Source organism: Vogesella perlucida (assembly GCF_979366545.1).
Genome location: NZ_CEETRO010000001.1, coordinates 397,592 through 511,666 on the forward strand (window position 1 = coordinate 397,592; position 114,075 = coordinate 511,666).

General features: G+C 60.9%; 104 protein-coding genes and 2 tRNA genes (1 of these 106 running past the window's edge). 53 read left to right on the plus strand and 53 right to left on the minus strand.

Going from position 1 to position 114,075, the window contains the following annotated elements:
- The 3 genes from ACZ9XP_RS01910 to ACZ9XP_RS01920 form a co-directional block, all read right to left on the minus strand.
- A protein-coding gene (locus ACZ9XP_RS01910; protein WP_147684279.1) for a methyl-accepting chemotaxis protein crosses the window boundary here: on the minus strand, positions 1-1,332 show its 5' portion. Its footprint begins 465 nt before the window's first position; 1,332 of the gene's 1,797 nt are visible here — the first part of the coding sequence; it begins with the start codon at positions 1,330-1,332; its stop codon lies beyond the left edge, outside the window.
- 118 nt (positions 1,333-1,450) lie between these two features.
- Positions 1,451-2,047, minus strand: coding sequence for a methyltransferase domain-containing protein (locus ACZ9XP_RS01915; RefSeq protein ID WP_170253604.1), 597 nt, complete (start codon positions 2,045-2,047; stop codon positions 1,451-1,453).
- An 80-nt stretch (positions 2,048-2,127) separates the two neighbouring features.
- Positions 2,128-2,529, minus strand: a complete 402-nt coding sequence (locus tag ACZ9XP_RS01920) for a DUF1289 domain-containing protein (RefSeq protein WP_147684283.1) — start codon at positions 2,527-2,529, stop codon at positions 2,128-2,130.
- An 81-nt stretch (positions 2,530-2,610) separates the two neighbouring features.
- On the opposite strand from ACZ9XP_RS01920, the gene ACZ9XP_RS01925 reads away from it, so the two are divergent.
- Entirely contained in the window at positions 2,611-2,856 is a 246-nt protein-coding gene (locus ACZ9XP_RS01925; RefSeq protein ID WP_170253606.1) for a hypothetical protein, read from the plus strand.
- Between the two features lie 313 nt (positions 2,857-3,169).
- Here ACZ9XP_RS01925 and yfcF read toward each other — a convergent pair whose 3' ends face one another.
- Positions 3,170-3,808 carry a glutathione transferase gene (gene yfcF, locus ACZ9XP_RS01930; RefSeq protein ID WP_147684287.1) on the minus strand — a complete coding sequence of 213 codons (639 nt, stop codon included), beginning with the start codon at positions 3,806-3,808 and terminating at the stop codon, positions 3,170-3,172.
- 120 nt (positions 3,809-3,928) lie between these two features.
- Here yfcF and ACZ9XP_RS01935 point away from each other — a divergent pair, with 120 nt between their 5' ends.
- Positions 3,929-4,822: a LysR substrate-binding domain-containing protein gene (locus tag ACZ9XP_RS01935; protein WP_147684289.1), complete on the plus strand. Its 894-nt coding sequence runs from the start codon at positions 3,929-3,931 to the stop codon at positions 4,820-4,822.
- 53 nt (positions 4,823-4,875) lie between these two features.
- Here ACZ9XP_RS01935 and ACZ9XP_RS01940 read toward each other — a convergent pair.
- The 10 genes from ACZ9XP_RS01940 to ACZ9XP_RS01985 form a co-directional block, all read right to left on the minus strand.
- A tRNA-Pro gene (locus tag ACZ9XP_RS01940) sits at positions 4,876-4,952 on the minus strand.
- A gap of 30 nt (positions 4,953-4,982) precedes the next feature.
- Positions 4,983-5,336, minus strand: a complete 354-nt coding sequence (locus ACZ9XP_RS01945; protein ID WP_147684291.1) for a MerR family transcriptional regulator — start codon at positions 5,334-5,336, stop codon at positions 4,983-4,985.
- Positions 5,317-5,619 (minus strand): integration host factor subunit alpha, encoded by a 303-nt coding sequence (locus ACZ9XP_RS01950; protein WP_017507008.1) that lies wholly within the window; start codon positions 5,617-5,619, stop codon positions 5,317-5,319. The genes ACZ9XP_RS01945 and ACZ9XP_RS01950 overlap by 20 nt, the downstream gene beginning before the upstream one ends.
- Positions 5,620-5,684: 65 nt before the next feature.
- On the minus strand, positions 5,685-8,045 hold the full coding sequence (gene pheT / locus ACZ9XP_RS01955; RefSeq protein ID WP_147684293.1) for a phenylalanine--tRNA ligase subunit beta: 2,361 nt from the start codon (positions 8,043-8,045) through the stop codon (positions 5,685-5,687).
- A gap of 18 nt (positions 8,046-8,063) precedes the next feature.
- Positions 8,064-9,050, minus strand: a complete 987-nt coding sequence (gene pheS / locus ACZ9XP_RS01960) for a phenylalanine--tRNA ligase subunit alpha (protein ID WP_147684295.1) — start codon at positions 9,048-9,050, stop codon at positions 8,064-8,066.
- 120 nt (positions 9,051-9,170) lie between these two features.
- Positions 9,171-9,527 (minus strand): 50S ribosomal protein L20, encoded by a 357-nt coding sequence (gene rplT / locus ACZ9XP_RS01965; RefSeq protein WP_017507005.1) that lies wholly within the window; start codon positions 9,525-9,527, stop codon positions 9,171-9,173.
- Between the two features lie 13 nt (positions 9,528-9,540).
- A complete protein-coding gene (gene rpmI / locus ACZ9XP_RS01970) occupies positions 9,541-9,738 on the minus strand; it encodes a 50S ribosomal protein L35 (RefSeq protein WP_017507004.1) in 198 nt (65 codons plus the stop codon).
- Between the two features lie 152 nt (positions 9,739-9,890).
- Complete coding sequence (infC, locus tag ACZ9XP_RS01975) at positions 9,891-10,430, minus strand: translation initiation factor IF-3 (protein ID WP_441374857.1); 540 nt, start codon at positions 10,428-10,430, stop codon at positions 9,891-9,893.
- Positions 10,431-10,446: 16 nt separating this feature from the next.
- Positions 10,447-12,348 (minus strand): threonine--tRNA ligase, encoded by a 1,902-nt coding sequence (gene thrS / locus ACZ9XP_RS01980; protein ID WP_465187894.1) that lies wholly within the window; start codon positions 12,346-12,348, stop codon positions 10,447-10,449.
- Positions 12,349-12,537: 189 nt separating this feature from the next.
- A tRNA-Val gene (locus tag ACZ9XP_RS01985) sits at positions 12,538-12,614 on the minus strand.
- A gap of 124 nt (positions 12,615-12,738) precedes the next feature.
- Between ACZ9XP_RS01985 and tgt the strand changes: the two genes are divergently transcribed.
- The 6 genes from tgt (at position 12,739) to mutL (ending at position 20,054) form a co-directional block, all read left to right on the plus strand.
- Complete coding sequence (gene tgt, locus ACZ9XP_RS01990; RefSeq protein ID WP_465187942.1) at positions 12,739-13,854, plus strand: tRNA guanosine(34) transglycosylase Tgt; 1,116 nt, start codon at positions 12,739-12,741, stop codon at positions 13,852-13,854.
- Between the two features lie 146 nt (positions 13,855-14,000).
- The gene (yajC, locus tag ACZ9XP_RS01995) at positions 14,001-14,318 is read left to right on the plus strand and encodes a preprotein translocase subunit YajC (protein ID WP_147684299.1); all 318 of its coding nucleotides are present in this window, start codon (positions 14,001-14,003) and stop codon (positions 14,316-14,318) included.
- Positions 14,319-14,361: 43 nt separating this feature from the next.
- Positions 14,362-16,209, plus strand: a complete 1,848-nt coding sequence (gene secD, locus ACZ9XP_RS02000) for a protein translocase subunit SecD (RefSeq protein WP_147684301.1) — start codon at positions 14,362-14,364, stop codon at positions 16,207-16,209.
- A gap of 11 nt (positions 16,210-16,220) precedes the next feature.
- Entirely contained in the window at positions 16,221-17,156 is a 936-nt protein-coding gene (gene secF, locus ACZ9XP_RS02005; RefSeq protein ID WP_147684304.1) for a protein translocase subunit SecF, read from the plus strand.
- Between the two features lie 137 nt (positions 17,157-17,293).
- On the plus strand, positions 17,294-17,932 hold the full coding sequence (locus ACZ9XP_RS02010) for a DedA family protein (RefSeq protein ID WP_206211227.1): 639 nt from the start codon (positions 17,294-17,296) through the stop codon (positions 17,930-17,932).
- Between the two features lie 220 nt (positions 17,933-18,152).
- A complete protein-coding gene (gene mutL, locus ACZ9XP_RS02015; RefSeq protein WP_465187895.1) occupies positions 18,153-20,054 on the plus strand; it encodes a DNA mismatch repair endonuclease MutL in 1,902 nt (633 codons plus the stop codon).
- Positions 20,055-20,107: 53 nt separating this feature from the next.
- On the opposite strand, the gene ACZ9XP_RS02020 is transcribed toward mutL, so the two are convergent.
- From ACZ9XP_RS02020 to rpmB, 3 genes are all read right to left on the minus strand, one after another.
- Positions 20,108-20,350, minus strand: a complete 243-nt coding sequence (locus ACZ9XP_RS02020; RefSeq protein ID WP_465187897.1) for a hypothetical protein — start codon at positions 20,348-20,350, stop codon at positions 20,108-20,110.
- Between the two features lie 214 nt (positions 20,351-20,564).
- Positions 20,565-20,720 (minus strand): 50S ribosomal protein L33, encoded by a 156-nt coding sequence (gene rpmG / locus ACZ9XP_RS02025; protein ID WP_017506994.1) that lies wholly within the window; start codon positions 20,718-20,720, stop codon positions 20,565-20,567.
- A 29-nt stretch (positions 20,721-20,749) separates the two neighbouring features.
- The gene (rpmB, locus tag ACZ9XP_RS02030; RefSeq protein WP_026107616.1) at positions 20,750-20,983 is read right to left on the minus strand and encodes a 50S ribosomal protein L28; all 234 of its coding nucleotides are present in this window, start codon (positions 20,981-20,983) and stop codon (positions 20,750-20,752) included.
- A gap of 476 nt (positions 20,984-21,459) precedes the next feature.
- Here rpmB and ACZ9XP_RS02035 point away from each other — a divergent pair, with 476 nt between their 5' ends.
- The 5 genes from ACZ9XP_RS02035 (at position 21,460) to ACZ9XP_RS02055 (ending at position 27,594) form a co-directional block, all read left to right on the plus strand.
- Entirely contained in the window at positions 21,460-23,100 is a 1,641-nt protein-coding gene (locus ACZ9XP_RS02035; protein ID WP_147684310.1) for a CTP synthase, read from the plus strand.
- A gap of 96 nt (positions 23,101-23,196) precedes the next feature.
- Complete coding sequence (gene kdsA, locus ACZ9XP_RS02040) at positions 23,197-24,048, plus strand: 3-deoxy-8-phosphooctulonate synthase (protein ID WP_017506991.1); 852 nt, start codon at positions 23,197-23,199, stop codon at positions 24,046-24,048.
- Between the two features lie 85 nt (positions 24,049-24,133).
- Positions 24,134-25,420, plus strand: coding sequence for a phosphopyruvate hydratase (gene eno / locus ACZ9XP_RS02045; protein WP_017506990.1), 1,287 nt, complete (start codon positions 24,134-24,136; stop codon positions 25,418-25,420).
- 2 nt (positions 25,421-25,422) lie between these two features.
- Positions 25,423-25,719 (plus strand): cell division protein FtsB, encoded by a 297-nt coding sequence (gene ftsB / locus ACZ9XP_RS02050; RefSeq protein WP_017506989.1) that lies wholly within the window; start codon positions 25,423-25,425, stop codon positions 25,717-25,719.
- 75 nt (positions 25,720-25,794) lie between these two features.
- A complete protein-coding gene (locus ACZ9XP_RS02055; RefSeq protein ID WP_465187898.1) occupies positions 25,795-27,594 on the plus strand; it encodes a GGDEF domain-containing protein in 1,800 nt (599 codons plus the stop codon).
- An 85-nt stretch (positions 27,595-27,679) separates the two neighbouring features.
- On the opposite strand, the gene ACZ9XP_RS02060 is transcribed toward ACZ9XP_RS02055, so the two are convergent.
- Together ACZ9XP_RS02060 and ACZ9XP_RS02065 are read right to left on the minus strand one after the other, a co-directional pair.
- Positions 27,680-27,985, minus strand: coding sequence for an RnfH family protein (locus ACZ9XP_RS02060; RefSeq protein ID WP_147684315.1), 306 nt, complete (start codon positions 27,983-27,985; stop codon positions 27,680-27,682).
- On the minus strand, positions 27,978-28,415 hold the full coding sequence (locus ACZ9XP_RS02065; protein ID WP_147684317.1) for a type II toxin-antitoxin system RatA family toxin: 438 nt from the start codon (positions 28,413-28,415) through the stop codon (positions 27,978-27,980). Before ACZ9XP_RS02065 ends, ACZ9XP_RS02060 begins: the two co-directional genes overlap by 8 nt.
- Before the next feature lie 152 nt (positions 28,416-28,567).
- On the opposite strand from ACZ9XP_RS02065, the gene smpB reads away from it, so the two are divergent.
- From smpB to ACZ9XP_RS02090, 5 genes are all read left to right on the plus strand, one after another.
- The gene (gene smpB / locus ACZ9XP_RS02070; protein WP_017506985.1) at positions 28,568-29,014 is read left to right on the plus strand and encodes an SsrA-binding protein SmpB; all 447 of its coding nucleotides are present in this window, start codon (positions 28,568-28,570) and stop codon (positions 29,012-29,014) included.
- Between the two features lie 2 nt (positions 29,015-29,016).
- Positions 29,017-29,358 carry a hypothetical protein gene (locus ACZ9XP_RS02075; protein WP_147684319.1) on the plus strand — a complete coding sequence of 114 codons (342 nt, stop codon included), beginning with the start codon at positions 29,017-29,019 and terminating at the stop codon, positions 29,356-29,358.
- Positions 29,359-29,417: 59 nt separating this feature from the next.
- Positions 29,418-30,995 carry a glutamine-hydrolyzing GMP synthase gene (gene guaA / locus ACZ9XP_RS02080; protein ID WP_147684321.1) on the plus strand — a complete coding sequence of 526 codons (1,578 nt, stop codon included), beginning with the start codon at positions 29,418-29,420 and terminating at the stop codon, positions 30,993-30,995.
- Positions 30,996-31,092: 97 nt separating this feature from the next.
- The gene (locus ACZ9XP_RS02085; RefSeq protein ID WP_147684354.1) at positions 31,093-32,442 is read left to right on the plus strand and encodes a leucine-rich repeat-containing protein kinase family protein; all 1,350 of its coding nucleotides are present in this window, start codon (positions 31,093-31,095) and stop codon (positions 32,440-32,442) included.
- Between the two features lie 93 nt (positions 32,443-32,535).
- The gene (locus ACZ9XP_RS02090) at positions 32,536-34,803 is read left to right on the plus strand and encodes an ATP-binding protein (protein WP_147684355.1); all 2,268 of its coding nucleotides are present in this window, start codon (positions 32,536-32,538) and stop codon (positions 34,801-34,803) included.
- Positions 34,804-34,881: 78 nt separating this feature from the next.
- Here ACZ9XP_RS02090 and phhA read toward each other — a convergent pair whose 3' ends face one another.
- Positions 34,882-35,769 carry a phenylalanine 4-monooxygenase gene (gene phhA, locus ACZ9XP_RS02095; protein ID WP_206211223.1) on the minus strand — a complete coding sequence of 296 codons (888 nt, stop codon included), beginning with the start codon at positions 35,767-35,769 and terminating at the stop codon, positions 34,882-34,884.
- A gap of 135 nt (positions 35,770-35,904) precedes the next feature.
- On the opposite strand from phhA, the gene ACZ9XP_RS02100 reads away from it, so the two are divergent.
- A complete protein-coding gene (locus ACZ9XP_RS02100; RefSeq protein WP_240803401.1) occupies positions 35,905-36,390 on the plus strand; it encodes an Lrp/AsnC family transcriptional regulator in 486 nt (161 codons plus the stop codon).
- A gap of 18 nt (positions 36,391-36,408) precedes the next feature.
- Here ACZ9XP_RS02100 and ACZ9XP_RS02105 read toward each other — a convergent pair whose 3' ends face one another.
- The 3 genes from ACZ9XP_RS02105 to ACZ9XP_RS02115 form a co-directional block, all read right to left on the minus strand.
- Positions 36,409-37,290 (minus strand): DMT family transporter, encoded by an 882-nt coding sequence (locus ACZ9XP_RS02105; protein WP_465187899.1) that lies wholly within the window; start codon positions 37,288-37,290, stop codon positions 36,409-36,411.
- Between the two features lie 228 nt (positions 37,291-37,518).
- Positions 37,519-40,152, minus strand: coding sequence for an aminopeptidase N (pepN, locus tag ACZ9XP_RS02110; RefSeq protein ID WP_465187900.1), 2,634 nt, complete (start codon positions 40,150-40,152; stop codon positions 37,519-37,521).
- 79 nt (positions 40,153-40,231) lie between these two features.
- Positions 40,232-42,022 (minus strand): M61 family metallopeptidase, encoded by a 1,791-nt coding sequence (locus ACZ9XP_RS02115; protein ID WP_465187902.1) that lies wholly within the window; start codon positions 42,020-42,022, stop codon positions 40,232-40,234.
- Positions 42,023-42,443: 421 nt separating this feature from the next.
- Between ACZ9XP_RS02115 and ccoN the strand changes: the two genes are divergently transcribed.
- The 7 genes from ccoN (at position 42,444) to ACZ9XP_RS02150 (ending at position 48,084) form a co-directional block, all read left to right on the plus strand.
- Complete coding sequence (gene ccoN / locus ACZ9XP_RS02120; RefSeq protein WP_147684363.1) at positions 42,444-43,868, plus strand: cytochrome-c oxidase, cbb3-type subunit I; 1,425 nt, start codon at positions 42,444-42,446, stop codon at positions 43,866-43,868.
- An 18-nt stretch (positions 43,869-43,886) separates the two neighbouring features.
- Positions 43,887-44,501, plus strand: coding sequence for a cytochrome-c oxidase, cbb3-type subunit II (ccoO, locus tag ACZ9XP_RS02125; RefSeq protein ID WP_147684366.1), 615 nt, complete (start codon positions 43,887-43,889; stop codon positions 44,499-44,501).
- A gap of 3 nt (positions 44,502-44,504) precedes the next feature.
- The gene (locus ACZ9XP_RS02130) at positions 44,505-44,687 is read left to right on the plus strand and encodes a cbb3-type cytochrome oxidase subunit 3 (protein WP_147684368.1); all 183 of its coding nucleotides are present in this window, start codon (positions 44,505-44,507) and stop codon (positions 44,685-44,687) included.
- Positions 44,684-45,598 (plus strand): cytochrome-c oxidase, cbb3-type subunit III, encoded by a 915-nt coding sequence (ccoP, locus tag ACZ9XP_RS02135; protein WP_147684370.1) that lies wholly within the window; start codon positions 44,684-44,686, stop codon positions 45,596-45,598. The genes ACZ9XP_RS02130 and ccoP overlap by 4 nt, the downstream gene beginning before the upstream one ends.
- A 150-nt stretch (positions 45,599-45,748) precedes the next feature.
- On the plus strand, positions 45,749-47,167 hold the full coding sequence (gene ccoG / locus ACZ9XP_RS02140) for a cytochrome c oxidase accessory protein CcoG (protein ID WP_147684516.1): 1,419 nt from the start codon (positions 45,749-45,751) through the stop codon (positions 47,165-47,167).
- A gap of 3 nt (positions 47,168-47,170) precedes the next feature.
- Positions 47,171-47,695 (plus strand): FixH family protein, encoded by a 525-nt coding sequence (locus ACZ9XP_RS02145; RefSeq protein ID WP_465187903.1) that lies wholly within the window; start codon positions 47,171-47,173, stop codon positions 47,693-47,695.
- Positions 47,695-48,084 carry a YbaY family lipoprotein gene (locus ACZ9XP_RS02150; RefSeq protein WP_465187904.1) on the plus strand — a complete coding sequence of 130 codons (390 nt, stop codon included), beginning with the start codon at positions 47,695-47,697 and terminating at the stop codon, positions 48,082-48,084. The genes ACZ9XP_RS02145 and ACZ9XP_RS02150 overlap by 1 nt, the downstream gene beginning before the upstream one ends.
- Positions 48,085-48,551: 467 nt before the next feature.
- Here the strand turns inward: ACZ9XP_RS02150 and ACZ9XP_RS02155 are convergent, their stop codons facing one another.
- Positions 48,552-49,760: an MFS transporter gene (locus tag ACZ9XP_RS02155; RefSeq protein WP_465187905.1), complete on the minus strand. Its 1,209-nt coding sequence runs from the start codon at positions 49,758-49,760 to the stop codon at positions 48,552-48,554.
- A gap of 93 nt (positions 49,761-49,853) precedes the next feature.
- Here ACZ9XP_RS02155 and ACZ9XP_RS02160 point away from each other — a divergent pair, with 93 nt between their 5' ends.
- Positions 49,854-51,536 carry an ABC transporter substrate-binding protein gene (locus tag ACZ9XP_RS02160; protein WP_465187906.1) on the plus strand — a complete coding sequence of 561 codons (1,683 nt, stop codon included), beginning with the start codon at positions 49,854-49,856 and terminating at the stop codon, positions 51,534-51,536.
- Positions 51,537-51,675: 139 nt separating this feature from the next.
- On the opposite strand, the gene ACZ9XP_RS02165 is transcribed toward ACZ9XP_RS02160, so the two are convergent.
- The 3 genes from ACZ9XP_RS02165 to ACZ9XP_RS02175 all read right to left on the minus strand — a co-directional run bounded on the left by ACZ9XP_RS02165 (position 51,676) and on the right by ACZ9XP_RS02175 (position 55,088).
- Positions 51,676-52,782 (minus strand): alpha-hydroxy acid oxidase, encoded by a 1,107-nt coding sequence (locus tag ACZ9XP_RS02165; RefSeq protein WP_465187907.1) that lies wholly within the window; start codon positions 52,780-52,782, stop codon positions 51,676-51,678.
- Between the two features lie 51 nt (positions 52,783-52,833).
- Entirely contained in the window at positions 52,834-53,613 is a 780-nt protein-coding gene (locus ACZ9XP_RS02170; RefSeq protein WP_147684378.1) for a hypothetical protein, read from the minus strand.
- A gap of 86 nt (positions 53,614-53,699) precedes the next feature.
- Positions 53,700-55,088: a tryptophanase gene (locus ACZ9XP_RS02175; protein WP_465187908.1), complete on the minus strand. Its 1,389-nt coding sequence runs from the start codon at positions 55,086-55,088 to the stop codon at positions 53,700-53,702.
- Positions 55,089-55,712: 624 nt separating this feature from the next.
- On the opposite strand from ACZ9XP_RS02175, the gene ACZ9XP_RS02180 reads away from it, so the two are divergent.
- Complete coding sequence (locus ACZ9XP_RS02180; RefSeq protein WP_465187909.1) at positions 55,713-57,083, plus strand: peptide MFS transporter; 1,371 nt, start codon at positions 55,713-55,715, stop codon at positions 57,081-57,083.
- 72 nt (positions 57,084-57,155) lie between these two features.
- Here ACZ9XP_RS02180 and ACZ9XP_RS02185 read toward each other — a convergent pair whose 3' ends face one another.
- From ACZ9XP_RS02185 to ACZ9XP_RS02195, 3 genes are all read right to left on the minus strand, one after another.
- Positions 57,156-57,833, minus strand: a complete 678-nt coding sequence (locus ACZ9XP_RS02185) for a TIGR01621 family pseudouridine synthase (RefSeq protein ID WP_465187910.1) — start codon at positions 57,831-57,833, stop codon at positions 57,156-57,158.
- Positions 57,834-57,905: 72 nt separating this feature from the next.
- On the minus strand, positions 57,906-58,352 hold the full coding sequence (locus ACZ9XP_RS02190; protein WP_438697274.1) for a GNAT family N-acetyltransferase: 447 nt from the start codon (positions 58,350-58,352) through the stop codon (positions 57,906-57,908).
- Positions 58,349-58,834 (minus strand): acyl-CoA thioesterase, encoded by a 486-nt coding sequence (locus ACZ9XP_RS02195; protein ID WP_147684389.1) that lies wholly within the window; start codon positions 58,832-58,834, stop codon positions 58,349-58,351. The genes ACZ9XP_RS02190 and ACZ9XP_RS02195 overlap by 4 nt, the downstream gene beginning before the upstream one ends.
- Before the next feature lie 76 nt (positions 58,835-58,910).
- Between ACZ9XP_RS02195 and ACZ9XP_RS02200 the strand changes: the two genes are divergently transcribed.
- From ACZ9XP_RS02200 to ACZ9XP_RS02210, 3 genes are all read left to right on the plus strand, one after another.
- Positions 58,911-60,671, plus strand: a complete 1,761-nt coding sequence (locus ACZ9XP_RS02200; RefSeq protein ID WP_465187911.1) for an ABC transporter ATP-binding protein — start codon at positions 58,911-58,913, stop codon at positions 60,669-60,671.
- Positions 60,672-60,761: 90 nt separating this feature from the next.
- The gene (locus ACZ9XP_RS02205; protein ID WP_147684394.1) at positions 60,762-61,292 is read left to right on the plus strand and encodes a putative metalloprotease CJM1_0395 family protein; all 531 of its coding nucleotides are present in this window, start codon (positions 60,762-60,764) and stop codon (positions 61,290-61,292) included.
- 4 nt (positions 61,293-61,296) lie between these two features.
- The gene (locus ACZ9XP_RS02210) at positions 61,297-61,608 is read left to right on the plus strand and encodes a hypothetical protein (RefSeq protein ID WP_147684396.1); all 312 of its coding nucleotides are present in this window, start codon (positions 61,297-61,299) and stop codon (positions 61,606-61,608) included.
- Between the two features lie 3 nt (positions 61,609-61,611).
- On the opposite strand, the gene ACZ9XP_RS02215 is transcribed toward ACZ9XP_RS02210, so the two are convergent.
- Together ACZ9XP_RS02215 and ACZ9XP_RS02220 are read right to left on the minus strand one after the other, a co-directional pair.
- Positions 61,612-62,082 (minus strand): methyltransferase family protein, encoded by a 471-nt coding sequence (locus tag ACZ9XP_RS02215; RefSeq protein WP_465187912.1) that lies wholly within the window; start codon positions 62,080-62,082, stop codon positions 61,612-61,614.
- Entirely contained in the window at positions 62,079-64,385 is a 2,307-nt protein-coding gene (locus ACZ9XP_RS02220; protein WP_465187913.1) for a heavy metal translocating P-type ATPase, read from the minus strand. The genes ACZ9XP_RS02215 and ACZ9XP_RS02220 overlap by 4 nt, the downstream gene beginning before the upstream one ends.
- A gap of 81 nt (positions 64,386-64,466) precedes the next feature.
- Here ACZ9XP_RS02220 and cadR point away from each other — a divergent pair, with 81 nt between their 5' ends.
- The 3 genes from cadR (at position 64,467) to ACZ9XP_RS02235 (ending at position 67,010) form a co-directional block, all read left to right on the plus strand.
- The gene (gene cadR, locus ACZ9XP_RS02225; protein ID WP_147684400.1) at positions 64,467-64,898 is read left to right on the plus strand and encodes a Cd(II)/Pb(II)-responsive transcriptional regulator; all 432 of its coding nucleotides are present in this window, start codon (positions 64,467-64,469) and stop codon (positions 64,896-64,898) included.
- A gap of 374 nt (positions 64,899-65,272) precedes the next feature.
- Positions 65,273-66,178: a LysR family transcriptional regulator gene (locus tag ACZ9XP_RS02230; protein ID WP_147684403.1), complete on the plus strand. Its 906-nt coding sequence runs from the start codon at positions 65,273-65,275 to the stop codon at positions 66,176-66,178.
- The gene (locus ACZ9XP_RS02235; RefSeq protein WP_438698733.1) at positions 66,162-67,010 is read left to right on the plus strand and encodes a hypothetical protein; all 849 of its coding nucleotides are present in this window, start codon (positions 66,162-66,164) and stop codon (positions 67,008-67,010) included. Before ACZ9XP_RS02230 ends, ACZ9XP_RS02235 begins: the two co-directional genes overlap by 17 nt.
- Before the next feature lie 71 nt (positions 67,011-67,081).
- On the opposite strand, the gene sucD is transcribed toward ACZ9XP_RS02235, so the two are convergent.
- The 12 genes from sucD to ACZ9XP_RS02295 all read right to left on the minus strand — a co-directional run bounded on the left by sucD (position 67,082) and on the right by ACZ9XP_RS02295 (position 80,905).
- Positions 67,082-67,966, minus strand: coding sequence for a succinate--CoA ligase subunit alpha (gene sucD / locus ACZ9XP_RS02240; protein ID WP_017506953.1), 885 nt, complete (start codon positions 67,964-67,966; stop codon positions 67,082-67,084).
- A gap of 27 nt (positions 67,967-67,993) precedes the next feature.
- On the minus strand, positions 67,994-69,163 hold the full coding sequence (gene sucC, locus ACZ9XP_RS02245; protein WP_017506952.1) for an ADP-forming succinate--CoA ligase subunit beta: 1,170 nt from the start codon (positions 69,161-69,163) through the stop codon (positions 67,994-67,996).
- Between the two features lie 178 nt (positions 69,164-69,341).
- Positions 69,342-70,775 carry a dihydrolipoyl dehydrogenase gene (lpdA, locus tag ACZ9XP_RS02250; protein ID WP_147684405.1) on the minus strand — a complete coding sequence of 478 codons (1,434 nt, stop codon included), beginning with the start codon at positions 70,773-70,775 and terminating at the stop codon, positions 69,342-69,344.
- Positions 70,776-70,874: 99 nt separating this feature from the next.
- Positions 70,875-72,125, minus strand: coding sequence for a 2-oxoglutarate dehydrogenase complex dihydrolipoyllysine-residue succinyltransferase (gene odhB, locus ACZ9XP_RS02255; protein WP_438697612.1), 1,251 nt, complete (start codon positions 72,123-72,125; stop codon positions 70,875-70,877).
- Between the two features lie 54 nt (positions 72,126-72,179).
- The gene (locus ACZ9XP_RS02260) at positions 72,180-75,008 is read right to left on the minus strand and encodes a 2-oxoglutarate dehydrogenase E1 component (RefSeq protein ID WP_147684409.1); all 2,829 of its coding nucleotides are present in this window, start codon (positions 75,006-75,008) and stop codon (positions 72,180-72,182) included.
- A gap of 150 nt (positions 75,009-75,158) precedes the next feature.
- Complete coding sequence (gene gltA / locus ACZ9XP_RS02265; RefSeq protein ID WP_147684412.1) at positions 75,159-76,448, minus strand: citrate synthase; 1,290 nt, start codon at positions 76,446-76,448, stop codon at positions 75,159-75,161.
- 57 nt (positions 76,449-76,505) lie between these two features.
- The gene (locus ACZ9XP_RS02270; RefSeq protein ID WP_147684414.1) at positions 76,506-76,754 is read right to left on the minus strand and encodes an FAD assembly factor SdhE; all 249 of its coding nucleotides are present in this window, start codon (positions 76,752-76,754) and stop codon (positions 76,506-76,508) included.
- Entirely contained in the window at positions 76,751-77,455 is a 705-nt protein-coding gene (locus tag ACZ9XP_RS02275) for a succinate dehydrogenase iron-sulfur subunit (RefSeq protein WP_017506946.1), read from the minus strand. Before ACZ9XP_RS02275 ends, ACZ9XP_RS02270 begins: the two co-directional genes overlap by 4 nt.
- Before the next feature lie 20 nt (positions 77,456-77,475).
- The gene (gene sdhA, locus ACZ9XP_RS02280) at positions 77,476-79,242 is read right to left on the minus strand and encodes a succinate dehydrogenase flavoprotein subunit (RefSeq protein ID WP_147684416.1); all 1,767 of its coding nucleotides are present in this window, start codon (positions 79,240-79,242) and stop codon (positions 77,476-77,478) included.
- Positions 79,242-79,586, minus strand: coding sequence for a succinate dehydrogenase, hydrophobic membrane anchor protein (gene sdhD / locus ACZ9XP_RS02285; protein WP_147684418.1), 345 nt, complete (start codon positions 79,584-79,586; stop codon positions 79,242-79,244). Before sdhD ends, sdhA begins: the two co-directional genes overlap by 1 nt.
- Positions 79,580-79,954, minus strand: coding sequence for a succinate dehydrogenase, cytochrome b556 subunit (sdhC, locus tag ACZ9XP_RS02290; protein WP_147684420.1), 375 nt, complete (start codon positions 79,952-79,954; stop codon positions 79,580-79,582). Before sdhC ends, sdhD begins: the two co-directional genes overlap by 7 nt.
- A 222-nt stretch (positions 79,955-80,176) precedes the next feature.
- Positions 80,177-80,905, minus strand: a complete 729-nt coding sequence (locus ACZ9XP_RS02295) for a GntR family transcriptional regulator (RefSeq protein ID WP_147684422.1) — start codon at positions 80,903-80,905, stop codon at positions 80,177-80,179.
- A gap of 211 nt (positions 80,906-81,116) precedes the next feature.
- On the opposite strand from ACZ9XP_RS02295, the gene ACZ9XP_RS02300 reads away from it, so the two are divergent.
- From ACZ9XP_RS02300 to lysS, 3 genes are all read left to right on the plus strand, one after another.
- Positions 81,117-82,097, plus strand: coding sequence for a malate dehydrogenase (locus ACZ9XP_RS02300; protein ID WP_147684424.1), 981 nt, complete (start codon positions 81,117-81,119; stop codon positions 82,095-82,097).
- Between the two features lie 108 nt (positions 82,098-82,205).
- Positions 82,206-83,310 (plus strand): peptide chain release factor 2 gene (prfB, locus tag ACZ9XP_RS02305; RefSeq protein WP_147684523.1). Its coding sequence is split into 2 segments (ribosomal slippage): positions 82,206-82,286 and positions 82,288-83,310, totalling 1,104 coding nucleotides; the frame shifts between segments, so codons are not numbered across the junction.
- 60 nt (positions 83,311-83,370) lie between these two features.
- Positions 83,371-84,879 carry a lysine--tRNA ligase gene (gene lysS / locus ACZ9XP_RS02310; protein WP_465187914.1) on the plus strand — a complete coding sequence of 503 codons (1,509 nt, stop codon included), beginning with the start codon at positions 83,371-83,373 and terminating at the stop codon, positions 84,877-84,879.
- A gap of 536 nt (positions 84,880-85,415) precedes the next feature.
- Here the strand turns inward: lysS and ACZ9XP_RS02315 are convergent.
- A complete protein-coding gene (locus ACZ9XP_RS02315) occupies positions 85,416-85,943 on the minus strand; it encodes a hypothetical protein (protein ID WP_465187915.1) in 528 nt (175 codons plus the stop codon).
- 78 nt (positions 85,944-86,021) lie between these two features.
- A complete protein-coding gene (locus ACZ9XP_RS02320; protein WP_465187916.1) occupies positions 86,022-86,819 on the minus strand; it encodes a hypothetical protein in 798 nt (265 codons plus the stop codon).
- 364 nt (positions 86,820-87,183) lie between these two features.
- On the opposite strand from ACZ9XP_RS02320, the gene ACZ9XP_RS02325 reads away from it, so the two are divergent.
- Both ACZ9XP_RS02325 and ACZ9XP_RS02330 read left to right on the plus strand, forming a co-directional pair.
- Positions 87,184-87,489, plus strand: coding sequence for a hypothetical protein (locus ACZ9XP_RS02325; protein WP_465187917.1), 306 nt, complete (start codon positions 87,184-87,186; stop codon positions 87,487-87,489).
- A 256-nt stretch (positions 87,490-87,745) separates the two neighbouring features.
- Positions 87,746-88,252 carry a hypothetical protein gene (locus ACZ9XP_RS02330; RefSeq protein WP_465187918.1) on the plus strand — a complete coding sequence of 169 codons (507 nt, stop codon included), beginning with the start codon at positions 87,746-87,748 and terminating at the stop codon, positions 88,250-88,252.
- A 243-nt stretch (positions 88,253-88,495) separates the two neighbouring features.
- On the opposite strand, the gene ACZ9XP_RS02335 is transcribed toward ACZ9XP_RS02330, so the two are convergent.
- Both ACZ9XP_RS02335 and ACZ9XP_RS02340 read right to left on the minus strand, forming a co-directional pair.
- Positions 88,496-89,812, minus strand: a complete 1,317-nt coding sequence (locus ACZ9XP_RS02335) for an enoyl ACP reductase FabMG family protein (RefSeq protein ID WP_465187919.1) — start codon at positions 89,810-89,812, stop codon at positions 88,496-88,498.
- Between the two features lie 158 nt (positions 89,813-89,970).
- Positions 89,971-92,787, minus strand: a complete 2,817-nt coding sequence (locus tag ACZ9XP_RS02340) for an EAL domain-containing protein (RefSeq protein WP_147684437.1) — start codon at positions 92,785-92,787, stop codon at positions 89,971-89,973.
- A 180-nt stretch (positions 92,788-92,967) separates the two neighbouring features.
- Between ACZ9XP_RS02340 and ACZ9XP_RS02345 the strand changes: the two genes are divergently transcribed.
- The 6 genes from ACZ9XP_RS02345 (at position 92,968) to ACZ9XP_RS02370 (ending at position 97,920) form a co-directional block, all read left to right on the plus strand.
- Positions 92,968-94,287 (plus strand): TRZ/ATZ family hydrolase, encoded by a 1,320-nt coding sequence (locus tag ACZ9XP_RS02345; protein WP_465187920.1) that lies wholly within the window; start codon positions 92,968-92,970, stop codon positions 94,285-94,287.
- 12 nt (positions 94,288-94,299) lie between these two features.
- The gene (gene ubiG, locus ACZ9XP_RS02350; RefSeq protein ID WP_147684441.1) at positions 94,300-94,998 is read left to right on the plus strand and encodes a bifunctional 2-polyprenyl-6-hydroxyphenol methylase/3-demethylubiquinol 3-O-methyltransferase UbiG; all 699 of its coding nucleotides are present in this window, start codon (positions 94,300-94,302) and stop codon (positions 94,996-94,998) included.
- A 72-nt stretch (positions 94,999-95,070) separates the two neighbouring features.
- Complete coding sequence (gene tadA / locus ACZ9XP_RS02355; RefSeq protein ID WP_147684443.1) at positions 95,071-95,799, plus strand: tRNA adenosine(34) deaminase TadA; 729 nt, start codon at positions 95,071-95,073, stop codon at positions 95,797-95,799.
- Entirely contained in the window at positions 95,796-96,419 is a 624-nt protein-coding gene (locus tag ACZ9XP_RS02360; protein ID WP_147684445.1) for a L,D-transpeptidase, read from the plus strand. Before tadA ends, ACZ9XP_RS02360 begins: the two co-directional genes overlap by 4 nt.
- Positions 96,420-96,421: 2 nt before the next feature.
- Positions 96,422-96,829 carry a DUF2721 domain-containing protein gene (locus tag ACZ9XP_RS02365; protein WP_147684447.1) on the plus strand — a complete coding sequence of 136 codons (408 nt, stop codon included), beginning with the start codon at positions 96,422-96,424 and terminating at the stop codon, positions 96,827-96,829.
- Positions 96,830-97,257: 428 nt separating this feature from the next.
- On the plus strand, positions 97,258-97,920 hold the full coding sequence (locus tag ACZ9XP_RS02370) for a GntR family transcriptional regulator (protein ID WP_438698217.1): 663 nt from the start codon (positions 97,258-97,260) through the stop codon (positions 97,918-97,920).
- A gap of 69 nt (positions 97,921-97,989) precedes the next feature.
- Here ACZ9XP_RS02370 and ACZ9XP_RS02375 read toward each other — a convergent pair whose 3' ends face one another.
- On the minus strand, positions 97,990-98,490 hold the full coding sequence (locus ACZ9XP_RS02375) for a dihydrofolate reductase (RefSeq protein WP_465187921.1): 501 nt from the start codon (positions 98,488-98,490) through the stop codon (positions 97,990-97,992).
- Positions 98,487-99,281, minus strand: a complete 795-nt coding sequence (locus tag ACZ9XP_RS02380) for a thymidylate synthase (RefSeq protein WP_465187922.1) — start codon at positions 99,279-99,281, stop codon at positions 98,487-98,489. Before ACZ9XP_RS02380 ends, ACZ9XP_RS02375 begins: the two co-directional genes overlap by 4 nt.
- A 142-nt stretch (positions 99,282-99,423) precedes the next feature.
- Here ACZ9XP_RS02380 and flhB point away from each other — a divergent pair, with 142 nt between their 5' ends.
- The 6 genes from flhB to ACZ9XP_RS02410 are packed head-to-tail and all read left to right on the plus strand — an operon-like array spanning position 99,424 to position 106,507.
- A complete protein-coding gene (gene flhB, locus ACZ9XP_RS02385) occupies positions 99,424-100,581 on the plus strand; it encodes a flagellar biosynthesis protein FlhB (RefSeq protein ID WP_147684455.1) in 1,158 nt (385 codons plus the stop codon).
- 15 nt (positions 100,582-100,596) lie between these two features.
- Positions 100,597-102,681 (plus strand): flagellar biosynthesis protein FlhA, encoded by a 2,085-nt coding sequence (gene flhA, locus ACZ9XP_RS02390; protein ID WP_147684457.1) that lies wholly within the window; start codon positions 100,597-100,599, stop codon positions 102,679-102,681.
- A 3-nt stretch (positions 102,682-102,684) separates the two neighbouring features.
- Positions 102,685-104,130, plus strand: coding sequence for a flagellar biosynthesis protein FlhF (gene flhF, locus ACZ9XP_RS02395; protein WP_147684459.1), 1,446 nt, complete (start codon positions 102,685-102,687; stop codon positions 104,128-104,130).
- 2 nt (positions 104,131-104,132) lie between these two features.
- Complete coding sequence (locus tag ACZ9XP_RS02400) at positions 104,133-104,993, plus strand: P-loop NTPase family protein (protein ID WP_147684461.1); 861 nt, start codon at positions 104,133-104,135, stop codon at positions 104,991-104,993.
- Between the two features lies 1 nt (position 104,994).
- The gene (locus ACZ9XP_RS02405) at positions 104,995-105,738 is read left to right on the plus strand and encodes an RNA polymerase sigma factor FliA (protein ID WP_465187923.1); all 744 of its coding nucleotides are present in this window, start codon (positions 104,995-104,997) and stop codon (positions 105,736-105,738) included.
- 19 nt (positions 105,739-105,757) lie between these two features.
- Complete coding sequence (locus tag ACZ9XP_RS02410) at positions 105,758-106,507, plus strand: flagellar motor protein (protein WP_147684463.1); 750 nt, start codon at positions 105,758-105,760, stop codon at positions 106,505-106,507.
- Between the two features lie 67 nt (positions 106,508-106,574).
- On the opposite strand, the gene ACZ9XP_RS02415 is transcribed toward ACZ9XP_RS02410, so the two are convergent.
- The 3 genes from ACZ9XP_RS02415 to htpG all read right to left on the minus strand — a co-directional run bounded on the left by ACZ9XP_RS02415 (position 106,575) and on the right by htpG (position 110,701).
- Positions 106,575-107,969, minus strand: a complete 1,395-nt coding sequence (locus ACZ9XP_RS02415; RefSeq protein ID WP_465187924.1) for an exonuclease domain-containing protein — start codon at positions 107,967-107,969, stop codon at positions 106,575-106,577.
- A gap of 76 nt (positions 107,970-108,045) precedes the next feature.
- Positions 108,046-108,639 carry a 3'-5' exonuclease gene (locus tag ACZ9XP_RS02420; protein ID WP_147684467.1) on the minus strand — a complete coding sequence of 198 codons (594 nt, stop codon included), beginning with the start codon at positions 108,637-108,639 and terminating at the stop codon, positions 108,046-108,048.
- A gap of 157 nt (positions 108,640-108,796) precedes the next feature.
- Complete coding sequence (htpG, locus tag ACZ9XP_RS02425; RefSeq protein WP_147684469.1) at positions 108,797-110,701, minus strand: molecular chaperone HtpG; 1,905 nt, start codon at positions 110,699-110,701, stop codon at positions 108,797-108,799.
- Positions 110,702-110,901: 200 nt separating this feature from the next.
- Between htpG and ACZ9XP_RS02430 the strand changes: the two genes are divergently transcribed.
- Both ACZ9XP_RS02430 and ACZ9XP_RS02435 read left to right on the plus strand, forming a co-directional pair.
- The gene (locus ACZ9XP_RS02430; RefSeq protein ID WP_147684472.1) at positions 110,902-112,431 is read left to right on the plus strand and encodes a sensor histidine kinase; all 1,530 of its coding nucleotides are present in this window, start codon (positions 110,902-110,904) and stop codon (positions 112,429-112,431) included.
- Positions 112,432-112,440: 9 nt separating this feature from the next.
- Positions 112,441-114,042 carry a DUF3369 domain-containing protein gene (locus ACZ9XP_RS02435; RefSeq protein WP_465187925.1) on the plus strand — a complete coding sequence of 534 codons (1,602 nt, stop codon included), beginning with the start codon at positions 112,441-112,443 and terminating at the stop codon, positions 114,040-114,042.
- Positions 114,043-114,075: the final 33 nt, after the last annotated feature.

The window sequence follows — 114,075 nt, forward strand, 5'->3', positions numbered from 1 at the left end:
CTCGCCACAGGCCTGGCGCGCCTGGCTAATGGTGTCATCCAGGATGCCTTCACCCAGCACAAAGCGTGCGACCAGCTCTTGTACTTCCTCCGCCGCACGCGACAAGGTGACCGAATCCTGCTCGGACTGCTTCAGGCTGCTGGAAACCGCGTCGCTCAAAGTGCTGATTTCGCCAACGTTGGCCGCGATCTGCTGGTTCGAGCTGGCAAACTCGCCCATGGTGGTGGCGATCTGCCCCATCCGGCTGGCGGTATTTTCGAAATCCCCCATCATGCGGCCAAAATGGTGCGAAGAGCGGTCTACCACCTCTCGTGCCTGCGCGGTATCACGCGTGATCACGGCGGTTTCGTCTTTGGTGTTTTGCACCAGGCTCAGCATGCCGTCGATATTGCCGCTGATTTCGTCCGTGGCTACCTTCACGCGCTCGGCCAGCTTGCGTACCTCATCGGCCACCACGGCAAAACCGCGGCCAGCCTCGCCAGCTCGTGCGGCCTCGATGGCGGCGTTCAATGCCAGCAGGTTGGTTTGTTCAGACACATCCTTGATCAAGTCGGCAATAGTCTTGATGCTCGCAGAACGGCTATTGAGCTCGTCCACCGTGCCGTTGAAGGTATTCACCCGCTGACTGACGCCACCGATCTTTTGCGCCGCATCCTGCAGCTCGGCATAAGACGCCCTGGCCACGTCCAGGTTATGCAGGGTGGTAGCGGAAATCTGCTGCGTATCCGCCGATACCTGGATAACTCCCTGGGTAGAGCGGTCGCTGGCATCGCTCACCTGCCCTGCCAGGGCAGCCTGCTGGCTGGCATGGGTCACCGATGCGCTGATGTGCTTGCGGGTGCGTGCCGAATCCATGGCAATGCGCATGGTCATGGTGCGGACATTGCTGATGATTTCGCGCATTTTCTGCAGAAAATCGTTGTAAGACAGCGACAAATCACGGATTTCATCGTAGGTGATGGTAGGAATCTCGCGCGACAAATCGCCCTCGCCAGCCCCGATCTCGCGGAAAATAGAAATGATCATCTTCAGCGGCCGCACGATCAGGTAACGCAGGTACCACACCATGAAAGCAATGAAAACCAGCGACACCGCCCAGATGGCCACCGACCAGTAAATGGTACGGTCCAGCAAGGCGTGTATCTGCTGCAAGCTATCCGCCCCCAGCTGCTGCGACGTTACCAGGCTACGGATTTCCTCAAGCGAATTATAGACATACGCAATAAGCACCAGCTGGAACAGGCTGATGAAGAAGAAGCTGCAAAGCTTTTTGGTAAGAGAATTCCAGAAGGTTTTCTCGATAAGGAAATAGGTCTTCCAGAACCACTCCATCACATGCTCTCCTCTTGCGTTTTTATTTCGGCTTTATCGCTTGCAACACCACTAATCTATACATGTTATCTATAAATTATTGCACTGACTATTCAAGAGCTGTTGAGAGTAGTCAAGCTTATGGCAGCCTTACCCACTCCAGCCAGTGCTCATCCGGATGAAATACCGGTAAGGATCCCGAAATCGGTGCCTGCTTTTGCAGCATAAAGTACGGGCTCAGAGACTGCTGCAAATTGAACAGCGAGGTACCAAACGGCGGGCCTTTGGCCTGATCGCGCAAAAAGAAGTAGCCCGCCAGCACACCGCCAGCGGGTATCAGCGCTGCCATGCGCTGCGCGTAACGGCCAGCTAGCGCCGGTGGCAAAGCGCAGAGGAATGCCCGTTCGTACACCCAGTCCCAGCTACCGGTAATGGCATCGCCAAAGAAGTCGGCTTCGATAATACGGGCGGTCAGTGTCGGGCACGCCGCACGAGCTCGTGCCACGGCAGCTGGACTAAAATCGAATGCCAGGGCATCACAGCCCTGCGCCACCAGCTGCTGCAACTCGTAGGCGCTGCCACAGCCAGGTATCAACACACGCTTTGCTGGCGTATTCGCCAGCAAAGCGCTGGCATGCTCGACAAAGCCTGCCGGCAGGCCCGCACTGTCCCACGGGGTGACTGCATTCTGATAGCGCGTTTCCCAGAAATCGGCCTTGCTGCTGTCTTGTGCCATGCTGTGCTCCATGATTAACCACCATGAACATAGCATTCGATAAACCCATGCCTCAATATAAATCTGTCACATAAGACTTGCTACCCCGCCAGCCAGGCAGATAACTGCTGCGGCCAACTGTCCAGCGACACCTCCAGCGCCAGCTCGCGCTCGCCATAGGTCAAAGGCAGCCAGCGCCGCCCCCCGTCCACATAAGGCTGCCCCAGCAACAGCACGCTGCCATCGCGCAGGGTAAACCTGGCGGACTCACTGCCAGCCTGTGACACCACTTCCAGATGGCCGCGTAGCGGGCGCACCACGGCCAACCAGACTTTGCGTACGGACAGGCAAGCCCAGCAGTGGTCTTTCTCTGCCTGGCTCAGCTCGCCCCAAAAACTGATCTCGCCAAAGGTACGCGCACAGCCGCGGCAGACATCGTCGCCGATGGCGGTAGAACAAATGCCAACGCAAGGCGTATCAGGCTGCGGGTTTAACGATGACATGTAATAATAAATTCATGTTTCTTGACGAATAACGCCATATGATTGATAAATAAATGTAACTAATAATACACACGCCCACACATGCAACGCGATGAATCTCTGATCTACAGCATCCTCAGAATGCTGCGCAGCCGCGCCCCCGGCAGCCTGGAAGAAAACCGTATCGTGAGTACGCTGGGGCAGTCCTCCCCCGGGCGAATCGCACACATCCGCGAGCAGCTGCAGTACCTGCACAGCACAGGCATGCTTAAACGCATCCTGGTCGCCAAGAACCGCACCGCCTACCAGCTGGACTGGCCAGGCTACGACTACCTGGACGGCGCCTGAGCGCGAATCCTGAACCTGAACGCCAAAAAGCTACCGTCGGCAACATAGCAGAAAGCAGCCAGCGCGCACCAGCCTGCCCACGTACGCCGTGCAGGCTGTCAACGCCAGCCACAGACCCATACCATCGTCAACGCAGCCAAGCGGTAGGCGATAGCCTGCTGTCGCAGCTACCTCTGTCGAACGCAGGCAGAAGAAAACACGCACGCGACCAAGGCATAACAGCGGGCCTCCACCAGCTACCCCGCCAGAACACCTAGCCACAGCGCTAACACACCTGCAGTACGAGCACTAGACGGCACCGCGACACCCGCCATCAGCCCGCAACCTGACGCTGCTGAGCCAGCCAGGCCTGCACCGACGGGCGTTGCCACTGCCGCCGCGCATAGTCGGCCAGTGCAGGCGGCACCGGGTCGCCATTATTAACCAGGCGCAGCAGCATCAGCGCCAGGTCGGTATCGGCAATGCACCAGTCGCCAAACAGGTTGGCCGCACCCGGTGCCAGGCTAGCCTCTGCGACACGAATCAGCTTGGCCGCGGCCTGTTGGCCGGCAGCATCCAGTGGCGCGGGGGACGGCTGCAGGAACACCACCTCGGTCGTGCGCTGCTGGCGTAGCGGCAGCAGGTCACTGCGCAGCCAGGCCTGCAGCTGTCGGGCGCGGGCGCGCTGCTGATCTTCTTGTGGATAGACGGCGGCATAAGCGGGTGCCGGGTAACGCGCCTCCAAGTATTCGGTGATCGCCGAGGATTCAGACAAGCGGAAGTCCCCCTCCACCAACAAGGGTACGCGGGCGGTGAGCGATGCTGTCGCGTAGTCCGGCAGCAGGTTGGCACCGCCATCCAGATCGACACCATGCCATGTAAACGGCAACCCTTTTTCCTGCAAGACCACGAAGGCAGACAGGGCGTAGGGGCTAAGAAAGCGGCTATCAACGTACAGTTCCAGGTTACTCATAGGGCCTCCGGCAAACATCTGTGTAAGAAAGACTAAGCAAACCATGACCAGACGAGTCTAAGCGAAGCAACTAACCGTGAAAATCGATCATTTATGGCCAGTTCCGTTAGTATGGCTTACATGAATACCCTCCCCCCGCTTTCCGCACTACGCAGCTTCGAAGCCGTGGCACGCCTGGGCAGTGTCAGCCGTGCCGCTACCGAGCTGTGCATTACCCACTCTGCCGTCAGCCAGCAGCTGAAATTGCTGGAAAGCCAGCTAGCCACTGCGCTATTCAGCAAGGTTGGCCGCAAGCTGCAGCTGAGCGAGGCCGGGCGCACCTATGCGCTGAAAGTGCGGGTAACGCTAGCCGAGCTGGCCGACGCCACCCGCCAGCTACAACAGCAAACACCACAACAGGAACTGGTGCTGGCCGTACTGCCGTCTTTCGCCCAGCAGTGGCTGCTGCCGCGCCTGCCCGGCTTTCGGCAACGCTATCCACACTACAGCCTCACTTTGCATGCCAGCCTGGATATCCAGCCGCTGGCGTACGGCCAGATCGACATGGGCATCCGCATGGGGCGTGGTGGCTGGCAGGGGCTGCAGCAAGAGAGGTTGATGGAAGAACACTTGGTAGTGGTGGCTGCGCCGCATTTTCGTCACGGCCAACTCCCCGCCAGCGCCGAAGACATCGTCGCCAGCCCCATCGTGCATACCGTGGAATCGTGGCATGGCTGGTGCCAACAGGCACAGGTAGCCGAGCCGCCACCGGGTGCACTGTGGATCAACGACAGCAACCTGCTGTTGGCCGCCGTGCTGCAAGGGGAAGGCGTGGCGCTGATGCGCCACAGCCTGGTAGCACGCCACCTGGCGGATGGGCGGCTGTGCCAGCTTAGCCCGCTTACCGTGCCGCACCCGTCGGCACTCTGGCTGGTCTGGCCACAGCACCCGCAGCTCAGCCAGAAGCAGGCCGACTTCCGCCACTGGCTGCACGCCGAAATCGCCGCTTACCGGCAAGGCCTGCCGGCGGGCTAGAAAACAAAAAAGCCACCCGCGGGGCGGATGGCTTTTTTGCTGAATTGGTTCTTTGGTCGGGGCGAGAAGATTCGAACTTCCGACCCCCTGCACCCCATGCAGGTGCGCTACCAGGCTGCGCTACGCCCCGACTAAAGAGGTGAAAATTATAGAGTCATTTTCACTCTTTGCCAAGCGAAATATCCAGCCAGTCCACGATCGATTGCAGCTCTTTGCGTACTTGCTGGGCAGTCAGCGGTGCCTGCTCGGCACTGCCGCCTTGCAAGCGCTGGCGTGCGCCCTGCAGGGTAAAACCATCGTCGTACAGCAGGTCGCGTATCTTGCGCACCAGCAGTACTTCTCCATGCTGGTAATAGCGGCGGTTGCCACGGCGCTTGACGTTACGCAGCTCGGAAAACTCTTGCTCCCAGTAACGCAGCACGTGCTGTTTTACACCTGTCAGCTCGCTGACTTCACCGATGGTGAAATAGCGCTTGGCCGGAATCGCCGGCAGCTCAGCCTTGTTTGTCGGCATGATGTTGTTCAACCATTCCCTTGAGTTTCTGACTTGCATGGAAAGTTACCACGCGTCGGGCGGTGATGGGAATCTCTTCCCCAGTTTTCGGGTTACGGCCGGGGCGCTGCGGCTTGTCGCGCAGCTGGAAATTACCGAAACCGGACAGCTTCACGCTGGTACCGGTTTCCAGGGTGGCGCGGATCTCTTCAAAAAAAGACTCCACCATGTCCTTGGCTTCGCGCTTGTTCAGGCCCACCTTGTCAAACAGCAGATCGGCCAACTCGGCTTTGGTCAAAGTCATGACAATTCCTCACTACAACATCAGATAAAACGCCACCCGCCCTGCGGGTGGCCAACAGGGATAAATCAGGCGCGCAACACGGCACCGGCAGCCTGGGCGGCGGCCAGCATGGCAGCCACGGCCTGCTCGACTTCGTCATCTACCAGGGTACGGTCGGTGGCTTGCAGCACGATGCGGAACGCCAGGCTCTTCTTGCCCTCGTCCACGCCCTTGCCGCGGTACACGTCAAACAGCGCCAGCTCGCGCACAAAGGCGCTGGCGGCGGCTTTCATGGCCAGCTGGATGGTGGCGGCGTTCACATCCTCGGCCACCACCAGCGCCAGGTCACGGCGTACCGGCTGGAACTTGCTAACCGGGGCCAGCTGTACGCGGCCAACCTGCTCGACCGCTTCCACGGCCAGCTCGAACAGCACCGGCGCATTGGTCAGGCCATAAGCCTGCACCCACTGCGGGTGCAGCTCGCCCAGCACACCGACCACGGCGCCACCCAGCAGCACCTCGGCGCAACGGCCAGGGTGGAATGCCGGATGCGTGGCCTTGCGGTATTCCGCCACACGCGGGTACAGCAGGGCTTCTACATCGGCCTTGATGTCATAAAAATCGACACGCTCTGCCTTGCTACCCCATTGCTCGTCCACACGGCCGCCGTGCGCCAGGCCAGCCACCACTTCGGGCTGCTGTACGCTGCCGTCGGCTTGCTTGTGGAACACGCGGGCAATCTCGAACACGCGCACACGGCTGTGCTTGCGGTTCAGGTTGGCCGCCAGGGTATCCACCAGGCCGCCAATCAGGCTGGAGCGCATCACGCTCATCTGGCTGGCAATCGGGTTGATCAGGCGTACCGGGTTGGCGTTACCGGCAAAGTCGCGCTCCCATTTTTCTTCCACAAACGCGTAGCTAACGATTTCCTGGAAATCGCGGCCAGCCAGCAGGCGGCGCACTTCGCTGCGCACGCGCAGGCCTTCCGGCTGCGGCAGCATGGTTTGTGCGGCCACCGGCGCATCGGCCGGAATATTGTCGTAGCCGTACACGCGGGCGATTTCTTCGATCAGGTCTTCTTCGATCTCGATATCGAAACGGAAGCTCGGCGCAGACACCACAAAACCTGCGTCGTTCTGCTCGAAAGCCAGGCCCAGGCGGGTAAAGATGGCGGCAATCTGCTCGGCCGCCAGCGCCACGCCCAGCACACGGGCTACGCGGGCGGTGCGTACCGTTACGCTGCTACGCTGCGGCAGCTGACCCACGGCTTCGGTCAGCGGGCCGGCTTCGCCACCGCAGATTTCCTGCACCAGCGCGGTTGCGCGCTCGATGGCTTCGGTCTGCAGCGCAAAATCCACGCCGCGTTCGTAGCGGTAGCTGGAGTCGGAACCAAAGCCCAAGGCACGCGCCTTGCCCGCAATGGCTTCGGGCTGGAAGAAGGCGCTTTCCAGGAAGATGTCGCGGCTGGCAGTGGTCACGCCACTGTCCAGACCGCCCATGATGCCTGCAATGGCCAGCGGCTGCTGGTCGTCGGCAATCACCATCAGATCGGGTGTCAGCGCCACTTCTTTTTCGTTCAGGCACACCAGCTTTTCGCCGGCAGCAGCCATGCGCACGGTGATGCCACCGTTGATCTTGCCCAGATCAAAAGCGTGCATCGGCTGGCCCTGCTCCAGCAGGATGTAGTTGGTGATGTCCACGATGGCGGAAATGGAACGCAGGCCGGAACGCTCCAGACGGCGCTTCATCCAGTCTGGTGTCGGCGCGGCGGCGTTCACGTTCTTCACCACGCGGCCAACGTAGCGGCCACACGGTGCATTGTCGGCAATGGTGACGGCCAGTTGGCTGTCGGTTTGCGGCGCAACAGCGGCGATATCCCAGGCGGCCAGCGGGCTACCGGTCAACGCGGCTACTTCGCGAGCAATACCGCGAATAGACAGGCAATCAGCACGGTTCGGCGTAATTTTCAGCGTGAACAGGCTATCGTCCAGGCCCAGGTAATCGCGAATGTTCTGGCCTACCCGTGCATCAGCCGGCAGCAGCATCAGGCCGTCTACCTCGTCCGGCACGCCCAGCTCTTTGCCGGAGCACAGCATGCCGCCGGACTCCACGCCACGCATCTTGGTCGGCTTGATCTTGAAATCACCCGGCAGGATGGCACCTGGCAAGGCGCACGGCACCTTGACGCCAACGGCCACGTTCGGCGCGCCGCACACGATCTGCACCAGCTCGCCGGTGCCCACGTCGACCTTGGTCACGCGCAGGCGGTCGGCGTTTTCGTGCTTTTCACATTCTTTTACTTCGCCCACCACAACGCCGGTAAAGGCCGGGGCGGCGGCGGTCACGTCTTCTACTTCCAGGCCTGCCATGGTCAGCAGATAGGACAGCTCATCGGTGCTCAGCGACGGGTTGACGCGGCTGCGCAGCCATTGTTCGGAAAATTGCATGAGGTCTCTCCGTCGCGATCAGTTGAATTGTTTCAGGAACGTCAGATCGTTCTCGAAGAACAAACGCAGGTCGTTCACGCCATAGCGCAGCATGGCAAAGCGGTCCAGGCCGATACCGAAGGCAAAGCCGGTATATTTTTCCGGGTCGATACCGACATTGCGCAGCACATTGGGGTGCACCATGCCACTACCGCCCACTTCCAGCCAGCGGCCTTGTTCGTCCAGCACGTCGATCTCGGCCGAAGTTTCGGTAAACGGGAAGAACGAGGGGCGGAAGCGCACCTGCATGTCGTCCCGCTCGAAGAAGCGGCGCAGGAACTCGGTAATGGTGGCTTTCAGGTCGGCAAAGCTTACGTTCTGGTCGATCCACAGGCCTTCCATCTGGTGGAACATCGGCGAGTGGGTGGCATCGGAGTCCACACGGTACACCCGGCCCGGGGCCACGATCTTGATAGGCGGCTGGTGGTCCAGCATGTAGCGCACCTGGATCGGGCTGGTATGCGTGCGCAATACGTCGCCACCTTCTACATAAAAGGTGTCCTGCATGGCACGTGCGGGGTGGTTTTCCGGAATGTTCAGCGCCTGGAAGTTGTGGAAATCGGTTTCGATTTCCGGGCCATCGGCCACTTCAAAACCCATGGTGGCAAACAGGCTGGTAATGCGTTCCAGCGTGAGGGTAACCGGGTGCAGGCCTGCCGGGGTGGTACCACGGCCTGGCAGGGTGACATCCAGCGACTCTGCGGCCAACTGTGCCGCCAGTTTGGCAGCGTTAAAACCATCGCGCACTTCGTTGTGGCGGGCTTCGAAAGCCTGCTTGGCGGCGTTGATGGTGGCGCCGGCGGTCTTGCGCTCGTCAGGCGACAGTTTGCCCAGCTGTTTCAGAAGCTCGGTCAGCGCACCACTTTTACCTAGAAAGCGGGCCTTGACCTGTTCCAGTTCAACGAGATCGGTAACAGCATCGAGTGCTGCCAGACCTTCCTTGAGAATCACGTCAACATTGCTCATGGGTCGCACCAGTATGCGTAAGAAAACTGACCGGAGCGCAGCCGCTCGAATCAGCATTCTTTATGGGGAGTAAACCGAAAAAAAAGGGAGGCATAAGCCTCCCTTTTTAGTGTCCTGCGATTAAGCGAGGGCGGCTTTCGCTTTTTCAACGATCAGCGCAAATGCCGGCTTATCGAACACGGCCAGATCGGCCAGAACCTTACGGTCGATTTCGATCAGCGCTTTCTTCAGGCCGTTCATGAATTTGCTGTATGGCAGGCCGTTTTCACGAGCAGCTGCGTTGATACGAGCAATCCACAGTTGACGGAACTGACGCTTTTTCTGACGACGGTCGCGGTATGCATATTGACCGGCTTTCATCACCGCCTGTTTGGCGATGCGATAGACGTTCTTGCGACGGCCGCGATAGCCTTTCGCCAGGGCGAGGATTTTCTTGTGACGAGCACGTGCGGTTACACCGCGTTTTACGCGTGGCATTCTTCAGGTCTCCTTAGGCGTAAGGCATCATGGCGCGTACAGAAGCCATGTTGGTAGCGTGAACCATGGTGGTACCACGCAGTTGACGTTTGCTCTTGGTGGTTTTCTTGGTCAGGATGTGACGTTTGAAAGCCATGGAGCGCTTAACGCCACCATTGCCCAGCACTTTGAGACGCTTTTTCGCGCTCGATTTGGTTTTCATCTTCGGCATGGAAATCTCCTGCTGAATTTCATTAGATTAGACACAGGGTGGCCACCGGCACTTGAAACCACTGCGTCACGCTTTTGTTGCAAGCTGTTTCCGGCTTACAAAATCAACACGGCAGGCGAACCTGCCGTGTTGAAGTCGATGATTATAACCGATTATTTCTTTTTCGGGGCAATCATCATTACCATCTGGCGACCTTCCAGTTTCGGGAACTGCTCGACAGTCCCTACTTCTGCCAGATCCGCCTCGACACGCTTGAGCAGTGCCAGGCCGATGTCCTGGTGAGCCATTTCACGACCACGGAAACGCAGCGTGATCTTGGCCTTGTCGCCTTCAGTCAGGAAGCGGATCAGGCTACGCAGCTTGACGTTGTAGTCGCCATCGTCCGTACCAGGGCGGAACTTGATTTCCTTAACCTGGATCTGTTTCTGCTTCAGCTTGGCTTCGTGCTTCTTTTTGGACTGCTGGTATTTGAACTTACCGTAGTCCATCAGTTTGCACACAGGCGGCTGGGCTGTCGGGGAAATCTCGACCAGATCAACTTCGCGCTCTTCGGCCATCGCCAGTGCTTCACGCACGGTCACGATACCGAGTTGTTCGCCTTCTTCACCTACCAAGCGGATTTCACGGCCGGTAATTTCACCGTTGATCCGTGGTTCACGTTCCTGAGCTATAGCAATTACTCCTAAAGAAATTCATCGTATCCGTGCGTTAAGCCTGCGCCATGGCAGCATCAAGATGCTGGATAAACGCGTCCAGTGGCATCTGGCCCAGGTCTTCGCCCCGGGCGCGCACGGCAACCAGCCCGCCTTCCATTTCTTTATCGCCGATAACGATCTGATACGGAAGCTTTTGCAGGCTGTGCTCGCGGATTTTATAGCCGATCTTTTCGTTTCTCAAGTCAAGATCAACGCGGTAGCCATGTTTACGCAATGTCGCGGCAACATTCGTGGCGTATTCGGCCTGCGAACCGGTGATATTCATCACCACCATCTGCACCGGTGCCAGCCACAGCGGGAAGGCGCCAGCATGGTTTTCGATCAGGATGCCGATAAAGCGCTCCAGCGAGCCCAGCACTGCACGGTGCAGCATCACCGGGCGTTTGCGGCTGTTGTCGTCGGACACGTATTCGGCGTCCAGGCGCTCTGGCAGCACATAATCGAGCTGCAGGGTACCACACTGCCAGGAGCGACCCAGCGCATCCTTGATGTGGTATTCGATTTTCGGGCCATAGAAAGCGCCCTCGCCTGGCAGCTCTTCCCATTCGATACCGCAGGCGCGCAGGGCTTCGCGCAGGCCTTCCTCGGCGCGGTTCCAGGTTTCCAGGTCGCCAGCGTATTTTTCCGGACGCAGCGACAGCTTGACCGACACTTTGTCAAAACCGAAGCGCTGATACACCGACATGGTCAGTTCGTTGAAAGCCTTGGCTTCGCTGATGATCTGGTCTTCGGTACAGAAGATGTGCGCATCGTCCTGTACAAAGCCGCGCACACGCATGATGCCGTGCAGCGCGCCGGACGGCTCGTTGCGGTGACAGGCACCAAACTCGGCCAGACGCATCGGCAGGTCGCGGTAAGAGCGCAGGCCGCTGTTGAACACCTGCACGTGACCAGGGCAGTTCATCGGCTTCACGGCGTAGTCGCGCTTTTCCGACTCGGTGGTGAACATGCCTTCGCGGTAGTTTTCCCAGTGGCCGGATTTTTCCCACATCACGCGGTCCATCACCATCGGGGTGCGGATTTCCTGATAGCCGGCTGCAGCCAACGTTCTACGCATGTACTGCTCGATGCTCTGCCACAGCGCCCAGCCTTTCGGGTGCCAGAACACCATGCCCGGAGCTTCGTCCTGCAGGTGGAACAGGTCCAGCTGCTTGCCCAGCTTGCGGTGATCGCGCTTTTCCGCCTCTTCCAGCATGTGCAGGTACTGTTCCAGATCTTCTTTCTTGGTCCAGGCCGTACCGTAGATACGCTGCAGCATTTCGTTATTGCTGTCGCCACGCCAGTAGGCTCCGGCCACCTTCATCAGCTTGAATACTTTCAGCTTGCCGGTAGACGGCACGTGTGGGCCGCGACACAGGTCGGTGAACTCGCCTTCTCGATACAGGCTTAGCACCTGGTCAGCCGGAATGGACGCAATGATTTCGGCCTTGTAAGCCTCGCCGATACCCTTGAAGTAAGCCACGGCGTCGTCACGAGACAGCTCGTAGCGCTCGACCGGAATGTCTTTCTTGGCCAGCTCCTGCATCTTTTTCTCGATGGCCACCAGGTCTTCCGGGGTAAACGGGCGCTTGTAGGCAAAGTCGTAGTAGAAGCCGTTTTCGATTTCCGGGCCGATGGTAACCTGGGCCTCCGGGAACAGCTCTTTTACCGCATAGGCCAGCAAGTGGGCGGTAGAGTGACGGATGATGGACAGGCCGTCCGCATCTTTCTCGGTAATGATGGCCAGATCAGCGTTGGTCGCAATACGGTAGGAGGTATCAACCAATTGGCCGTCCACGCGACCAGCCAGCGCCGCACGCGCAAGACCGGTACCGATGGACGCAGCCACTTCGTACACCGTTACCGGCTGGTCGAAGGAACGGATGGAACCGTCGGGCAGGCGAATGTCAGGCATAGCAACTCCAGCTTAATCAGAAGGTGGACAGACGAAAACCAAAAAAAAAGTGCGGCTCGAGCCGCACTTTTTTGTTTGCATGGAGTATCCCTTTACTGTGTAAAAGGCCCCCGTACTGGCTCGGAATTATCTCGAGGTACGGGTGGTGGTAGTTCGTTTGAACATGGCGATACTCCAATACAGATATTCTGGTAGGCACGATCGGATTCGAACCAACGACCCCCACCATGTCAAGGTGGTGCTCTAACCAACTGAGCTACGTGCCTGTTGTCAGGAATAAAGATATTAGCGTCTAAAGCCCGCGCTGGCAAGCAAACTGCAGGCAATCGCTGCCAGCGGGGTGTATACTGGCGGGCTAATTTTCAGATTCAGATGAATGATATCAAGCACATGCTGAAGTTTACCCTGCACAAAACCTCGGGCGGCGCACGCCGCGGCACGCTGGAGCTCAACCACGGTACGGTAGAAACGCCGGTATTCCAGCCCGTGGGTACCTACGGCTCGGTGAAGGCCATGAGCCCACACGAGCTGCTGGACATCCAAGCCCAGATCATTCTGGGCAATACCTTCCACCTGTGGCTGCGCCCGGGGCTGGACATCATTGAAAAATTTGGCGGCCTGCACGAGTTCATTGGCTGGGACAAACCCATTCTGACCGACTCCGGCGGCTTCCAGGTTTTCAGCCTGGGCGCGCTGAACAAGATTACCGAAGAAGGTGTTACCTTCCAGAGCCCGGTCAACGGCGACAAGCTGTTCCTGTCGCCGGAAAAATCCATGGAAATCCAGAAGGTGCTGAACTCGGACATCGTGATGATTTTCGACGAGTGCACGCCAGGCCAGGTAGACCACGCCACCGCCGCCAAATCCATGCGCATGAGCCTGCGCTGGGCCGAGCGTTCGCGCCGCGCCTTCGACGACCTGAACAACCCCAACGCGCTGTTCGGCATCGTGCAGGGCAACCTGTACCGCGACCTGCGCCAGGAGTCGCTGGAAGGCCTGATGAATATCGGTTTTGACGGCATCGCCATTGGCGGCCTGTCGGTGGGCGAGCCCAAGCCGGAAATGTACCGCATGCTGACCGAGCTGAAGGACATGCTGCCGGCCGAGAAGCCACACTACCTGATGGGCGTGGGCACACCGGAAGACCTGGTGCACGGCGTGGCCAACGGTATCGACATGTTCGACTGCGTGATGCCTACCCGCAATGCGCGCAATGGCTGGATCTTTACCCAGTGGGGCGACATCAAGATCAAGAACGCGCGCTACAAGGACGACAAGAAGCCGCTGGACGAGCAATGCGAATGCTACGCCTGCCGCCACTTCAGCCGTGCCTACCTGCACCACCTGCACCGCACCGGCGAAATCCTCGGCGCGCGCCTCAATACCATCCACAACCTGCACTACTACCAGGTGCTGATGCAGGAGATGCGCGACGCCATCGACGCCGACCGTTTCGAAGACTGGAAAGCCAGCTTCCACGAACGCCGTGCACGTGGCGTGAACTAAGCTGGCGAACCGACCGGGTTGGCCGCAGTCATAGGCTGTCTGCGGCCAACCTTTAGCACGGTTGGAAAGTAGCCCGGCCGTGGCTACAATGCCCCACTTGCCACAATCATCAACCCACTCGCAACTCGATAAATAGGGAGTCCCGAATGTTTATCCCCCAGGCTTTCGCCAACACCGGCAGCGCAGCGTTTGACATCATGCAGTTCCTGCCGATGATCGTGATCTTCATTCTGTTCTGGTTCCTGCTGGTTCGCCCGCAGCAAAAGAAAATGAAAGAACACCAGAAGATGCTGTCCGAGATCGTGAAAGGCGACGAAGTCGTGACCCAGGGTGGCATTATCGGCCGCGTAACCAAATGCGGTGACCAGTACCTGACCGTGGAAATCGCCAACGGCGTGGAAATCAACGTACAGCGCGGTGCCGTCGGTGCCAAGCTGGAAAAAGGCACGATCAAGTCCCTGTAACCCCCCGGGCCGCCCTGGCGGCCCTTTTCCTGTCAAGCCTTCCATGAACCGCTTCCCGATCTGGAAATACCTACTGATTGCGCTGGTGCTGATCACCGCCACGATCTACACCCTGCCCAATTTCTTTGGCGAAACGCCAGCGGTCCAGATTTCCAGCACGCGCCAGTCCACCCCGGTAGACACCGCGCTGATGGCCCGCATTGAAACCACCCTGAAGCAGCAAGGCATTGCCCCGCAAGGCATCTTCCTGGACGGCACCAGCCTGAAAGTGCGCTTCAAGGACCCGGACACCCAAATCAAGGCACGCGATGCCATCCAGCAAGCGCTGGGTGATACCTACATCATTGCCCTGAACCTGCTACCCGCCTCGCCCGAATGGCTGACCCGCCTGCACGCCAACCCGATGTTCCTGGGCCTGGACTTGCGTGGTGGCGTGCACTTCCTGCTGGAAGTGGACATGAAGGCCGCCGTGGAAAAAACCATGGAACGCTACGCCGGCGATGTACGCCGCGAGCTGAAGGCAGCCAAGATCCGCTACGGTGCCATCAAGCGCCAGGGCGATACCACGCTGGAAGTACAGCTGCGTGATGCCGACACGCTGAAGGCCGCCGCCGACAAGCTGGCGCGTACCCTGCCCTCGGTCACGTTCAATAGCGATGACACCAACTTCCGCCTGACACTCACGCTGAAGCCGGAAGAAATCACCCGCATCCAGAGCGATGCCGTGAAGCAGAACATCACCACCCTGCACAACCGCGTGAACGAGCTGGGCGTGGCCGAGCCGGTGATCCAGCAAGCCGGCCCTAGCCGCATTGTGGTGCAGCTGCCAGGCGTGCAGGACACCGCTAAAGCCAAGGACATCCTGGGCCGTACCGCCACGCTGCAAGTACGCATGGTGGAAGACGACCAGGGCAAGGTCGCCGAAGCCCTGGCCGGCAACACGCCAGCTGGCTACGAGCTGCTGGACGAAGCTACCTCGCGCGGCACCAGCAAGATCCTGCTGAAAAAAGACGTGGAGCTCACCGGCGACAACATCAACTCCGCCCAGCCAGGCTTTGACCAGAACGGTGGCGCCTCGGTCGACATCGGCCTGGACAGCACCGGCGCCGAGATCTTCCGCACGCTGACTGCCGAAAACATCGGCAAACGCATGGCCATGGTGCTGGTAGAGAAAAACCGCAGCGAAGTGGTGACTGCCCCGGTGATCCGCAGTGAAATCGGCGGTGGCCGCGTACAGATCTCCGGCAGCATGAACCCGGCCGAAGCCAACGACGTGGCCCTGCTGCTGCGCGCCGGCTCGCTGGCGGCACCGATGAACATCATCGAAGAACGCACCATCGGCCCAAGCCTGGGTAAGGAAAACATCGAAAAAGGCTTCCACTCCACCCTGTGGGGTTTTGCCGCCATCGCCGTGTTCATGGCGATCTACTACGGTGTATTCGGTGTGATTTCGGTCATTTCGCTGGCGGCCAACCTGTTCATGCTGGTGGCGCTGCTGTCCATGCTGCAGGCCACGCTGACCCTGCCAGGTATCGCCGCGATCGCGCTGACACTGGGTATGGCCATCGACGCCAACGTGCTGATCAACGAGCGTATCCGCGAAGAGCTGCGTAACGGCGTGCCGCCGCAGTCGGCCATTCAGGCCGGTTACGGCCACGCCTGGGCAACCATTCTGGATTCGAACGTGACCACGCTGATTGCCGGCCTGGCACTGCTGATCTTCGGCTCCGGCCCGGTACGCGGCTTTGCCGTGGTGCACTGCCTGGGCATCATGACCTCCATGTTCTCTGCGGTACTGGTATCGCGTGCCGTGGTTAACCTGTGGTACGGCCGCCGCCGCCGCCTGACGTCGATTTCCATCGGCCAGGTATGGAAGCCGGACAACAAATAAGGATCTGAGAGATGGAGTTTTTCCGCATCAAACGGGATATCCCGTTCATGAGCTACGGCAAGCTCACCACCACCATTTCGCTGGTGACCTTTATCCTGGCCGTGGTGTTCCTGTTTACCAAGGGCCTGAACCTGTCGGTGGAGTTCACCGGCGGTACCGTGATGGAAGTGCAGTACCAGCAAGCGGCCAACCTGGGGGATATCCGCCACCGCGTGGAAGCCCTGAAGGTCGGCGAGGTGCAGGTACAAAGCCTGGGCACCAGCCGCGACGTACTGATCCGCCTGCCTAGCAAGGCGGGCGTCAGCTCGGCCAAGCTGTCTGAACAGGTGATGGGCCTGCTGAAAGCCGGCGACGCCAGCGTACAGCTGCGCAAGGTAGAGTTTGTCGGCCCCAGCGTGGGCGAAGAGCTGGTGTCGCATGGCCTGACCGCCATCCTGCTGGTGTGCGTGGGCATCGTGATCTACCTGGCTATCCGCTTTGAGTGGCGCCTGGCACTGTCGGCGATCATTGCCAACATGCACGACGTGGTGATCATCCTGGGTTGCTTTGCGCTGTTCCAGTGGGAGTTCAGCCTGACCGTGCTGGCCGGTGTGCTGGCGGTGCTGGGTTACTCGGTGAACGAATCGGTGGTGGTGTTCGACCGTATCCGTGAAAACTTCCGCCGCCCGGCCATGCGTGGCAAGAGCACGGCCGAGGTCATCGACAACGCCATTACCGCCACCATGAGCCGCACCTTCATCACCCACGGCTCCACCGAAACCATGGTGCTGTCCATGCTGCTGTTCGGCGGCCCGGCACTGCACGGCTTTGCCATGGCGCTGACCATCGGCATCGTGTTCGGTATTTACTCGTCGGTACTGGTGGCCAGCCCGCTGGCACTGGCGCTGGGCACCACGCGCGAGCACATGGTGAAAGTAGTGAAACCGAAAGAAGAAGCGGTGGTGTAAGGCCTCTGGCCCCATTCCGCGATACAAGGTTGGCCGCACCATGCGGCCAACCTTGCTACGGTGTCTGACAAAGCCGGGTTGCCTCGCAGCCTTGCCCTGCCAGCCACTGCCAGCCACTGCCAAATAAGACCATGGAACTGATTACCTTCCTGATCGACTTCATCCTGCACATCGATACCCATCTGGCCACCCTGGCGGCCAACTATGGGCCATGGATTTATTTCATCCTGTTCCTGATCGTGTTCTGCGAAACCGGCCTGGTGGTGACACCTTTTCTGCCCGGCGACTCGCTGCTGTTCGTCGCCGGTGCCCTGGCTGCCATGGGCCAGATGAACGTTCACCTGCTGGTGGCCCTGCTGATCGTGGCCGCCATTCTGGGCGACGGCGTCAATTACGCCATTGGCCGCCACGCCGGCATGAAACTGTTTGCGCGCTTTCCACGCCTGCTCAAGCAGTCCTATCTCGACAAGACGCACGCTTTTTACGCAAAACACGGCGGCAAAACCATCATCTTTGCCCGCTTTGTCCCCATCGTGCGCACCTTCGCGCCGTTTGTGGCCGGTATCGGCCGCATGGAGTACCGCCAGTTCCTGAGCTACAACGTGATCGGCGCCCTAATGTGGGTAATCGGCTTTACCTATGCCGGCTTCTTCTTTGGCAACCTGCCCTTTGTACGCAAAAACCTGGAATACCTGATCTTCGGCATCATCATCGTGTCCATGCTGCCCGGCATCATCGAAGTCATCCGCCACCGGCGGGCGGCGGGCAAAGCCTGATTTTTTGCCACGAAAACCACGTAACCCTTTAGCCACAGAAACACACGAACAACAGGGAAACACACCACAGGCCTGGCAAGCAGCGCACTGGTAATACCTGCCGGCCACAGCCGACACGCCTTTCGTGTGGTTTCGTGGTTTTCGCCGCCACAGAAGGACTTTCCGTGTCTGTCGTGACAAAAATGTTTTTGATTTTGTTGCCAACCTAGAGCTTCAGCGCATGAAACGCATCCAGAAACTGCCCGACCACCTGGTTAACCAGATCGCTGCCGGCGAGGTAGTCGAGCGCCCGGCATCGGCACTGAAAGAAATGCTGGAAAACAGCCTGGACGCCGGCGCCAGCAAAATCACCGTGGACCTGGCCCAGGGCGGCATCAAGTTGATTCGCGTTACCGACAACGGCAGCGGCATGGCTGCCGAAGACCTGCCGCTGGCACTGGACCGCCACGCCACCAGCAAGATCAGCAGCCTGGACGACCTGGAAAGCGTCTCTACCCTGGGTTTTCGCGGTGAAGGGCTGGCCAGCGTGGCCTCGGTGTCGCGCCTGACGCTCACCAGCTGCCCGCACGACGCCGAGCACGCACACCAGATTATTGCCATCGACGGCACCCTGCACCCGGTAGAGCCCGCCGCGCACCCCGCCGGCACCAGCGTGGAGGTGGTGGATCTGTACTTCAACACCCCGGCGCGGCGCAAATTCCTGAAAAGCGATAACACCGAATACGCCCACTGCGCCGCCACCTTCGAACGCATCGCCCTGGCGCACCCGCAGGTGGAATTCACCCTGCGCCATAACGGCAAGGTCGTGTGGCGCCTGCCACAGCAAACGGTAGCCGAACGTGTCGGCGCGCTGCTGGGCAAAGACTTTGTCGAGGCGGCGTTACCGCTGGACACACAGGCTGCCGGCTTGGGGCTGACCGGTTTTGTGGCCAGCCCTACCTATTCCAAAGCCAGCCGCGACGCGCAGTATTTCTTTGTCAACGGCCGCTTTGTGCGCGACAAAACCGCGCAGCACGCGCTGCGTCAGGCTTACCGTGACGTGCTGCACCACGAGCGCCACCCCGCCTACGCGCTGTTTTTCACGCTGGACCCGGCCGGGGTAGATGTGAATGTGCACCCCACCAAGATCGAGGTACGCTTTCGCGAGAGCCAGGCCATTCACCAGTTTTTGTTCCACAGCGTGCACCGCGCCCTGGCCAGCACCACCGCTGGCGCCAGCCCGGCGGTACAGCTGCACGATCAGCCGGCAGGCGAGCCTGGCGCCACCACCCTCCCCGCGGCTGGCCTCGCACCCATAGGCCAGCAAGCCAGCCTGCTGCCACCGCGCCCTGCGGCCAACGTTGGCCGCACGCCGCTACCGCAAACCTACCGCTACGAGCAGCAGAGCATCCCGCTGCACGTGGCGCGCGAAGCCATCGGCGTGTACGACAAGCAGTTTGCCGGCCTGCGCGACGAAGAGCGGCAGGCGCCCGCCTCGTTCATGCCTGCCCTTAATGCGGCCACCCCGCCCCAGGTACTGCCCGCCGCCAGCGACGGCATTCCGCCACTGGGCTTTGCCCTGGCGCAGCTGCACGGCGTGTACATCCTGAGCCAATGCGAGGACGGCCTGATTGTGGTGGACATGCACGCCGCCCACGAGCGCATCGTGTACGAACGCCTGAAAACCGCGCTGGAGGCCGACGCCATCCCCATGCAGCCCTTGCTGCTGCCGGTATCATTCGCCGCCGACCGCTTCGAGGTAGCCACGGTAGAGGAACACGCCGAAGACATGCAACGCCTGGGCGTGGAGCTAGCCGTGCTCTCGCCCACCCAGATCGCCGTACGCGGCATGCCGGTGTGGCTCAAAGAAGGTAATGCGGTAGAACTGGCCCGCGCCGTACTGAAAGACGTGCGCGAACACGGCCTCACCCAGGTCATGACCGAGCGCCGCAACGAGCTGCTGGCTACCATGGCCTGCCACGGCGCAGTACGCGCTAACCGTCAGCTGACCCTGCCGGAGATGAACGCCCTGCTGCGTGACATGGAGGCCACAGAACGCTCCGGCCAGTGCAACCACGGCCGCCCCACCTGGAGCAGGCTGGGCATGCGCGATCTGGATGCGCTGTTCATGCGCGGACAATAAGCCTGCAATAAAAAAGCCTGGCATGTGCCAGGCTTTTTTGCACCACTACACTATCAAGGCGTTGGCACACACACCGTACCCGGCGGGCAAACCGCCGCCTCGGGCGCACTGCTACCGGCGTTGGCCACCGCCTTCACCCCCGCAGCAGTCACATCCACTGCCGTGCCCACCACCGTCGCCCCTACCGATACCGCAGTCGAGGCGACAGACACGGCCGCACCAGCCACCGATACCACGGCACAACCACACAGCACCCCGCCTGCGGCCAACAAGGCCGCCATCTGAAGTAAACGCATGACATCTCCCCCTTATCCAGCCATGCAGTATAAATGACAGCAGGCCAGCGGCAGGCACGGTACCGCCCGGGCGGGGGAAGAAACCCACGCTATCGACAGCAAAAGGGCCGCAGGCACCACAGACAGACGCACAAAAAACAAACCCCCAGCCTAGGCCGGGGGTTTGTTATCAACAGGTGCGCTCCCGAAGGAGCACCACCGTAAAGAAGCCAAATTATTTCAGTTTGGTTTCTTTGTACAGAACATGCTTGCGGGCAACGGGATCAAACTTTTTGATCTCCATTTTTTCCGGCATGGTGCGCTTGTTCTTGGTGGTGGTGTAGAAATGACCAGTACCTGCAGTCGATTCCAGTTTGATCTTGTCGCGCATGGCTAATCCTTAAGCTTCGGTCGAGTTAATTACAGTTCGCCGCGAGCACGCAGGTCGGCCAGAACTGCATCAATGCCTACCTTATCAATAGTACGCAGAGCAGCGTTGGAGATACGCAGACGTACCCAACGGTTTTCGCTCTCTACCCAGAACTTGCGATACTGCAGGTTCGGCAGAAAACGACGCTTAGTTTTGTTATTGGCGTGGGACACATTGTTCCCGGTCATCGGACGCTTGCCGGTGACTTTGCAAACACGCGCCATGGTTAATCACTCCCAAAAGCCGGTAAAAGAAAGACTTATACCATATTAAGAGGCCCGGATACAAGCACCCACCACGGCAATTGCATGCTGCAGCGGTGAGCTGTTGCCAGAACCCCAACCCAAAGTGAGGCGGATGATACCGCATTGCGACGGGTAACGCAGCAAAAAACTGCAAGCAAACTGCGCCACCGCCGCGGCAACATGGCAGACAAAAAGGCAAGACAAGCAAAGACTTACCCCGATCACCCGCATCCCCACGCTGCCATACCGCGATACGGACACGCTTGCACGCACTTGGCTGGCACTACGGTGCAGGCATTCTATACTGCCGCCAAGCCTGGCCGGCACCCTTACTCATGCGCCATGCATGGAACACCGGCACGACAGTTGAATAGATTGCGATGAAGCCGCCCTGCCCCATTCAAAAAAAGGCGGCTTTCGGTTAAAATCCCGGATTCTCATAGAGCCGTAATCCCATGACCAAGTACATCTTCGTTACCGGTGGCGTGGTGTCCTCCTTAGGCAAGGGCATCGCCGCCGCGTCCATCGCCGCCATTCTTGAGTCCCGCGGGCTCAAAGTCACCATGCTGAAGCTGGATCCGTACATCAACGTTGATCCGGGCACCATGAGCCCCTTCCAGCACGGTGAGGTTTTCGTCACCGAAGACGGCGCCGAGACCGACCTCGACCTTGGCCATTACGAGCGCTTCATCCACGCCAAGATGAAGAAAAGCAATAACTTCACCACTGGCCAGATTTACGAGTCCGTGATCACCAAGGAGCGCCGTGGCGACTACCTGGGTGGTACCGTGCAGGTTATCCCGCACATCACCGACGAGATCAAACTGAAAGTGCGTGAAGGCGCGGGTGATGTTGACGTGGCCATCGTGGAAATCGGCGGCACCGTTGGCGACATCGAATCGCTGCCCTTCCTGGAAGCCATCCGCCAGATGCGCTCCAACTTGGGCCGCAAGAACACCCTGTTCGTGCACCTGTCCTACGTGCCTTACATTGCCACCGCTGGCGAGATCAAGACCAAGCCGACCCAGCACTCGGTAAAAGAAATGCGCGAGATCGGCATTCAGCCGGACATCCTGCTGTGCCGTATGGACCGCGAGCTGCCGGAAGACGAAAAGCGCAAGATCGCCCTGTTCTGCAACGTAGAAGAAAACGCCGTGATCGGCTGCTACGACGCAGACTCCATCTACAAAGTGCCCGCCATGCTGCACGGCCAGGGCATCGACACCATCATCGCCGAACAGCTGCAACTTGACCTGCCAGCGGCTGACCTGAGCGTGTGGAACGGCATCATCGACGCCATCGAAAACCCGGACCACACCGTGAACATCGCCATGGTGGGCAAGTACGTTGACCTGACCGAATCGTACAAATCGCTGTCCGAGGCGCTGAAGCACGCTGGCGTGCACACCCGCACCAACGTCAACATCATCTATGTCGATTCCGAAGAGATCGAGCGTGACGGCGCAGAATCGCTGAAAGACATGGACGCCATCCTGGTACCGGGCGGCTTCGGCAAGCGCGGCGTGGAAGGCAAGATCAAGGCGGTAAAGTTTGCCCGCGAAAACAATATCCCTTACCTGGGTATCTGTCTGGGCATGCAGATCGCGCTGATCGAATACGCCCGTGACGTAGCCGGCATGCAGGGCGCCAACTCTACCGAGTTCGACCTGGAAACCGACTACCCGGTGGTGGCACTGATCGACGAATGGGTCAACCATGACGGCAAGATCGAAAAACGCGATGAAAACTCCAATATGGGCGGCACCATGCGCCTGGGTAGCCAGCAATGTGACCTGACCGCAGGTTCGCTGGCCGCACGCGTTTACGGCAACACCGAGATCACCGAGCGTCACCGCCACCGCTACGAAGTGAACAACCACTACGTACAGCGCCTGTCGGAAGCCGGCCTGACCATCAGCGGTGTCTCCGCCGGTCACGAGAAACTGGTAGAAACCATCGAGCTGGCCAACCACCGCTGGTTCTTTGCCTGCCAGTTCCACCCGGAATTTACCTCTACCCCGCGTGATGGCCACCCGCTGTTCATTGCCTATGTGAAGGCAGCGCTGGCACATCAGCAGGACAAAGCCAAGGCTTGATAAGCGTTTTGCCTTATTCCGCCTGTTAACGGTTGGCCGCAGCTCATGCAGACCCCTGCAGGACTTGCGGCCAACCTTGCCTTGAAAGGACACACCATGAAACTCGCCGGTTTTGAAGCAGGCCTGGACCAGCCACTGTTCCTGATTGCTGGCCCCTGCGTAATCGAAAGCGAACAGCTGGCCCTGGATACGGCTGGCCAGCTGAAGGAAATCACCAGCGCGCTGGGCATCAACTTCATCTACAAATCCAGCTTTGACAAGGCCAACCGCTCCTCTGGCAAGTCCTTTCGCGGCTTTGGCATGGAAGAAGGCCTGCGCATTCTGGACAATGTGCGTAGCCAGATCGGCGTACCCATCCTGACCGACGTGCACACCGAAGAACAGGTACCGCACGTCGCCGCCGTGGTGGACGTGCTGCAAACGCCTGCCTTTCTGGCGCGCCAGACCGACTTCATCCGTGCTGTGGCCGTCTGCGGCAAGCCGGTGAACATCAAAAAAGGCCAGTTCATGGCACCCGGCGACATGAAACACGTGATCGACAAAGCGCGCGAAGCCGCGCTGGAAGCCGGCCTGAACGCCGACAACTTCATGGCGTGCGAACGTGGTGCGTCGTTCGGCTACAACAATCTGGTATCCGACATGCGCAGCCTGGCCATCATGCGCGAAACCGGCTGCCCGGTGGTGTTTGATGCCACTCACTCCGTGCAGCTGCCCGGTGGCCAGGGCACCAGCTCCGGCGGCCAGCGCGAATTTGTCCCGGTGCTGGCGCGCGCCGCCATTGCTACCGGTGTTGCCGGCCTGTTCATGGAAACCCACCCGGACCCGGCCTGCGCCAAGTCCGACGGCCCCAATGCCTGGCCACTGGGCCGCATGAAAGAACTGCTGGCCACGCTGCAAGCGATTGACGCCCTGGTAAAGGGCCAGCCCTTCGCAGAACAATCGCTGTAACAGGTTGACTCCACGGCCAACCTGCCCCAAGGTTGGCCGCACCGTATCCGGTTTGACTAACCTTGACACCCTGAAGGAAACACTCATGAGTGCGATCATCGACGTGATTGCCCGCGAAATCCTGGACTCGCGCGGTAACCCCACTGTTGAAGCTGATGTATTGCTGGAATCCGGCGTGATGGGCCGTGCTGCCGTACCGTCCGGCGCCTCCACCGGCGAGAAAGAAGCGCTGGAACTGCGTGACGGCGACAAAGGCCGCTACCTGGGCAAAGGCGTGCTCAAAGCGGTAGAAAACATCAATACCGAAATCTGCGAAGCCATCATCGGTCTGGACGCCTCTGACCAAGCCTTCATCGACAAGACCCTGATCGAGCTGGACGGCACCGAAACCAAAGCACGCCTGGGCGCCAACGCCATGCTGGCCGTTTCCATGGCCGTGGCCCGTGCTGCAGCCGAAGACGCTGGCCTGCCGCTGTACCGCTACCTGGGTGGCGCCGGCCCGATGGCCCTGCCGGTACCGATGATGAACGTGATCAACGGTGGCGCGCACGCCAACAACACCCTGGATATCCAGGAATTCATGATTGTGCCGGTAGGTGCCGCAACCTTCCGCGAAGCCCTGCGCTGTGGCGCCGAAATCTTCCACGCGCTGAAAAAGCTGTGCGATAGCAAAGGCTACGCCACTACCGTAGGCGACGAAGGCGGCTTTGCCCCTAACCTGACCAGCCACGAAGAAGCCATCAAGCTGATTCTGGAAGCCATCGACGCCGCTGGCTACGTAGCCGGCCAAGATGTGATGCTGGCCCTGGACTGCGCCTCCAGCGAATTCTACAAAGACGGCAAGTACCACCTGACCGCCGAAGGCCTGGCACTGAGCTCCGAGCAGTTTGCCGACTACCTGGAAACCCTGGCCAACAACTACCCGATCATTTCCATCGAAGATGGCATGAGCGAGCACGACTGGGCCGGCTGGAAAGTGCTGACCGACCGTCTGGGCGACCGCATCCAGCTGGTAGGTGACGACCTGTTCGTGACCAACCCGTCCATTCTGGCCAAAGGCATCGAAGGCGGCCTGGCCAACTCGCTGCTGGTGAAAGTAAACCAGATCGGTACCCTGTCCGAAACACTGAAAGCGGTTGATCTGGCCAAGCGTTCCCGCTATACCAGCGTAATGAGCCACCGCTCCGGCGAAACCGAAGACAGCACCATCGCTGACCTGGCTGTGGCCACCAACTGCATGCAGATCAAGACCGGTTCGCTGTCGCGCTCCGACCGCATGGCCAAGTACAATCAGCTGCTGCGTATCGAAGAAGAGCTGGGTGATGCCGCCTACTACCCGGGTAGCAACGCCTTTTACCACCTGAAGAAATAATCATGCGCCGCCTGACCCTGATGCTGATCATCTTGCTCTCTGCCTTGCAATGGCCATTATGGCTGGGCAAGGGCAGCTGGCTCAGGGTCTGGCAGCTTGATAAACAGGTAGAAGAGCAGCGTGCGGCCAACCTGGTACTGGTACGCCGCAACGCTGCGCTTGATGCAGAAGTTCGTGATCTAAAGCAAGGAACCGCTGCAATTGAAGAGCGTGCACGCAATGAGCTTGGCATGATCCGTAAAGGTGAGGTATTTTTCCAGCTTCTTGATACGGCCAACGCACCACCTGCGCAGCAATAGCGTATATTGAGGCGCCTCAGGCCACTACCGATAACGATATAAATGGCAGGCTATAAAGGCTACAGGGTCTGGTCTATGACGACACACAATCCCATCGATACCGCACGGGAAACCCTCAAACAGCTCACCATGCGCAAGCTGTTGCCCACCCCGGACAACTTCGAGCGCGTCTACTGCGAAATCGCCCAGGTACCGCAAGAAACCCGCAAAAACAAGCTGGCCGAGCTGATACTGCGCGCCTTTGAGAACCTGCCATCCGGCGATTCCAGCTACAAAATCGCCCTCACCAAACTGCGTAAAGCCACCGAAGATGAAAAGTGGGAGCTTATCCCGCAGCTCGTCATGGATTTATCCACGCTGCACCAGCGCAGCCGTGAAGTCACCCAGAGCTGGGGCCAGCTGGTGCTGGACCTGATCCGCGCATGGGAAACCCGCACGCCCGAAATGGGCCAGCGCTATAAGCAATCCGCGCTGGAACGCGTTATTGCCACCTTTGGCAACGCCCCTGACGAGCTGAATGAAAAGCTGGTCAATCTCACCAAAACCTGGCTACAACCCGGCAGCAACAACAGCATCGGCATCGAAGTAGCAGGCCTGGACAGCGAAACCGATACCCCGGCAGCCCCCACCACGCCAGCTGCAGGCGGCAATATCGTGGTCAGCAGCAACCAGTGGCGCGCCTGGATGGAAGTGCTGCAATACGCGCTGAAATTCGGCATAGAACCCCGCCTGGTGCACTACCCGGAAATGATGCCGCTGTTCGATGAAGTGCAGCAGGCCCTGCTGCATATCAATGCCGATGATGAAATCAGCAGCTTCTTCCCGCGCTTGCGCGCCTTCCTGATCCGCCTGGAGCTGATCTCGCAAGACGACAAACGCCTGGTATCCGGCCTGTCCGGCCTGATGCAGCTGATGCTGCAGAACGTGGCCGAGCTGAACCGCTCCGACAGCTACCTGGTCGGCCAGATCGCCAGCCTGCAGCAAATCCTGTCGCAGCCCAATATTTCCATCCAGCACATTTACCAGCTGGAATCCAGCCTGAAAGAAGTCATCCACAAACAGGGCAACCTGCGCCATTCGCTGGACGAAGCCACCAGCTCGCTGCGCGCCCTGCTGGATACCTTCCTGGACAAGCTGTCGCTGATGACCGACCACACCGGTGATTTCCACCAGCGCATCAGCAACCATAGCGACCGCATCAAGAACTCGCAAAACGCCAGCGAGCTCACCGGCATCCTGCAAGACCTGCTGTCCGACACCGCCAGCATGCAAGACAACCTGAAGCAGTCGCACAGCGAGCTACTGGCAGCCAAGCAGGATGTGCAGTCGGCACAAAGCCGCATCGGCGAGCTGGAAAAAGCACTGGAAGCCGCCAGCGCCAAGGTGAAAGAAGACCAGCTCACCGGTGCGTTCAACCGCCGAGGCCTGGAAGAGCACTTCGACCGCGAAATCCACCGCGCCGAACGCAGCGGCCAACCCATGTCGGTTGCACTGATCGACGTGGACAACTTCAAGCAGCTAAACGACCGCTACGGCCACCTGACCGGTGACGATGTACTGAAATACCTGGTAGACATGATGCATCACTGCCTGCGTACCTCGGACATCGTAGGCCGTTTTGGCGGTGAAGAGTTCGTGGTCATCCTGCCGGATACCCCGGTAAACGAAGCCGTAGAGCTGGTACAACGCCTGCAACGCGAGCTGACCAAGAACTTCTTCCTGGCCAACCAGGACAAACTGGTGGTGACCTTTAGCGCGGGCGTGGCACTGTGGCACCGCGGTGAACGGGATTGCGACGTGATCGAGCGCGCCGACCGCGCCATGTACCAGGCCAAGCTGGCAGGCAAAAACCGCACGCTTTCGGCCGAAAACTGAACCTGCCCCGTCCAAGCAAAACGGCGCCGCGGCGCCGTTTTGTTTTATCTGCGGCCAACCTTTGGCCACACACGCGGCTAGCGGGCTAGTCGCCACCCTTTTTCATGGCCAGGCCGGCTTCGGCACGCTGGCGGCGCACCGCTTTAGGGTCTGCCTGTAGCGGGCGGTAGATCTCCACCCGGTCCCCCTCGCGCAGCACGGTATCCGGCTTGATCGCCTTGCTGAAAATGCCCAGCTTGAGGTTGGCCATATCGATATCCGCAAACTCACCGGCCAGGCCCGAAGCCTGTACCGCCTGCAGCGCATTGCTACCGGCAGGCAGCGTCAGGCGCACGATCTTTTGCCGTTCCGGCCGCGCGTACGCAACCTCTACCGCAATGCGCTCAGTCATCGCCGTACACCCGGTCGGCTTCCTTGATGAACGCATCCACCAGCGTGCCGGAGATATGACCGAACACCGGGCCGATAATGGTTTCCAGCAATTTGCTGGAAAACTCGTAACTCAGGCGAAACTCCACCTTGCAGCCCACCTCGCCCAGCGGGTGAAAGTGCCAGCGCCCTTCCAGAAACTTGAACGGGCCATCCACCAGCTGCATCAGGATGGTAGACGGCGGCTGGTTCACGTTGCGCGTAGTGAAATGCTGCTTCACCCGCAGGTAATCGATATGCAGGCTAGCCACCAGCGTATCGCCCTCGCGCGAGTGTTCCTCGCCCTTGGCACACCACGGCAAAAAGCGCGGATACTGGCTGACTTCGTCTACCAGACGGAACATCTGCTCTGGCGTGTGTGCCACCAGCACGTTTTTTTCGACGACTTGCATGGTTCAACCGGCAAAAGAAAGGTGGAAGGTTACACAATGCCCACCCCTGCGGGCAAGCTGCCGGGACAAGCCCCTGAATTTTCGGCACTTTGGCGAAAGCACCGAATCTGCTAGAATGTGCGATTTCCTGCAAACCCCTTTATCTGGCAGCCATGAGCATTATCGACAACCGCAAGGCCTTCCACGACTACTTTATCGAGGAACAACTCGAAGCCGGTCTGGTACTGGAAGGCTGGGAGGTCAAAGCGATTCGCGCCGGGCGCGTACAGCTGAAAGAAAGCTACGTCATTTACCGTAACGGCGCTTTCTACCTGTTTGGCTGCCACATCACCCCGCTGCAATCCGCCTCTACCCACATCAAACCCGACCCGGTGCGCGACCGTAAACTGCTGCTCAAGCAAGAGCAGATCAGCCGCCTGATCGGCAAGGTAGAACGCGCCGGCTACACCATGGTGGCGCTGAACCTGCACTTCAGCAAAGGCAATATCAAGGCCGACATCGGCCTGGCCAAAGGCAAGAAGCAGCACGACAAGCGCGAAACCGAAAAAGAGCGCGAATGGCAGCGCGAAAAACAGCGCCTGATCCGCAACAAAGGCTAACCATGAAATCCAGTGCCTTCCAGCCGCTTATCCTCATCGTACTGGGCCTGCTGTGGTTCCTGAAAAGCAGCGCCCTGCTGCCCGACACCACCACCCTGCTGGCCCTGCTGCTGGCCGCTAGCGGCATTGTGCTGCTGGTGGTAGATGGCCTGACCAAATCCACCGTCGTTACCGCCCCCATGCTGATGTACGCCGGCGTAGCGGTTTATCTGTTTGACGAAGACAAACTGCGCCTGAGCCACATGCTGTCGCTGGGCATGATCCTGCTGGGCTTGTTGATGCTCATCGCCCGCAGCGAGCGCATCCCCGAAAGACGCCAGCGCCGTGTCGCCGGTAACGACTAAAGTAAACGTATTCCAAGCATTACTGGCTACCTGCCAGTTTTTTACCTTCAAGGACAGTCATGGACAAAATCCTCATCCTCGATTTCGGCTCCCAGGTCACCCAGCTGATCGCGCGCCGTGTACGTGAAGCGCATGTTTACTGCGAGCTGCACCCGTTCGACATGCCCATAGACGAGATCCGTGCCTTCGCCCCGAAAGCCATCATTCTGTCCGGTGGCCCCAACTCGGTGTACGAGTCCGACTACCAGGCTGACCCGGCCGTGTTTGAGCTGGGCGTACCGGTACTGGGCATCTGCTACGGCATGCAGTTCATGGCCCAAACCCTGGGCGGCAAGGTAGAAGCCGGCGACAAGCGCGAATTCGGCTACGCCCAGATCCAGGCCCGCCACCACTCCAAGCTGCTGGAAGGCCTGCAAGACCACGTAGACGACGCCGGCAACGGCTTCCTGGACGTGTGGATGAGCCACGGCGACAAAGTCACCGCGCTGCCAGCCGGCTTTAACGTGATTGCCGAAACCCCGTCCTGCCCGATCGCCGCCATGGCCGACGAAGCACGCGGTTTCTACGCCGTACAGTTCCACCCCGAAGTCACCCACACCAAGCGCGGCACCGAAATGCTGCACCGCTTCGTACTGCATGTTGCCAACGCCAAGCCTAGCTGGACCATGCCGAACTACATCGAAGAAGCGGTACAGAAGATCCGCGACCAGGTGGGCAACGAAGAAGTCATCCTCGGCCTGTCCGGCGGCGTAGACTCGTCCGTCGCAGCAGCCCTGATCCACCGCGCCATCGGCGACCAGCTCACCTGCGTCTTTGTCGACCACGGCCTGCTGCGCCTGAACGAAGGCAAGATGGTGATGGAAATGTTCGCGCAGAACCTGGGCGTGAAAGTCATCCACGTCGACGCCACCGAACAGTTCATGAGCAAGCTGGCCGGCGAAGCCGACCCGGAGAAAAAACGCAAAATCATCGGCGGTGAATTCGTCGACGTATTCCAGCGCGAATCCGGCAAGCTCACCAACGCCAAATGGCTGGCACAAGGCACCATCTACCCGGACGTAATCGAATCCGCCGGCGCCAAAACCGGCAAGGCCCACGCCATCAAGAGCCACCACAACGTGGGCGGCCTGCCGGACGACATGAACCTGAAGCTGCTGGAGCCGCTGCGCGACCTGTTCAAGGACGAAGTACGCCAGCTGGGCGTGGCCCTGGGCCTGCCGCACGACATGGTGTACCGCCACCCCTTCCCGGGCCCGGGCCTGGGCGTGCGCATTCTGGGCGAAGTGAAAATGGAATACGCCGACCTGCTGCGCCGTGCCGACGCCATCTTCATCGAAGAGCTGCGTAACACCATCGACGAAAAAACCGGCAAAAACTGGTACGAACTCACCAGCCAGGCATTTGCCGTGTTCCTGCCGGTCAAATCGGTAGGCGTGATGGGTGACGGCCGCACCTACGACTACGTATGCGCCCTGCGTGCCGTGGTTACCAGCGACTTCATGACCGCACACTGGGCCGAGCTGCCGTACAGCCTGCTGGGCCGCGTGTCCAACCGCATCATCAACGAAGTACGCGGCCTGAACCGCGTGGTTTACGATGTATCGGGCAAACCGCCGGCAACCATCGAGTGGGAATAAGCCCTTGCGGCCAACCTTGACGTTGGCCGCAGCCCCAGCCCAACTCACCCAGCCCGCCCCATGGCGGGCTTTGTCTTGCCCTGACACACATTAACCCATGCATACACTAGAGCAGCTACGCAGCGGCGCGCTGGCCGGCATTACCCGCCTGAGCCTGCACGCCGGGCTGGACACCTTCCCGCCCGAGATCTACAGCCTGGCCGATAGCCTGGAGATACTGGATTTATCCGGTAACCAGCTCAGTACCCTGCCAGACGATTTGCCACGGCTGCACAAGCTGCGGGTGATCTTTTGCTCGGATAACCCGTTTACCACGCTGCCCGCGGTACTGGGGCGCTGCCCATCGCTGACCATGATCGGCTTCAAAGCCTGCCGCATCAGCCACGTGCCCGCGGCGGCGCTGCCGCCGCAGCTGCGCTGGCTGGTGCTGACTGATAACCGTATCGAGGTGCTGCCCGACGCGCTGGGCCAGTGCACGCAGCTGGAAAAACTGATGCTGGCAGGCAACCGCCTGCGCAGCCTGCCCGCCAGCCTGGCGCAGTGCCGGCAGCTGGCGCTGCTGCGCATTGCGGCCAACCAGCTCACGGCCTTGCCAGATTGGCTGGCCACCCTGCCACAGCTGGCCTGGCTGGCCTACGCGGGCAACCCGTTTTGCCAGACGCTGGAGCAGCAAGCTGCGCAGAGTGCCAGCCTGCCCGCTGTACCGTGGGCCAGGCTACGCGTGGGCCCGCTGCTAGGCGAAGGGGCATCCGGCCATATTTACCAGGCCAGCGTGCTGGATGAACACGGCCACGCAGCAGCCGGCAGCGTGGCGCTCAAGCTGTTCAAAGGCGGCATCACCAGCGACGGCCTGCCGCAATGCGAAATGGCAGCAGCACTGCACGCCGGCCAGCATGCGGGGCTGATTCCGCTACTGGGGCAGCTCAGCGGCCACCCGCAAGCCAGCCAGGGCCTGGTAATGGCACAGATGCCAGATGGTTTTGGCAACCTGGCGCAGCCGCCCAGCCTGGCCAGCTGCACGCGCGATGTGTACCCGCCCGAGCGCCGCTTTGCCTTGCCAGTGGTGTTGCGTATCGCCAGCACCGTGGCGGGCGTGATGCAGCAGCTGCATCAGCGGGGGATGCTGCATGGTGACCTGTACGGCCATAATGTGCTGTACCGGCCTGATGGCGAAACGCTGCTCAGCGACTTTGGTGCCGCCTCGTTCTACGACCCCGGCCAGGAAAGCGCATCGGCACTACAGCAGATCGATGTGCGGGCTTTTGGCTATCTGCTACAGGAGCTGCTGGCGCACTGTCACGCAGACGATGCCGCGCGGCCAACCCTGGCAGTACTGGCAGCGCTGCAGGCGGCCTGCCTGTCAGCCGAGCCGGCATGGCGCCCACTGTTTACCGACATTGCCCACAAGCTGGCGGGGTTGAGCACGATGCCATCATCCGCGCGGTAAGCCTGCGCCAGATCAAGCACGCCTTGCCAGTTATGTCGATAAGCTATAGCGTTACGGCTACATCGCGCACACCATTCGCATACAGGAGCTGTCTTGCCTGATCCACACCCCCACCATAGTCCGGCCACGCGGAGTATTACCAGACAGCTGCAGCTCGCCATTCTGGCGCTCGTGCTGCCTGTACTGCTGACCGTGGGTCTGGCCATGTGGGGCTACCAGCAGGTGATACAGCAGCTGGCCAAGCCGCCCGATGCCCAGCAGTGGGCCACCTTGCAACAACAGCTCACGCAAGGCAGCGCCATACTGTGGCTGCTGGTATTGCTGAGCATGCTGCTGATCGTGGTGGTGGCGTACTACTATGTGGAACGTATTCTGGGCAGCCGGCTGCGCCGCCTGGCGCGTGCCATGCAGCAGATGCAGCAAGGTGAGCCTGGCCTGGCACTGGAAGACTCGCAGCCCGACGAGCTGGGCCGCATGGCGCAATCACTGGATGCGTTTCGTGATGTGATGTTGCAGCTGAACGAAAAAACCGACGCCCTGCATATTGCCAAGGAAGCCTCCGAAGCCGCCACGCGGGCCAAAAGCGATTTTCTGGCCAATATGAGCCACGAAATCCGCACGCCGCTTACCGCCGTCCTGGGCTATACCCACCTGACACTGGACAGCCAGCTGCTGCCCGAGCAGCGTGAAAACCTGCAAAAAGTGGATGCTGCCGCCAAAACCCTGCTGGGTGTGATCAACGATATCCTGGACTTTTCCAAGATAGAAGCCGGCAAGCTGGTACTGGAAAACGTCAACTTTTCCCTGGCGGACGTTATCCGTAACCTGCAAGACATCATCCAGATGCAGGCCGCGCAGAAAAACCTGATGCTCACACTGGATGTCAGCAACACGATTCCACCCTGGCTGCGCGGCGACCCGCTACGGCTAGGCCAGGTGCTGCTGAACCTCAGCAACAATGCCCTGAAATTTACCGAGCACGGCCAGGTACGCATTGCCATCCATGGCCAACCCGGCCCAGGGCCGGACTATACGCTGCACTGCGCAGTCAGCGACACCGGCATAGGCATGACGCCAAAGCAGGTCGACAAGCTGTTCCAGTCGTTCAGCCAGGCGGATACCTCTACCACGCGGCGCTTTGGCGGCTCCGGCCTGGGCCTGGTGATCTGCCGCCAGCTGGTACAGCTGATGCACGGCGATATCCGCGTCACCAGCGTGCCGGGCGAGGGCTCGACGTTCCGTTTCAGCATCCGCCTGCAGCCAGGCGAGCCCCCCGCCAACCCGGATCGCCCGCAACACTCCCCCAGCCTGGCCCACGACCAGGCGCTGGCTGGGCTATACCTATTACTGGCAGAAGATAACGAGCTATTGCAGGAGTTCGAGTGCCACCTGCTACGCTCCCTGGGTGCCCGGGTAGAAACGGTCAGCGATGGCAAACAGGCTATTGCCACCGCCTTGCACCCGAACAAGCGCTTTGATGCCATTCTGATGGATATCCAGATGCCGCAAGTAGACGGCCTGCTGGCTACCCGGCATATCCGCCAGCAGTACAGCGCCAGCAAGCTGCCCATCATTGCCATGACAGCGCATGCCATGGAAAGCGAACGGCAACGCTCACTGGATGCCGGCATGAATGACCACCTGAGCAAACCCATCAACCCGGAAGCGCTGGTGGCTACCCTGCTACGCTGGGTACAGCCCAGAGCCACCGTAAAAGGCCACGCCATGCCCGTAATGGAAACCCCGCCACCTCTGCCCGAACTGCCAGGCTTTGACCTTCAAGCGGCGCAGCAGCAGCTCGGTGGCAAGACCAGCCTGCTGTACAAGCTGCTGCTACGGATGCGGCAAGACTACGCCCAGGCAGCCCTACAGATTCAGGCCGCGCTGGACGCACAACAGCCGCAAGAAGCCATGCGCCTGGCCCATTCGCTGAAGGGCGTGGCCGCCACCCTGCATATTGCCCAGCTGCAAAAGGCAGCCGCCTCCATAGAAATAGCCTTGGCCAATGGTGACAGCGAAGGCGCCAGCATCCTGATGCCTGCGCTATTGCGCGCCATGGAGGAAACCAACACCAGCCTGGCCTTGCTACCCGAGGACCAGCCCGCCCCGGCGGCCACCCCGCCAACTGCCGGCAGCCTGCCGCTGGCGGCACTGCAAACACTGGACCAGCTACTGCGCGAGCGCAATATCCGCGCCAAACGCGTTTACAACGAGATTGCCAGCCAGCTGGCCGCGCACGATGCTGCGGCCAACCAGCGCCTGGGCGATGCGCTACAACAGCTGGACTTCATCAGCGCACGCCACCAGATGCTGTACTGGCTACAGCAAGCCGGTGCCACGGCCGATAGCCCCAGCCACTAATCACCGCCATACCAGACAAAACCCCCTGCTGCCAGGCAACAGGGGGTTGTTTTTTGGGGGGCTGCCCTAGCGCATGGCTCAGGCGTCTTCGGTGTCCAGCCAGCCTTCGCGGTTACCCACCGTGTACACCTTGTCAGCGGCATCGATGTCGCCGGCACCCAGCAATGGCGCAGCTTCCACCTGCGGGTAGATCGGGGTGAAATCTGGCGCAGTGGCGTCGAACAGCTGCTGGAAGCTGTCGATGACAAAATAGGTTTTCTGGAAAGTATCGATGCGGTAGCGGGTACGCATGATGCGCTGCAGGTCAAAGCCCACGCGGTTGGGGCTGGCGCTGTCCAGGCTGTAGACCGATTCGGACTTGCTGGACACGATACCGGCACCGTAGATACGCATGCCCTGCGGCGTATTGATCAGGCCAAACTCCACCGTGTACCAGTACAGGCGCGCCAGCAGCGGCAGGTAGCCCAGACCCTTGGCCTTCATGCCCCCACGGCCGTAGGCCTGCAGGTAGTCGGCAAACACCGGGTTGGCCAGCAGCGGCACGTGGCCGAACAGGTCGTGGAACACGTCCGGCTCTTGCAGGTAGTCCAGCTGGTGCGGCTCTCGGAGCCACCAGGTCACCGGGAAGCGGCGGTTGGCCAGATGCTCGAAGAACACATCGTCGGGAATCAGCCCCGGCACCGCCACGATCTGCCAGCCGGTGGCCGCAGCCAGTTTTTCGTTGAGGCGGTTAAAGTCCGGTACACGGTCGGCATCGATGGTGAGCAGCGCAAGGCCTTGCAGGAATTCATCACACACACGCCCCGGCAGCAGCGCGCACTGGCGCTGGTACAGTGTGGCCCAAGTGCGGTGGTCGTCGTCGCTGTAGCGGTCCAGAGGCTGCGGCAGCGTGAAGTCGGCACCGTGGCTCAGGCCGGCGTTCTTGCGCACGGTTATATCCGGTACGGTAAAGGTGTTCATCTCCATGATTTTTCTCTTGTGTGTGCGGCAGGTGCCAGTAGCACAAGTGTAGAAGCTGCAGCGTGCGCGTTGGCCGCATCATTTGCTTGCACGGCACTTTTTTCGCATACTTACCGCACCAAATCAGCGGAAATGCACAAAATGCGCAAACTGGAGTTTGATCGCTTTGATTTCCAGATTCTGGAGGCGCTGCAGCGCGACGCGCGCGCCACCCACCAGAAGCTGGCGCAAGAGGTAGCACTGTCGGCATCGCAAATCGGCCGCCGCATTCAGCGGCTGGAAGAAGCCGGGGTGATTCAGGGCTACCACATCAGCCTGCGCCCCGACCTGCTGAACCTGTCGGTCACCGCCTTTGCCAGTGTCAGCCTGGAGCGCCATGGCGAGGCGTCGATACGCGAATTTGCCGCCGCCATCGCCAATCTGCCGGAAATCCTGGAGTGCTACGCGGTAGCCGGCGAGGCAGACTACTGGCTACGCATCGTCGTGGCGGACCTGCCCTCGCTATCGCGTTTCGTGATGAACAAGCTGATGACGCTGCCGCTGGTACGCAGCGTGAAATCTACCGTGGCGCTGGAGCCGATCAAGCACAGCCAGCGCCTGCCACTCGCGCAGGCCATGGGCAACTAGGCCGCGCTGCGGCCAACCTTAACTGCGGCGCAGCGCCCGCAGCGAAATCAGTATCAGGGCGGCCGCAATCATCAGCATGCCGCACGCCTCGGCCAGCGATGGCTGCTCGCCCAGCAGCAGCCACGCCATGCCCACCGCCACGGCTGGAATGGCCAGAATGCTGATACTGGCCATGCCGGCACTCAGGCGCGACAGCAAGACCATCCACACCAGCCAGCCCAAGCCACCGGCCAGGACACCGGAAAACAGCAACACGCCCAGTAGCGGCCAACCCCACACCAGCTCGCGGGTGGGGAAAAAAGGCAGCAGTACCAACAATGGCACCGTACCCCACACCATCTGCCAGAACGTCAGCGACAGCGTATCTACCTGGTGCTGCGCCCGCAGGCGCTTGGCGATAATGGCCGAGCTGGCCCACACCAGGCCACCGGTAATAGCCAGCAGGTCAGACTGCCAGGTTCCGCCCAGGTCCCACGGCTCCAGAATGGCCAGCAAGCCGGCAAAGGCCAGCGCCACGCCCAGCCACTGGCTGAGCGCCAGCTTTTCGTGCAGGAAAATGCGTGCCAGCAGCAGTGTCCAGAACGGCATGGTGTAACACAGCACCGACACCTTGCCCGCTCCACCCGCCACCAGCGCCAGGTTGGTAAACACCACAAAACCCGCGGTCTGCGTGAGGCCCAGCCAGAAGGTTGGCCGCATGGGGGTAGGCTGAAAGCCACGACCGGAGAGACGCATCACCAGCCCCAGGGTGGCGATGGCAAACAGGGTACGCAGCAGGCCCAGCTGAAAGGCGGTAGCGTAGGACAGACCCAGCTTGGTCACCACCCAGTTGGTACCCCAGGCAAACCACAGGCCCAGCAGCATCAACACACTGACCAGTGGGGAAGCAGAAACAGGCATAGAACAATGGCCACAAAATAAGCCGGTGCAGGCACCGGCTCGGGATAGATGACAAACCCTGCTGGCAACGCACACAGGGCTTGTTGTGTCAACAGCGAGGCGGCGCGTGCCGCAAGGCATGACGGGTAGCGCGGTTTTACCCGGCCAGGTGCCCGTTAAACCGGCACCGGGTCAGCCGCCCCAAGCCGATGCTTGCACCGGCTTGGGGCAAAACAGCAGTATACCCGCTTATGCCGACAGGTTCTTCGATACGATTTCGTAAACATCCTTGGATAGGCCATCTTTGGCCAGGATGCGCTGCAGCTCGCGGGTCATTAGCGCCTGGCGTTGTGGCTCCAGCTTCTGACGACGGTTGAACAGCGATACGATGCGGCTGGCCACCTGCGGGTTGATAGCATCCAGTGCCAGCACCTGATCGGCCAGGAAAGCGTAGCCAGAGCCGTCTGCCGCGTGGAAATGCTGCATATTGCGGCCAAAGCTGCCCAGCAGCGCACGCGCCTTGTTCGGGTTTTTCAGGGTAAACGCCGGGTGCTGCATGGCAGCTTTCACGTGCTCCAGCACGCCGGGCAGCTGGCTGCTGGCCACCAGGCTGAAGAACTTGTCCATCACCAGCGCATCGCCCTGCCAGCGGCTGGCAAACGACAGGTAGCAGTTTTCACGCTCGGCCACGTCGCGGTCGCGCAGGGCCAGCATGGCGCCCATCTGGTCGGTCATATTGTCTGCTTCCAGGCACTGCTTCTCGGCAGCTTCCAGCGGCCAAGCGTCGTGCAGGCGGGTCAGCATGGCCAGCGCCAGGTTTTTCAGGCTGCGGCGGCCACCATCAGCAGGCTGGTAGCGCTGGGTCTGGTTCAGATCGTAGGCTTCGTGCCATTCGCCACGCAGCGCCTGCGCCAGGCCATTGAGCACAAACTCGCGCACAGTATGGATATGCGCAGGGTTGGCCGCATCGACCATTTCCAGGATGTCGGCTTCGGATGGCAGGCTCAGCATCAGTGCCTTGAAAGCCGGGTCGGCGGCGTGGTCCTTCAGCACCGCACGCAGCGCCGCCACAAAGCCAGCCGGCAGCTGTAACGCACGGCCGGCGGCATGGTCGGCCAGCAGGGCTTTGAGCAGGCGCTCGGCGTAGGCCTGGCCGGCTTCCCAACGGGCGAAGGCATCGCTGTCATTGGCCATCAGGAACGACAGCTCGTCGTCACGCCAGTCGAACTGCAGGCGTACCGGTGCAGAGAAGCCGCGCAACAGCGACGGCACAGGCAGCTCGGGCACGTTCACAAAAGTAAAGCTTTGCTCGGCAGCGCGGACATCCAGCACGCGGGTACCGGCGCCGGGCTCAAGCTCGTCGGCCAACTGCAGCGGCAGGTCCTGGCCGTCGCGGCCCAGCAGGCCCACGGCCAGCGGGATATGGTACGGCTGCTTGCCGCTTTGGCCCGGGGTGTCGGGGCAGCTTTGCTTCACGTGCAGGGTGTAGCTTTTGGCGACCGCATCGTACTCGCCGCGCACGTGCAGCAGCGGGGTGCCCGCCTGGCTATACCACAGGGCAAACTGGGTGAAGTCGGCACCGTTGGCGTCGGCCATAGCGGCGCGGAAGTCGTCGCAGGTGACGGCCTGGCCATCGTGGCGCTGGAAGTACAGCTTCATGCCCTTCTGGAAGCCTTCCTCACCCAGCAGGGTGTGGTACATACGGACGACTTCGGACCCCTTTTCGTACACCGTCATGGTGTAGAAGTTGTTCATCTCGATATAGCTGTCGGGGCGGATGGCGTGCGCAGTGGGGCCGGCGTCTTCGGGGAACTGCAGCTGGCGCAGTTTTTTCACGTCTTCGATGCGCTTCACCGGGCGGCTATGCAAATCCGAGCTGAACTCCTGGTCGCGGAATACCGTGAGGCCTTCTTTCAGGCTGAGCTGGAACCAGTCGCGGCAGGTGACGCGGTTGCCGGTCCAGTTGTGGAAGTACTCGTGGCCGATGATGGCTTCCACGCGCTCGAAGTCGGCGTCGGTGGCGGTGTCCTGGCGCGCCAGCACGGCCGAGGTGTTAAAGATGTTGAGGCCCTTGTTTTCCATGGCGCCCATATTGAAGTCGCCCACGGCCACGATCATGTAGATGTCCAGATCGTATTCCAGGCCAAAGCGGGTTTCATCCCACTGCATGGAGCGCTTTACCGCGCCCATGGCAAAGTCCACCTTGTCCTGGTCTGCCGGTACGGTCCAGATTTCCAGTGCTACCTTGCGGCCGCTGGCGGTGGTGTAGCTGTCTTTTAGTGCCACCAGCTTGCCGGCCACCAGGGCAAACAGGTAGGCCGGTTTGCGGTAGGGGTCGACCCATTTTACCCAGTGGCGCTTTTTGTCGGCCTGGCCTTCACCTACCTTGTTGCCGTTGGACAGCAGTACCGGGTACTTCTGTTTGTCGGCAATGATGGTGGTGCTGAACTTGGCCATCACGTCTGGCCGGTCCGGGTAGTAGGTAATCTTGCGGAAGCCTTCCGGCTCGCACTGGGTGTACAGGTTGCCGCTGGAGCCGTACAGGCCGTTGAGGCTGGTGTTGGCTACCGGGTCGATTTCGGTTTCGATATCCAGAATGAAGCTGTCCGGCACATCGGGAATCGCCAGGCCTTCGGCGTGCTGATGGTAGGCACCCGGCTGCAGCTGGTCACCATCCAGCACCACCGACAGCAGCGTGGCGCTACCGTCCAGCTGCAACACGTTGGCCGCAGTGGATGCCGGGTTGCGGTGTATCACCATGCGGGCGCGTACACGGGTCTGGGTGTCTTCCAGGACATCGAACGTCAGGTCTACCTTGTCCACCAGATAGGCGGGCGGCAGGTAGTCCTGGCGGTATTTGATCTGTGGCTGTTGTTGGCTCATGAACGGGCATCCTCAGTAAGCTTGCAAGGCGGGTCGGCGGTGCCGCCCGCTTGTCTTTATCAACGCAAAGCGTCCCTGGTTATGGTGTGATCCACGCAGCGGCACCGGGGGCCAGGCTCAGGCGGCAGGTATCGGCTTGCGTGGCTTGCAGTGTGACTTTGTAAGTAGCCAGCTCGTCGCGGCGGAAGGCGTGTACTTTGACGGTATCGCCTACCTTGTGGCGGGCGATGGCTTTATCAAGATCGCTGGCTTTCAGGCCGTTTACCGCCACGATGACATCGCCACCCGACAAGCCGGCAGCCTGCGCCGCGCCACCATCCAGCACCTGCAACAGGCGCACGCCCAGGGCGTCCGGCGCGGCCTTGACGCCAAAGGTTGGCCGCAGCGCGGCGGGCATAATCTGCTCCACCACACTGCCGCTATCGGCCGGGCTGTCGGCTGGCACCATCTGCAGAGTGACACCCTGCGTGGCCAGCAGTTCAGCCAGCGGCAGGTCTTGCGTGCTGCGGATGGCGTGGTCGAAGAACGGGCCCAGCGGCAGGCCGGTAGCCTGCTCGGCCACCTGTTCCCACTCGCCCTCGGCCAGGCCCTGGCCGTCGGCCAGCCATTTTTGCCACAGCGCCAGCATCACGGTGTCCAGGCTCTTGGCCCCAGCGGTTTCGCGGCGGATATGCAGGTCCAGCGCCAGCGCGGCCAGCGAGCCCTTGGTGTAGTAGCTCACGATGCTGTTGGGGCTGTTTTCGTCCTGACGGTAGTACTTGGTCCAGGCATCAAAGCTGGCGTCGGCCAGGGTTTGCTTGGTGCGGCCGTTGCCGCGCATCACGCCGGTAATGGTTTTGGCCAGCAGGCCCAGGTAGCGTTTTTCGTCGATCAGGCCGCTGCGCACCAGCGCCAGGTCGTCGTAATAGGAGGTAATGCCCTCGAAGGCCCACAGCAGGGTGGTATGGCCTTCGCGGTTCAGGTCGTAGGGGGTGAATACCGCCGGCTTCATGCGCTTCACGTTCCAGCTGTGGAAGTACTCGTGGCTGATCAGGCCCAACAGACGCAGGTAGCCGTCGCCGATCTCGCCCTCGGCCAGGCCGGGGGCCGGCAGGTCGTCTCGGTTGGCCACCAGCGCGGTGGAGGCGCGATGCTCCAGGCCGCCGTAGATGTCGGCGCCGACAAACAGCATGAATACGTAGCGGTCGAACGGGGCAGGCTCGCCAAAGAAACGGATCTGCCACTCGCAAATGCGTTTGGTATCGGCAGCCAGGCGTTTGAGGTCGGCCTGGCAGACACCGGACACCACAAACTCGTGCGGCACGCCGCAGGCCTTGAAACGGATGCGCTGGAAGCGGCCCAGCTCTACCGGGTGGTCGATCAGCTCGTCGTAGTTGGCCGCACGGTAGCGGCCAAAACCGGTTTTCTTGTGCACGTCCAGCGCGGGCAGGCTGGTGGCCAGCTGCCAATCTGCCAGTGCCTTGTCTGCCGGTGCGTCGATATCCACGGTGCACGGGTCATTTTCGAAACCGTCGGCCGACAGGAACACGCTGGTGCCGTTATAGAAACCACGGTTGGCGTCCAGATACGCACCACGCACCGACAGGTCATAGGCGTACACCTGGTAGCGCACGGTCAGCTCGCCTTTGACCGGGGCGGCCTGCCAGCTGTGTTTGTCCAGCTTGGTCAGGGGCACTGTCTTTTTACCGCTGCTGGCGCTGATCTGCACGATATGGCGGGCAAACTCGCGCACCATATAGCTGCCGGGTATCCAGGCAGGCAGGCGCAGTACCTGGCCTGCAGCCGCGGGCTGGGCAATGGTGACGGTCACATCGAAAAGGTGGGCGTGCGGGTCGAGTACGGCAAGGCGGTAGCTAACGGGGGAAGACATGATGCAGAACCGTTCTGTGGCAGAAAGATGCTGGATTCTAGCACCGGCTGTACAAAACCACCCCTGACCTTCCGGCTTGATCTTCATCAATAGCAGTACTACCGATGACAATATAATCCATGTCTGTCAAAAGGCTAAAAAGGCCAAAAAGCCAGTACGGGCAGGGAAAAGCGCACGTCGCCCCGCGTTCTTGACTGGTGGCTGATGCCTGAATTGATTAGAATAGCCTGTTGAATACGCGGGTGAATTAAAGCACTTGTTCTTGCCTGGCAAGGCAGTGGTGCAAAGCGGGGCGCACCAGCTACAGGGGTTTTGATCGACACCCAAGAACTTGATACACCTCCCCAGCTTGGGGCTGGTACACAAAATTCAAGTCACCAGTTTTACACGTTCTAGTTCGCAACCTTGGAGAAAACCCTAAATGGATACGCAATCCACTTATAACTATAAGGTGGTGCGCCAGTTCTCGATAATGACCGTGGTTTGGGGCATTGTCGGGATGCTGGTTGGCGTCATTATTGCGGCCCAGCTGGTGTGGCCGGAGCTCAACTTTGGGCCCTGGTTCCACTACGGCCGTCTGCGCCCCCTGCACACCAACGCCGTGATCTTTGCATTCGGCGGCTGCGCGCTGTTTGCCACGTCTTACTACGTGGTGCAGCGTACCTGTAACGTTCGCCTGTTTTCCGACAAACTGGCCGCGTTTACCTTCTGGGGTTGGCAACTGGTTATCGTGCTGGCCGCCATCACCCTGCCGCTGGGCATTACCGCCGGCAAGGAATACGCCGAGCTGGAATGGCCTATCGACATCCTGATCACCGTGATCTGGGTGGTATACGCCATCGTGTTCTTCGGTACCCTGGCGATCCGCAAGGTGAAACACATCTACGTGGCCAACTGGTTCTACGGTGCCTTCATTCTGGCCGTCGCCCTGCTGCACGTGGTGAACAGCCTGGCCATCCCGGTATCGCTGACAAAGTCCTACTCCATCTACGCCGGTGCAGTGGATGCCATGGTGCAATGGTGGTACGGCCACAACGCGGTAGGTTTCTTCCTGACCGCTGCGTTCCTGGGCATGATGTACTACTTCGTACCGAAGCAGGCTGGCCGTCCGGTGTACTCCTACCGTCTGTCGGTAGTGCACTTCTGGGCGCTGATCTTCACCTACATGTGGGCCGGCCCTCACCACCTGCACTACACCGCCCTGCCTGACTGGACCCAGTCGCTGGGTATGGCGTTCTCGCTGGTACTGCTGGCACCAAGCTGGGGCGGCATGATCAACGGCATCATGACCCTGTCCGGCGCATGGCACAAACTGCGTACCGACCCGGTACTGAAGTTCCTGGTGGTATCCCTGTCCTTCTACGGTATGTCCACCTTCGAAGGCCCGATGATGTCCATCAAAACCGTTAACGCCCTGTCGCACTACACCGACTGGACCGTTGGCCACGTGCACTCCGGTGCCCTGGGCTGGGTTGCCTTCATCTCCATCGGTTCCATGTACTACCTGCTGCCACGCCTGTTCGGCCGCGACAGCATGCACAGCGTGAAACTGATCGAAGCGCACTTCTGGCTGGCTACCGTGGGCGTCGTGCTGTACATCGCCTCGCTGTGGATTGCCGGTGTGATGCAAGGCCTGATGTGGCGTGCCCTGAACGCTGACGGCACCCTGACCTACTCGTTTGTAGAAGCCGTTAAAGCGTCCTACCCGTACCTGTTTGTCCGCTTCCTGGGTGGTTTCCTGTTCCTGTCCGGTATGTTGCTGATGGCTTACAACACCTTCCGTACCGTAGCAGCAGGTCGTCCGGTAGATGCCAAGATCCCGGCAGTTACCGCGCACGCGCACTAAGGGAGCCAAGGAAACATCATGGAAAAGATCCAGAAACTGATTGAAGAAAACGTAGCGTATCTGATCGTGCTGACCCTGCTGGTTATCAGCGTGGCCGCCCTGATCGAGATCGTACCGTTGATGTTCCAGAAGTCCACCACCCAGCCGGTAGCCGGTGTGAAGCCTTACACCGCGCTGCAGCTGACCGGTCGTGACATCTACATCCGCGAAGGCTGCTACACCTGCCACTCGCAGATGATTCGTCCGTTCCGTGCGGAAACCGAGCGCTATGGCCACTACTCCGTCGCCGGCGAATCGGTCTACGACCACCCGTTCCAGTGGGGCTCCAAGCGTACCGGCCCGGATCTGGCCCGCGTAGGTGGCCGTTATTCCGACGAATGGCACCGTGTTCACCTGACCAACCCGCGTGATGTGGTACCGGAGTCCAACATGCCTGCCTTCCCATGGCTGGCACGCAACCTGGCCGATGCTGACGGCGTAGCCGCCAAGATGACTGCACTGACCAAAGTAGGTGTGCCGTACACCGCCAAGGAAATTGCAGAGGCGAAAGCCCAGGTTGAAGGCAAGTCCGAGATGGACGCGCTGGTTGCCTACCTGCAAGGCCTGGGTCTTGCACTGAAGAACGCGCGTTAAGCCATGGACTGGACTAATCTGGGGCGCATCCTGTTCACGGTATTCTGCTTCACCGTGTTTATCGTGATTGCATTGGGTGCCTTCGGTAAAAAAGCCAAGAAGCGTTATGACGAAGCGGCCAACCTCGTGATGGACGAGGACGACACGCCAGCGGCGGATAACGCTTCCAACGGAGCGAAGCAATGAGTGATTTTGTGAGTGATTTCTGGGGCGTATATATCGCCGTAGTGGTGATTGTGGGCCTGGTGGGCTTGGCCTACCTGCTGTTCACGCAATCGAAAACCACGGTCAAGAAAGGTGAAGAAGTTCAGATCACCGGCCATATCTGGGACGATGACCTGGCTGAATACAACAACCCGCTGCCACGCTGGTGGATGTTGATGTTCTATCTGACCCTGATCTTTGCCGCTGGCTACCTGGTACTGTACCCGGGCCTGGGTACCTGGAAAGGTATTCGTGGCTGGACCGCAGTCGGCCAGTACAAGGAAGAGAAAGCCGCTGCCGAGGCAAAATACCAGCCTCTGTACGACAAGTACCTGAAACAGGACATCAAGGCTGTTGCTGCCGACCCGGAAGCACAAGCCATGGGTAAACGCCTGTTCCAGACCTACTGCGTACAGTGCCACGGTTCTGACGCACGCGGTGCCAAAGGCTTCCCGAACCTGACTGACAACGACTGGCTGTACGGTGGCGATGAGAAAACCATCCACACCACTATCGCCGCAGGTCGCCAGGGCCAGATGCCAGCATTTGGTGCAGCCTTCGGTGAAGAAAAAGTGAAGGACGTTGCCAACTACGCCATGTCGCTGTCCGGCAAGAAACACGATGCCGACCGCGCAGCACGCGGCAAGGAAACCTTCACCGCCGTATGTGCAGCCTGCCACGGCCCGGATGGTAAAGGTAACCAGGCAATGGGTGCTCCGAACCTGACCGACAATGTATGGCTGTATGGTGGTACCGAAAAAACCATCATCGAAACCGTTACTAACGGCCGCAACAACCAGATGCCAGCCTGGAAAGACTTCCTGGGCGACGGCAAGGTTCACCTGCTGACCGCTTACGTTTATGGCCTGTCCAATAACGCCAAAGCCCAGTAATTGACCCTGCTCAATACTGCCCGCGCAAGCGGGCAGTATCTTTTGTGCTAACATTTTATTTGTTTGTGAATTGTTTTAGCATCAAGCATGCTTCATAAAGACCCTAGAATACGCTGGGTGCTTTATGAAGCGTTCTCCAAGGAAAGCCAGATGAGCAACAAGCTGAAAGATATCGGGGTGAAGGTAGAAAAACCCCAGGGTGAAACCGTTTCGCTGTATGCAGCGCAAAAGAAAATCTACCCGCGCAGCGCAAAAGGCGTGTTTGCCAACTGGCGCATCCTGTTTGTCATTGCTACCCAGCTGGTGTACTTCGGCTTGCCCTGGCTGCAATGGAACGGCCGCCAGGCCGTGCTGTTCGACCTGGTCAGCCGCAAGTTCTACCTGTTCGGCCTCACCATCATGCCGCAGGACTTCGTCTACCTGGCCGCCCTGCTGATGTGCAGTGCCTTCGGCCTGTTTACCTGGACCACCATTGCCGGCCGCCTGTGGTGCGGCTACTCCTGTCCGCAAACGGTGTACACCGAAATCATGTTGTGGATCGAAGAGAAAATCGAAGGCGACCGCAACAAGCGCATCAAGCTGGATAAAGAGCCCTGGAGCCTGCGCAAGCTGCGCATCAAAGGCACCTCGCACGGCATCATGATCCTGTTCTCGCTGTGGACCGGCTTTACGCTGGTAGGCTATTTCACCCCCATGCACGACCTGCTGCAGGCCATGCCGACGTTCAACTACGGCACATGGGAAACTTTCTGGATGTTCTTCTACGCCGGCTTTACCTACCTGCTGGCCGCCCATATGCGCGAACAGGTATGCATGTACATGTGCCCGTATGCCCGCTTCCAGAGCGCCATGTTCGATGAAGACACCCTGATCATCTCCTATGACGAAAAACGCGGCGAACCACGCGGCGCCCGTAAAAAAGGCCAGGAGCAAGCCAACCTGGGCGACTGCATCAACTGCGGCATCTGCGTACAGGTCTGCCCTACCGGCATCGACATCCGCAACGGCCTGCAATACGAGTGCATTGGCTGCGCCGCCTGTATCGACGCCTGCGACGAAGTCATGGTGAAGATCGGCAGCCCCAAAGGTCTGATCCGCTACACCACCGAAGCCGCACTGGAAGGCAAATACCCCGAAAGCGCCATCGTATCCCGCCTGAAACGGCCACGCGTCGTCATGTACATGCTGGTACTGTCGGTCATTTTCATCGCCGCCATCGCCTCGCTCACCATGCGTAAACCGTTCAAGGTAGATATCATTCGGGATCGAGCATCCCTGGTACGGGAAACCAATGACGGCCTGCTGGAAAACACCTACAGCGTCCGTATCATGAACGTATCGGAACAAGTGCAGACATTCCGCATCAAAGTGGAAGGTCTGGAGGGAATCAAGCTGGTTAGCGAGCACCCGGAAATCCGCGTAGAAGGCATGAGCAACGAGCTGGTATCGGTACGCGCCCAGGTTGCACCGGAAATCGCCACCAAAGGCAGCCACGAGATTCACTTCACCATCGAGTCGCTGACCAACCAGGCCAGCGTAGAAGAGAAATCCAGCTTTATCGGGGAATAAGGCATGCAAAACCACACCGGGGCCCCGCGCCCCTGGTACAAAGACCGCTGGCCATGGCTACTCATGGCCGGCCCTTTTCTGGCCGTCGTTGCCGGCATCATCACCTTTCGCATCGCGGTAGTCACTGCCGACGACATGGTGAATGACGACTACTACAAACGCGGCAAAGACATCAACCTGGAACTGACACGCGATAAAGCCGCCGTCAGCCTGGGCATCAGTGCCCAAGCCATGTTCAGCGACGACAAGCAGTCGGTGCGCATCGTCACCACCAGCCAGGCCCCGCTGCAGGGCGAGCTTACCCTGACCCTGCTGCACCCGACCCGCCAGCAAGACGACCAGCGCATCACCCTGACCCGCCAAGCAGACAATATCTACCAGGCACGCATCACCCCGGGCAATGCCAATCACTGGTACCTGCGCCTGGAAGACAAAGCCGGTAGCTGGCGCCTGCAAGGCGAATGGCGGCCTGGTGAAAGCGCCATGGTGCAGCTGGGCAACCCCAAACTGGAACCGGTAGAACACTGATGAGCCACCTAGACCGCCGCCACCTAGTACTGGGCCTGGCCGCCAGCACCCTGGCCGCCTGCGCCACCCGCCCTGGCATGGGCTATGTCAACGGCAGTGCCTTCTATCTGGAGCGCATCGCCTACCCGCGTGACAAAACCCTGCTGCGCGTGCGCCTGCTGGACGTGACCAGCGGCGCCCCCGCCGTACTGGCCGAACAGACGCTGGAAAAAGTCGGCACGCCCATCGCCTTCTCGCTGTGCTACGACTACGCCGCGATCAAGACCGGCCGCCAGTACGCGGTAGACGCCCGCCTGTTTGTCGATGGCGAGCTGCGCATGCAAGCCGCCGAGCCGGTAGCCAACCTGGCCAACAAGCTGGACATGCGGCTGGTGATGGTGGGGCAATAAACCGGCCACGCGTCGCCCAAAGGCAGTCGCATGGCTTAATGCCATTCAGTTAGGCGAATGTGCTTGGCCATCAAGCAGGAGGGCGTGAGTGCAGCGCCTTATCCCGTTGGCGCGAGCCGGTCAAAATGGTGCGCCCCAGGTTTTAAGACGCCGATTTGTTTGAGCCCCGAGCCGTTAGCGAGGGGCGAGTTCGGCGGCGCCTGGGGCGTGCCACTTTGGACGGGGTTTCGAGCAGCCCCGGGTTGCGGGGGAATGAAAAGGGGGCGGCAATCCGCCCCCTTTCCCGTCTGCCGGGCGGAACCGGCACTTAAACATTGTCCGCATAGCGGACACAAAAGCATTCCTGAACGCAGCAAACTCCTAGCCAAGAAGACGCCAGTCAGCGTTAACTGACTAGCATCAGCCATATGGCTGCCTTTTTCATTGCTTGGGCCAGCGCAAGGTTGGCCGCAAGCCGCCTGCCAGCCTCACGCCACCCGGTACACCGCCCCCAGCCGGCAACACAGCGCCGCCAACAAAGACAGCACCGCTGCGGCCAACATCAGCTGCGACAGCGGCCAGCTGCCAGCCAGCGCACCCGACAGCCACAGCCCCAGCGGCATCAATAGCTTGAACAGCGAGCCGGTAATGCCGGACACCCGGCCGATCAGCGCCAGCGGCGTGCTTTCCTGTCGGTAGCTCCACACACAGACATTGCCGCATACCACCACAAAGCTGCTGGCCAGCATCACCAGCCCCAGCAGCCATACTTGCTGCAGCGTGGCCAGCGCCACCATGCCCAGCCCTTCCAGCGCAAAGGCCAGCATCACTACCCGCCCCAAACCCAGGCGCTGCCGCAGCCACGTTACGCTCAGGCCAGCAGCAATACCGCCCGCGCCCGCCACGCCGTACAGCACGCCCAGCTGTGCCGGGCTCAAGCCCAGGCTATCGCGCAGGCGGAACAGCTGCAGCACCTCGGCCACACCGCTGGCACCGTTGGCCAGCACCACCGCCCACGCCAGCTGCCACAGCGGGCGGTTGGCGCGCAGCGCGGCCCAGCCTGCGGCCAACTCGGTAAGAAAATAGCGCTCGCTGGCAGCCTGTGGTGGCATGGCAGGCACCCGCAGCAAGGCCAGCGACGACAGCACAAACAGCAGCGCCGGCAACCACATGCCCCACGCCAGCGAGGCAAAGGCAATCAACAAGCCGGACAGCATCGGCCCGGTCACGGCAAACAGGTTGAACAGCGTATTCAGATAACTGGTGGCCGGCATCAGCAAGGCCTGCGGCACGCTATGCTTGACCAGGCCAAAGCGGCAGATAGCGGTAATGTAGTTGCACAGCATCATCACAAAAGCCAGCGGATAAAAGCCCCACAGCGGCAGCCAGCCCTGCGCCAGCAAACCACCCGCCACACCCAGCAGCAAGGCCATCACCAGCAAGCTGCGCTGCGCCCAGCGGCGGCGGCAGACGCGGTCTACCCACACGCCAATGAACACGGCCAGCAGCAGGTTGGGCAGAAACTCCACCGCCCGCAGTTGGCTCATCGCATTCAATGAGTGCGTCAGCTCGTACAAGATCAGCGGCAAAGCCAGCTGATAAATCTGGCTACCCAGCGCCAGAAACAGCGTGCTGGCAAATAGCCCCACAAACACCGGCTGCTGCCACAGCCCCCCGCCCTGCCCTGCTTGCTGCATGTCCTGTTCCTTTCCAACTCGATATGGCTGGACAGCATGCCGGCAAAAAGCGGAAGCTAAACAGGAGACAAATTCACCAGGCGTTCCGCTTTTATGCAAAAAGCCCGTCAGTACTACCAGCGTCTGTACCACGCTCGTCACGGGCAGAGCGGCCCCGCCCGGCTAGAGCAAGTCGCCGAGCAGCTGTGCTGCAGCCCGCGCCACGCCCGCGCCGTACTGGCCACGCTGGCCAGCCACGGCTGGCTGCAATGGCAGGCCGGGCGAGGACGCGGCCAACTGTCGCAGCTGCAGTTCCACACCCACCCCGCCACGCTGGAAGCCGACGCGCTGCAGCAGCACCTGGCGCGCGGCGACATCGAAAGCGCCATGCAGCAGCTTACCCCCGCCAGCCGCCAGCGCCTGGGCGAGCTACTGCCAGCGTATCTGGGCGTACAGCCCGGCAGCGAGCAACGGCTGCGCATCCCGTTTTACCGGCCGCTGCACAGCCTGGACCCGGTGCAAATTAACCGCCGTACCGAGTGCCATCTGATACGCCAGCTGTTCGACGGCCTGACCTGCTATCAGCGCGACAACGGCCGCATCGCGCCGGCGCTGGCCCACCACTGGCAGCACGACGCCAGCCTGCAGCAGTGGCGCTTCGTGCTGCGCCCCGGCGTGCTGTTTCACCACGGCCGGCCGCTGGAAGGCGAAGACGTACGCCAGACGCTGTATCGCCTGCGTGACGAACCCGGCCCATTTCAGTGCCTGTTCGCCCATCTGCTATCGGTACAGCTACCCGCACCACATGAAGTACACATCACCCTGTCGCAGCCGGACGCCCTGCTGCCGCACCGGCTGGCCGACCATTGCGCGGTGATCCTGCCGCGCGAACGTTGGCCGCAAGCCGACTTTGGCCGCCTGCCCAGCGGCACCGGCCCGTTCCGCCTGAGCGTCAACAACACCCACCGCGCCACGCTGCGCGCCTTCGAGCGTTACTGGCAGGCGCGGCCGCTGCTGGACGAAGTGGACATCTGGGTGGTGAACGACATGGCCACCCGCGCCAGGCTGGATGTGCGGCTGGGCTACCACGGCTCTACCCCGCCGCAGGGGCAGTACACGCTGCAGGCCGAGCCGGGCTGCAGCTATGTGTGCGCCAACCCGGCCACGCTGGACACCAGGCAGCGCGCCGCCCTCGCCGCCTGGTTGCACCCGGCGCAGTGGCCGGCCGACCTAGGCGGCCAACGTGCGCTGGGCATGCTGGCGCAATGGCAGCACTGGCCCGCCCCCATCATCGCGCCACGCCCGGTGCTACCGCCACGCCTGCGGCTGGTCACCTACAAGCTGGCCTCCCACATCGGGCTGGCCGAGCAAGTGTGCGCCCGGCTGGCCGCCGCCGGCTGCCAGGCCTCGCTGCAGGTATTGGATTTCCCCGAGTTTGCCGCCAACCACTGGCACCACAGCGCCGACCTGATGCTGACCGGCGAGGTGCTAAACGACGACCTCGACTACAGCTGCTACCAGTGGCTGGCCGGCGAATCCGGCTTTCACCCCTGGCTCAGCGACGCCACCCGCCACGCACTGCAAGCGTGGGTTGGCCGCAGCCAGGCCGAGCCGGACAGCGCCACGCGCTGGCGGCACTACGCCGCCGCCGCCAGCCTGCTGGTGCGCGAGCACGCGCTGATCCCGCTGCAGCACAGCACCATGCGGCTGGAGTTCGACCCGCAGCTGCGCGGCATCGCGCTAACGCAGTGCGGTTGGATGGACTTTCGCCAGCTTTGGTTCGACAGCGCGGCGTGAGGCCGCCAGGCAGCCGCCAGGTTGGCCGCAGGCTGTTGATGTGATGCAAACTTGCCGGCAGCCCAAAAGCACAAGGGCAAGCCTGCGGCTTGCCCTTGCTGTTAGCCATGCGGCCAAGCTTGGCCGCAAGCCACCCGCGCTACGCGGCAGGGGGCGCCGGCCACAGGCAATGCGGGCCGATATCGGCCAAGGTGCGGCAGCCGGTGAGCGCCATGGTCACTTCCAGCTCTTCGTGCAGGGTGCGCAGCAAGTGGGCCACGCCCAGCGCACCGGCTACGGCCAGCGCGTGAATGAAAGGGCGGCCGATCAGCACCGCGCTGGCCCCCAGCGCCAGCGCCTTGAATACGTCGCTGCCACGGCGCACGCCGCCGTCCAGCAGCAGCGGCACGCGGCCCTGTACCACGGCAGCGATGGCGGGCAGCGCGTCCAGCGCCGCCGGTACGGTGTCCAGCACGCGGCCGCCATGGTTGGACACGATCAGGCCATCCACGCCGTGCTGTAGCGCCAGCTCGGCGTCGTGCGGCGACAGGATGCCTTTCAGCACAATGGGCAAGCGGGTCTGGCTGCGCAGCCAGGCGATGTCGGCCCAGCGCGGCGCGATGGCCATCATGCCGTCGAACACCGCGCTCTGCCCTGCGGCCAACACCGGCTGGTACGGTGCCATGGCGGCCAGGTTCACCGCGGCCACACCATCCGGCAAGGCAAAGCCGGCGCGCTGTTCGGCGTTGCGCACGCCAGCCAGTGGCGCATCCACCGTCAACACCAGCGCGGTATAGCCGGCGGCTTCGGCGCGCTGTACCAGCTGCGCCACCACGGCGCGGTCGTGCTGCCAGTACAGCTGAAACCACAGCGGTGCCTGCGCGGCGGCGGCGATGTCTTCCAGCGGCGTGCTGGCCAGGGTGCTGACCAGCATGCTGCTACCCATCACGCTGGCGGCGTAGGCGGCGCTGCGTTCGGCGTCGGGGTGCACCAGCTTCTGGTACGCCACCGGTGCCAGCAAAATCGGCATGGCCAGATCCAGCCCCGGCAGGCGGCAGCGGCTGTGGCCGCCCTGTACGTCGGCCAGTACGCGGGTGTGCAGGCGGTGGCGGGCAAAGGCTTGCAGGTTGGCCGCATGGCTCAGCTCGTCGGCGGCGGCGCTGTCGATATAGGCGCGTGCGTTGGCCGACATCATGCGCTGGGCGTAGCGCTGGTAGTCGGCGGCGGATACCAGGTCGGCGGGAATGTGGTCCAGGTGCGGGCTCATGGCGGTAGGGCAGCGGGCAAAGCGCCACCCTACCCTAGATAAGAATAACTATCAATCACCCAGCACGGACAGCGGCAGCGGCTGGTCGGTCGCGCAGTCGTACAGCAGGTCAGTGACACGCCCGGCGGGCAGGCAGCCGTAGCGCTGCGGCGACACGATCATCAGCAGGCTGTCGTTGGCGGGGCGCGGCAGCCAGCGCTCGCCCTGGCTGATGGTGATGGGCCCCACGCCAAAGCGGCTCAGCATGGGCAGCGAATAACTCCAGGCGTTATAGCGCTGCATGATGCGCGCAAAGTGGCGGTAACCGTAGCTGGTGATTTGCGGGTCCACACCGATGCGGGCAAAGAAAGCCAGCTCGCGCTGGCGCGCTTCTTTTACCTCGGCGGCAAAGCGCTGCCGCGCTTCGGCCTGGCGCTGCGCGGGAAAACGCGCCAGATAGGCAGCGCGCTGGCGATGCGCCTCGTCCATGCCGCCATGAAAGGCCAGCAGCGCGTGATAGCCCAGCTCGCGGTGGCTGGCGGCAGTAAACACGTAGTTGGCGCAGGCCGAGTTGCAATAGCGCGGCACATGCACGCGCAGCCGGTGCTGTGCGACCCACTCGCCCAACGCCAGCCCCAGGTTGAACGTGCCGCCGCTGCTGCTGATTACCAGCGTATGCGGCTTGACCGTGGCGGCGTCGTACAGCGCAAACAGGCGCTGGTTGGCCGCAGCCGACAGCTCGCCGTCGTACACCAGCGCCTCGCCAGTGTAAGAAATCGTTACGCTGGTTTCGCCGCGTGCCGCGCTGGCCAGCAGCGTGGCGCCCAGCACCATGATGATCTTGATGGCCATGCCTGCTCCTCCTGCCTGCACTATACAAGGCCACAAAAAACCCCGCTGCATGGCAGCGGGGCGGGGTGTGGTGGCAATAAAACGGCTTACAGCGGGTGCAACCGCGCGGTGAAGTGGCGCAGGATGGGCGGCTCGTAGTCAAAACCCAGGCCACGGATGCTGCTGGCGCGCTGCTGGATATCGATCAGGCAGTCGGCGATGTAGTCCATGTGGTCGTTGGTGTACACGCGGCGCGGGATGGTCAGGCGCAGCAGCTCGAATGGCGACGGCTCCTGCTCGCCAGTAGCCGGGTTGCGCCCCAGCAGCAGCGAGCCGATTTCCACGCCGCGAATGCCGCCTTCCAGGTACAGCTCGCAGGCCAGCGCGTGCGCGGGGAACTGCCCGGCCGGGATGTGCGGCAGCAGCTTTTTGGCGTCCACAAACACGGCGTGGCCACCGGTGGGCGTCTGGATCGGGATGCCACCGGCGGCCAACCTGTCGCCCAGGTAAGCCACCTGGCCGATACGGTAGGCCAGATAGCCCTCGTCCATGCCTTCTTTCAGGCCCACGGCCAGCGCTGCCATGTCGCGCCCGGCCAGGCCGCCGTAGGTGACAAAGCCTTCCATCGCCACGCAGCGCACCTGCACGCTGCGGAACAGGTCTTCGTCGTTCTTGAAGCAGCACAGCCCGCCGATATTCACCAGCGCGTCCTTTTTGGCCGACATGGTGAACATGTCGCCGTGGCTGAACATCTCGTACACGATGGCTGGTACCGACATGTTGGCGTAGTCGGGGTCGCGCTGCTGGATGAACCAGGCGTTTTCGGCAAAGCGCGCCGCGTCGATGATCACTGGAATACCGTGGCGGCGCGCCAGCGCGGCCGACTCGCGGATGCTGGTCATGCTCACCGGCTGGCCGCCAGCGCTATTGCAGGTCACGGTGATGATCAGGCCGGCCACGTTGGCCGCACCGTGTTCTTCGATCAGCGCGGCCAGGCGCGGCAGGTCGAAATCGCCCTTCCAGTCGTAGGCGGTAGTGGTGTCCAGCGCCTGCGGCGTCAGCACGTTGATGGCGCGTGCGCCGGCAATCTCTACGTGCGCCTTGGTGGTGTCAAAGTGGTAGTTGGACAGGAATACCGGCTGCTGGCTGCCACAGCGCTTTACCAGCTCGGGGAACAGGATCTGCTCGGCACCGCGGCCCTGGTGGGTGGGCATGGTGTGGGCGTAGCCGAATACTTCTTTTACCGTAGCTTCCAGCTCGTAAAAGTTACGGCTGCCGGCGTAGGCTTCGTCGCCCATCATCACGCCAGCCCACTGGCGGTCCGACATGGCGCCGGTGCCGCTGTCGGTCAGCAGGTCGATGTACACGTCTTCACCGCGCAGCAGGAAGGGGTTCCAGCCGGCAGCAGCCAGTGCCTGGCGGCGGTATTCGGGGGTGGTCTGCTTGATGGGTTCTACCATCTTGATGCGGAAAGGTTCGGGAATGCGTCGTGCCATGTTGATGCTCCATGCCTGCGGCCAACCTGGCTGCCGCGCAGCCCCCCACGCGGCATGGCCGTGCGGTGGCGGCGCGGCGGCACACTGCGGGCGCGGCCATAGGGCGCAGCAACGCAGCGTGGCAGGGCCACAGGTGTCAGTTGATTGTTTGGTTTGGCTTTAAAACAGACGGGCAGCCGGGTAGCTGCCAAGGGGCATCAGGCGCGGGGAAAGTCGTTGGCCAGCACAACGTCGAGGTTGTACCAGTTGGGCAGCAGGCTGCGGCAGGCGCTGCTTGCTGCGGGGCAAACTAGCGGTTTCATGCACGTTCTCCAGTGTGTCGGGTGGCCATGCAGGCCACACTGCAGCGTACGCCAGCCGCTCTCCTTCAGCAAGATCTATTAATGCTACACCGCAGCAATTCGATAGTGAAAACCACATAGCTGCGCTGGAATATCCACACTATACAACCATGCATATCAAATAAGTTCCAGCCATTTATTACAATATAACGCCATAAATGTTCAATTTAGCGCATTTTTATATTGCAATAACGCCAAACCATCAGCACAATCCCACCCCCGCCAAAGCCTACCACAGAGAACAAGGGCTGTGCACTTCACTCACCACTAGAGAAAGACCTTCATGTACCGACAACACCCTCGCGGTCTGTACCTGCTGTTTGTGACCGAAATGTGGGAACGCTTCAGCTACTACGGCATGCGCGCCATCTTTGTGCTGTTCATGGTCAAGGCGCTGATGTTCGACAAGGCCTACGCTTCCGAGATTTACGGCAGCTATACCGGCCTGGTGTACTTTGCGCCGCTGCTGGGCGGCTATATTGCCGACCGTTACTGGGGCAACCGCCGCGCCATTGTGTGCGGCGCACTGCTGATGGCCGCCGGCCAGTTCGCCATGTTCTTTGCCGCCACGCTGTACCAGCAACCCGCCACGGCCACCCCGCTGATGTTTGGCGGCCTGGCGCTGCTGATTGCCGGTAACGGCCTGTTCAAACCGAATATCTCGTCCATGGTGGGTCAGCTGTACCCGGCGGGTGACAAGCGTGTGGATTCCGCCTTCACCCTGTTCTACATGGGTATCAACGCCGGCGCGCTGCTGGCGCCGCTGGTGTGCGGCACGCTGGGCGACACCGGCCACCCGGCCGATTTCAAATGGGGCTTTCTGGCGGCCGGTATCGGCATGCTGGTGTCGCTGGCGCTGTTTCTGAGCTTGCGCAACCGCTACCTGGTCACCCCGGAAGGCGCGGCTATCGGCTTGCCGCCCAAGCGCCACCATGACAGCGGCGAAAAGATCCAGCACGCGCCGCTGACGCGCCAGGAAAAAGACCGTCTGGCGGTGATCATGCTGCTGTCGGCGTTCGTGATCTTTTTCTGGTCCGCTTTCGAGCAGGCCGGCGCCTCGCTGACCTTCTTTGCCGAAGAACAAACCAACCGCCAGCTGCTGGGCTGGACGGTACCGGCGTCGTTCTTCCAGAGCATCAACCCGGTGGTGATCGTGGTGTGCGCACCACTGTTTGCCTGGCTGTGGCTGACGCTGGGCAAAAAAGGCCTGGAGCCAAACTCGCCCATGAAAATGGCCATCGGCCTGCTGCTGCTGGCCATCGGCTACCTGATCATTGCGCTGGGTGTGACCGGCCTGGAACCGGGTATGAAAGTAAGCATGCTGTGGCTGATCAGCCTGTACAGCATCCATACCTTTGGCGAGCTGTGCCTGTCGCCTATCGGCCTGTCGCTGGTGGTGAAGTTGTCGCCTGCCCGCTTGGTATCGATGATGATGGGCGTGTGGTTCCTGTCCAGCGCGCTGGCCAACAAGTTTGCCGGCGTGCTGTCCGGCCTGTACCCGGAGCCGGGCAAGCCGCTACCGCAGTTTCTGGGCTACACCGTGGCCAACCTGCACGACTTTTTCATGCTGTTCGTGATCATGGCCGGTAGCGCCGCGCTGGTATTGTTCCTGCTGTCGGGCAAACTGAAGAAGATGATGCACGGCCTGGGCTAAGCCTCTACGCCCACGGCCATGAAAAAAGCCGGTTCGCGCACGCGACCGGCTTTTTTCATGCTGGCGACAGCGCTACAGCACCGGCCACGGCAGGCTGGCTGGCGGGTTGGCCGCCAGATAGTCGGCCAGCGCAGGCTGCGGCCAACGTTCGCCCCACTGCGGCAGGCAGCTAAAGCGATGCACCTCGCCCGCCAGGGTAAAGGCCAGCGCGTAGGCGTGCAGGTAGCCACGGTCGGCGGCGCTGCCGCCGTACAGCGCATCGCCCAGAATGGGTGCGCCCAGCGACTTCATTGCCACGCGCAGCTGGTGGGTTTTGCCGGTGCGCGGACGCAGCACAAACAGGCGCAGGCCGGGCGCCAGGCTGTGGCTGAAAAACTGGGTAACGGCAGGGTTGGCCGCACTTTTGCACAGCTTCCAGGCGCCACCGCGGCCTTTGTCCATATCGCCCTTGATCAGCCCCTGCTTGCGGGCGGGCTTGGTATCGGACAGCGCGAGGTAATATTTTTCCACCTCGCGCCCGGCAAAGGCCGCGCCCAGCTCGGCGGCGGCGGCCTGGCTGCGCGCCACCACGATCAGGCCGCTGGTGATGCGGTCCAGCCGGTGTACCGGCCACAGGGCGTCGTCTTGCAGGCCGTCGCGCAGGGCATCCATCAGGCCCGGTGCGTCGTCTTCGCGGTGAAAGCTGACGCCAGGGGCTTTATGAATCACGTAAAACTGCGGATGGGCATGAACGAGCTGGTAGGCAGACATGGCGGGCTTTCGGTAAAGAGGCGCGCATTGTAGGGCAAAGCCGTGCCCGCCCCAAGCAGGCCGGGCCGGCGCTCAGCCTGCCTTGGCCTGCGGCCCCGGCCATTCCAGATTGAGAAAATCCGGCTCCATGCCGGCGATGTGGTAACCCATTTCGGCATAAAAAGCCCGCACGGGTTTGTCGTCGCGCAGGCAGCTTAGCGTGACGCGGCCACGGCTAAGATCATGCAGGTGTGCCAGCACGCGCCGCCCCATGCCCTGGCGACGCCAGGCATCCAGCACCACCAGCAGGTGTACGTGCAGGCCGTAATCGCGGCGCGACATGCTCACCAGCGCCACCTCCTGGCCCTGGTGCCGGTACCAGAACAGCGTACCGGCGGTAAAGCTCTGCTCGAAGCCTTGCCGTTGCAACACCGGGTCCCACCCGGCGCAGCGGCTCAGCTTGCCCTGCATGCCAGTGCAATAGATGTCGTACGCTCGCAGCTTATCCAGCGCGGTGAGCGGCACCAGGCCCTCTTTCATGCCGTGCCTGCCTGCTGCATGCGCTGCTCTGCCTCCAGGCGCATCTGCTTGCGGATTTCAGCTTCGCGAAAGCGTTTTTTGTGGGTGTCGCTCTCCAGCGCCAGCGGCGGTACCGGCATGGCTTTGCCATCGGCCCAGGCCACCATGGTGAAGTAGCAGCTATTGGTGTGGCGCACGGTGCGCTGCTGGATGTTCTCTGCCACCACCTTGATGCCGACTTCCATCGAGGTGCGGCCAACGTGGTTCACGCTGGCCAGAAAGGTGACCATTTCGCCCACGTGGATGGGCTGCTTGAACAGTACCTGGTCTACCGATAGCGTCACCACGTAGCAGCCGGCGTAGCGGCTGGCGCAGGCATAGGCGACTTGGTCCAAGAGTTTCAGCAGCACGCCGCCGTGGACGTTGCCGGAAAAGTTGGCCATGTCTGGCGTCATCAGTACCGACATGGTGAGCTCGCGCTGGTTAACAGAGTGTTCAGTCATTGCAACGTATTCCTTTTTCATTCTTCTAGCATGGCGGCGTACAATCGCCGTCCCCCCTTGATACCAGCCAGATACCATGTCATCCCTGTCACGGCTCTTTCATTATGCCCGCCAATACCGGCGCGATGCCTATCTTGCCTCGGCATTTTCTGCCATCAACAAGTTTTTCGACATCCTGCCCGAGGTGTTGATCGGCGTGGCAGTGGATGTGGTGGTCAGCAAGCAGGATTCTTTCCTGGCCCGCTTGGGCATTACCGACAGCTTTGAGCAGCTTGTGTGGCTGGGCGGGCTAACGGTGCTGATCTGGGCCGGTGAATCGTTATTCGAATACCTGTACCAGCTGCGCTGGCGCAACCTGGCGCAAAACCTGCAGCACGTGCTGCGGCTGGACGCCTACGACCACGTACAAAAGCTGCCACTGTCCTACTTTGAAGACAAGCGCACCGGCAGCCTGATGTCCATCCTGAATGATGACATCAACCAGATGGAACGCTTTCTGAACGGTGGCGCCAACAGCATTATCCAGGTGGTGTGTTCCTCCATTATGGTCGGTGCCGTGTTCTTTTACCTGGCACCGCAGCTGGCCATGCTGGCGCTGTTTCCGGTGCCGCTGATCCTGGTGGGCACGTTCTGGTTCCAGAAGCGTATTGCCCCGCGTTACAGCGCAGTGCGTGAAGCCGCCGGGGTGATTAACGGCCGCCTCAGCAACAACCTGCTGGGCATAGCCACCATCAAGGCGTTTACCGCCGAAGCGTTCGAAGCCGAGCATATCCGCCAGGCCAGCGAGCACTACCGCCAGGCCAACGCCGACGCCATCCGCCTGTCGTCCGCCATTATTCCGGTGATCCGCATGGCCATTCTGGCCGGCTTTGTGGTCACGCTGGTGTACGGCGGCTGGCTGGCCCTGCAGGGCGATATCGGTGTTGGCAGCTACTCGATGCTGGTGTACCTCACGCAGCGGCTGCTGTGGCCGCTGGTGGGGCTAGCCGATATTGCCGACCTGTACCAGCGCTCGATGACGGCCATCGACCGTGTGCTTGACGTGCTCTCCACACCCGTCTCGATACCGTACGATGGCAAAGCGCTGCCAACCGGCACAGTATCCGGCAGCCTGGCTTTCGAAAACCTGTCATTCGGCTACGGCGACCTTACTGTGCTGCACAACGTGTCGCTCACCATACCCGCCGGGCGCACGGTGGCCTTTGTCGGCGCCACCGGCTCGGGCAAAAGCACACTGGTCAAGCTGCTGCTGCGCTTTTACGACGCACAGGCCGGGGCGATACGGCTGGATGGCCATGATATCCGCGAGCTATCGCTTACCGACCTGCGCCGGCAGATTGGCTATGTCAGCCAGGATGTGTTCCTGACCGACGGCAGCGTGGCCGACAATATCGCCTACGGCATGGGCCAGCCTGGCCGCAGTGCCATCGAGGCCGCCGCCCGCGCCGCCGAGGCGCACGAGTTCATTGCCCGACTGCCACAGGGCTACGATACGCAGATAGGCGAGCGCGGCCAGAAGCTGTCTGGCGGCCAGCGCCAGCGCCTGGCCTTGGCACGCGCCATCCTGAAAGACCCGCGCATCCTGATACTGGACGAAGCCACCAGCGCGGTAGACAACGAAACCGAAGCCGCCATCCAGCGCTCGCTGGATGTGGTGTCGCGCGGGCGCACCACCCTGGTGATTGCCCACCGCTTGTCCACCGTACGCCACGCCGACTGCATCCACGTGATGGAACAAGGCCAGATCGTAGAGTCGGGCACGCATGCGCTGCTACTGGCGCAAAACGGCAGCTACGCCGCGCTGTGGCGCCTGCAAACGGGCGAGCGCGACGCGTAAACCCGCACGTATCAGCACACGGCCTGCCAGCAATAGCAGGCCGTTTTTTATGGTCTATGCTTATAGACAACAGCCGAGTAACTGAGAGACATGAGCATAAGCGCCCCCTCTGCGGCCAACTACGGTAGCGCCTACAGCAATACAGCCAGCCCGGCCGGCAGCACCAGCCGCGGCCAGCCCGGTACGGCTGCGTTGAGCGAAGAAGAAGAAAAGCAGGTAGAAAAGCTGAAAGCGCGCGATAGCGAAGTGCGTGCCCACGAACAGGCACATATGGCGGCGGCTGGCGGTGTGAGTGTGAGCGGCCCCAGCTACAGCTACCAGCAGGGCCCGGATGGCAAACGCTATGCCGTAGGCGGCAACGTCAGCATCGATGTCAGCCCGGGGCGCACGCCGGAAGACACCCTGCGCAAGGCACAGGCCATACAGCGTGCGGCACTGGCCCCGGCCGAGCCATCCGGCCAGGACCAGGCTGTGGCCGCACAAGCGCGCCAGATGGCCCTGCAAGCCATGGCCGAACAGGCTGCGGCCCGCCAGGCAGGCAACAACATAGAGAAAACCTACCAGCCGCAAGACAGCACGGCCCCCGCCCTGCAAGGTCGCGGCATTGATACACAGGCATGACACCATGCATCACTACCTTTACCTGCTACGCCCCACCCGCCCCGACATGCTGCGCGCCGGTTTGAGCGACCACGAGGCAGAGTGCATCAGCAAACACACCTGCTACCTGGACGACCTGTGCCTGGCCGGCAAGGTCACGCTGTTTGGCCGCACCACAGCCGACAACGCCCAAGCCTTTGCCATGGTGCTGATCATGACCGGCATCGAGAGCGAGGCCCGCGCCATCATGCAGGCCGACCCGGTGGTGGCCGGTGGCGTGATGGTGCCCGAGCTGTATCCGTTCCGGGTCACCGGCATGCGCGGCATGAAGGTGTAGGCGCTACAACCAGCGCCGCACCCGGCGGCAGTACGCGGCATAGCGGCTGCCAAAGCGCGCCAACAGTGCCTGCTCTTCCGGGGCAATCTGGAAACGGTTTAGCCACAGCACAAACAGCAGTGGCCCGGCCAGTGCCTGCCACTGCCCCAGCCACACGGCCCATGCCAGCAAAAGACACAGCATGCCCAGATACATGGGGTTGCGGCTAAAGCGGTAAAAACCGTCTACCACCAGTGTGCTGCTACGCTGCGGCTGCAGTGGGCTGATGCTGGTACGCCGCCGTACGAAAGCCCACACCGCGCTACCTTCCAGCAGTACCGCCACTAGCAGCAGTGCCAGGATCAGCACCGTGCGTAGTACGGTTGGCAGCGCTAGCGGCCACTGCGGCCAACGCGCCGCCAGCTGCGCCATACCCCAGCCGCACAGCAGCGCCAGTAGCGGTGGCGGGATGCGGCACTCCAGCCAGCGCATCATGTTTTTTCTCCCACCCGCGCCAGACGCAGGCCATTAAATATCACTAGCAGGCTGGCACCGACGTCGGCAAACACCGCCATCCACAGCGTGGCAAAACCCGCCAGCGCCAGGATAAAGAACACCAGCTTGATGCCCAACGCCAGCACGATATTGGCGCGCAGCACGGCGATGCTGCGCCGGGCGTGGGCAAACAGCTGCGGCAGCTTGTCCAGGCGGTCTTCCATCAGCGCCACCTGCGCCGTTTCCAGTGCGGTATCCGACCCGGCCGCGCCCATGGCGATACCCAGCTCGGCCTGCGCCAACGCCGGTGCATCATTCACCCCATCGCCCACCATGGCCACTGGCCCCTGCTGCGCCAGGCGGCGGATATGCGCCAGCTTGTCGTCGGGTAGCAGGCCGCCCAGTGCCTCGCTAATGCCCACCTGCGCTGCCGTGCGGCCAACTACCGCCTGCTGGTCGCCGGACAACACCGTCAGCTGGATGCCCAGGCGCTGCAGCTGCGCTACGGCGGCCTGCGCGTCCGGTCGCAGCGCGTCGGCCACCAGCAGCAGGGCTTGCGGTACGCCGTTACGGCACAGCCACATCTCGCCCATGCCTGCCGGTACTTGCGCCTCCAGCGCGGCCACATCGGCCCCTAGCCGGGCCAGCAGGCGGCGGTTACCCAGCGCCCAGCTGTGCCCGTCCAGCTGCGCCATCACCCCTTCGCCTGTGGTTTCCTGTAGCTGGCTGGCCGCCAGTAGCGGCGTATCGCCGGCGGCCTGCAGTACGGCCCGCGCCAGCGGGTGAGTGGAATGTGCCTCCAGGCTGGCAGCGTGCTGCAGCACGCTATGGCGGCTGATACCTTGCTGCAGCAGCAGGATGTCTTCTACTACCGGCTGGCCACGGGTCAGGGTGCCGGTCTTGTCCAGTGCCAGGTAGCGGATGCGGGCAGCGGCCTCTAGCGCGGCGCCGCCTTTTACCAGCATGCCGCGACGCGCCGCCGACGACAGCGCCGACACCAGCGTGACCGGCGTGGCGATGACCAGGGCGCAGGGGCAGGCAATCACCAGCAGCACCAGCGCCTGGTACAGCGCATCCTGCCAGCTCATCCAGCCGGCCAGCGGCAGGCCCACGGCCAACAGTGCCGCTACGGCCACCACAATGGGGGTGTACACCGCGGCAAAGCGGTCGATGAAGCGCTGGGTGGCGGCTTTGCCCGCCTGGGCATCGCGCACGCTGCGGATAATGCGCGCCAGCACGCTGCCATCGGCGGCAGCCGTGACCTGTACCAGCACCAGCCCCTGGCCGTTGATGGCACCGGCAAACACGGCGTCGCCCTCGGCCTTGTCCAGCGGCAGGCTTTCGCCGGTAATGGGCGCCTCGTTAAAGTCGCTGCGGCCGCTCACGATCACGCCATCCAGCGGTACGCGCTCGCCGGGGCGTACCCGTACCACGCGGCCAACTTGCAAGCTATCGCTGGGTACGGCCTGCCACTGGCCACCTTGCTCTACCCAGGCGGTGTCTGGCTTGAGCGCCATCAGGCTACGTACCGCTTCACCGGCACGGGCCAGCGACATGGCTTCCAGCTTTTCCGATAGCGCAAACAGGAACAGCACCATCGCGGCCTCGGGCCACTGCTGTAGCACCATGGCGCCGACCACGGCCAGGCTCATCAAAAAGTAGATATTGAGCGTGCGCAGCTTCAGCGCGTACCAGCCTTTGCGCGCCGTGCTGCGCCCGCCAGCCAGCATCGACGCGATAGCCAGCGCCGCCACCCACCAAGCGCTGTCGCTGGCACCCGCCAGCACCACCCCTTCGGCGGCAGCGGCCAGCAGGCCCGCCAGCCATAGTTGGCCGCGGCTTTCGCCAGCGGGCGGTGTGGCGGCAGGGGTATCGGTATGCTCTAGCAGCCGGCCTGGCATGCCGGTGCTGGCTAGCGCGGCCTGCAGCTGCGCCAGGCTGGCATCGCGCTGGTGCACGGTGATGGTGCGTTCGATGTAGTTGAAATCCACGCGCAGCACGCCGGGTACCGCTGCTAATACCTTGTCCACCAAGCGCCCTTCGGTGGGGCAATCCATGGCGGGGATGGCGAGCCGCCAGGCGCTGCTCCCAGCCGGTGCGTCGCCCGCTACCGGCGCCGCCGTGAGCGTGCTGCTGCAGGCGTCGCCACTGCAGCATGCGGCCTGGTCGTGGCTGTGGTCGTGGTCGTGGTCGTGGTCGTGGTCGTGGTCGTGGTCGGCAGGATGCATCGTCACGTCAGGGCGTGCACCGGCGATGGTCAGGGGGATGATCTTGCTGCCAGGTTTGGGTTGGTACAGGGCCATGCTGGTCTCCACAGAAGCTTGCTTGTGCTATTGCAAACCCTGTAGCTACTATAAGGTCAAGCGCCCCAAAGGAGAAAGATGATGCAAATCGGCGAATTGGCAAAACGCACCGGCTGCGAAAGCGAAACCATCCGCTATTACGAACGCGAAGGCTTGCTGCCGGCACCGGCGCGTAGCAGCAGCGGCTACCGCCGTTACGAACAGCCACATCTGGAACAGCTGGCGTTTATCCTGCACTGCCGCTCGCTGGGTATGCCACTGGCCGATATCCGCCTGCTGGCCGGCTTTCACCAGCAACCGGCCGCCGAGCCGTGCGACCGCGTGAACGCGCTGATCGACCAGCAAATCAGCCGCGTGCACAGCCAGATCGAAGCCCTGCAAAAGCTGGAGATACAGCTGCAACAGCTGCGTGCCCGCTGCGATAGCCCGCATACGCTGGCAGACTGCGGCATTCTGAAAACGCTGGATGATGCGGCCACGGGCGAGGCCTGCGCCTGCCACGATGCGTCGTAGCCAGGTTGGCCGCACAACACGCTGTACAAAACAGACAGGCAAAAAAAAGCCGGCTTGATAGCCGGCCGAACAACGCTCGTAAGGGGAAAACAGAGGATTCACCTCGTACACAATCCCCGGATGTACGAGGCACCAGATAATCCTGAACCAGCACTAGGCTGGTGCCTGTACCAAAAGTGGCAAAGCCACCTGTGGCAAACAGCGGGTGTTTCGCAGCTGCGGCGGGAGGAGAATCCTTGGCAGCCTCAAGCGGTCAACACCTGCTGTGTTTACGAGCCACAACACAACACAGAGAGTGATTCGGAGTATACGTAGGTTTATTACATTCTAAAAATGAATTAAAATTATCAAAACTATTCTTTTTTGGAATGACAATGGACATCAAGGCGCTGCGCTATTTTGCCGAGCTGGTACGCCAGCAAAACTTCACCCGGGCCGCCGAGGCGCTGTTTGTCACCCAGCCCACCATCAGCAAGATGGTGAAGCAGCTGGAAGACGAACTGGGCACGCCACTGTTGATACGCGAAGGCAAAAGCTTTCAGCTGACCGACGCCGGGCGGGTAGTCTACCTGCGCGGGCAAGACGTGCTGGCCGCGCAGCTGCGCCTGAAAAACGCGCTGGCTGACCTGGCCTCGCTAGCCCGTGGCGAGCTGGTGGTGGGCCTGCCGCCCATGGCTGGTGGTGCTTTCTTTGCCCCGGTGGTGGGGGCGTTTCGCGACCGTTACCCCGGCGTAGAGCTGAAAATGGTGGAAGACGGCGCCCTGGCGATTGAAAGCAGCATCCGCTCGGGCAACCTGGAAATCGGCGCGGCCGTGCTACCGGTAGACCACCACATCTTCAACAGCCTAAGCCTGGTACGCGACCGCTTGTGCCTGGTGGCCCCGGCCGGCAGCCCCTGGCATGGCCGCGCCATGCTGACCCTGCCCGACGTGGCCGACCAGCCCATCGTGTTTTACCCCGAGGACTTCTCGCTCACCACACGCATCAGCGATGCTTTCCGCATGATGGGAAAAAACATCAACATTGCCGGACGCAGCGCACACTGGGATTTTATCGTTGCCATGGTGGAAGCTAGACTGGGCATTGCCCTGCTGCCCCAAGCCATTGCCAGCCAGCTGGAGCCGCACCGCTTCGACGTGATCCCCATTGATGATGAGCGCATCATCTGGCACATCGGCCTGATCTGGAAGAAAGACAGCTATCTTTCCCACGCAGCCCGGGCCTGGATCACCCTGACCCGTGAACTGCTACTGGATAGCCACCATGCCAGCCCGCCTTAAACTGTTTTTGCTAGGCCTGCTCATCGGGGCAAGCTGCCACGCCAACCCGGTACTGATCAACTACCCCATCCTGCCCACGAAGGGCGACCCGCAGCTGCACTACATGCTGTCCCTGCTGAAACTGGCTTGTGGCAAAGCGGGTGCCACCTGCCTGCTGCGCCCTGGCCCGGCCATGGTACAAGGCAGGGCCATCATGGAGCTGCAACGCAAACAGAGCCGCATCGATGTGATGTGGACTATGACCAACCGCGAGCGCGAACGCCTGCTGCTCCCCATCCGCATCCCGCTGTACAAGGGCCTGATAGGCTGGCGGGTCGCCCTGTTGCCTCCAGGCAAAGCCCACCTGCTGGCCGAGGTGAACAGCCTGAAAACCCTGGCCAGGTTTACTGCCGGCCAGGAACACGACTGGCCGGACACCACCATCCTGCAAGCCGCCGGCCTGCCGGTAGTTAGCACGCCGGACTACGAGCCGCTGTTCACCATGCTGGCCAAACACCGCTTTGACTACTTTCCCCGCAGTGTCATCGAGATCCAGAACGAACAGCGCACGCATGCCGATCTGCGCCTGGAAATAGACCAGCACATCCTGCTGCACTACCCTACCGCGTTTTACTTTTTTGTCACCCCCAACCGCCCGAAGCTGGCGCAGATGATCCGCCAGGGGCTGGAGCTGGCCATCAGCGACGGCAGCTTCGACACGCTGTTCCAGCAGCACAACGGCAGTACCCTGCGCGCCCTGCAGCTGGACAAACGCCAGATCATTCACCTGGCCAACCCCTTGCTGCCGCCAGAAACGCCGCTAGAGCGCAAAAACCTGTGGTATCAGCCGTAGAGGTTGGCCGCAGGCAATAAAAAACGCCACCGCATGCGGTGGCGTTGTGCTGTTCTGGCGAGGCAGAAAGCTTAGATCATGCCCTTGCTTTTCAGCAGTTCGAACATGGTCTTGCCGATTTCGGCCGGGCTGCGGGTGTAGGCGATGCCTGCACGCTCGAAAGCCTTGAACTTCTCTTCGGCAGTACCTTTGCCGCCAGAGATGATGGCGCCAGCGTGGCCCATGCGTTTGCCTTTTGGTGCAGTCACACCAGCGATGTAACCTACCACCGGCTTGGTCACGTACTGTTTGGCAAACTCGGCAGCTTCTTCTTCTGCGGAGCCACCGATTTCACCGATCATCACGATCGCGTCGGTATCCGGGTCATCCTGGAACAGACGCAGCGCGTCGATGTGGCTGGTACCCGGGATAGGGTCGCCGCCGATACCGATGCAAGTGGACTGGCCCAGACCCAGCGCAGTGGTTTGTGCCACAGCTTCGTAAGTCAGGGTGCCGGAACGGGACACGATACCGATGCGGCCCGGGTTGTGGATGTGCCACGGCATGATGCCGATCTTGCACTCGCCCGGGGTGATGATACCTGGGCAGTTCGGGCCGATCAGGCGGATGCCGGCTTCGTCTACGGCTTTTTTCACGTACAGCATGTCCAGGGTAGGCACGCCTTCGGTGATGCACACGATCAGCTTAACGCCGCTTTCTACCGCTTCCAGGATGGAATCCTTGGCGAAAGCTGCAGGTACGTAGATCACCGAAGCGTCAGCCTGGGTTTCACGTACAGCGTCTTTCATGGTGTTGAACACCGGCAGGCCCAGGTGCTCGCTGCCACCTTTGCCCGGGGTAACACCGCCAACCACCTTGGTGCCTACTTTCAGCGCCTGTTCGGCGTGGAAAGTACCGTTTTTGCCGGTGAAGCCTTGCACCAGCACTTTCGTATCTTTGTTTACCAATACGCTCATTTTGAAATCCTTATGCGGTGCAGGTGATTACAGGGCGGCAACAGCAGCAACGATCTTCTCGGCTGCGTCGTTCAGGCCCTGGGCGGAGGTCAGTTTCAGACCGGAATCGTCCAGGATCTTGGCACCCAGCTCGGCGTTGTTGCCTTCCAGGCGCACAACTACCGGTACGGTCACGTTCACTTCTTTAACGGCAGCGATAATCGCTTCGGCGATCATGTCGCAGCGTACGATGCCGCCGAAGATGTTGATCAGCACGCCTTGTACCGAGGTATCAGCCAGAATCAGCTTGAACGCTTCGATCACGCGCTCTTTGGTTGCGCCGCCGCCCACGTCCAGGAAGTTGGCCGGTTGACCGCCCTTCAGCTTGATGATGTCCATGGTAGCCATGGCCAGACCGGCGCCGTTCACCATGCAGCCGATGTTGCCTTCCAGCGCTACGTAGTTCAGGTCGAACTCGGAAGCTTTCACTTCGCGTTCGTTTTCCTGCGACTTGTCGCGTTGGGCCAGCAGGGCCGGGTGACGGTACAGGGCGTTGGAGTCCAGGTTGATCTTGCCGTCTACGCAAGCCAGTTCGCCGTTTTCGCGCAGTGCCAGCGGGTTCACTTCGAACAGGGCAAAGTCGTTTTCAACGAAAGCGTTGTAAGCACCCAGCATCAGTTTGCTGAACGCAGCGATCTGCGAACCGGACAGGCCCAGGGCGAAGGCCGCGTCGCGGGTCTGGAACGGCTGCATGCCTACCAGCGGGTCCACTTCGATCTTGATGATCTTTTCCGGAGTTTCTTCGGCTACTTTTTCGATCTCCACGCCGCCTTCGGTGGACACCATGAATACCACGCGCTGGGAACCGCGATCTACCACGGCGCCCAGGTACAGTTCGCGCTGTACCGGGTACATGTCTTCACATACCAGCACGCTGTTTACCGGCTGGCCGGCTGCGTCGGTCTGATAGGTTACCAGGTTGGTACCGATCAGGGTTTTGGCTACTTCGGCAGCTTCTTCGCGGGTTTTCACCACTTTTACGCCACCGGCTTTGCCGCGGCCACCAGCGTGGACCTGGGCTTTTACAACGGCAAATTTACCGCCCAACTGGTCGTAGGCAGCAGCGGCTTCTTCCGGTGTGGTGGCCAGAATGCCTTTTTGCACCGGCAGGCCGTATTTGGCCAACAGCTCTTTCGCTTGGTATTCGTGCAGGTTCATTAAGTTTCCTTTCGGGTGGATAGTTGGCTGGCTTTGCGGCCAACCTTGCTATGCCTGAGATGTCGCGATTGTACCGCCTGGACTACAAGCAGTGTGTTCTATCGATATCGGCAACAAAACCATAGAGGCAGCGGGCCGGCACTTTACCCTGAAAGTGCCCTGCCTGCTGCCTGTTCTTTTAGCCGTGCAGGGCGCGCTTGTCAGCGGCCAGGGCGGCTTCGTGTACCACTTCGGACAGGCTCGGGTGGGCATGGACAATGCGTGCCAGGTCTTCGCTGGCGGCTTTGAATTCCATGGATACCACGCCTTCGGTCACCAGCTCGGACACCATCGGGCCGATCATGTGCAAGCCCAGGATACGGTCGGTCTTGGCGCACGCCAGGATCTTCACGGTACCTTGTGCCTGGCCCAGACCCAGCGCACGGCCGTTGGCCGCAAAACCGGAGGTGCCTTTCTTGTACTCGATGCCTTCTGCCTTCAGCTGCTCTTCGGTCTTGCCGACCCAAGCGATTTCCGGGCTGGTGTAGATCACCCACGGAATCACGCCAAAGTCTACGTGCGGCTTCTGGCCGGCGATACGCTCGGCCACGGCCACGCCCTCTTCCGACGCTTTGTGCGCCAGCATCGGGCCGCGCACCACATCACCAATCGCCCATACGTTTGGCAGGTTGGTGTGGCAGTGGTCGTCTACCACGATGAAACCGCGGTCGTCCATTTGCAGGTTCACGTTGGCACCACCCAGGCCCTGGGTGTTCGGCACGCGGCCGATGGACACGATCAGCTTGTCGAACTCGGCTTTCACGGCTTCGCCGTTCAGCTCGTAGTTCACCACCACGCCGTTGTCAGCCTTGGTGATCTCGCCAATTTTCACGCCCAGCTTGATATCCAGGCCGGTGTCTTTGGTGAGGGTCTTGAAGGCTTCCTTGGCGATTTGCTGGTCGGCAGCGCCCAGGAAAGTCGGTGCGGCTTCCAGAATGGTGACGTCGGCGCCCAGGCGCTTCCATACCGAACCCATTTCCAGGCCGATCACACCGGCACCGATCACGCCCAGGCGTGCCGGTACAGCGGTCAGCGCCAGCGCGCCTTCGTTGTCCAGTACGATCTGGTTGTCGGTAGCCAGGCCAGGCAGCTGGCGCGGGCTGGAGCCGGTAGCGATGATGACGTGGGTAGCTTCCAGCGTATCCACCACGGCGCCGTTATCGGCAACCTCGATCACCCATTTTTCGTTCTGGCGGGCTTTCAGCGTGGCCAGACCGTGGATGTTGGCGACCTTGTTCTTTTTGAACAGGAAGCTGATACCACCGGCGTTCTTGGTGATGATGTCGTTCTTGCGGGCCAGCATTTTGGCCACGTCCATCTGCGCGCCTTCTACGCTGATACCGTGCTTGGCAAAGTCGTGCTGTACGGCGTGGAAGTTTTCCGACGACTGCAGCAGGGCTTTGGACGGGATGCAGCCTACGTTCAGGCAGGTACCACCCAGCGAAGGTTTGCCTTCCGGGTTTTTAGTAGCGTCTACGCAAGCGGTATTGAAGCCCAGCTGGGCTGCACGAATGGCAGCTACATAGCCGCCAGGGCCGCCGCCGATCACTACTACGTCGAATTGTTGGGACATGGTGTTCTCTATCCTGTAGCAAGTTGGCCGCATGCGGCCAGCTTGCCAGTTCGTCGTGAATGGCGGATGACAGGCTGCGCCAGCCCCCGCCTGCGGTGATTACAGATCCAGGATCAGGCGAGCCGGATCTTCGATGGCGTCCTTGATGGCAACCAGCGACAGCACGGCTTCGCGGCCGTCGATGATGCGGTGGTCGTAGGACTGCGCCAGATACATCATCGGGCGTACCACAACCTGGCCGTTTTCTACCACAGCGCGCTCTTTGGTAGCGTGCATGCCCAGAATGGCGGATTGCGGCGGGTTGATGATCGGGGTGGACATCATGGAGCCGAAGGTACCGCCGTTGGAGATGGTGTAGGTACCGCCAGTCAGCTCGTCAACGGTCAGCTTGCCTTCCTGGGCGCGCTTGCCGAAGTCGGCGATCTGTTTTTCGATGTCGGCCAGCGACAGCTGGTCGGCGTTACGGATAACCGGCACCACCAGGCCACGCGGGCTGCCTACTGCCACGCCGATATCGAAGTAGCCGTGATAGATGATGTTGTTGCCATCTACCGACGCGTTCACGATCGGGTATTTCTTCAGTGCGGCAACGGCGGCTTTCACAAAGAAGCCCATGAAGCCCAGCTTCACGCCGTGCTCTTTTTCGAACTTGTCTTTGTATTTGTTGCGCAGGTCCATCAGCGGCTTCATGTTCACTTCGTTGAAAGTGGTCAGAATCGCGTTGGTTTGCTGCGACATTACCAGGCGCTCGGCGACGCGCTGGCGCAGGCGGGACATCGGCACGCTCTGCTCCGGGCGACCGGAAGTCAGCGCGGCAGCGTTGACAGCCGGGGTGGACGCCAGGGCCACGCCAGCGGACGGTGCGGCAGCGGCGATCACCGGGCCGGACTGGGCCGGCGCAGCAGCCGGTTTGGCAGCGGCTACGTCTTCTTTCAGGATGCGGCCATCACGGCCGGTACCGGCTACATCAGCCAGGTTCACGCCGGTTTCGGCGGCCAGTTTGGCAGCGGAAGGCATGGCAGCGCCGCCGGTAGCAGCAGCTTGTACCGGGGCGGCAGCCGGGGCAGCAGCTGGCGCTGCAGCAGCAGGTGCAGACGCACCTGCGGTGGCTTCGGTATCGATGTGGGCAATCAGCTGGCCGGAGGTCACGGTAGCGCCATCCTGCTCGATGATTTTCACGATCACGCCTGCCAGTGGGGCTGGCAGTTCCAGTACCACTTTGTCTGTTTCCAGATCGATCAGGTTTTCATCGCGGGCAACAGCCTGGCCGACTTGCTTGTGCCAGGTCATCAGGGTGGCTTCGGACACGGATTCCGGGAGCTGGGGGACTTTGACTTCGATAATGGCCATTGTTCTTCTCCGTTGTGGGGCGGCTTGCTGCCGCCCCGTTCTTTTGTGCAGGTGTTATTTGTTGAGCGAAAACGCTTCTTCGACGAAGGACTTGAGCTGGGCAACGTGCTTGCTCATATAGCCCACGGCTGGGGAGGCCGACGACGGACGACCGGCAAACTCCAGCGTCTGCTTGGCTTGCAGCAGGCCTTCCAGGCGGTGGCGGATCTGATACCAGGCACCCTGGTTACGCGGCTCTTCCTGTACCCACAGCAGCTCTTTCACGTGCGAGAACTGCGCCAGTTCGGCTTGCAGCAGCTCGGTCGGGAATGGATACAGCTGTTCGATACGGATGATGGCCACGTCTTCTTCCATGCCACGCTCTTTGCGGCCGTTGACCAGGTCGTAGTACACCTGGCCAGCGCACAGCAGCACGCGCTTCACCTTTTTCGGGTCCTGGATGCTGGCATCGCCGATCACCGGGCGGAAAGAGCCCTGGGTGATGGTTTCGATCGGGCTCATCGAGTCTTTGTAGCGCAGCAGGCGCTTGGACAGGAAGATCACCAGCGGCTTGCGATACGGGCGCAGTACCTGGCGACGCAGCATGTGGAACATCTGCGCAGCTTCGGACGGCATCACGATCTGCATATTGTGCTCGGCGCACAGCTGCAGCCAGCGTTCCAGACGCGCGGAGGAGTGCTCCGGGCCTTGGCCATCGTAGCCGTGCGGCAGGATGGTAGTCAGGCCGCACAGACGGCCCCACTTGGTTTCGCCAGAGGAGATGAACTGGTCAATGGCCACTTGGGCACCGTTGGCGAAGTCGCCGAACTGGGCTTCCCAGATGACCAGCTGGTCCGGGGCGGAGCACGCATAGCCATACTCGTAAGCCAGTACCGCTTCTTCGTTCAGGATCGAGTCGATCACACGGAAGTCGGCCTGGTTTTCGCTCATATTGGCCAGCGGGATGTAGGTGCCTTGGTCCCACTTTTCACGGTTCTGGTCGTGCAGTACTGCATGACGGTGCGAGAAGGTGCCGCGGCCCGAGTCTTCACCGGAGATGCGTACGGCGTAGCCGTTGGTCACCAGGCTGGCGTAGGCCAGGGTTTCTGCCATACCCCAGTCCAGCGGCTGCTCGCCGCGCGCCATGGCCTGGCGGGCTTCGATAACGCGCTTCACGGTAGGGTGCGGCTTGAAGTCGGCCGGTACGTGGGTGAACTTCTCTGCCAGACGCTGTACGTCGGCTTGCTGCAGGCTGGTATCGGTAGGGTGTGCCCAGTGGGTACCCTGATACTGGCTCCAGTCCAGCGCGTGTTCGCGACGGTAGTTGGACAGCACGGTCTGCTCGACGTGCTCGCCCTTGTCCAGCGCATCACGGTAGGCACGAATCAGGTCGTCAGCGGCTTCGGCCTTCAGTACACCTTCGGCGACCAAACGCTGGGCGTACATGGCGCGCACACCGGCGTGCTTGGCGATGCGCTTGTACATCATCGGCTGGGTCAGGAACGGATCGTCGCCTTCGTTGTGGCCCAGTTTGCGGTAGCACACCAGGTCGATAACCACGTCCTTCTTGAACTGCATGCGGTATTCCAGCGCTGCCTGCATCACGTAGCAGACGGCTTCCGGATCGTCACCGTTCACGTGGAAGATCGGTGCTTCGATCATCTTGGCCACGTCGGTACAGTACAGGGTGGAACGCATGTCGCGGGTGTCGGAGGTGGTAAAGCCTACCTGGTTGTTGATCACCAGGTGGATGGTACCGCCGGTACGATAGCCACGGGTTTGCGACAGGTTGAAGGTGCCCTGGTTCACGCCCAGGCCGGCAAACGCGGAGTCACCGTGAATCAGCAGCGGCACCACCGATTTGCCTTCCACGTCGTTGCGGCGCTCCTGGCGGGCGCGCACGGAACCTTCTACTACCGGGTTCACGATTTCGAGGTGGGACGGGTTAAACGCCAGCGATACGTGCATCGGGCCGTTGGCGGTAGGAATATCGGACGAGAAGCCCATGTGGTACTTCACGTCGCCCGAGGCCAGCTCTTGCGCTGCCTTGCCTTCGAACTCGGCAAACAGGTCACGTGGCAGCTTGCCCAGGGTGTTCACCAGCACGTTCAGGCGGCCACGGTGGGCCATGCCGATGATCAGCTCTTCTACGCCGTAGGCGCTACCGTTCTGGATCAGGTGGTCCAGTGCGGCGATGGCGGATTCGCCACCTTCCAGCGAGAAGCGCTTCTGGCCTACATAGCGGGTATGCAGGTAGCGTTCCAGTGTTTCTGCAGCAGTGATCTGCTTCAGGATGCGTTGTTTTTTCTCTGCGTTGTAACGCGGGGTGGACAGGTCGCCTTCAAAGCGCTTCTGTACCCAGTGTTTTTCTTCAGAGGTGGTGATGTGCATGTATTCCACGCCCACATTGCCGCCGTAGGTCTGTTTCAGACGGGCGAGAATGTCGGACAGTGGCAGCTTTTGCGGGGCAACCAGCGAGCCTACATTGAACTGCACAGCCATATCGGCATCGGACAGGCCATGTTGAGCCGGGTCCAGCTCACGCATGGTCGCCTGGTCCATACGCTTGAGCGGGTCCAGGTTAGCCTGGCGGGAACCCAGTACGCGCCAAGCCGAAATCAGCTTCAGTACGCCTACCTGCTTTTGCATGGACTCCCAGTTGGCCACATCGCTGCTGCGCTGGCCAGCCAGCGGCTTCTTGGCCAGCTGGATGAACGACTCCTGGATAGGCTGATGCGCTACGTCGCGCTCTGCCGCACCCGGTGCCATTGCCAGCTTATCGAAGTAATCCCGCCATTCCGCCGGAACCACGTTCGGATCAGCGAGATACTGTTCGTACAGTTCCTCGATGAACGGTGCATTTCCACCAAACAGGTGGGAATGACTGTACATGGATTGCATCATTATTCGACCCTTTTGTCTGCGTTGCTGCTTTGCAAAAACCGTTTTGACAAAAAGAGCTGTGTGGACACGGCGTCACACACGCCTCTTTTTGACAGAACGCTCTTCACCGCAAAAAGGTTGGCCGCATAGCGGCCAACCTTTTGCTAGCGATTAACGCTGATCCTGCGGGATGTAGTCGCGGCGCTGGGCACCGGTGTACAGCTGACGCGGACGGCCGATCTTCATTGCCGGGTCGGCAATCATTTCAGCCCAGTGGGAGATCCAGCCCACGGTACGTGCCAAGGCAAAGATCGGGGTGAACATGGATACCGGAATACCGATAGCCGACAGCACGATACCGGAGTAGAAGTCTACGTTCGGGTACAGCTTGCGCTCGATGAAGTACGGGTCTTCCAGGGCGATTTTTTCCAGCGCCATGGCCAGTTTGAACTTCGGATCGTTGTGCAGGCCCAGCTCGTTCAGCACTTCGTCGCAGGTCTCTTTCATGATGGCTGCGCGCGGGTCCATGTTCTTGTACACGCGGTGACCAAAACCCATCAGTTTGTGGGTCTTGTTCTTCACGCCTTCCATGAACGCCGGTACGTTTTCTACCGAACCGATTTCGTCCAGCATCTTCAGCACAGCCTCGTTCGCGCCACCGTGGGACGGGCCCCACAGGCAGGCGATACCGGCGGCGATACATGCGAACGGGTTGGCACCGGAGGAGCCAGCCAGACGTACGGTAGAAGTAGACGCGTTCTGCTCGTGGTCGGCGTGCAGGGTGAAGATGCGATCCAGGGCCAGGGCCAGGGTCTTGTTCACCTTGTACTCTTCGCACGGGGTAGAGAACATCATGTGCAGGAAGTTCTCGGCGTAGGTCAGGCCGTTTTTCGGGTAGGAGAACGGCAGACCCTTGTTGTAGCGGTACGCCTGGGCGGCAATGTTCGGCAGCTTGGCGATCAGGCGGTGTGCCGAGATCTTGCGGTGTTCCGGGTTATTGATGTCCAGCGAGTCGTGGTAGAAGGCAGACAGCGCGCCAACCACACCCACCATCACAGCCATCGGGTGTGCATCACGACGGAAGCCTTTGAACAGGCTCATCAGCTGGTCGTGCAGCATGTTGTGACGCATGATGCCGCGCTCGAATACCTTGCGCTCTTCTGCGGTAGGCAGTTCGCCGTTCAGCAGCAGGTAGCACACTTCCAGGTAGTCGCTCTTCTCGGCCAACTGTTCGATCGGGTAACCACGGTAGTACAGCTGACCCAGGTCACCATCGATAAAGGTGATTTGCGACTCGCAGCTGGCGGTAGCCAGGAAGCCGGGGTCAAAGGTGAACATACCGGTTTTGGAGAACGAACGGATATCGACTACGTCCGGACCCAGGGTACCTTTCAGTACCGGCATCTCCAGATTGTCTTTACCGTCGTTGTAGGTGAGCGTCACTTTACGATTGTTTTCCACAGCAATACTCCCAGTTCAGTTTGTGGTCGTTGTAATTTGTTTTGCTGCTTGCAGGCTTTAAACCGCCCGCAAAATCCCGATGATGTGTGCCAACTCGGGATCGTCTACTTCCGCCTTGCCGTTTACGTAGTCCAGGAAGTCGTTATCGCCCAGCTCCAGGCACTTCCTGTACGCGGCAAGCTCGGCCATGGTGAGCTGGTCGAAGCCATTAGCCAGAAAACGCTCCAGCACAATGTCCAGTTCCAGCAAACCACGGCGCGAGCGCCAGCGGATCCGTTTTATTTCAACCGGATCGATGTCGGTCATACGGCACGCTTAACCATCATGTCTTTGATCTTGCCGATTGCCTTGGTCGGGTTCAGACCTTTCGGGCACACATCCACGCAGTTCATGATGGTGTGGCAACGGAACAGGCGATACGGGTCTTCCAGGTTGTCCAGACGCTCGTTGGTCGCCAGATCGCGGGTATCCGCGATAAAGCGGTAGGCAGCCAGCAGGCCGGCCGGGCCAACGAATTTGTCCGGGTTCCACCAGAAAGACGGGCAGGAAGTAGAGCAACAGGCGCACAGAATGCACTCGTACAGGCCATCCAGCTCCAGACGGTCCTCCGGCGATTGCAGGCGCTCGCGCTCTGGCGGTGGCGTGTCGTTGATCACGTAAGGCTTGATCGAGTGGTACTGCTTGAAGAACTGGGTCATGTCCACGATCAGGTCGCGGATAACCGGCAGGCCAGGCAGCGGGCGCAGCTCGATAGGCTGTTTCAGGTCAGCCCAGTTGGTGACGCAGGCCAGACCGTTCTTGCCGTTGATGTTCATGGCGTCAGAGCCACAGATACCTTCGCGGCAGGAGCGACGGAACGACAGGGTGTCGTCCATGGCTTTGAGCTTGACGATCACGTCCAGCAGTTTTACGTCGTTCGGGCCCAGCTCGATCTCGTAATCCTGCATGTACGGCTTGGCGTCCTTGTCCGGATCGTAGCGGTAAATGGAAAAACGGGCTTTGGTCATCTTGATCTCCTGGTCGCCGCTTAGAAAGTACGCTCTTTCGGCGGGATGTAATCCACCGACAACGGTTTGGTGTGCACGGGCTTGTAGGTCAGGCGACGGTCATCGCCGTAGTACAGGGTGTGCTTCATCCATACATCGTCGTCGCGCTGCTGGAAGTCGGCGTGGGCGTGGGCGCCACGGGACTCTTTACGCGCTTCGGCGGAGATCAGGGTAGCGACAGCCACTTCGATCAGGTTTTCCAGCTCCAGCGCCTCGACACGTGCGGTGTTGAAGACTTTGGACTTGTCCTTGATCTGGATGCGTTTTACACGCTCGGCCACTTCCTGGATTTCCTTCACGCCCAGTGCCAGGTTTTCCGAGTTACGGAACACGGCAGCACGCGCCTGAACGGTACGCTGCATGGCGGTACGTACTTCGGTCACGTCTTCGCCGTTGGTCTGGTTGTCCAGGCGGCTGATACGGGCCAGGGAACGCTCTGCGGCGTTGGCCGGCAGCGGTTTCCAGTTAGGCATTTCGTTGCGGATGAACTCGACCATGCTGTCGCCGGCCGATTTGCCGAATACCACCAGGTCCAGCAGGGAGTTTGTACCCAGACGGTTGGCACCGTGCACGGAGGCGCAGGCGCATTCGCCAGCGGCATAGAAGCCATTTACGCGGGCTTCCGGGTTGTCGCCTTGCGGGATCACCACTTCGCCACGGTAGTTGGTCGGAATACCGCCCATCATGTAGTGGCAGGTCGGGATAACCGGAATCGGTTCCTTGATCGGGTCTACGCCGGCAAACTTGATGGCGATCTCGCGAATGCCAGGCAGGCGCTGTTTGATGATATCCGGGCCCAGATGGTCCAGCTTCAGCAGCACATAGTCCTTGTTCGGGCCGCAACCACGGCCTTCCAGCACTTCCTGCTCCATGGAGCGGGCCACGAAGTCACGTGGGGCCAGATCTTTCAGGTTTGGTGCGTAGCGCTCCATGAAGCGCTCGCCGTTGGCGTTCAGCAGGATACCGCCTTCGCCACGCACACCTTCGGTAATCAGTACGCCGGCACCGGCTACGCCGGTTGGGTGGAATTGCCAGAATTCCATGTCTTCCAGCGGGATACCTGCGCGAACGCACATACCCAGGCCATCACCGGTGTTGATGAAGGCGTTGGTGGAAGCGGCGTAGATACGGCCGGCACCGCCGGTAGCAAACAGCACGGCTTTCGCGTGGAAGATGTAAACCTCGCCGGTTTCCATTTCCAGGGCAGTCACACCCACCACATCGCCAGCTTCGTCACGGATCAGGTCCAGTGCCATCCACTCGACAAAGAACTGGGTGTTGGCGCGCACGTTACGCTGGTACAGCGTGTGCAGCATGGCGTGGCCGGTACGGTCGGCTGCGGCACAGGCGCGCTGCACCGGGCTTTCGCCGTTGTTCTGGGTATGGCCGCCAAACGGACGCTGGTAGATCTTGCCGTTTTCCAGACGGTCGAACGGCATACCGAAGTGTTCCAGTTCGATCACGGCTTCCGGCGCCTTGCGGCACATGAATTCGATGGCATCCTGGTCGCCCAGCCAGTCCGACCCTTTTACGGTGTCGTACATATGCCATTCCCAACGGTCTTCCTGCACGTTACCCAGCGAGGCGGAGATACCACCTTGAGCAGCAACGGTGTGCGAACGGGTAGGGAATACTTTGGAAAGTACGGCAGTTTTCAGGCCGGACTCGGACAGTTGCAGGGCAGCACGCATACCTGCGCCACCGCCGCCAACAATTACTGCATCAAATCGACGAACGGGTACAGTCATTACAGCCCCCAGACAACCTTAAGCGAATAAATAAAACAGGACACCAGCCACACTGCAGTTACGGAGTGCAGGGTCAGGCGAAGGCCTACCGGCTTGATGTAGTCCATCCACAGGTCACGAATACCTACCCAGGCGTGCAAGAACAGCGCCAGCAGGGTAGTTTGGGTCAGAACCTTTACCCAGGTCAGGCTAAACAGGGCTTTCCAGCCTTCGTAGCCAGCCGGCATGGCCAGCAGGAACAGCACCAGCATGACGGTGTAAGCCAGCATGATCACGGCAGTCACACGCTGCATGATCCAGTCGCGCAGGCCGTAGTGAGCACCAACGACGTTGCGGTTTACCATAGGATGGCCCCCAGAATCACAGTCAGAGACAGGCTGACTACCAGCACCAGCTTGGCAGTAGCGCGGGCGGTCTGCAGTTCCAGACCTTTATGGATATCGAGCAGCAGGAAACGGATGCCGGCCAGTGCGTGATGCAGGAATGCCCAGAGGAAGCCGATCAGGATCAGTTTCATCAGGGGATGGGCAACTACGGCGCGATAGCTGTCGAAGGTTTCTGCGGAACTGAGCGAACCGCTCAGAAGATAGATCAGGAGTGGCAGCGAGAAAAACAGTGCCACACCGCTGATTCGGTGCAGGATCGAGACGATGCCCGGAAGAGGCAGCCTGATCTTGCCCAGATCTAAGTGCTTAGGTCGTTGCTTCTGCATAGAGCTTCCTTGGATGTGCATGTACCAAGTGGTTATACCCGGCCCCCACCATGGTTGCAGGGGCCATCGGAACGGGAGCCAGCACGGCACTCCCACCCATCAAAACATGTTGAACCAATGCTGCAGGTGCAACATGTCCCTGAGATTCTATCAAAACCGCGCCCTGCTGCGGACGCCAAACAGCCAGACCAAGACCATCTGACCAGCTAAATGGCCCGCAAATCAGGGATTTCCCTGACGTATCAGGCCGAATTTGTCCGTCACGCACCAGCGCTCGCGCCACTCAACCGGCACGCCCTGCATATCGCAAGACAGTCTCAGATACTGCAACAGCGGCACACCATCAGCTACGGACAACAACTGCATTTCTTCACGCCCCGGCAGAATCGCGCGCCACTGCTCTGCCTGTACCCGCAAGCGCACACCAAAGTGCTGCTGCAACAGCGACCACACACCAGGCATCTGGCGCAGCCAGCGGGTATCGATGGCATCAAAGCGCTCAACGGGCAGCATCACATCGTCCAGCGCCACCACCTGCCCCTGCATGCGCCACAGCATGCGTATGCGGTGCAAGGGCGCACTGCGGCGCAAACCCATGGCCGCGGCCAACTCCTCGTGCGCATGTACCCGGCTGACCCCCAGAAACTCGCGCAGCAAGCGATCCGGCTTTTCTGCCAGCAAACCGGGCGACACCATCGCGAGGCCTGCCCAATCATCCAGCGGGGCCGACACAAAGGTACCCCTGCCCTGCTGGCGGTATAGCACACCGTCGTTGACCAGCTCGGTCAAAGCCTTGCGTACCGTGCCCTGGCTTACCGCAAACTGGTCTGCCAGATCCCACTCGCTGGGTAGCAGCTCATTACTGGCCCACTCCCCCTCGGCAATACGTTCTAGCACCTGCAGCTTTACCTGCTGGTAAAGCGGTAACCGATGTAGCGATTTTGCGTGCATGTGTTCTTTTTAACATCAAATAAATCAAGCGTAAAGGTTAGTCTTATATAAGACACAAGACAAGAGTAAATCTTGCTGCGCCGCACCACCCGCCTTGATACCCACAAACCGGACTTGGCGTGCTACACTCGAAGCCAGTATTGCAAAGCAGCATGCGCAAGGAAGAGCATGCGCTACGCATCCATCGCCAAGTCCAAAGGAGAGTACATCGATGAAAGCCCCCGTTCGCGTTGCCGTTACTGGTGCAGCCGGTCAGATTGGTTACAGCCTGTTGTTCCGCATTGCCAGTGGCGAAATGCTGGGTAAAGACCAGCCGGTCATTCTGCAGCTGCTGGACCTGCCACAGGCACAAACCGCTGTAAAAGGCGTGATGATGGAGCTGGAAGACTGCGCCTTCCCGCTGCTGGCCGGCATGGTCGCTACCGATGACCCGGAAGTGGCTTTCAAGGATGTACAAGTTGCCCTGCTGGTAGGCGCACGCCCACGCAGCAAAGGCATGGAACGCAAAGACCTGCTCACCGCCAACGCCGAAATCTTCACCGTACAAGGCGCCGCCCTGAACAAAGTGGCAGACCGCAACGTAAAAGTTCTGGTTGTCGGCAACCCGGCCAACACCAACGCCTACATCGCCATGAAGTCGGCACCGGACCTGAACCCGAACAACTTCACCGCCATGTTGCGCCTGGACCACAACCGCGCGCTGTCGCAAATTGCCGCCAAAACCGGCAAAGCCGTGGCCGACATCGAGAAGCTGGCCGTATGGGGCAACCACTCCCCGACCATGTACGCTGACTACCGCTACGCCACCATCAACGGCGAGTCGGTAAAAGACATGATCAACGACCACGAATGGAACCGCGACGTGTTCCTGCCTACCGTAGGCAAACGTGGCGCTGCCATCATCGAAGCCCGTGGCCTGTCGTCTGCTGCCTCTGCGGCCAACGCTGCCATCGACCACATCCGCGACTGGGTACTGGGCACCAACGGCAAGTGGGTTACCATGGGTATCCCGTCCGACGGTTCCTACGGCATTCCGAAAGACGTGATGTTCGGCTTCCCGGTAACCTGCGAAAACGGCCAGTACACCATCGTACAAGGCCTGGAAATCGACGAATTCAGCCGTAGCTGCATCAACGTTACCCTGAACGAGCTGGAAGAAGAACGCGCTGGCGTAGCCCACCTGCTGGGTTAACAAGCGAGCTATTCAGCCCAAAGCGCACCGCAAGGTGCGCTTTTTGTCTTTACTGAAATACCCTGTCATCTTGTTTATATTGCTCTTTTTGGAGGTCGCAATACCATGATTGAAGCTGAAGTACTCAATCAAATTCAGGCTCAGATCGACGATCTGACTACCCGCAACACCGATATCCGGGGGTATCTTTGACTACGACGGTAAAAAAGACCGTCTGGAAGAAGTAAGCCGCCTCACCGAAGACCCCGATATCTGGAACGACCCCAAAAAGGCACAAGAACTCGGCCGTGAACGCAAGCAGCTGGAAGACGTGGTACTGGTGATCGAAGGCATCGCCAACACCCTGGCCGACTGCGGCGAGCTGTTTGAAATGGGCAAAGCCGAAGAAGACGACGACACCATCCTGGCGGTAAAAGCCGACCTGGACAGCGTGGAAGAAAAGCTGGCCAAGCTGGAATTCCGCCGCATGTTCCACGACCCGATGGACCCGAACAACTGCTTCCTGGACATCCAGGCCGGCGCCGGCGGTACCGAAGCCCAGGACTGGGCAGGCATGCTGCTGCGCATGTACGTGCGCTACGCCGAACGCAAGGGCTTCAAGGTAGAGATCCTGGAAGAATCCGAAGGCGAAGTGGCTGGTATCAGCAGCGCCACCATCAAGATCGAAGGCGAATACGCCTACGGCCTGCTGCGTACCGAAGTAGGCGTACACCGCCTGGTGCGCGTGTCGCCGTTCGACTCCAACGCGCGCCGCCACACCTCGTTCTGCTCCGTGTTTGTGTACCCGGAAGTAGACGACAGCTTCGAGATCACCATCAACCCGGCCGATGTGCGTACCGACACCTACCGCGCCAGCGGTGCCGGCGGCCAGCACATCAACAAAACCGACTCCGCCGTACGCCTGACCCACGCCCCGACCGGCATTGTGGTGCAGTGCCAGAACGACCGTTCGCAGCACCGCAACCGTGACGAAGCCTGGCAGATGCTGCGTGCCAAGCTGTACGAACGCGAACTGAAACTGCGTAACGAAGCCAAGCAATCGCTGGAAGACAGCAAGACCGACGTAGGCTGGGGCCACCAGATCCGCTCCTACGTATTCGACCAGTCGCGCATCAAGGATCTGCGCACCAGCTACGAGGTAGGCAACATCAAAGCCGTCATGGACGGCGACCTCGACGGCTTTATCGAAGCCAGCCTGAAACAAGGCGTGTAAGCCATACCCAAGGTTGGCCGCAAGACTGCGGCCAACCTTTTACATTAACGGAGATCCCCCATGTCGGAACAAGAATCCAGCCTGCAGCAGCACGACGAAAACCACATCATGGCCGAGCGCCGTGAAAAACTGAAAGCCATCCGCGAAGCCGGTGTTGCCTTCCCCAACGACTTCAAGCGCGAACACCTCAGCGGTGACCTGCACGCCGCCTACAACGACAAAAGCAAAGAAGAGCTCGAGCCGCTGAACATCCAGGTAGCCGTAGCCGGCCGCATGATGCTCAAGCGCGTGATGGGCAAAGCCAGCTTCGCCACCCTGCAAGACGTTGCCGGCCAGATTCAGCTGTACATCAACGACCAGGGCGTCGGCGCCGACATCCACGCCGCCTTCAAACACTGGGACATGGGCGATATCCTGTCCGCCAAAGGCACCCTGTTCAAAACCAACAAAGGCGAGCTGTCGGTCAACGTATCCGAGCTGCGCCTGCTGTCCAAATCGCTGCGCCCGCTGCCGGACAAATTCCACGGCATGACCGACCAGGAACAAAAATACCGCCAGCGCTACGTTGACCTCATCATGAGCGAAGAGAGCCGCAGCACCTTCATCAAGCGCTCCAAGATCGTACAAACCGTGCGCGACGTGATGGTAAGCCAAGGCTACCTGGAAGTAGAAACCCCGATGATGCACCCCATCCCGGGCGGCGCCGCAGCCAAACCGTTTGTCACCCACCACAACGCCCTGGACATGCCGCTGTACCTGCGCATCGCCCCCGAGCTGTACCTGAAACGCCTGGTGGTAGGCGGCCTGGAGCGCGTGTTCGAAATCAACCGTAACTTCCGTAACGAGGGGATGAGCACACGCCACAACCCCGAGTTCACCATGATCGAATTCTACGAAGCCTACAGCGACTACCAGCGCATGATGGAGATGACCGAAAACATCATCCGCCAATGCGCCATCACCGCCACCGGCAGCACCACCGTGACCTACGGTGGCAAAGAAGTCGACCTGGGCAAGCCGTTTGACCGCTTCACCATCGTGGGCGCCATCCAGCACTACAACCCGCAATACACCAACGAACAGCTGGCCGACGCCGAATGGGTCGCCGCCGAGATCAAGCGCCTGGGCGGCAAGCTGCCACCGGCACCTGGCCTGGGCAGCCTGCAGCTGGCCCTGTTTGAAGAATGTGCGGAAAGCCTGCTGTGGAACCCGACCTTCATCATCGACTACCCGGTGGAAGTGTCCCCACTGGCACGCGGCTCCGACGCCGACGCCAACATCACCGAGCGCTTCGAGCTGTTCATCGTGGGCCGCGAACACGCCAACGGCTACTCCGAGCTGAACGACCCGGAAGACCAGGCCAACCGCTTCCTGTCCCAGGTAGCCCAGAAAGACGCCGGCGACGACGAAGCCATGCACTTCGACGCCGACTACATCCGCGCCATGGAATACGGCCTGCCACCAACCGGCGGCTGCGGCATCGGCATCGACCGCCTGGTAATGCTGCTGACCGACGCCCCGTCCATCCGCGACGTCATCCTGTTCCCGCAGATGCGCCACGAAGCCTAAGCGTTTCACACAGGCAACTGCCCAACCCCGCGTCGCCCCGTGCGACGCGGGGTTTTTCGTGCCCAGATTCTGCTGCGGCAAACCACCTACTCGCAGCGAAAAGTAACAAGTAGCCCGGATAAGGCGCAGCCGCATCCGGGGAACAGCCGGATACCCAAGGTTGGCCGCATTCTGTCTGATGACCAAGTGACCGCACCAAGACAATCAACCCCGGATGCGCCGTTAGCTTATCCGGGCTACGGGCTGAGTGAATCGCAATGCGTGGTCGCAGCACGAGTTCTCGACTTGTGCATCCACAGCCTCGAACAGCGACTTCAGCAGAGCATCGGCGATTGGAAATGCGTCCTGAGCCAGCCTCCGCTGTTGCAACTTCCAAGCCTTCTTACGATCTCGGTCACTCACGTCCATCAGCTTTCGCTCCTTGCCTCCCAACGTTTGAGTTCAGGCCGCACCGGGTAGGCAAGCAACCTAACGTTCGAGTTCAGCCGACCGAGACAGCGAAGCTGGCTTTGGTCGGCTACAACGAAGGGTTAAGCCTAAGCCGCATTGAAATCCGCAAGGGCGTACTCCACTTCGGTTTGTGTGATCGCAACTTCAACATTGAATGGCGCTGTGCTCGAAGCGTAGATCAATGCTGAACCTGCGGAATCGAAACACAACTTAACGCCAGCTTGCACAATGACTTTTCGAATTGCATTGGTTGACGCCGGCCCGCGGCCGACGTGATGAACATAGTGCGGTGAGCTACCGACATGTTCGGGGTGCGGGTCAGAGGGCTCGAGCCACTCTTCTCGAAACAATGGAACTGCCTCTCGGATCGTCTCAGCTTCGCTCAATAGTCGCCAAGCCCGACACTCAGTTGGTTCGATCGTGACCTTAACCGGGAAGACTTCAAAGTACCTGGCAATACCCACATCTTCCGTGCAGAAGACAATCGATTTTCCGTCTGTGCAGCGGAACGCAATAAATAGGTGCCAGTAGCCATCGTCTTGGAACACTGCGTCTACTGTTCGACCGGCAAGGACTTCCAATTCATGGGACGACGCACGCGAAATTGTTTCCATCTGAGGCTTAACGTAGAAGTGAGCGGCCTGCGCGGCCTTTCGCGCAGGTCCGCTCGACTGCCGGGTTGGGCAACAAGCTCATTGCGTCTTTGCGGTGACCTGCGGTTTTGGTGGTTCTTTCAGTTTCCCAATGCGCTGCTTTTCCAGCGACCAATGGTGGGAGTCTGAAAGTTGCTCAATGAGGTATGTACCGCTTAGGGTCATCGTCTTTGGGTCGTAGGTTCCCAAAATGAGAATGTTGTTTTCCATGGAGAGGACCACCGCGTTGGGCGGGGTTGCCACAACGTAAAATTCTTCCTGGTTTCGCGCTGCGTTATTGCCAACTATGTTTGCCAATAGCAGTAGGAGAAGCGCGGCCGCTGCTAGGCGGAGACCGCTCTCACCCATAACTCCTGCAGCCTTTTCGGTAAGCGTGTATTTTTGACTATTCCGCTCTAGGTCTTTTTGCGCGAGAAGCTTGTTTTCGTAACCAACGACTTTGCGATGCACTATCAAGGGAAAGGCAAGCTCGAAGAACGCGAAAAAGCTCACGACTGAGGCGAGGGCTATCCAGGCACGCCAACCATCAAGAAGGTTAAAAGCGACGAGGCCCGCGATAAGCGTGATGGCAAGCAGCCTACGGATGACTTTATGATGCGCAGACTCACCACGTGGAGCAAATGGCCATATGCCGTTTGCTATGTTCCAGAAGGATAGGAACGCCAGCCCCACTGCTCCAGCGGCTTTCAATACAGTGCCTATGGTCGGTGTCAGCAGGAGCGGCGGTATTCCGAAATACGATGCGTAGCCGCTTTGATACGCGAATGCGATACCGTAGGAGAGAGCGGACGCTGCCGCCAAGAGAATACCTTCTGAGATTTGACGTGACTCAGCCATTTATGGTGTTGCCCAACGTGAAATATACACCTCTGCAGGTGTATATTTGGCTTATCTGTGTGTACAACCAAGCATGATATGCGCATTTATCATTGCTTTACAAGCTATTGGGGTTGCCAATGCCTGAAAGTACACAGCAAGTAGCCCGGATAAGGCGCAGCCGCATCCGGGGAACAGCCAGATACCCAAGGTTGGCCGCATCCTGTCAGATGACCAAGTGACAGTGCCAAAACAATCAAGCCCGGATGCGCCGTTAGCTTATCCGGGCGTTCCTTATGACCCCAATCTTGTCGGAAAAGCTTGTGCGCCAACATAGAATCTACTAGCTGTAAGTATTCCCACCCTTACGTTAGGCTTTATCCGCATGGAACGTAACGTGCTCATCCCCTCCCTAGCCCGTGGACTTCTTGGCGAAGTCCATCCGTCGCTTCGTGCGGCGTCTGCTGAGCTGGATGCGGCTAACCATGTGGTTCGCATCCGCTTCGAGTACGACGGAGAGCCGTCACGTGCCGCTCGAGAAAGCTGCTCGTGCGCAGCTACGGAGGTCATTGCAGATTTCGTGGCACCCTGGGGCCTTGACGAGCAGCACGTGGTCCGGCCCCGGCCACAGCCAATCGCACCGTTGGCCCTGCTTGCCTACCAGCGGTGGGAGCCCGAAAATGCAAGCTGACATTTTGCTCAAGGCCAATGTCCACTTGGCTTGCAGGCATCCTGGACGGGTGGCGTACCAGCGGCTGTTCGTTCACACGTGGGTCCAACCCTTCTTCTTCCAGCGTGGTAGCACTGCAACGTTCGGAAGCTGTCTGCCGTAGCATCTCCTTGCCATTCCATGCGGCCAACTGCGCCCTCCTCCCCGTCCTTCCAACCACCTGCCAACCGCAGTGCCATCGCGTATGCTGTCGGCGTTCCTTTGACGGTGCATACCAATGACGCAAGCGCTTCGCCTGGCCGCGCTGGCCCTGTGGCTGGCCAGCCTGCTGTGGCCGGCGGCGATTTCGCCGCACGGCGATACGCTGCTGGGTATCCAGCTGCTGGCCAGTGGCACGCTGCTGCTGGCGGCGTGGCTGCCGCTGACCTTGCTAAGCACCCCCTGGCTATGGCTGGGGGTGCTCAGTAACGGGCTGATGCTGGCCGAGCTGCGCCGCCTGCGGCAGCTACTGCGGCCAACTAGCGGCCTGGGCGCGCTGCTGCTGTTGCTGGCTGTGGCGGTGCATAACGTGATGTTGATACGGCCGCTGGTGACGCTGCTACCCAGCCTGCGGCTGCACGGCGCGTATTACTTGTGGGCGGCGAGCTTTGTGTTGCTGGCGCTGGCGGCGGTGAGCGAACACCCGGTGCTGGCGCGTGGCGTGTTGCTGCGCGGCCTGTTGCTGCTGGGTATTGCGCTGCTGACGGGCTTTACCGGCGTGGCGGCTATGGTGCTGTTGCACTGAAAAGGACTGCATAACGGGCGGCACGCGACCGCTGCCGGGCGCGCCGTCCGGCCCGCAAAGTTGGCGCGGGGTGAGTATGATGGGCGTTTCCACGCTGTTGTGCGCTCGGGCACGCCCAACAAGCTTGGCCAGCCGGTAAGTACCAGATTTGATGCTAACGCTGCCAGCCAAATCCCGTTACGCCCATGAAAAAACCCCGGTCAGTAGACCGGGGTTTTGCTTTGCCGTGTTACAGCAAACCGCTTAGCCGTGCAGCTTGGCCAGCTGTTTGGCGATGATGTCGTGGTTCAGCCACAGCACCGGGCCGGCAGGGTTGGCCGCTTCGCCGAACATCAGCGGGCCGGTGCCTTCCAGCACCAGGGCGCTGAGGTGGTCGGTAACCAGTGCGCTGCGCTCTTTGTGCTTGCTGGTGATGTCGTCGGAGGTGCCGATCATCACGTCGGCCAGCGCCGGGGAGTTGTCCATGGGCCAGGCGGCAAAGTCGCGGAAGGCCAGCATGGTGGCGTCGGTGTTGTAGGCTTCGATCTGCGCCAGCAGGTCTTCAATGCTGTAGCCGTCTTGCAGCAGCGCGTGGCAGGCGGCCCATTGTGCCTCGGTCCATGCGCCCGGGGCTTCCTGGCGCAGGGCTTTGAGCAGCGGGAACAGCGACAGCTCCACGCCCACAAAGATGTCGGACGAGTTGGTGCGGATTTCCGGGCAGTTGAACACGGTGGCCTTCACGCCCTGCTGCCACGCGGTGCGGGCGTGGTCTTCCAGGCGTTTTTTGGCGCCGCCCTGGGTGTAGTTGGTGTAGGTCTGCCACTGGTACTGGCCGTCGATCAGGATCTCGGTGCCGTGGTAGCCGTAGGCGGTATAGCGTACCTGGCCGCCGGTGGCTTCCAGGCGCTGGCGCAGCGCGGCGCTGCCGTCGATCAGGTACTGGAAGGTGTTGGCGGTGACTTCGTCGAAGTTCATCAGGATCAGCTTGCCCAGGTCGCTATCCAGCAGCGCACGCGACGACATGAAGCGGTCGCCACGGCCTTTGTAGATGCGGTTGGCAATGGCCAGGAACACTTTCACCTTGGGGATGCCACCTGCCATGGTGTGGGCAAAGAACACATTGCTGCCGTCGGCGACCAGCGGCTCCAGCTGGGCCATCACTTCGGCTACGCTGTTTTTGAAGCGGGCTACGCCGGCTTCGCGGCAGCGTTCGATCTGCGCCCAGTCCAGCTTTTCGTCCTGCCAGTTTTTCAGGGTCAGTACCGACAGCAGCTCGGTGGGGGTGGGTTCGCCAGCCGGGGCGTCCAGGTCGAAACCGGCCATCAGCGGCACGTTGATCACCTTGCCGCCGATGCGGGCTTCGGCTTCGGCCAGCTCTTCGGCATTCAGCGGGCGCAGGCTGTTATCGGCTTCGCGTCGGCCTACGGTCAGGCCGATGATGGTCATGCCGGCGGCGCGGGCTTCGTTGATCAGGCCGTTGGCGTAACCACGGCCGAACAGCTCGCCAAACAGCACGAATACGTCGCCCTGGCGGAAAAGTTTGCCTTGCGGGAGGTCGCGAAGAGAGGTCGGTGCGTTCACTGAACAGGTCTCGAATTAGGTTAATGGCTCGAATTCTAATTTGAACAGGGCAAGCTATCAAATCTGCCACTGTTTAGTTTGTGTAACCATGCGGCCAGCTGGCGCCTGCCGGGCATGAAAAAACCCGGCCGTAGCCGGGTAGTTGGCCGCACGACACGCTATACCGGCGGGCGCAGGGTTTCTTGCCGCAGCAGGGGCTCTACCAGCTCGGCGGCCATGGGCTTGGCGAGCAGGTAGCCTTGCACCTGGTCGCAGCCGTGCTCTTCCAGGAACGACCATTGCTCGATGGTTTCCACGCCTTCGGCCACCACTTGCATGTTCAGGTTCTTGGCCATGTTGATGATGGCACGGGTAATGGCGGTGTCGTCCTGGTCGTCCGGGATGTCGCGCACGAAGGAGCGGTCGATCTTGAGCTTGTCGGCCTTGAAGCGCTTGAGGTAGGACAGGCTGGAGTAGCCGGTGCCGAAGTCGTCAATGGACATGCGGATGCCCATGGACTGGATGGCGCGGATGGTCTGGATGGTGGCCTCCATGTCGTCCATGATCACGCTTTCGGTCACTTCCACGTCCAGGCAGCTACCCGGCAGCTGGTAGGCGGCCAGCGCGTTGCTCAGCACCTGCACCAGGTCCTGGTGGCGGAACTGCAGCGCCGACAGGTTCACCCCCACGGTCACCAGCGGCAGGCCGGCTGCGTGCCAGGCGGCAATCTGGCGGCAGGCTTCGCGAATAACCCAGTTGCCGATCTGCACGATAAAGCCGCGCTCTTCGGCTACGTCGATGAAGTGTATCGGCCCCAGCAGGCCCAGCGACGGGTGGTTCCAGCGGATCAGCGCTTCGGCACCAATGATCTTGCCGCTGGCAATGTCGACCTGTGGCTGGTAGTGCAGGATGAATTCGTTGTGCTCTACCGCGTAGCGCAGCTGGCTTTCGATGGCCAGAATCTCGCGGGCACGGGCGTTCAGGTCGGCGGTGTAGAACTTGTAGTTGTTACGCCCGCTGGACTTGGCGTGGTACATGGCCGCATCGGCGTTGCGTACCAGGGTGTCGAAGTCGCGGCCGTCGTCCGGGAAGATACTGATACCGATACTGCCGCTAATGGACAGGGTGTGGTTGTACACCTCCAGCGGAATGCCGAATTCGGTGAGGATGCGTTCGGCCACGTGGGCAGCTACAGCGGCATCGCTGATCAGCGGCAGCAGCACGATGAACTCGTCGCCGCCCTGGCGCGCCACCACTTCGCCGGTGCCCAGCACCTTGCGAATGCGCTCGGACGCCATCTTGAGCAGGATGTCGCCGGCGGCGTGGCCCAGTGATTCGTTGACGGTTTTGAAGCGGTCCAGGTCCAGCAGCAGGATGGCCAGCTTGCCGTTGTCGCGCACGGCATTCTGGATAGCCAGCAGCGCACGGTCTTGCAGGTGGCCACGGTTGGGCAGGCCGGTCAGTACGTCGAAGTGGGCCAGGAACTGGATGCGCTCGTCGGCGGCTTTGCGCTCGGACTGGTCGCTGAAGATGGCCACGTAGTGAGTCACCTCGCCTGCCGGGCTCTTCACCACGTTGATGGCCAGCCATTCCGGGTACACCTCGCCGTTTTTGCGACGGTTCCATACTTCGCCCTGCCAGAAGCCCTCTTCGCGCAGCTCTTTCCACATGGCTTCGTAGAACTCGCTGCTGTGGCGGCCAGAGGTCAGCACGGTGGGGCGCTGGCCCAGCACTTCGTCCTGGCTGAAACCGGTGATTTCGGTAAAGGCACGGTTCACCGAGCGGATCAGCACGTCGGCGTCGGTAATCATGATGCCTTCGGCGGTGTTCTCGAACACCTTGGCGGCCAGCTGCATGCGCTCTTCGGCGGCGCGGCGCTCGGAGATGTCGCGCACCATGCGCCATACGGCAGTGATGCGGCCGGCGGCGTCACGCATGGCCACGGTTTTCACGCTGACCGGGATAGGGTTGCCGACGCGGTTGATGTACTGCACTTCGAATTCGTCGCAGAAGCCGAAACGCATCACCTTGTGGTCCAGGTTGTAGCGCTCTTGCGGCTCGCTTTCGCGGTCCAGCAGGCCCCAGAAGTTTTGCAGCTTGAGCTGGTCCAGGCTGTAACCCAGCAGGCTGAGGAAGGCCGGGTTGGCGTCGATGATCTGGCCTTCCAGCGAGCTGATCACAATGCCGTCCAGGTTGGACCAGAACAGCTCGCGGTATTTGTTTTCCGAGCGGCGCAGCGCGTCTTCTACCTCGCGGCGGCGTTCGATATCGGCTTCCAGCGCCAGGGTTTTGGACTTGAGCTCGTCGATCAGGCGTTTGAGCTCGGCACGCATCCATTCCAGGTGCTTGCCCACGGTGCCGATTTCGTCCTGGCGGCCCCAGTGAAACGGCTCGTCCAGCTTGAGTGCGGCCAACTGTGTAGCCTGCTCGGACAGCTGGCGGATGGGGCGCAGAAAGCGTGAATGCAGAATGGTCATGATCAGCAGCACGGACAGCAGCAGCTGCGCGACCACGATCATCAACAGGTTTTTAAGCTGGTTACGCTGGTCGATGGCCAGGTGTTCGGTATCAAACTCGATGCTGACCTGGCCGATGGCCTCGCCGCGGTACACCACGTCTTTCTGCACGAAAGCCACGCTGCCAATGCGGCGCTCGCTGCGCAGGGTCGACAGAAAAACGGTGTTGGACTGCGTGTCAGACACGCGGATGGAAATGACGCGGGTGTCGTCCATCACCGAGGAAACCAATGGGGCACCGGCTTGTCTGCTCAGGTTCCACAGCGGCTCCTGCATGCCCAGCGCCACGATGTCCAGCAGGCGCTTCTGGTCCACTGCCAGCTGGTTTTCCATGCGTTCGCGCTGCAGGTTGTAGCTCAGCACGGTGATGATGACCGCCGGAATCAGCAAACCCAGCACGAGCGCCATCAGGAAAACTTGCCGCAAAGACAAACGAGAACCGATGAGGTAGCTGTCGAAGTTGTCTGGCTTCTGGTTCATGGAGTCGTTTACCCTCAGGGCACTTTGCCGCTGGTTTCATCAGTTATTTACACAGAATAAGCGCTCTTGCCGTGGTGTGCAAAGACGCTGTATGCATAGTATACACAGGGATAGCCGGTTGCCGAATGCCGAACAGCCCGCCTACAATCCTTGGCTAACTTTATAAAAGGCAGATATCACATGGAAAACAATCGCTTCGACCAATTGCTCTGTGCCCGCTGGATTATTACGGTAGAGCAAGATGGTGTGGTGCTGGAAAACCACGCTGTGGGTATCAAGGATGGCCGCATTGCCGCCATCCTGTCGCCAGAGCAGATCGCGGCAGCCGACGCCACCGAACGGGTGATGCTGGATAACCATGTGTTGATGCCGGGTCTGGTGAACCTGCACGGCCACAGCGCCATGACGCTGCTGCGCGGCATGGCCGACGACAAGGCGCTGATGGACTGGCTGCAAAACCACATCTGGCCGGCCGAAGGCAAACACGTCAGCGACCAGTTCGTGTTCGACGGCGCGCTGCTGGCCATGGGCGAGATGTTCCGCAGCGGCACCACCACCATCAACGACATGTACTTCTTCCACGACGCCATGGCGCGCGCGGGCCTGCAAGCGGGCATGCGTACTTTTGTAGGCTGCTCGATCCTGGAATTCCCCACCGCCTACGGCCAGAACGCAGACGACTACATTGCCAAGGGCCTGGCCGATGCGGCCAACTACCAGGGCAACGAGCTGATTACCTTCACGCTGGCACCGCATGCACCGTATACCGTGTCCGACGACACCTTCCGCAAGGTGGTGGCGCTGGCCGACGAGCACGACATGCTGATCCACTGCCACATCCACGAAACCCAGGACGAGGTAAACGGCGGCGTAGCCGAGCACGGTGTGCGCCCGCTGGCGCGCCTGGACAAGCTGGGCATGCTGAGCCCGCGCCTGATCGCCGCGCACATGGTGCACCTGAACGATGAAGAGATCGCCCTGTGCGCCGAGCGTGGTGTAGCGATTGCCCACAACCCGACCAGCAATATGAAGCTGGCCTCCGGCATCGCCCCGGTACAAAAGCTGCTGGATGCTGGCGTGACAGTAGGTATCGGCACCGACGGCGCCGCCTCCAACAACAAGCTGGACATGCTGAGCGAAACCCGCATGGGCGCGCTGCTGGCCAAGGTAGGCACGCTGAACCCGGTAGCCGTACCGGCCGCCACCGCCATCCGCATGGCGACCCAGCAGGGTGCCAACGCACTGCACATTGGCGACAAGGTAGGCAGCGTGACCGTTGGCAAGCTGGCCGACCTGATTGCCGTCGACCTGGCGCAGATCGAAACCAGCCCAAGCTTTGACCCGATTTCCCACATTGTCTACGCCGCCGGCCGCGAGCAGGTGAGCCACGTCTGGGTAAACGGCCGTAAAGTACTGAGCGAGCGCACGCTGACCACCCTGGACGAAGCCGACCTGAAAGCCCGTGCCGACGCCTGGCGCGTGCGCATTCTGGCCAAATAAGCAGGACACGAAATGAGCAATGTAGACGAACTGGAGCTGGATAAATTCAGCCAGATAGCCCACAAGTGGTGGGACATGGACAGCGAGTTCAAACCGCTGCACGAGATCAACCCGCTGCGCCTGGACTTTATCGACAGCCACGCCGGCCTGGCCGGTAAAACCGTGCTGGACGTAGGCTGCGGCGGCGGCATTCTGGCCGAAAGCATGGCGGCACGCGGCGCCAGCGTCACCGGTATCGACCTGGCGAAAAAGTCGCTGAAAGTGGCCCAGCTGCACGGACTGGAAAGCGGCGTCAGCGTGAGCTACCGCTGCGTGCCGGTAGAAGAGCTGGCCGCCGAAGCCCCCGGCAGCTTTGACGTGGTGACCTGCATGGAAATGCTGGAACACGTGCCGGACCCGCAAAGCGTGGTACGCGCCTGCGCGCAGCTGGTGAAGCCGGGCGGCTGGGTGTTTTTCTCTACCCTGAACCGCAACGCCAAGTCCTACCTGCTGGCGGTGCTGGCAGCGGAATACGTGCTGAACATGCTGCCCAAGGGCACGCACGAGTACGGCCGCTTCCTGAAGCCGTCCGAGCTGTCGCGCATGGCGCGTAACGCGGGCCTGGGCATCGATACCCTGTCCGGCATGAGCTACAACCCGCTCACCCGCATTTACAGCCTGGGCAGCGACACCGATGTGAACTACCTGATCGCCACCCGCCGCCTGGCCTGAGCTGCACGGCGCCCCCTTGCGGCCAACCCTGTCTTGCGGCAAGGTTGGCCGCAAGCCATTCATGGAACCCCCATGCTTACGTCCCCCCCGCTGCCGCCCAAAGCCCTGCACTGGCTGGCCGAACTGGGCATCACCGACCAGGCTGCCCTGCTAGCCTGCGGTAGCGTGCGTGCCTACCTGCTGCTGAAAGCCAGCGGCCATACGGTTACCGACAAACTGCTGTTTGCGCTGGAAGCCGCCGCACGCGGCGTACACTGGTCTGCACTCACCGATAACGACCGCCAGGCGCTGCGCCAGGCAGCGGCAGCCCACGCCCCGGTACGGCCGCTACCCGCCGCCGCAGAGCTGCAGCAGCATATGCAGGCAGCGCTGGCGCTGGCGCGGCAAGCAGCCAGCGCGGGCGAGGTACCCGTCGGGGCGGTGGTGGTAAAAGATGGGCAAATAATCGGCCAGGGCTATAACCAGCCCATCAGCCGGCACGACCCCTCGGCACACGCCGAAATGGTGGCGCTACGCCAGGCCGCGCAGGCACTGGGCAATTACCGCCTGGCCGGCTGCACGCTGTACGTCACGCTGGAGCCGTGCGCCATGTGCAGCGGTGCCATACTGCATAGCAGGCTGGACCACGTGATTTACGGCGCCCGCGAAGCACGCACCGGCGCGGCCGGCAGCGTGGTAGACCTGTTTGCCCTGCGCCAGCTCAATAGCCATACCGCCATCGACGGTGGTATCGCCGCGCAGGAAAGCGCAGACCTGCTGGCCAGCTTCTTTGCCCATCGTCGCCCGGGAGGCACACCATGAAACCCTTGCTGGCCACCCTGTTGCTGGCCCTGCCCTGCTGGGCTGCTGCCAGCGAGTACCCGCTGGTAGCACAGCTGCAAAACCAGCCGCTGCAGCCCGTACAGCTCAAACCCAACCCGCGCACCCCCGGTGCACCGTGGATCGAGGTAGGCGTACAAAGCCAGCGCCTGGCGCTATACGACGAGCGCGGTATCCCCGTGCGACAGTTTGTCATCTCCACGGCCAGCAAAGGCGTGGGCGAGCGGGTCAACAGCTACCAGACCCCGCGCGGCTGGCACAAGGTATGCGAGCGTATCGGCGATGGCATCGCGCGTGACACCATCATTTACCGCCGCCAGGTCACCCCCTGGCTGTACACGCCGCAGCTCCACGCCGAGTACCCCAATAAAGACTGGATACTGACGCGCATCCTGTGGCTGTGCGGCCAGGAGCCCGGCCTGAACCAGGGCGGCGAGGTAGACAGCTACGACCGCGCCATTTACATCCACGGTGCCGGTAGCCACGTGGCCTTTGGCACCCCCACCTCGCGCGGCTGCGTGCGCATGAGTGGCGACGACATCATCGACCTGTACGACATCACCCCCAACGGCATCGACGTACTCATCAACGAAACCCTGTAACCATGCTGAACCTCACCACACCCGCCCTGTTGTTCCCTGCTATTTCCCTGCTGCTGCTGGCTTATACCAACCGCTACCTGGCGCTGGCCGGCATCATTCGCGGCCTGTACGACGACTACCAGCAGCACCCCAGCGACAAGCTAGTACAGCAAATCGGCAACCTGCGCCGCCGCATCGCGCTGATCAAAGGCATGCAGAGCCTGGGGGTGGGGAGCCTGTTTCTGTGCGTGGTGGCCATGTTCATGATCTACACCGGTTGGCCGCAGTCGGCGCAGTACATTTTTGGCGTCAGCCTGCTGCTGCTGATCGTGTCGCTGGGCATGTCGCTGCTGGAGCTGCGGATGTCTACCGACGCGCTGAACATCCTGCTATCCGACCTGATTGCCGCCGAACGCGAGCGGCAGCGCTAGCGCTGGATAAGCCTACCGGCACCAGATACGGGCAAAAAAAATGCCTCCCCCGCAATGGGAGAGGCAAACACCCGTGTCGTACCTGCAAGGTTCCCAAAGGAACACGCAATAGCATTCACTATTACTCTTGAAGCAGCTGTCCAAACAAAAACCTTGCGAGCCACATTGTGGTGTTAGCCCCTGAATCTCCTCGCGCGGCCTTGCTTAAACAAGCGTTTGAATAGTACGGGTTTTCCCTGACACACCACAAGCCCCGCTGCAGATTTTTGCTGCGTAATGATGGCTTTACACAACACTTGCCATCGCGGCTGCCAAAACAGACAGGCACCGGCTACATAGCCCGCCCTGCCCCTGCAGTGCTAGAATCTGTCGAAAGTCCGATTGCCGGACAATATAAAACAACGATAAGTCCCCACCAGGAGGCCGACTTGAGCTTCAAGGCTAACGATTCACTCACCGAACAAATTGCGCAGTATCTGGGCAACAAGATCGTCTCTGGCGACATCGCCCCCGGTGCCCGCGTGCAGGAGCTGCGTATTGCGGCCGAGCTGGATGTCAGCCGTGGCTCCGTACGCGAAGCACTGCTGATCCTGCAGCGCCGTCATCTGGTGGATATCTACCCGCGCCGCGGTGCGATTGTGTCCAGCATCAACCGCGACGATGTACGCGAGCTGTTCGAGCTATGGTTCCTGCTACTGGAACAAGTGGCCGTGCAGCTATCGCAGCACTGGCAAAACGACGACCTGGCCGGTTTCATCGAAATCATGACCGAGCTGGGCGAACAGCACCGCAAGGGCGATACCGAGGCGTTTTATCACACCGGTGTCAGCTTCCTCAGCCTGCTGTACCAGCACGCCGGTAACCGCTACACCCAGCAAACGCTGTTCGACCTGCTACCGCAGGCACAGCGCAGCCTGTACGCCATCCTGCGCGCCGGCAAAGGCCAGCTGGACCGTACCCACGCCTTTCTGGACAGCCTGCTCAAAGCCATCATCGCCCGCGACCAGGCGGCCATCCGCCAGATGGTGCCCGAGTTCGGCAGCGCCTACAGCCTGCTGGCCCAAGCGTCGGCCGAGGCACTCGCCCAGTAAGCCTGCGGCTTGCACCGCATGAAAAAGGGAGGCCACGGCCTCCCTTTTTTCTTGGCACTTCGCGCCCAGCTACCGCGCTGGCGGGGCCAGCCGCTGGTAATCGGCAAAGCGGTACTGCAGCCCACCGGCACCGGTCTGGGGTTCGTGCAGGGTAACCGCCCACTCGGCGGGCGCCCAGGCGGGAAAGCAGGCATCGCCCGCCACATCCAGCTCGATATGGGTCAGCGCCATGGCATTCGCCAGCGGCAGCGCCTGCGCGTACAGATTGGCGCCGCCAATAATGCATACCTCCGGCGCGTCGCCTGCCAGCGCCAGGGCCTCCGGCAACGAGTGCGCGACCGTGACGCCAGCGTGCTGCCAGTCTGTCTGGCGGCTGACCACAATATTGAGCCTGCCCGGCAAGGGGCGGCCAATCGAGTCAAAGGTCTTGCGCCCCATGATCACCGGTTTGCCCAGCGTCACGGCCTTGAAATGCTTCAGGTCTTCCGGCAGGTGCCATGGCAAGGTGTTATCGACACCTATTACATTGCCACGCGCCATGGCCGCTACCAGGGTAATGCGCGGGCTCATACGGCCACCTCGGCTTTGATATGCGGGTGCGGGTCGTAGCCTTCCAGCGTGAAGTCCTCGAACTTGAAGGCAAACAGGTCGGTTACCGCCGGGTTGATGCGCATCACCGGCAGCGGGCGCGGCTCGCGCGTGAGCTGCAGGCGGGTCTGCTCCAGGTGGTTGCTGTACAGGTGGGCATCGCCCAGGGTGTGGATGAACTCGCCTGGTTTCAGACCGCATACCTGGGCCACCATCAGGGTCAGCAAGGCATAGCTGGCAATATTGAACGGTACACCCAGGAAAATATCAGCCGACCGCTGGTACAGCTGGCACGACAGCTTGCCGTCGGCCACGTAGAACTGGAACAGGCTGTGGCAAGGTGGCAGCGCCATCTCGTCTACCAGTGCCGGGTTCCACGCCGACACCATCAGCCGGCGCGAGTCCGGGTTGCGGCGGATCATGTCCAGCAGGTTGCTGATCTGGTCGATATGGCGGCCATCGGGCGCCGGCCAGCTACGCCACTGGTAGCCGTAAACCGGGCCGAGGTCGCCGTTTTCGTCGGCCCACTCGTCCCAGATGCGCACGCCGTTTTCCTGCAGATAGCGGATATTGGTATCGCCAGACAAAAACCACAGCAGCTCGTGAATGATGGAGCGCAGGTGGCATTTTTTGGTGGTCACCAGCGGAAAGCCGTCGGCCAGGTCAAAGCGCATCTGGTAGCCGAAAACCGAGCGGGTGCCAGTACCGGTGCGGTCGGACTTGTCGGTGCCGTGCTCCAGCACATGGCGCATCAGATCGAGGTACTGTTTCATGGCATAGATAAAAAGATAGGTGAAACCTTAACATTCTACACATGGCCTGCAATGCGGCCAACCTTGCAGCAAGTCAGAGCAAGCTAAGCGCCAATCCGCTAACATGCCCGCTTGATCCACTCACCCGATACGCCGCTGCACCATGGCCGATAGCGATCAGGAAGACAAAACAGAAGCCCCCTCGGGGCGACGGATAGACCAGGCACGCGAAGAGGGTAACGTCCCCCGCTCGCGCGAACTGTCTACCTTCGCCATTACCGCAACCGGGCTGGCCCTGCTGATGGCCACGGGCGAAAGCATTTACCAGTACCTGCTCAAAGTGATGCACGACTGGCTAAGCTTTGACGCTGCACGCGCCAAGAGTACCGACATTATCCTGGAGCAGTTTCGCGCCAGCCTGACAGACGGGCTACAGGCCATGGCCCCCTTACTGGGCGGCCTGTTTCTGGTGGCCGCTCTGACACCCTTGTTGATCGGCGGCTGGAACTTCACCACCAAAGCCATCATGCCCAATTTTGGCAAGCTGAACCCGCTCAGCGGCATCGCCCGGCTGTTTTCCATACAGGCCGCCAGCGAGGGTTTGAAGGCCATATTGAAAAGCCTGCTGATCGGCGGCGTCGCCACCTGGGTAATCTGGGGCGAGCGCGGCGACCTGATTGGCCTGATCAGCATGCCGCTGGACCGCGCGCAGATTCATCTTATCGGCCTGATGGAGCATACCTTCCAGATCGTGGTGGGCGCCATGCTGGTGCTGGTCTTGCTGGATGTGCCTTTCCAGCTATGGCAATACAGCAAAAACCTGCGCATGACCAAAGAAGAGGTGAAGCAGGAATACAAAGAACAAGAAGGCTCACCCGAAGTAAAAGGCCGTATCCGCCAGCTGCAGCGTGAAGCAGCACGGCGGCGCATGATGCAGGAGATCCCCAAAGCCAATGTGATCGTGACAAACCCGACGCATTACGCGGTGGCGATCCACTACGAAGACGGCATGGCCGCGCCCAAGCTGATTGCCAAGGGCTCCTTGAAGATGGCCGAAAAGATCATCGAAAAGGGGCGCGAACACAAAGTGCTGGTGGTGCGGGCGCCGCCTTTTGCCCGCGCTTTGTATTTCAATGTCGAGCTGGGCGAAGATGTGCCCAACAAACTGTACACCGCCGCCGCGCAGGTACTGGCGTATGTGCACCAGCTCAAGCACTATGAGCAGCAGGGCGGCATTTCCCCGGTTTTCCCGGAAAAACTGGAAGTGCCCCCCGAGCTTGACCCTGAAACCAAACACACTCAACATACTGCGCCCACCTGAAACTATTGATAAGGCATGGATAAGCTGCTGGAATTCCTGAAAAAGATCGACATCAACACCCTGGCCGGCCCGGTACTGATCATCCTGGTGCTGTCCATGATGGTGCTGCCGCTACCGCCGCTGCTGCTGGACATCTTTTTCACGTTCAATATCGCGATCTCCATCATTGTGCTGATGGTGGGCGTCAACACGCGTGAACCGCTGGAATTCTCCTCGTTTCCTACCGTATTGCTGATCACCACCCTGCTGCGGCTGTCCCTGAACGTGGCCAGTAGCCGCATCATCCTGCTGGAAGGCCACAACGGTACGGCAGCCGCCGGTGCCGTGATCGAATCGTTTGCCCACTTCCTGATCGGCGACAACATCACCATCGGTATCGTGGTGTTCATCATCCTGACCATCATCAACTTTGTGGTGATCACCAAAGGCGCCGGCCGTATCGCCGAGGTATCGGCACGCTTTGCCCTGGACGCCATGCCCGGCAAGCAAATGGCCATCGACGCCGACCTGAACGCCGGCCTGATCGGCGAAGAAGAAGCGCGCACCCGCCGCGCCAAGATTGCCGAAGAGGCCAACTTCTTCGGCTCCATGGACGGTGCTTCCAAGTTTGTGCGTGGCGACGCCATGGCCGGCATCCTGATCATGGTGATCAACATCGTGGGGGGCCTGATCATCGGTATCCTGCAACACGATATGGCGGTAGCCGACGCCGCAGAAACCTACACCCTGCTGACCATCGGTGACGGCCTGGTCGCCCAGATTCCTGCCCTGATCATCTCCACCGCCGCCGGTATGGTGGTCGCGCGGGTCGGCACCGAAAAAGGCCTGTCCGAGCAGCTGGTCGGCCAGCTGTTTGCCAACCCGACCGTGCTGTACCTGACTGCCGCGGTCATCGGCCTGCTGGGCATGATCCCCAATATGCCGCACATGGCTTTCCTGCTGATTGCCGCCACCCTGGCCGGTACCGCCTGGTGGCTGGACAAGCTGGCAAGCGAAAAAGCCGCCGCGCCGGCCGCCAGCAGCGCTCCGCCCCCCGCCATCATGGAACAGCCACTGGCCGAGGTGAGCTGGAAAGACGTGCAAGCCGTCGATGCCCTGGGGCTGGAGGTAGGCTACCGCCTGATACCGCTGGTAGACCGCGACCAGGACGGCGAGCTGTTACGGCGTATTCGCGGCATCCGCAAAAAAATGGCACAGGAGCTGGGCTTTCTCGTGCCTGCGGTGCATATTCGCGACAACCTGGAAATCCGCCCCAACGCTTACCGCATCTTGCTCAAAGGCGTAGAAATCGGCACCGGCGAGGCGTATATCGGCCAGTTTCTGGCCATCAACCCCGGCCAGGTTAGCGGCGAGCTGCAAGGCATGGCCACCACCGACCCGGCCTTTGGCCTGCCTGCCGTCTGGATAGAAGCTGGCCGCCGTGACGAAGCGCAGAACATGGGTTACACCGTGGTGGACGCCAGCACCGTGGTCGCCACGCATATCTCCAACTTGCTGCAATCCCACGCCGCCGAGCTGCTGGGCCGCGAGGAAGTACAAGCCCTGATCGACCATGTGGCCAAGGAAGCACCGAAGCTCATCGAAGATCTGGTACCGAAAGTGGTTCCGGTGGGCGTACTGCAAAAAGTCCTGCAACAGCTGCTGACCGATGGCATCAACCTGCGCGACTTCCGCACAATTATCGAAACGTTGGCCGACCACATCGCCATCACCCAGGATATCGACGAGCTGACCAGCGCCGTCCGTACCGCGCTATCGCGTGCCATCGTGCAGCAACTGTTCCCCGGCGAGCAGGAATTGCCGCTAATGACGCTGGAACCCTCACTGGAAGGTATCCTGCTACAAGCAGTCAATAGCAAGGCTGGCGGCGGGCTGGAGCCGGGCCTTGCAGAGAATCTATTGGCCAATGCCGCACAGCAAACAGAAAATGTTGAAAATCAGGGTTACAATCCAGTCTTGCTTACACCGCCGGGTTTGCGACCACTACTGGCACGCTTTCTGCGCAGGGCACTGCCACAACTGCGCGTGATTTCGCATAATGAGATTCCAGACAGCAAATCCATTCGTATAATTGCGGTGATTGGGGGGAGCAAAGGCTAATAGATGGTCGTCAGAAAGTTCTACGGCAAAACCACACGCGATGCACTGCGCCAGGTTCGGGAAGAGCTTGGCGCTGACGCGTTGATCCTGTCCAACCGTCCAACGTTGGGCGGCGGGGTAGAGATCATGGCCGTAGCCGACGCAGACGTGTCTGCGCTGGCCACCACCCTCACCCCGCCCTCGCAGCCCAAGCCGCCGCGTAATGTGCCGCAACAGCCGGCCCCGGTCAGCCCGGCGCCGCAACAGCCAGCCAGCCCCGCGGTAAACCGCGCGCTGGCGCGCACCTATGCCATGCCGGTAGAGCCACTGGAGGAGCCACCCGCCCCGCCACCGCCGCCTCCGCCACCAGAACCGCCGCGCAACCAGCCGCAACCTTTTCTGGAGCACGTACAAGCCAGCTCGCGCCGCACCACACCGCCGCCGCAAAGCGCTGCACAGCCCGCCGCTGCGGCCAACCCGCGCCGCACCGCGCCCGCGCAAGACGAGCCGGACCGCGAGCAAATGGCACAAGAGCTCAAGCAGATCAGCGACGAGATCAAGCAGCTGCGCAGCCTGCTGCAAAGCCAGCTAGCCGGTTTTGCCTGGTCCGACATGGAGCAGCGCACACCCAACCGCACCGAGCTGTTCCGCCACCTGCTCACCGCTGGCTTCAGCTCGGCGCTGATCCGCCAGCTCACGCAAAAGCTGCCGCCGCAGTACGACGGCGACGTGGCGCAAAAGTGGGCGCGTTCGGCGCTGATCCACAACCTCAAGTGCATGGACCCGCTGCACGACCCCATCGAGGCAGGCGGCATCTATGCCCTGGTGGGCCCCACCGGCGTGGGGAAAACCACCACGGTAGCCAAGTTGGCCGCACGCGCCACCATGCGCTACGGTGCGCAAAGCGTGGCGCTGATTACCACCGACACCTACCGTATCGGCGCACAAGACCAGCTGCGCATCTACGGCAAGATTCTGGGCGTGCCGGTGTTTTCGGTGCAGAACGAAGGCGACCTGCAGCTCACCCTGGCCGACCTCACCCCGCGCAAAGTGGTACTGATCGACACCGTGGGCATGGGCCAGCGCGACGCAAGGGTACAAACCCAGCTGGACATGTTCAACCAGGCCGGCCGCCCTGTGCAGCGCCTGCTGTTGCTGGCAGCCAATGCCGACGGCCACACGCTGGAAGACGTGGTGCGCCACTACAAAGGCGATGGCCTGACCGGTGCCATTGTGTCCAAGATTGACGAAGCACTCACCCTGGGCCCCAGCCTGGATGTGGTCATCCGCAACCGCCTGCGCCTGTTTTACGTGACCAACGGCCAACGTGTGCCGGAAGACATCCACGCGGCCCACGCCGAGCTACTGATAGACCGCGCGCTGCGTGCCGCACAGAACAACTCGCCCTTCAACCCCGCCGGGGATGAAATGGCCATCATGAACGCCGCACAATCCGGCTGGCTGGGGTAAGCATGAGCGATCAAGCCTCCAGCCTGCGTCTGCAGCGTGCCCAAGCCGATTACCCGCCCAGCTTTGCCTTTATCGGCGGCGAAGGCAGCGGCGTCAGTACCCTGGTGGGCGAGCTGGCCGCCAGCCTGGCCCTGCGCGGTGGCCGCCCGCTGCTGATAGAACACCAGCCGGGCCACCAGCAGGCACGCCGCCTGGGCCTGCCCGCCACCGGCACTTTTGCCAGCCTGGCCATTAGCCTGGGCGGCATCAACGAACTGATGGTGGCAAACCGCTACGGGCTGAACCTGATCAACCTGGCCGCCAGTAGCGAAGAGCGCACGCGCCTGTCGCCACGGCTGTGGCGGCGGCTGGCACACGAGTTTGCCTCGGTAGAAGCTGACAGCAGCGTGCTGCTGATCGACTGCCCCAATATCAGCGACGACCCGGCCCCCGCCTGTATTGCCGATAATCTGGTGCTGGTCCTGAGCCCCGATGCCGACAGCCTGACCCAGGGCTACGCCAGCCTGAAAAGGTTGGCCGCAGACTATGCCCGGCGCCGGTTCAATGTGCTGGTCAACCATGCACAAGACTTTGAAGAAGCCCAGGCTGTGTTCAACCGCCTCAACAGCGTGGCCGGTGACTACTTGTCGGTTGCACTACGCTGGGTAGGTTTTGTCCCCGCCGACAGTACGGTGCGCAAAAGCCAGACCCTGCGCCGCCCCACCGTAGAAGCTTTTGCCGAATGCGAGGCCGCGCTGGCCTATAACCAGCTGGCCGACATGCTGCCGCGCTGGCACGCGCCCGACCAGAGCGCGCCACGCAGTAGCTATCTGGAGCACCTACTCATGACAACCAAATCGCTTGCAGACTTGACAGGGTCCTGACATGGCAGCTCATCACAAAATGCGGGCCTACGCCCAAGTGGCGGATACCCGCCCGGCCATACAGATCGAACAATACACGCCGCTGGTCAAAAAGCTGGCCAGCATGCTGGTAGCGCGCCTGCCCGCCAGCGTGGATATCAATGACCTGATCCAGGTAGGCGTGATCGGCCTGATGGAGGCGGCCAAGCAGTTTGACCCGGCTCAGGGCGTGCAGTTTGAAACCTTCGCCAGCCAGCGCATCCGTGGCGCCATGCTGGACGAGCTACGCCGCGAAGACTGGATGCCGCGCCAGACCCGCCGCAACAGCCGCCAGATCGAAGACGCCATCCACAAGCTGGAACAGCAGCTGGGCCGGGCGCCCATCGAAAGCGAAATCGCCGAGCACATGCAGCTGCCGCTGGACGAATACCAAGCCATGCTGGGGGAATGTCGCGGTATTGGCGTGGTGCACTTTGAAGACTTCCAGGACGACGAAGGCAACGCCACGCACAGCATCGACAATATTGCCGATGAAAATGGCATCGAGCCCTCGGCTGTCCTCAGCGACGATGCCTTTCGCAACGCGCTGGTAGACGCCATCAAGCTACTGCCAGAACGCGACCAGCTGGTGATGAGCCTGTACTACGAACAAGAGCTGAACCTGAAAGAAATCGGCGCCGTGCTGGGCGTTTCCGAATCGCGCGTGTGCCAGCTGCACAGCCAGGCCATTACCCGCCTGCGCAGCCGCCTGCGCGAGTGGACCTGAACCTTAACGAAAGCCAAACTTGGACAAGATCAGTATTGTTGCCGTGCTGGGCGGGCTCACCGCCATCCTGGCGGGCCAGGCGCTGGAAGGCGGCCACCTGGGCTCACTGCTGCAGCTCACGGCATTTCTTATCGTGATTGGCGGCACCGCCAGTGCGGTCATGCTGCAAAGCACGCCCAAGCAGTTTGTCACCGGCCTGCGCATGGTGCGCTGGGTGTTCAGCCCGCCGCCGTTCGAATACGACAAGCAAATCCGCGAAATCGTGAACTGGAGCCAGACCAGCCGCCGTGGTGGCCTGCTGGCGCTGGAAAGCTTCGTTAACAGCCAGAAAGACCCGTTCAACAAGAAAGCCCTGCAGATGCTGGTGGATGGCGGCGAACCGCAAAGCATCCGCGAGGTACTGGAAACGGAAATCGACAGCCACGAGCACGGCCGCAAGCAGGCTGCCAAGATCTGGGAATCGGCTGGTGGCTATTCGCCCACCATGGGTATCCTGGGCGCGGTGCTGGGCCTGATTCACGTGATGGAAAACCTGTCCGACCCGTCCAAGCTGGGCGGTGGCATTGCGGTGGCCTTTGTGGCGACCGTGTACGGTGTGGGTGCGGCCAACCTGCTGTTCTTGCCGATGGCCACCAAGCTCAAGCACCTGATCCGCCTGGAAAGCACCGGCAAAGAGCTGGTGATGGAAGGGGTCGTGGCCATTGCCAACGGCGAAAACCCGCGCCTGATCGAAGCCAGGCTGCGCAGCCTGGCCAGCATCAACGACTAAACGCTGCGCCCAAGCCATGCAAAACGCCACCTTGACGGTGGCGTTTGTCTTGGTACTGCCCGCCAGCTCAAGCCAGCTCACGCAGCGCGGTGTTTTCCATCGGCTTTTTGATGAAGGCAGCCAGCAGCTTGTAGGTGTCCACATCAAAACGCGGCGTACCCTGCGGGGCGGCCTGCTCGCTACGGCGGCTCCCCAGATAACACCAGCGTTCGAACAGGTGCTCTTCCCACTCGCCGCTCACCGGGTCGGTTTCGCGCACCGCAATCATGCCCGCGTAGGGCCAGCTTTTGAGCTTGACCTTCGCCAGCGCGTGCAACAGACGGATATTGTGGTTGGCCGCATCCTCGCGCCCGATACACGCCCCCTTGCAGCGGCCGATCTGGTAGGCAAAGCAGGCGCCCTTGCGCGCGCCGCGTTTTTCCAGATGCAGGCAGGTCTGGCACAGGCCATTAGCCTCGCACAGCTCGCCTAGCGCCTTCTTGGCCTCTTTCTGCGTGCGGAACAAACCATAGATGGTATCCAGGCGGGCAAAGTCCACGTCACGCGCGTACACGATGCGCGGCAGCAGAAAGCCATCCGCGCCCTCGGCCAGCTGCAAGGTACACAGTTCTTGCTCCAGCCGGCCGCGCTGGTTGTGTAGCGGCTTTTTCTGTTTGATCAGCTGCAGCTCCAGCAACAGCGCGCCAAACTCGCCGATGGTTTCCACCCACTCCACATGGCGGATTTCCTGGCTGATGCGCATTTCCTTGTGCTGGCGGTGGTCGCCGCTAAAGTGCGACAGCACGCGCGTGCGCAGGTTGACGCTTTTGCCCACGTAGAGCGGTAAGCGTTTTTCGTCGTAGAACAGATACACGCCCGGCACGTCGGGCAAGTTGTCTACTACCTCCGGGTCCAGCCCCGGCGGCACCGACGGCAGCGCCATCAGCTCGCGCGCGGCGTCCTCCACCACGCTCTGGCCCAGGCTGGCGGTGGTCTGGCGCAGAAACTGGTACACCGCCTCGGCGTCGGCCAGCGCACGGTGGCGCTCGGCCAGCACAATGCCGTGACGGGCGATGATGCTGTCCAGGTTGTGCTTGTAGTGCTGCGGATACAGGCGGCGCGACAGTTTCACCGTACACAGCACATCGCTGCGAAAGCTCAGCCCTACCCGCTTGAATTCGTTCTTCAGAAAACCGTAGTCAAAGCGCACGTTATGGGCAATAAACAGCCGACCTTGCAGCTTTTCCAGCAGCGCCGGGGCGATATCGGCAAACGGCGGCGCGCTGGCCACCATGTCGTTGCTGATGCCGGTCATCTGTTCGATGAAGGCTGGAATGGTCTGCCCGGGGTTCACCAGAAAGTCAAAGCGCTCCACGCGCTCGCCATCCACCAGGATAACGCCCACTTCGGTTACCCGGTCGCGGGTGATATGGCCACCGGTGGTTTCCAGATCCACAATGGCGCAGGGTTGCTCAAACAGCATGAAAATACTCAGGAAAATCAGGGATCAAGCCCGCGCCACGCGCGGGACGGGCAGACTAACACAGCACCGCGGCAGGTCAAGTACCCTGCAACGCCTGCCACACGCGCCAAGCCACCCAGGCATCGTTGGCCGCGTACAGCTGCTGCGCCTCGGATAGCGCACGCAGCGACCAGTTGGACGTGGACTGTTTTTTGGACTTGCGAAAGTACTGGCCAAACAGCTGGGCTACCGCCTGCACGGCACCAATGGTCAGGCGCTTGTCCTCGCACTGAAACAAATTGCCCAGGTCCAGCAGGTTCAGGTCGGTGACACCAAAGCGGTTTTTCAGGTGGGCACGGTCCGAGCTCAGGTCAAAGCCTGCCAGCGTCAGGCCGGGGCGCGACAGCAGTGCGGCCAACGCTGCCGGCATCGGGCCTTCGCCCAGCGGGAACAGCCAGCCATGGTCGGCGCTGGCCAGCTGCACCAGGTGCGGCCCGGTAGGCTTCTGGCCCTTGTGGAAGGTTGGCCGCGACTCGGTATCGAAACCCAGTACGTTGTGCGCCTGCAGGGCGGCAACGGCGGCCTGCAGGCCGGCCTCGTCCTGCACCAGGGTAATCTGCGACAACGGCAAACCGGCAAACGGCGGCAGCGCCTTGATCTCGTCTTTGGGGAGGTGGCGGGTAATTTTCATGGCCGTAACAGTACCAAAGCACGACAGGCTTTGGCCACGAAAACCACCACAAAATCGATAAAACACCGCCGGTACCACGGGGTAAGAGCTGTACTTTTACCGTACCCCCAAAAACAAAAAGCCGCCCAAACGGGCGGCTTGCGGCCAACAATGACGCTCAGGCCGATAGTTCCAGCATCAGCTTGTTGATGCGTTTAACGAAGGCAGCCGGGTCTTCCAGCTTGCCGCCTTCGGCCAGCAGCGCCTGGTCGTACAGCACATTGGCCAGGTCTTCGCGGCGGCCATCGTCAGACTCGGCGGCCAGACGTTTGACCAGCACGTGCTCCGGGTTGATTTCCAGCGTGGGCTTGGCACCTTCCGGTACCGGCTGGCCAGCAGCTTTCAGCATGCGCTCCAGGTGGGCGCTCATGTCCTGCTCGCCTACCACCAGGCAGGCCGGGCTGTCGGTCAGGCGGGCGGTGGCGCGCACGTCCTTCACGCGCTGGCCCAGCGCTTTCTGTACCAGCTCCACCACCGGCTTGGCGGCTTCTTCCACTTGCTTCTGCGCTTCTTTGTCGGCGTCGTCTTCCAGTGCACCCAGGTCCAGCGCCCCTTTGGCCACCGACTGCAGCTTCTTGCCATCGAACTCGGTGAGCGAGCCGGTTACCCACTCGTCCACGCGGTCGGTCAGCAGCAGCACTTCCACGCCCTTCTTCTTGAACACTTCCAGGTGCGGGCTATTGCGCGCGGCAGACAGCGTGTCGGCGGTGATGAAATAGATCTTGTCCTGGCCTTCTTTCATGCGGCCAACGTATTCGGCCAGCGACACGGCAGGCACGTCGCCTTCGCTCGCGGTGGACACAAAGCGCAGCAGCTTGGCGATGCGGTCTTTATTGCCAAAGTCTTCGCCTACGCCTTCTTTCAGCACCTGGCCGAATTCTTTCCAGAAGTCGGCGTATTTCTCCGGCTGGTTGGCCGCCAGGTCGTCCAGCAGGCCCAGTACTTTCTTCACGCAGCCAGCGCGGATGGCGTCGATGTCTTTGGATTCCTGCAGAATCTCGCGCGATACGTTCAGCGGCAGGTCGTTGCTGTCGATGACGCCACGGACAAAGCGCAGGTACTGCGGCATCAGCTTGTTGCTGTCTTCCATGATGAACACGCGGCGCACGTACAGTTTCACGCCTTGCTTGCGGTCACGGTCCCACATGTCGAACGGCGCGCGCGACGGGATATACAGCAGCTCGGTGTACTCCTGGCGGCCTTCTACGCGGGCGTGGCTCCAGGCCAGCGGGTCGGTGAAGTCGTGGGCGACGTGTTTGTAGAATTCTTTGTACTGCTCTTCGGTGATGTCGTTCTTGCTGCGGGCCCACAGCGCCGAGGCTTCGTTAACGGTTTCGAAGTCATCGCTGACGATGATTTCGCCGTTTTCGCCGTAGCTGTTGCCCTTTTTCATCTCGATGGGAATAGAGATGTGGTCGGAGTAGGTACGCACGATGCGCTTGAGCGACCAGTCGTTGAGGAACTCCTCGTTACCTTCCTTCAGGTGCAGCACGATCTCGGTGCCACGGTCGGCTTTGTTTACCTGTTCCAGGGTGAAGTCGCCTTCACCGGCCGATTCCCAACGCACGCCTTCGCTGGCGGCGGCTCCGGCACGGCGGGTCGTCAGCGTGACCTTGTCGGCCACGATAAAGGCCGAGTAAAAGCCCACGCCAAACTGGCCGATCAGGTTGGCGTCTTTTTTGGCGTCGCCGGACAGCTGCTCGAAGAAGGCTTTGGTACCGGATTTGGCAATGGTGCCGATGTTGGCAATCACCTCGTCACGGCTCATGCCGATGCCGTTGTCGGCAATGGTGATGGTCTTGGCATCGCTATCCACACTGATGCGGATTTTCAGCTCCGGGTCGCTCTCGAACAGGGCCGCATTGTTCAGGCCCTCGAAACGCAGCTTGTCAGCGGCGTCGCTGGCGTTGGATACCAGCTCACGCAGGAAGATCTCCTTGTTGGAGTACAGGGAGTGGATCATCAGCTTCAAAAGCTGTTTGACTTCGGTCTGAAAACCCAGGGTTTCTTTCTGTGCGCTCATAGTGTCTGTCTGTGAGGTTAACAACGGTACACGCTAGATAAGGCTGCTTGCGGCAATTTCAATACCATGTTGGCCGCGTTGCCATTGCAGCATTTTGGACACGTCCGCCACAACACTTGCCCTGACTCGCGCGATTCTGCATAAAAGCTATAAAAGCGTGACGTAATATGAAATAGACACCCGATGAATGGAACGCTGCCATGCATAGCATCAAGGCAAGACTGCTGATCTGGATCCTGTTCGCCCTGCTGCTGGTGCTGGGTGCGACCGGGCTGGCCTCCTATCGCAGTACGCAGGCGCAGGAAGAGCAGGACTACCAGGCACTGAAAGACGGCCTGAAGCAGCGGCTGGCCCTGTCGTTGCCGCACGGGGTGTGGCAGCTGGACGACGAGTTCATTCGCCTGACACTGGACGCGGAGCTGGAATCCGCCGCCGTGGTCGGCATGCGGGTAGAAGGCGATGCCGGCTTGTACCTTGGCCGCCAGAACCTGCCGGATGGCCGTGTGGTGAACCTGAAAAAAGACGAGCAGATCAAGAGTGACGAAACGCTGGTACTGCCGGTGCTGTACCAGCAGCGCGACAACCTGGGTGCCATCACCGTTTACCTCTCGCGTGCGCGCATCAATAACCGGCTGGAAAACGAAGTATTACGCCAGGGCATGCAGGCATTACTGGTCGCCGTGAGCCTGTCCATCATTCTGGTGCTGCTGCTACGCAGCTATGTGTTCTCGCCCATCAAAGAACTGCACGCTGCCCTGCTGCGGGCATCACAGCTGGAAAGCAATGAAAGCACCCAGCTGCCCGAGGCGCGGTTTTCCGAGTTCTCCGAGCTGGCACACGGGGTGAACGCCATCACCCAGAAAGTCAGCAAAGAACTGGTACGCCGCCGCGATGCCGAATCGTGCGCACTGGAAGAAAAAGAGCGTGCAGAAGGTGCATACCAGCAGCTGCTGGACACCCAGGACACACTGATCCGCACGGAAAAGCTGGCCTCGCTGGGCGGGCTGGTGGCTGGGGTAGCGCATGAAATCAACACCCCGGTGGGCATTACCCTGACCGCCGCATCGCACCTGTCGCTGTCCACGCAACAAGTCGTCAGCCAGTTTTCCAGCGGGCAAATCAAGAAAAGCGATCTGCAGGACTACCTGCTGACGGCCGAAGAATCGTCCGCGCTGATACTGAGCAATGCCGAACGTGCGGCCAACCTGATCCATAGCTTCAAACAGGTAGCCGTCGACCAGACCAGCGAGGCACGCCGTACGTTTGACCTGAACGAGTACCTGCACGAGGTGATTACCAGCCTGCGGCCCAAACTGCGGCGCACGCACACCCAGGTGGAAATCGACTGCCCGGCAGGGCTGGAAATGGATAGCTTCCCCGGCGCCCTGTCACAGGTGGTAACAAACTTGGTGATGAATGCCCTGCTGCATGCCTATGATGAAGAACAGGAAGGCACCATCCTGATCAAGGCCGATGCACTGTCGCGGCAAAAACTGCGGCTGGTCGTTAGCGACGATGGCAAGGGCATACCAAAAGAAAACCTGGAGCGTATCTTTGAACCGTTTTTCACCACCAAACGTGGCAATGGCGGCAGCGGCCTAGGTTTGCACATTGTTTTCAACATCGTCTTCAAACGCCTGGGGGGCAATATCAATGTGGACAGCACGGTGGGTGAGGGGACCCGCTTTACATTGACCCTGCCCTGCGTGGCACCAGAACAACAAGCGTAAGGAACCAGTATGAGCGAGCTCACCGACAACAACGACTGGCTGCTGGACGACCAGGACACCCCGCTACCGGACACGCCGCAGCGCCGCCCCTGGAATGTGCTGATCATCGATGATGAAAAAGACGTCCACAGTGCCACCAGGCTGGCCATCAAGGACCTGCGCTACAAAGACCGCCCGCTGGCCCTGCTGAGCGCCTACAGCGCGGCGGAAGGCTACCGCATCCTGCAACAGCATCAGGATATTGCGCTGATCTTGCTGGACGTGGTGATGGAAACCGACGATGCGGGCCTGCGCCTGGTAGAGCGCATCCGCCACGAGCTTGGCAATACTGTATCGCGTATCGTGCTGCGTACCGGCCAACCCGGCCAGGCGCCCGAGCAGGAAGTGATCCTGAACTACGATATCAACGACTACAAAACCAAAACCGAGCTGACGGTACAAAAGCTGTTTACCACCGTGATTGCCTCGCTGCGCGCCTACGAAAACCTGGTGGCTATCGAGAAAAACCGCCAAGGCCTGTCCAAGATCCTGGAGGGAGCCAGCGACCTGTACCGGCTGCGCTCGCTCAAGGAGTTTGCCTCCGGCGTACTCAAGCAGATCAGCGCCATTCTGGACGTCGGTACCGATGGCGTGCTGTGCATGGAAAACACCCACAGCACCGGCAGGCCTGAGCTGGAAGTGCTGGCGGCAACCGGCGCATTCGAATCCCTGCTGAATAAAAACGATAGTGCCATCGCCCAGCAGTTTCCCGAGCTGCACACCGCTATACAGGAAGCCCTGGGCAGCAAGAGCAATGTGTACCGCCACCCGCTGGATATCCTGTACATCTCGTCGCAGAACGGCCGTGAGTTCGTGGTGCACTTTTCGCCGCCGTGGCCGCTGGAGGACGTAGAGCGCAGCCTGCTGGAGGTGTACTGCCAGCGCATCTCATCGGCTTACGACAACCTGTATCTGTATTCGCAGCTGATCAGCTCGCAAGAGGCAACCGTGGTGGCGCTGGCCGACCTGGCCGAGTTCCGCGATACCGATACCGGCGAGCACGTACTGCGCGTGCAGCTGCTAAGCGATGCCATTGCCACCGAGCTGCAACGCATGGGGGTATACGAAGACGACCTCACACCCCGCTTCATGGACATGATAGGCATGGCCAGTATCCTGCACGATGTGGGCAAGGTCGGCACCCCCGACCATATCCTGTTCAAGCCGGGCCGGCTGGACCCGGAAGAGCGCCGCATCATGGAGCAGCACGCCACCATCGGTGCCAATATCCTGCGCAAGGCCAGCACCATGGTAGAGGGCGTGAGCTACCTGTCCATGGGCGCCGATATTGCCGGCGGGCACCACGAGTATTTTGACGGTAGCGGCTACCCGCACCAGTTACAGGGGCAGGCGATACCGCTGTCGGCCCGCATTGTGGCGGTGGTGGATGTGTTTGATGCGCTGCTGCACAAGCGCCCGTACAAGGAACCCTGGCCGCTGCAGGAAGTACTGGACTACATTGCCGGCCGCGCCAACACGCAGTTTGACCCGCATGTGGTCAACGCCCTGCTACAGCTGGTCAATGAAAGGCGCCTGCCCGCGCCATTACTGGGGCCGCTGGAAGGCCACTAGCCGGATGACAGGCAAGAAAAAAGGCGGGGATAA

Bases quoted from the DNA above. Each gene is read 5' to 3' on its own strand.
- ACZ9XP_RS02300 (WP_147684424.1), top strand. From the start codon at position 81,117: ATGAAAGCCCCCGTTCGCGTTGCCGTTACTGGTGCAGCCGGTCAGATT.
- smpB (WP_017506985.1), top strand. From the start codon at position 28,568: ATGAGCATTATCGACAACCGCAAGGCCTTCCACGACTACTTTATCGAG.
- eno (WP_017506990.1), top strand. From the start codon at position 24,134: ATGAGTGCGATCATCGACGTGATTGCCCGCGAAATCCTGGACTCGCGC.
- ACZ9XP_RS02315 (WP_465187915.1), bottom strand. From the start codon at position 85,943: ATGGAAACAATTTCGCGTGCGTCGTCCCATGAATTGGAAGTCCTTGCC.
- ACZ9XP_RS02020 (WP_465187897.1), bottom strand. From the start codon at position 20,350: ATGCGTTTACTTCAGATGGCGGCCTTGTTGGCCGCAGGCGGGGTGCTG.
- ACZ9XP_RS02055 (WP_465187898.1), top strand. From the start codon at position 25,795: ATGACGACACACAATCCCATCGATACCGCACGGGAAACCCTCAAACAG.
- ACZ9XP_RS01920 (WP_147684283.1), bottom strand. From the start codon at position 2,529: ATGTCATCGTTAAACCCGCAGCCTGATACGCCTTGCGTTGGCATTTGT.
- ACZ9XP_RS02165 (WP_465187907.1), bottom strand. From the start codon at position 52,782: ATGAGCCCGCACCTGGACCACATTCCCGCCGACCTGGTATCCGCCGCC.
- ubiG (WP_147684441.1), top strand. From the start codon at position 94,300: ATGAGCAATGTAGACGAACTGGAGCTGGATAAATTCAGCCAGATAGCC.
- ACZ9XP_RS02085 (WP_147684354.1), top strand. From the start codon at position 31,093: ATGCATACACTAGAGCAGCTACGCAGCGGCGCGCTGGCCGGCATTACC.
- tgt (WP_465187942.1), top strand. From the start codon at position 12,739: ATGCTGAAGTTTACCCTGCACAAAACCTCGGGCGGCGCACGCCGCGGC.
- ACZ9XP_RS01915 (WP_170253604.1), bottom strand. From the start codon at position 2,047: ATGGCACAAGACAGCAGCAAGGCCGATTTCTGGGAAACGCGCTATCAG.
- ACZ9XP_RS02400 (WP_147684461.1), top strand. From the start codon at position 104,133: ATGAGCGATCAAGCCTCCAGCCTGCGTCTGCAGCGTGCCCAAGCCGAT.
- ACZ9XP_RS02295 (WP_147684422.1), bottom strand. From the start codon at position 80,905: ATGCACGCAAAATCGCTACATCGGTTACCGCTTTACCAGCAGGTAAAG.
- secF (WP_147684304.1), top strand. From the start codon at position 16,221: ATGGAGTTTTTCCGCATCAAACGGGATATCCCGTTCATGAGCTACGGC.
- ACZ9XP_RS02375 (WP_465187921.1), bottom strand. From the start codon at position 98,490: ATGAGCCCGCGCATTACCCTGGTAGCGGCCATGGCGCGTGGCAATGTA.
- ACZ9XP_RS02275 (WP_017506946.1), bottom strand. From the start codon at position 77,455: ATGACCAAAGCCCGTTTTTCCATTTACCGCTACGATCCGGACAAGGAC.
- yajC (WP_147684299.1), top strand. From the start codon at position 14,001: ATGTTTATCCCCCAGGCTTTCGCCAACACCGGCAGCGCAGCGTTTGAC.
- sdhD (WP_147684418.1), bottom strand. From the start codon at position 79,586: ATGGTAAACCGCAACGTCGTTGGTGCTCACTACGGCCTGCGCGACTGG.
- ACZ9XP_RS01935 (WP_147684289.1), top strand. From the start codon at position 3,929: ATGAATACCCTCCCCCCGCTTTCCGCACTACGCAGCTTCGAAGCCGTG.
- ccoP (WP_147684370.1), top strand. From the start codon at position 44,684: ATGAGTGATTTTGTGAGTGATTTCTGGGGCGTATATATCGCCGTAGTG.
- secD (WP_147684301.1), top strand. From the start codon at position 14,362: ATGAACCGCTTCCCGATCTGGAAATACCTACTGATTGCGCTGGTGCTG.
- ACZ9XP_RS02405 (WP_465187923.1), top strand. From the start codon at position 104,995: ATGGCAGCTCATCACAAAATGCGGGCCTACGCCCAAGTGGCGGATACC.
- ACZ9XP_RS02260 (WP_147684409.1), bottom strand. From the start codon at position 75,008: ATGATGCAATCCATGTACAGTCATTCCCACCTGTTTGGTGGAAATGCA.
- ccoO (WP_147684366.1), top strand. From the start codon at position 43,887: ATGGAAAAGATCCAGAAACTGATTGAAGAAAACGTAGCGTATCTGATC.
- ACZ9XP_RS02380 (WP_465187922.1), bottom strand. From the start codon at position 99,281: ATGAAACAGTACCTCGATCTGATGCGCCATGTGCTGGAGCACGGCACC.
- htpG (WP_147684469.1), bottom strand. From the start codon at position 110,701: ATGAGCGCACAGAAAGAAACCCTGGGTTTTCAGACCGAAGTCAAACAG.
- odhB (WP_438697612.1), bottom strand. From the start codon at position 72,125: ATGGCCATTATCGAAGTCAAAGTCCCCCAGCTCCCGGAATCCGTGTCC.
- ACZ9XP_RS02430 (WP_147684472.1), top strand. From the start codon at position 110,902: ATGCATAGCATCAAGGCAAGACTGCTGATCTGGATCCTGTTCGCCCTG.
- ACZ9XP_RS02185 (WP_465187910.1), bottom strand. From the start codon at position 57,833: ATGTCTGCCTACCAGCTCGTTCATGCCCATCCGCAGTTTTACGTGATT.
- ACZ9XP_RS02160 (WP_465187906.1), top strand. From the start codon at position 49,854: ATGCAAAAAGCCCGTCAGTACTACCAGCGTCTGTACCACGCTCGTCAC.
- ACZ9XP_RS02145 (WP_465187903.1), top strand. From the start codon at position 47,171: ATGCAAAACCACACCGGGGCCCCGCGCCCCTGGTACAAAGACCGCTGG.
- ACZ9XP_RS02235 (WP_438698733.1), top strand. From the start codon at position 66,162: ATGCCAGCCCGCCTTAAACTGTTTTTGCTAGGCCTGCTCATCGGGGCA.
- ACZ9XP_RS02365 (WP_147684447.1), top strand. From the start codon at position 96,422: ATGCTGAACCTCACCACACCCGCCCTGTTGTTCCCTGCTATTTCCCTG.
- sdhA (WP_147684416.1), bottom strand. From the start codon at position 79,242: ATGACTGTACCCGTTCGTCGATTTGATGCAGTAATTGTTGGCGGCGGT.
- pepN (WP_465187900.1), bottom strand. From the start codon at position 40,152: ATGAGCCAACAACAGCCACAGATCAAATACCGCCAGGACTACCTGCCG.
- ACZ9XP_RS02330 (WP_465187918.1), top strand. From the start codon at position 87,746: ATGACGCAAGCGCTTCGCCTGGCCGCGCTGGCCCTGTGGCTGGCCAGC.
- ACZ9XP_RS02170 (WP_147684378.1), bottom strand. From the start codon at position 53,613: ATGGCCATCAAGATCATCATGGTGCTGGGCGCCACGCTGCTGGCCAGC.
- ACZ9XP_RS02340 (WP_147684437.1), bottom strand. From the start codon at position 92,787: ATGAACCAGAAGCCAGACAACTTCGACAGCTACCTCATCGGTTCTCGT.
- ACZ9XP_RS02065 (WP_147684317.1), bottom strand. From the start codon at position 28,415: ATGCAAGTCGTCGAAAAAAACGTGCTGGTGGCACACACGCCAGAGCAG.
- ACZ9XP_RS02210 (WP_147684396.1), top strand. From the start codon at position 61,297: ATGCATCACTACCTTTACCTGCTACGCCCCACCCGCCCCGACATGCTG.
- ACZ9XP_RS02105 (WP_465187899.1), bottom strand. From the start codon at position 37,290: ATGCCTGTTTCTGCTTCCCCACTGGTCAGTGTGTTGATGCTGCTGGGC.
- ACZ9XP_RS01950 (WP_017507008.1), bottom strand. From the start codon at position 5,619: ATGACTTTGACCAAAGCCGAGTTGGCCGATCTGCTGTTTGACAAGGTG.
- ACZ9XP_RS02180 (WP_465187909.1), top strand. From the start codon at position 55,713: ATGTACCGACAACACCCTCGCGGTCTGTACCTGCTGTTTGTGACCGAA.
- ACZ9XP_RS02155 (WP_465187905.1), bottom strand. From the start codon at position 49,760: ATGCAGCAAGCAGGGCAGGGCGGGGGGCTGTGGCAGCAGCCGGTGTTT.
- yfcF (WP_147684287.1), bottom strand. From the start codon at position 3,808: ATGAGTAACCTGGAACTGTACGTTGATAGCCGCTTTCTTAGCCCCTAC.
- ACZ9XP_RS02115 (WP_465187902.1), bottom strand. From the start codon at position 42,022: ATGTCTTCCCCCGTTAGCTACCGCCTTGCCGTACTCGACCCGCACGCC.
- ACZ9XP_RS02195 (WP_147684389.1), bottom strand. From the start codon at position 58,834: ATGACTGAACACTCTGTTAACCAGCGCGAGCTCACCATGTCGGTACTG.
- ACZ9XP_RS02415 (WP_465187924.1), bottom strand. From the start codon at position 107,969: ATGCTGTTTGAGCAACCCTGCGCCATTGTGGATCTGGAAACCACCGGT.
- rplT (WP_017507005.1), bottom strand. From the start codon at position 9,527: ATGCCACGCGTAAAACGCGGTGTAACCGCACGTGCTCGTCACAAGAAA.
- ACZ9XP_RS02190 (WP_438697274.1), bottom strand. From the start codon at position 58,352: ATGAAAGAGGGCCTGGTGCCGCTCACCGCGCTGGATAAGCTGCGAGCG.
- ACZ9XP_RS02150 (WP_465187904.1), top strand. From the start codon at position 47,695: ATGAGCCACCTAGACCGCCGCCACCTAGTACTGGGCCTGGCCGCCAGC.
- tadA (WP_147684443.1), top strand. From the start codon at position 95,071: ATGCTTACGTCCCCCCCGCTGCCGCCCAAAGCCCTGCACTGGCTGGCC.
- ACZ9XP_RS02200 (WP_465187911.1), top strand. From the start codon at position 58,911: ATGTCATCCCTGTCACGGCTCTTTCATTATGCCCGCCAATACCGGCGC.
- ACZ9XP_RS02230 (WP_147684403.1), top strand. From the start codon at position 65,273: ATGGACATCAAGGCGCTGCGCTATTTTGCCGAGCTGGTACGCCAGCAA.
- pheT (WP_147684293.1), bottom strand. From the start codon at position 8,045: ATGCAATTTTCCGAACAATGGCTGCGCAGCCGCGTCAACCCGTCGCTG.
- ACZ9XP_RS01945 (WP_147684291.1), bottom strand. From the start codon at position 5,336: ATGCCGACAAACAAGGCTGAGCTGCCGGCGATTCCGGCCAAGCGCTAT.
- ACZ9XP_RS02270 (WP_147684414.1), bottom strand. From the start codon at position 76,754: ATGACCGACATCGATCCGGTTGAAATAAAACGGATCCGCTGGCGCTCG.
- rpmB (WP_026107616.1), bottom strand. From the start codon at position 20,983: ATGGCGCGTGTTTGCAAAGTCACCGGCAAGCGTCCGATGACCGGGAAC.
- ACZ9XP_RS02320 (WP_465187916.1), bottom strand. From the start codon at position 86,819: ATGGCTGAGTCACGTCAAATCTCAGAAGGTATTCTCTTGGCGGCAGCG.
- mutL (WP_465187895.1), top strand. From the start codon at position 18,153: ATGAAACGCATCCAGAAACTGCCCGACCACCTGGTTAACCAGATCGCT.
- ACZ9XP_RS02325 (WP_465187917.1), top strand. From the start codon at position 87,184: ATGGAACGTAACGTGCTCATCCCCTCCCTAGCCCGTGGACTTCTTGGC.
- ACZ9XP_RS02345 (WP_465187920.1), top strand. From the start codon at position 92,968: ATGGAAAACAATCGCTTCGACCAATTGCTCTGTGCCCGCTGGATTATT.
- cadR (WP_147684400.1), top strand. From the start codon at position 64,467: ATGCAAATCGGCGAATTGGCAAAACGCACCGGCTGCGAAAGCGAAACC.
- flhB (WP_147684455.1), top strand. From the start codon at position 99,424: ATGGCCGATAGCGATCAGGAAGACAAAACAGAAGCCCCCTCGGGGCGA.
- phhA (WP_206211223.1), bottom strand. From the start codon at position 35,769: ATGGAGATGAACACCTTTACCGTACCGGATATAACCGTGCGCAAGAAC.
- ACZ9XP_RS02130 (WP_147684368.1), top strand. From the start codon at position 44,505: ATGGACTGGACTAATCTGGGGCGCATCCTGTTCACGGTATTCTGCTTC.
- pheS (WP_147684295.1), bottom strand. From the start codon at position 9,050: ATGAGCAATGTTGACGTGATTCTCAAGGAAGGTCTGGCAGCACTCGAT.
- sucD (WP_017506953.1), bottom strand. From the start codon at position 67,966: ATGAGCGTATTGGTAAACAAAGATACGAAAGTGCTGGTGCAAGGCTTC.
- rpmI (WP_017507004.1), bottom strand. From the start codon at position 9,738: ATGCCGAAGATGAAAACCAAATCGAGCGCGAAAAAGCGTCTCAAAGTG.
- ACZ9XP_RS02420 (WP_147684467.1), bottom strand. From the start codon at position 108,639: ATGAAAATTACCCGCCACCTCCCCAAAGACGAGATCAAGGCGCTGCCG.
- thrS (WP_465187894.1), bottom strand. From the start codon at position 12,348: ATGCCTGACATTCGCCTGCCCGACGGTTCCATCCGTTCCTTCGACCAG.
- ACZ9XP_RS02215 (WP_465187912.1), bottom strand. From the start codon at position 62,082: ATGATGCGCTGGCTGGAGTGCCGCATCCCGCCACCGCTACTGGCGCTG.
- sdhC (WP_147684420.1), bottom strand. From the start codon at position 79,954: ATGCAGAAGCAACGACCTAAGCACTTAGATCTGGGCAAGATCAGGCTG.
- ACZ9XP_RS02220 (WP_465187913.1), bottom strand. From the start codon at position 64,385: ATGGCCCTGTACCAACCCAAACCTGGCAGCAAGATCATCCCCCTGACC.
- rpmG (WP_017506994.1), bottom strand. From the start codon at position 20,720: ATGCGCGACAAGATCAAACTGGAATCGACTGCAGGTACTGGTCATTTC.
- ACZ9XP_RS02175 (WP_465187908.1), bottom strand. From the start codon at position 55,088: ATGGCACGACGCATTCCCGAACCTTTCCGCATCAAGATGGTAGAACCC.
- ACZ9XP_RS02075 (WP_147684319.1), top strand. From the start codon at position 29,017: ATGAAATCCAGTGCCTTCCAGCCGCTTATCCTCATCGTACTGGGCCTG.
- ACZ9XP_RS02205 (WP_147684394.1), top strand. From the start codon at position 60,762: ATGAGCATAAGCGCCCCCTCTGCGGCCAACTACGGTAGCGCCTACAGC.
- ACZ9XP_RS02035 (WP_147684310.1), top strand. From the start codon at position 21,460: ATGACCAAGTACATCTTCGTTACCGGTGGCGTGGTGTCCTCCTTAGGC.
- lysS (WP_465187914.1), top strand. From the start codon at position 83,371: ATGTCGGAACAAGAATCCAGCCTGCAGCAGCACGACGAAAACCACATC.
- ACZ9XP_RS01925 (WP_170253606.1), top strand. From the start codon at position 2,611: ATGCAACGCGATGAATCTCTGATCTACAGCATCCTCAGAATGCTGCGC.
- ACZ9XP_RS02060 (WP_147684315.1), bottom strand. From the start codon at position 27,985: ATGACTGAGCGCATTGCGGTAGAGGTTGCGTACGCGCGGCCGGAACGG.
- flhF (WP_147684459.1), top strand. From the start codon at position 102,685: ATGGTCGTCAGAAAGTTCTACGGCAAAACCACACGCGATGCACTGCGC.
- ftsB (WP_017506989.1), top strand. From the start codon at position 25,423: ATGCGCCGCCTGACCCTGATGCTGATCATCTTGCTCTCTGCCTTGCAA.
- ACZ9XP_RS02435 (WP_465187925.1), top strand. From the start codon at position 112,441: ATGAGCGAGCTCACCGACAACAACGACTGGCTGCTGGACGACCAGGAC.
- ccoG (WP_147684516.1), top strand. From the start codon at position 45,749: ATGAGCAACAAGCTGAAAGATATCGGGGTGAAGGTAGAAAAACCCCAG.
- flhA (WP_147684457.1), top strand. From the start codon at position 100,597: ATGGATAAGCTGCTGGAATTCCTGAAAAAGATCGACATCAACACCCTG.
- sucC (WP_017506952.1), bottom strand. From the start codon at position 69,163: ATGAACCTGCACGAATACCAAGCGAAAGAGCTGTTGGCCAAATACGGC.
- ACZ9XP_RS02360 (WP_147684445.1), top strand. From the start codon at position 95,796: ATGAAACCCTTGCTGGCCACCCTGTTGCTGGCCCTGCCCTGCTGGGCT.
- guaA (WP_147684321.1), top strand. From the start codon at position 29,418: ATGGACAAAATCCTCATCCTCGATTTCGGCTCCCAGGTCACCCAGCTG.
- kdsA (WP_017506991.1), top strand. From the start codon at position 23,197: ATGAAACTCGCCGGTTTTGAAGCAGGCCTGGACCAGCCACTGTTCCTG.
- ccoN (WP_147684363.1), top strand. From the start codon at position 42,444: ATGGATACGCAATCCACTTATAACTATAAGGTGGTGCGCCAGTTCTCG.
- lpdA (WP_147684405.1), bottom strand. From the start codon at position 70,775: ATGTCCCAACAATTCGACGTAGTAGTGATCGGCGGCGGCCCTGGCGGC.
- ACZ9XP_RS02100 (WP_240803401.1), top strand. From the start codon at position 35,905: ATGCGCAAACTGGAGTTTGATCGCTTTGATTTCCAGATTCTGGAGGCG.